This is a genomic window from Variovorax sp. J31P179 (assembly GCF_030316985.1).
Lineage (GTDB): Bacteria > Pseudomonadota > Gammaproteobacteria > Burkholderiales > Burkholderiaceae_C > Variovorax > Variovorax ginsengisoli_B.
Window position 1 is genome coordinate 283,330 of sequence record NZ_JASZYL010000005.1, and the last position, 113,631, is coordinate 396,960.

General features: G+C 65.2%; 101 protein-coding genes and 1 pseudogene (1 of these 102 only partly in view). 54 read left to right on the forward strand and 48 right to left on the reverse strand.

The genetic code is table 11. The features are described from left to right. The 4 genes from QTI17_RS15200 to QTI17_RS15215 form a co-directional block, all read left to right on the forward strand. Positions 1–221, forward strand: partial view of a UxaA family hydrolase gene (locus QTI17_RS15200; RefSeq protein WP_286522177.1) — the final stretch only. It extends 1,306 nt beyond the left edge of the window; the window shows 221 of its 1,527 coding nt (coding positions 1,307–1,527); its start codon lies beyond the left edge, outside the window; it ends in the stop codon at positions 219–221. Between the two features lie 2 nt (positions 222–223). Next, on the forward strand, positions 224–1,165 hold the full coding sequence (locus QTI17_RS15205) for an SMP-30/gluconolactonase/LRE family protein (protein WP_286534104.1): 942 nt from the start codon (positions 224–226) through the stop codon (positions 1,163–1,165). A 5-nt stretch (positions 1,166–1,170) separates the two neighbouring features. Then, positions 1,171–2,241 (forward strand): malate/lactate/ureidoglycolate dehydrogenase, encoded by a 1,071-nt coding sequence (locus QTI17_RS15210; protein ID WP_286534105.1) that lies wholly within the window; start codon positions 1,171–1,173, stop codon positions 2,239–2,241. An 89-nt stretch (positions 2,242–2,330) separates the two neighbouring features. Further along, positions 2,331–2,735 (forward strand): DUF2501 domain-containing protein, encoded by a 405-nt coding sequence (locus QTI17_RS15215; protein WP_286534106.1) that lies wholly within the window; start codon positions 2,331–2,333, stop codon positions 2,733–2,735. A 79-nt stretch (positions 2,736–2,814) separates the two neighbouring features. Here QTI17_RS15215 and katG read toward each other — a convergent pair whose 3' ends face one another. Beyond that, the gene (gene katG / locus QTI17_RS15220; protein ID WP_286534107.1) at positions 2,815–5,058 is read right to left on the reverse strand and encodes a catalase/peroxidase HPI; all 2,244 of its coding nucleotides are present in this window, start codon (positions 5,056–5,058) and stop codon (positions 2,815–2,817) included. 148 nt (positions 5,059–5,206) lie between these two features. Then, the gene (slmA, locus tag QTI17_RS15225) at positions 5,207–5,857 is read right to left on the reverse strand and encodes a nucleoid occlusion factor SlmA (protein ID WP_286534108.1); all 651 of its coding nucleotides are present in this window, start codon (positions 5,855–5,857) and stop codon (positions 5,207–5,209) included. 122 nt (positions 5,858–5,979) lie between these two features. Here slmA and galE point away from each other — a divergent pair, with 122 nt between their 5' ends. After that, positions 5,980–6,999 (forward strand): UDP-glucose 4-epimerase GalE, encoded by a 1,020-nt coding sequence (gene galE, locus QTI17_RS15230; protein WP_286534109.1) that lies wholly within the window; start codon positions 5,980–5,982, stop codon positions 6,997–6,999. A gap of 15 nt (positions 7,000–7,014) precedes the next feature. On the opposite strand, the gene argB is transcribed toward galE, so the two are convergent. Together argB and QTI17_RS15240 are read right to left on the reverse strand one after the other, a co-directional pair. Continuing rightward, positions 7,015–7,908: an acetylglutamate kinase gene (argB, locus tag QTI17_RS15235; RefSeq protein WP_286522163.1), complete on the reverse strand. Its 894-nt coding sequence runs from the start codon at positions 7,906–7,908 to the stop codon at positions 7,015–7,017. 57 nt (positions 7,909–7,965) lie between these two features. After that, the gene (locus tag QTI17_RS15240; RefSeq protein WP_286534110.1) at positions 7,966–9,060 is read right to left on the reverse strand and encodes an MraY family glycosyltransferase; all 1,095 of its coding nucleotides are present in this window, start codon (positions 9,058–9,060) and stop codon (positions 7,966–7,968) included. A gap of 44 nt (positions 9,061–9,104) precedes the next feature. On the opposite strand from QTI17_RS15240, the gene QTI17_RS15245 reads away from it, so the two are divergent. Continuing rightward, positions 9,105–9,884, forward strand: coding sequence for a glycosyltransferase family 2 protein (locus QTI17_RS15245; protein ID WP_286534111.1), 780 nt, complete (start codon positions 9,105–9,107; stop codon positions 9,882–9,884). Here QTI17_RS15245 and QTI17_RS15250 read toward each other — a convergent pair. Beyond that, a complete protein-coding gene (locus QTI17_RS15250) occupies positions 9,830–11,782 on the reverse strand; it encodes a glycosyltransferase family 2 protein (protein WP_503011054.1) in 1,953 nt (650 codons plus the stop codon). The two genes, QTI17_RS15245 and QTI17_RS15250, sit on opposite strands and share 55 nt — an antisense overlap. A 106-nt stretch (positions 11,783–11,888) precedes the next feature. Beyond that, entirely contained in the window at positions 11,889–12,881 is a 993-nt protein-coding gene (locus QTI17_RS15255) for a glycosyltransferase family 2 protein (protein WP_286534113.1), read from the reverse strand. 114 nt (positions 12,882–12,995) lie between these two features. Here QTI17_RS15255 and QTI17_RS15260 point away from each other — a divergent pair, with 114 nt between their 5' ends. The 5 genes from QTI17_RS15260 to QTI17_RS15280 are packed head-to-tail and all read left to right on the forward strand — an operon-like array spanning position 12,996 to position 18,409. Further along, positions 12,996–14,414, forward strand: coding sequence for a mannose-1-phosphate guanylyltransferase/mannose-6-phosphate isomerase (locus QTI17_RS15260; protein WP_286534114.1), 1,419 nt, complete (start codon positions 12,996–12,998; stop codon positions 14,412–14,414). A 17-nt stretch (positions 14,415–14,431) separates the two neighbouring features. After that, a complete protein-coding gene (locus QTI17_RS15265) occupies positions 14,432–15,214 on the forward strand; it encodes an ABC transporter permease (RefSeq protein ID WP_286534115.1) in 783 nt (260 codons plus the stop codon). Positions 15,215–15,216: 2 nt separating this feature from the next. Beyond that, positions 15,217–15,918, forward strand: a complete 702-nt coding sequence (locus QTI17_RS15270) for an ABC transporter ATP-binding protein (protein WP_286534411.1) — start codon at positions 15,217–15,219, stop codon at positions 15,916–15,918. Beyond that, positions 15,915–16,721 carry a glycosyltransferase family A protein gene (locus QTI17_RS15275; RefSeq protein WP_286534116.1) on the forward strand — a complete coding sequence of 269 codons (807 nt, stop codon included), beginning with the start codon at positions 15,915–15,917 and terminating at the stop codon, positions 16,719–16,721. Before QTI17_RS15270 ends, QTI17_RS15275 begins: the two co-directional genes overlap by 4 nt. Then, a complete protein-coding gene (locus QTI17_RS15280; RefSeq protein ID WP_286534117.1) occupies positions 16,718–18,409 on the forward strand; it encodes a glycosyltransferase family 4 protein in 1,692 nt (563 codons plus the stop codon). The genes QTI17_RS15275 and QTI17_RS15280 overlap by 4 nt, the downstream gene beginning before the upstream one ends. Here QTI17_RS15280 and QTI17_RS15285 read toward each other — a convergent pair. Further along, a complete protein-coding gene (locus tag QTI17_RS15285) occupies positions 18,373–20,412 on the reverse strand; it encodes a glycosyltransferase family 4 protein (protein ID WP_286534118.1) in 2,040 nt (679 codons plus the stop codon). The genes QTI17_RS15280 and QTI17_RS15285 overlap by 37 nt on opposite strands. Positions 20,413–20,751: 339 nt before the next feature. On the opposite strand from QTI17_RS15285, the gene QTI17_RS15290 reads away from it, so the two are divergent. The 8 genes from QTI17_RS15290 to QTI17_RS15325 all read left to right on the forward strand — a co-directional run bounded on the left by QTI17_RS15290 (position 20,752) and on the right by QTI17_RS15325 (position 32,785). Next, positions 20,752–22,056: an FkbM family methyltransferase gene (locus tag QTI17_RS15290; protein ID WP_286534119.1), complete on the forward strand. Its 1,305-nt coding sequence runs from the start codon at positions 20,752–20,754 to the stop codon at positions 22,054–22,056. Between the two features lie 64 nt (positions 22,057–22,120). Beyond that, positions 22,121–23,095 carry an ADP-glyceromanno-heptose 6-epimerase gene (rfaD, locus tag QTI17_RS15295; RefSeq protein ID WP_286534120.1) on the forward strand — a complete coding sequence of 325 codons (975 nt, stop codon included), beginning with the start codon at positions 22,121–22,123 and terminating at the stop codon, positions 23,093–23,095. 1 nt (position 23,096) lies between these two features. Beyond that, positions 23,097–24,530 (forward strand): D-glycero-beta-D-manno-heptose 1-phosphate adenylyltransferase, encoded by a 1,434-nt coding sequence (rfaE2, locus tag QTI17_RS15300; protein WP_286534121.1) that lies wholly within the window; start codon positions 23,097–23,099, stop codon positions 24,528–24,530. Continuing rightward, entirely contained in the window at positions 24,527–26,221 is a 1,695-nt protein-coding gene (locus QTI17_RS15305) for an HAD-IIIA family hydrolase (RefSeq protein WP_286534122.1), read from the forward strand. Before rfaE2 ends, QTI17_RS15305 begins: the two co-directional genes overlap by 4 nt. Positions 26,222–26,256: 35 nt before the next feature. Continuing rightward, entirely contained in the window at positions 26,257–29,991 is a 3,735-nt protein-coding gene (locus QTI17_RS15310) for a glycosyltransferase (protein WP_286534124.1), read from the forward strand. A gap of 5 nt (positions 29,992–29,996) precedes the next feature. Continuing rightward, positions 29,997–31,034 (forward strand): GDP-mannose 4,6-dehydratase, encoded by a 1,038-nt coding sequence (gmd, locus tag QTI17_RS15315; RefSeq protein WP_286534125.1) that lies wholly within the window; start codon positions 29,997–29,999, stop codon positions 31,032–31,034. After that, positions 31,031–31,918 carry a GDP-mannose 4,6-dehydratase gene (locus QTI17_RS15320; protein WP_286534126.1) on the forward strand — a complete coding sequence of 296 codons (888 nt, stop codon included), beginning with the start codon at positions 31,031–31,033 and terminating at the stop codon, positions 31,916–31,918. Before gmd ends, QTI17_RS15320 begins: the two co-directional genes overlap by 4 nt. Before the next feature lie 87 nt (positions 31,919–32,005). Further along, on the forward strand, positions 32,006–32,785 hold the full coding sequence (locus QTI17_RS15325) for a class I SAM-dependent methyltransferase (protein WP_286534128.1): 780 nt from the start codon (positions 32,006–32,008) through the stop codon (positions 32,783–32,785). Positions 32,786–32,883: 98 nt separating this feature from the next. Here QTI17_RS15325 and QTI17_RS15330 read toward each other — a convergent pair whose 3' ends face one another. Further along, a complete protein-coding gene (locus QTI17_RS15330; protein WP_286534130.1) occupies positions 32,884–33,183 on the reverse strand; it encodes a hypothetical protein in 300 nt (99 codons plus the stop codon). Between the two features lie 1,161 nt (positions 33,184–34,344). On the opposite strand from QTI17_RS15330, the gene QTI17_RS15335 reads away from it, so the two are divergent. From QTI17_RS15335 to QTI17_RS15360, 6 genes are all read left to right on the forward strand, one after another. Beyond that, a complete protein-coding gene (locus QTI17_RS15335; protein ID WP_286534132.1) occupies positions 34,345–35,298 on the forward strand; it encodes a glycosyltransferase in 954 nt (317 codons plus the stop codon). After that, positions 35,295–35,705, forward strand: a complete 411-nt coding sequence (locus tag QTI17_RS15340; protein WP_286534134.1) for a GtrA family protein — start codon at positions 35,295–35,297, stop codon at positions 35,703–35,705. The genes QTI17_RS15335 and QTI17_RS15340 overlap by 4 nt, the downstream gene beginning before the upstream one ends. Then, the gene (locus QTI17_RS15345; RefSeq protein WP_286534136.1) at positions 35,702–36,298 is read left to right on the forward strand and encodes a hypothetical protein; all 597 of its coding nucleotides are present in this window, start codon (positions 35,702–35,704) and stop codon (positions 36,296–36,298) included. The genes QTI17_RS15340 and QTI17_RS15345 overlap by 4 nt, the downstream gene beginning before the upstream one ends. Beyond that, a complete protein-coding gene (locus QTI17_RS15350; protein WP_286534137.1) occupies positions 36,295–38,367 on the forward strand; it encodes a putative glycosyltransferase family protein in 2,073 nt (690 codons plus the stop codon). The genes QTI17_RS15345 and QTI17_RS15350 overlap by 4 nt, the downstream gene beginning before the upstream one ends. Positions 38,368–38,449: 82 nt before the next feature. After that, positions 38,450–39,406, forward strand: a complete 957-nt coding sequence (locus tag QTI17_RS15355) for a UDP-glucuronic acid decarboxylase family protein (protein WP_286534138.1) — start codon at positions 38,450–38,452, stop codon at positions 39,404–39,406. A 53-nt stretch (positions 39,407–39,459) separates the two neighbouring features. Further along, positions 39,460–40,632, forward strand: a complete 1,173-nt coding sequence (locus QTI17_RS15360; RefSeq protein WP_286534139.1) for a nucleotide sugar dehydrogenase — start codon at positions 39,460–39,462, stop codon at positions 40,630–40,632. Between the two features lie 381 nt (positions 40,633–41,013). On the opposite strand, the gene QTI17_RS15365 is transcribed toward QTI17_RS15360, so the two are convergent. Then, positions 41,014–41,970 carry a GDP-L-fucose synthase family protein gene (locus tag QTI17_RS15365; RefSeq protein ID WP_353506710.1) on the reverse strand — a complete coding sequence of 319 codons (957 nt, stop codon included), beginning with the start codon at positions 41,968–41,970 and terminating at the stop codon, positions 41,014–41,016. Positions 41,971–42,023: 53 nt separating this feature from the next. Then, positions 42,024–43,643, reverse strand: a complete 1,620-nt coding sequence (locus QTI17_RS15370; protein ID WP_286534142.1) for an FkbM family methyltransferase — start codon at positions 43,641–43,643, stop codon at positions 42,024–42,026. A gap of 493 nt (positions 43,644–44,136) precedes the next feature. Between QTI17_RS15370 and QTI17_RS15375 the strand changes: the two genes are divergently transcribed. Both QTI17_RS15375 and QTI17_RS15380 read left to right on the forward strand, forming a co-directional pair. Then, positions 44,137–45,906, forward strand: a complete 1,770-nt coding sequence (locus QTI17_RS15375) for a glycosyltransferase (protein ID WP_286534144.1) — start codon at positions 44,137–44,139, stop codon at positions 45,904–45,906. 2 nt (positions 45,907–45,908) lie between these two features. Further along, entirely contained in the window at positions 45,909–47,060 is a 1,152-nt protein-coding gene (locus tag QTI17_RS15380) for a glycosyltransferase family 4 protein (RefSeq protein WP_286534145.1), read from the forward strand. A 327-nt stretch (positions 47,061–47,387) separates the two neighbouring features. On the opposite strand, the gene QTI17_RS15385 is transcribed toward QTI17_RS15380, so the two are convergent. Beyond that, entirely contained in the window at positions 47,388–48,887 is a 1,500-nt protein-coding gene (locus QTI17_RS15385) for a hypothetical protein (protein WP_286534147.1), read from the reverse strand. 219 nt (positions 48,888–49,106) lie between these two features. On the opposite strand from QTI17_RS15385, the gene QTI17_RS15390 reads away from it, so the two are divergent. Continuing rightward, complete coding sequence (locus QTI17_RS15390) at positions 49,107–49,241, forward strand: hypothetical protein (protein WP_286534149.1); 135 nt, start codon at positions 49,107–49,109, stop codon at positions 49,239–49,241. A gap of 26 nt (positions 49,242–49,267) precedes the next feature. Here QTI17_RS15390 and QTI17_RS15395 read toward each other — a convergent pair whose 3' ends face one another. The 18 genes from QTI17_RS15395 to rfbB form a co-directional block, all read right to left on the reverse strand. Next, positions 49,268–50,005: a cephalosporin hydroxylase family protein gene (locus QTI17_RS15395; protein WP_286534151.1), complete on the reverse strand. Its 738-nt coding sequence runs from the start codon at positions 50,003–50,005 to the stop codon at positions 49,268–49,270. Continuing rightward, positions 49,995–51,065, reverse strand: a complete 1,071-nt coding sequence (locus tag QTI17_RS15400; RefSeq protein ID WP_286534153.1) for a class I SAM-dependent methyltransferase — start codon at positions 51,063–51,065, stop codon at positions 49,995–49,997. Before QTI17_RS15400 ends, QTI17_RS15395 begins: the two co-directional genes overlap by 11 nt. Further along, entirely contained in the window at positions 51,062–51,904 is an 843-nt protein-coding gene (locus tag QTI17_RS15405; protein ID WP_286534155.1) for an NAD-dependent epimerase/dehydratase family protein, read from the reverse strand. Before QTI17_RS15405 ends, QTI17_RS15400 begins: the two co-directional genes overlap by 4 nt. After that, positions 51,901–53,127: a class I SAM-dependent methyltransferase gene (locus tag QTI17_RS15410; protein WP_286534157.1), complete on the reverse strand. Its 1,227-nt coding sequence runs from the start codon at positions 53,125–53,127 to the stop codon at positions 51,901–51,903. Before QTI17_RS15410 ends, QTI17_RS15405 begins: the two co-directional genes overlap by 4 nt. Next, positions 53,128–53,682, reverse strand: coding sequence for a dTDP-4-dehydrorhamnose 3,5-epimerase family protein (locus QTI17_RS15415; RefSeq protein WP_286534412.1), 555 nt, complete (start codon positions 53,680–53,682; stop codon positions 53,128–53,130). A gap of 14 nt (positions 53,683–53,696) precedes the next feature. Further along, positions 53,697–55,001 carry a glycosyltransferase family 2 protein gene (locus tag QTI17_RS15420; RefSeq protein ID WP_286534159.1) on the reverse strand — a complete coding sequence of 435 codons (1,305 nt, stop codon included), beginning with the start codon at positions 54,999–55,001 and terminating at the stop codon, positions 53,697–53,699. Positions 55,002–55,186: 185 nt separating this feature from the next. Further along, the gene (locus QTI17_RS15425; protein WP_286534160.1) at positions 55,187–55,597 is read right to left on the reverse strand and encodes a GtrA family protein; all 411 of its coding nucleotides are present in this window, start codon (positions 55,595–55,597) and stop codon (positions 55,187–55,189) included. After that, positions 55,594–56,319, reverse strand: a complete 726-nt coding sequence (locus QTI17_RS15430) for a class I SAM-dependent methyltransferase (protein ID WP_286534413.1) — start codon at positions 56,317–56,319, stop codon at positions 55,594–55,596. Before QTI17_RS15430 ends, QTI17_RS15425 begins: the two co-directional genes overlap by 4 nt. Positions 56,320–56,332: 13 nt before the next feature. Then, positions 56,333–57,106, reverse strand: a complete 774-nt coding sequence (rfbF, locus tag QTI17_RS15435; RefSeq protein ID WP_286534161.1) for a glucose-1-phosphate cytidylyltransferase — start codon at positions 57,104–57,106, stop codon at positions 56,333–56,335. A 12-nt stretch (positions 57,107–57,118) separates the two neighbouring features. Continuing rightward, the gene (locus tag QTI17_RS15440; RefSeq protein WP_286534162.1) at positions 57,119–58,099 is read right to left on the reverse strand and encodes a glycosyltransferase family 2 protein; all 981 of its coding nucleotides are present in this window, start codon (positions 58,097–58,099) and stop codon (positions 57,119–57,121) included. Continuing rightward, entirely contained in the window at positions 58,096–58,923 is an 828-nt protein-coding gene (locus tag QTI17_RS15445) for an NAD-dependent epimerase/dehydratase family protein (protein WP_286534163.1), read from the reverse strand. Before QTI17_RS15445 ends, QTI17_RS15440 begins: the two co-directional genes overlap by 4 nt. After that, positions 58,920–60,002, reverse strand: a complete 1,083-nt coding sequence (gene rfbG / locus QTI17_RS15450; RefSeq protein ID WP_286534164.1) for a CDP-glucose 4,6-dehydratase — start codon at positions 60,000–60,002, stop codon at positions 58,920–58,922. Before rfbG ends, QTI17_RS15445 begins: the two co-directional genes overlap by 4 nt. A 496-nt stretch (positions 60,003–60,498) precedes the next feature. Next, complete coding sequence (locus QTI17_RS15455) at positions 60,499–61,581, reverse strand: IS630 family transposase (RefSeq protein ID WP_286534166.1); 1,083 nt, start codon at positions 61,579–61,581, stop codon at positions 60,499–60,501. A 184-nt stretch (positions 61,582–61,765) separates the two neighbouring features. After that, entirely contained in the window at positions 61,766–63,670 is a 1,905-nt protein-coding gene (locus QTI17_RS15460) for a glycosyltransferase family 39 protein (protein ID WP_286534167.1), read from the reverse strand. Between the two features lie 69 nt (positions 63,671–63,739). Further along, a complete protein-coding gene (rfbC, locus tag QTI17_RS15465; RefSeq protein WP_286534170.1) occupies positions 63,740–64,285 on the reverse strand; it encodes a dTDP-4-dehydrorhamnose 3,5-epimerase in 546 nt (181 codons plus the stop codon). Then, complete coding sequence (rfbA, locus tag QTI17_RS15470) at positions 64,282–65,169, reverse strand: glucose-1-phosphate thymidylyltransferase RfbA (RefSeq protein WP_286534171.1); 888 nt, start codon at positions 65,167–65,169, stop codon at positions 64,282–64,284. Before rfbA ends, rfbC begins: the two co-directional genes overlap by 4 nt. Before the next feature lie 18 nt (positions 65,170–65,187). Beyond that, positions 65,188–66,078, reverse strand: coding sequence for a dTDP-4-dehydrorhamnose reductase (rfbD, locus tag QTI17_RS15475; protein ID WP_286534173.1), 891 nt, complete (start codon positions 66,076–66,078; stop codon positions 65,188–65,190). After that, positions 66,075–67,154, reverse strand: a complete 1,080-nt coding sequence (gene rfbB / locus QTI17_RS15480; RefSeq protein WP_286534174.1) for a dTDP-glucose 4,6-dehydratase — start codon at positions 67,152–67,154, stop codon at positions 66,075–66,077. The genes rfbD and rfbB overlap by 4 nt, the downstream gene beginning before the upstream one ends. Positions 67,155–67,314: 160 nt before the next feature. On the opposite strand from rfbB, the gene QTI17_RS15485 reads away from it, so the two are divergent. The 4 genes from QTI17_RS15485 (at position 67,315) to QTI17_RS15500 (ending at position 69,738) form a co-directional block, all read left to right on the forward strand. After that, a complete protein-coding gene (locus QTI17_RS15485; RefSeq protein WP_286534177.1) occupies positions 67,315–67,785 on the forward strand; it encodes a phasin family protein in 471 nt (156 codons plus the stop codon). A gap of 115 nt (positions 67,786–67,900) precedes the next feature. Then, a complete protein-coding gene (locus tag QTI17_RS15490; protein ID WP_286534179.1) occupies positions 67,901–68,575 on the forward strand; it encodes a TetR/AcrR family transcriptional regulator in 675 nt (224 codons plus the stop codon). Between the two features lie 15 nt (positions 68,576–68,590). After that, a complete protein-coding gene (locus QTI17_RS15495) occupies positions 68,591–69,421 on the forward strand; it encodes a tetratricopeptide repeat protein (RefSeq protein ID WP_286534180.1) in 831 nt (276 codons plus the stop codon). A gap of 62 nt (positions 69,422–69,483) precedes the next feature. Continuing rightward, complete coding sequence (locus QTI17_RS15500; protein WP_286534182.1) at positions 69,484–69,738, forward strand: acyl-CoA-binding protein; 255 nt, start codon at positions 69,484–69,486, stop codon at positions 69,736–69,738. 12 nt (positions 69,739–69,750) lie between these two features. Here the strand turns inward: QTI17_RS15500 and QTI17_RS15505 are convergent, their stop codons facing one another. From QTI17_RS15505 to QTI17_RS15515, 3 genes are read right to left on the reverse strand one after another with little or no spacing between them, the layout of a single operon-like run. Beyond that, positions 69,751–70,053, reverse strand: coding sequence for a polyhydroxyalkanoic acid system family protein (locus QTI17_RS15505; protein WP_286534183.1), 303 nt, complete (start codon positions 70,051–70,053; stop codon positions 69,751–69,753). Next, positions 70,046–71,188 carry an aminopeptidase gene (locus QTI17_RS15510; RefSeq protein WP_286534185.1) on the reverse strand — a complete coding sequence of 381 codons (1,143 nt, stop codon included), beginning with the start codon at positions 71,186–71,188 and terminating at the stop codon, positions 70,046–70,048. Before QTI17_RS15510 ends, QTI17_RS15505 begins: the two co-directional genes overlap by 8 nt. After that, positions 71,185–73,251 (reverse strand): molybdopterin-containing oxidoreductase family protein, encoded by a 2,067-nt coding sequence (locus QTI17_RS15515; RefSeq protein WP_286534186.1) that lies wholly within the window; start codon positions 73,249–73,251, stop codon positions 71,185–71,187. Before QTI17_RS15515 ends, QTI17_RS15510 begins: the two co-directional genes overlap by 4 nt. Before the next feature lie 73 nt (positions 73,252–73,324). Here QTI17_RS15515 and QTI17_RS15520 point away from each other — a divergent pair, with 73 nt between their 5' ends. Then, positions 73,325–74,449, forward strand: a complete 1,125-nt coding sequence (locus QTI17_RS15520) for an ABC transporter substrate-binding protein (protein WP_286534189.1) — start codon at positions 73,325–73,327, stop codon at positions 74,447–74,449. Here the strand turns inward: QTI17_RS15520 and QTI17_RS15525 are convergent. Together QTI17_RS15525 and QTI17_RS15530 are read right to left on the reverse strand one after the other, a co-directional pair. Then, the gene (locus tag QTI17_RS15525) at positions 74,446–75,540 is read right to left on the reverse strand and encodes a M14 family metallopeptidase (protein ID WP_286534191.1); all 1,095 of its coding nucleotides are present in this window, start codon (positions 75,538–75,540) and stop codon (positions 74,446–74,448) included. The genes QTI17_RS15520 and QTI17_RS15525 overlap by 4 nt on opposite strands. Next, entirely contained in the window at positions 75,537–76,751 is a 1,215-nt protein-coding gene (locus QTI17_RS15530) for a M20 aminoacylase family protein (protein ID WP_286534193.1), read from the reverse strand. The genes QTI17_RS15525 and QTI17_RS15530 overlap by 4 nt, the downstream gene beginning before the upstream one ends. 153 nt (positions 76,752–76,904) lie before the next feature. On the opposite strand from QTI17_RS15530, the pseudogene QTI17_RS35230 reads away from it, so the two are divergent. The 4 genes and pseudogenes from QTI17_RS35230 to QTI17_RS15545 all read left to right on the forward strand — a co-directional run. Next, a pseudogene (locus QTI17_RS35230) lies at positions 76,905–77,015 on the forward strand (IS481 family transposase); the annotation flags it as partial. 662 nt (positions 77,016–77,677) lie between these two features. After that, complete coding sequence (locus QTI17_RS15535; RefSeq protein WP_286534195.1) at positions 77,678–78,931, forward strand: hypothetical protein; 1,254 nt, start codon at positions 77,678–77,680, stop codon at positions 78,929–78,931. 122 nt (positions 78,932–79,053) lie between these two features. Then, positions 79,054–80,262: an acetylornithine deacetylase gene (gene argE / locus QTI17_RS15540; protein WP_286534197.1), complete on the forward strand. Its 1,209-nt coding sequence runs from the start codon at positions 79,054–79,056 to the stop codon at positions 80,260–80,262. A gap of 13 nt (positions 80,263–80,275) precedes the next feature. Beyond that, a complete protein-coding gene (locus QTI17_RS15545; RefSeq protein ID WP_286534198.1) occupies positions 80,276–81,499 on the forward strand; it encodes a DUF445 domain-containing protein in 1,224 nt (407 codons plus the stop codon). 12 nt (positions 81,500–81,511) lie between these two features. Here the strand turns inward: QTI17_RS15545 and QTI17_RS15550 are convergent, their stop codons facing one another. After that, positions 81,512–82,285 carry a type III pantothenate kinase gene (locus tag QTI17_RS15550; RefSeq protein ID WP_286522095.1) on the reverse strand — a complete coding sequence of 258 codons (774 nt, stop codon included), beginning with the start codon at positions 82,283–82,285 and terminating at the stop codon, positions 81,512–81,514. Positions 82,286–82,408: 123 nt separating this feature from the next. On the opposite strand from QTI17_RS15550, the gene lysM reads away from it, so the two are divergent. Further along, complete coding sequence (gene lysM / locus QTI17_RS15555; RefSeq protein WP_286534200.1) at positions 82,409–82,870, forward strand: peptidoglycan-binding protein LysM; 462 nt, start codon at positions 82,409–82,411, stop codon at positions 82,868–82,870. A gap of 36 nt (positions 82,871–82,906) precedes the next feature. Here lysM and QTI17_RS15560 read toward each other — a convergent pair whose 3' ends face one another. Continuing rightward, the gene (locus tag QTI17_RS15560) at positions 82,907–83,359 is read right to left on the reverse strand and encodes a rhodanese-like domain-containing protein (RefSeq protein ID WP_286534201.1); all 453 of its coding nucleotides are present in this window, start codon (positions 83,357–83,359) and stop codon (positions 82,907–82,909) included. 78 nt (positions 83,360–83,437) lie between these two features. On the opposite strand from QTI17_RS15560, the gene QTI17_RS15565 reads away from it, so the two are divergent. From QTI17_RS15565 to QTI17_RS15585, 5 genes are all read left to right on the forward strand, one after another. Next, positions 83,438–83,863 carry a ribbon-helix-helix domain-containing protein gene (locus tag QTI17_RS15565; RefSeq protein ID WP_286534204.1) on the forward strand — a complete coding sequence of 142 codons (426 nt, stop codon included), beginning with the start codon at positions 83,438–83,440 and terminating at the stop codon, positions 83,861–83,863. Between the two features lie 35 nt (positions 83,864–83,898). Continuing rightward, on the forward strand, positions 83,899–85,050 hold the full coding sequence (locus tag QTI17_RS15570) for an extracellular catalytic domain type 1 short-chain-length polyhydroxyalkanoate depolymerase (protein WP_286534205.1): 1,152 nt from the start codon (positions 83,899–83,901) through the stop codon (positions 85,048–85,050). Between the two features lie 147 nt (positions 85,051–85,197). Further along, the gene (locus tag QTI17_RS15575; protein WP_286534208.1) at positions 85,198–87,237 is read left to right on the forward strand and encodes a DUF6600 domain-containing protein; all 2,040 of its coding nucleotides are present in this window, start codon (positions 85,198–85,200) and stop codon (positions 87,235–87,237) included. Between the two features lie 52 nt (positions 87,238–87,289). Beyond that, positions 87,290–88,645 carry a glutathione-disulfide reductase gene (gene gorA / locus QTI17_RS15580; RefSeq protein WP_286534209.1) on the forward strand — a complete coding sequence of 452 codons (1,356 nt, stop codon included), beginning with the start codon at positions 87,290–87,292 and terminating at the stop codon, positions 88,643–88,645. A 14-nt stretch (positions 88,646–88,659) separates the two neighbouring features. After that, positions 88,660–90,177 (forward strand): AMP nucleosidase, encoded by a 1,518-nt coding sequence (locus tag QTI17_RS15585; RefSeq protein ID WP_286534211.1) that lies wholly within the window; start codon positions 88,660–88,662, stop codon positions 90,175–90,177. Positions 90,178–90,195: 18 nt separating this feature from the next. Here QTI17_RS15585 and QTI17_RS15590 read toward each other — a convergent pair whose 3' ends face one another. Then, the gene (locus tag QTI17_RS15590) at positions 90,196–90,891 is read right to left on the reverse strand and encodes an ArsR/SmtB family transcription factor (protein WP_286534213.1); all 696 of its coding nucleotides are present in this window, start codon (positions 90,889–90,891) and stop codon (positions 90,196–90,198) included. Positions 90,892–90,951: 60 nt separating this feature from the next. Between QTI17_RS15590 and QTI17_RS15595 the strand changes: the two genes are divergently transcribed. Next, a complete protein-coding gene (locus QTI17_RS15595) occupies positions 90,952–92,094 on the forward strand; it encodes a cytochrome P450 (protein ID WP_286534215.1) in 1,143 nt (380 codons plus the stop codon). Positions 92,095–92,097: 3 nt separating this feature from the next. Here QTI17_RS15595 and QTI17_RS15600 read toward each other — a convergent pair whose 3' ends face one another. Both QTI17_RS15600 and QTI17_RS15605 read right to left on the reverse strand, forming a co-directional pair. Continuing rightward, the gene (locus tag QTI17_RS15600) at positions 92,098–93,057 is read right to left on the reverse strand and encodes a pyridoxamine 5'-phosphate oxidase family protein (protein ID WP_286534217.1); all 960 of its coding nucleotides are present in this window, start codon (positions 93,055–93,057) and stop codon (positions 92,098–92,100) included. Beyond that, the gene (locus tag QTI17_RS15605) at positions 93,054–93,698 is read right to left on the reverse strand and encodes a glutathione S-transferase family protein (protein WP_286534219.1); all 645 of its coding nucleotides are present in this window, start codon (positions 93,696–93,698) and stop codon (positions 93,054–93,056) included. The genes QTI17_RS15600 and QTI17_RS15605 overlap by 4 nt, the downstream gene beginning before the upstream one ends. Before the next feature lie 108 nt (positions 93,699–93,806). Here QTI17_RS15605 and QTI17_RS15610 point away from each other — a divergent pair, with 108 nt between their 5' ends. The 4 genes from QTI17_RS15610 (at position 93,807) to QTI17_RS15625 (ending at position 98,204) form a co-directional block, all read left to right on the forward strand. Continuing rightward, complete coding sequence (locus tag QTI17_RS15610; RefSeq protein ID WP_286534220.1) at positions 93,807–94,697, forward strand: LysR family transcriptional regulator; 891 nt, start codon at positions 93,807–93,809, stop codon at positions 94,695–94,697. 16 nt (positions 94,698–94,713) lie between these two features. Further along, complete coding sequence (locus QTI17_RS15615) at positions 94,714–95,658, forward strand: ATP-binding cassette domain-containing protein (RefSeq protein WP_286534222.1); 945 nt, start codon at positions 94,714–94,716, stop codon at positions 95,656–95,658. Next, positions 95,659–96,492 (forward strand): ABC transporter permease, encoded by an 834-nt coding sequence (locus QTI17_RS15620; RefSeq protein WP_286534223.1) that lies wholly within the window; start codon positions 95,659–95,661, stop codon positions 96,490–96,492. 71 nt (positions 96,493–96,563) lie between these two features. Then, the gene (locus QTI17_RS15625) at positions 96,564–98,204 is read left to right on the forward strand and encodes an NHL repeat-containing protein (RefSeq protein ID WP_286534225.1); all 1,641 of its coding nucleotides are present in this window, start codon (positions 96,564–96,566) and stop codon (positions 98,202–98,204) included. Between the two features lie 19 nt (positions 98,205–98,223). On the opposite strand, the gene QTI17_RS15630 is transcribed toward QTI17_RS15625, so the two are convergent. Beyond that, complete coding sequence (locus QTI17_RS15630; protein WP_286534226.1) at positions 98,224–99,117, reverse strand: LysR family transcriptional regulator; 894 nt, start codon at positions 99,115–99,117, stop codon at positions 98,224–98,226. A gap of 89 nt (positions 99,118–99,206) precedes the next feature. Here QTI17_RS15630 and QTI17_RS15635 point away from each other — a divergent pair, with 89 nt between their 5' ends. Further along, positions 99,207–100,208 (forward strand): NAD-dependent epimerase/dehydratase family protein, encoded by a 1,002-nt coding sequence (locus tag QTI17_RS15635; RefSeq protein WP_286534228.1) that lies wholly within the window; start codon positions 99,207–99,209, stop codon positions 100,206–100,208. Positions 100,209–100,276: 68 nt separating this feature from the next. Beyond that, positions 100,277–101,437: an acyl-CoA dehydrogenase family protein gene (locus QTI17_RS15640; RefSeq protein WP_286534229.1), complete on the forward strand. Its 1,161-nt coding sequence runs from the start codon at positions 100,277–100,279 to the stop codon at positions 101,435–101,437. Positions 101,438–101,449: 12 nt separating this feature from the next. On the opposite strand, the gene QTI17_RS15645 is transcribed toward QTI17_RS15640, so the two are convergent. Then, complete coding sequence (locus QTI17_RS15645) at positions 101,450–102,715, reverse strand: DEAD/DEAH box helicase (RefSeq protein WP_286534230.1); 1,266 nt, start codon at positions 102,713–102,715, stop codon at positions 101,450–101,452. 74 nt (positions 102,716–102,789) lie between these two features. Here QTI17_RS15645 and QTI17_RS15650 point away from each other — a divergent pair, with 74 nt between their 5' ends. The 4 genes from QTI17_RS15650 (at position 102,790) to QTI17_RS15665 (ending at position 105,816) form a co-directional block, all read left to right on the forward strand. Beyond that, positions 102,790–103,011, forward strand: a complete 222-nt coding sequence (locus tag QTI17_RS15650) for a DUF3820 family protein (protein ID WP_286522075.1) — start codon at positions 102,790–102,792, stop codon at positions 103,009–103,011. 221 nt (positions 103,012–103,232) lie between these two features. Further along, positions 103,233–103,649 carry an RNA-binding regulator gene (gene rbp / locus QTI17_RS15655; protein WP_286534231.1) on the forward strand — a complete coding sequence of 139 codons (417 nt, stop codon included), beginning with the start codon at positions 103,233–103,235 and terminating at the stop codon, positions 103,647–103,649. Positions 103,650–103,802: 153 nt separating this feature from the next. Continuing rightward, positions 103,803–104,291, forward strand: a complete 489-nt coding sequence (locus QTI17_RS15660) for a tripartite tricarboxylate transporter TctB family protein (RefSeq protein ID WP_286534232.1) — start codon at positions 103,803–103,805, stop codon at positions 104,289–104,291. Between the two features lie 13 nt (positions 104,292–104,304). After that, positions 104,305–105,816, forward strand: a complete 1,512-nt coding sequence (locus QTI17_RS15665; protein ID WP_286506628.1) for a tripartite tricarboxylate transporter permease — start codon at positions 104,305–104,307, stop codon at positions 105,814–105,816. 62 nt (positions 105,817–105,878) lie between these two features. Here QTI17_RS15665 and QTI17_RS15670 read toward each other — a convergent pair whose 3' ends face one another. The 7 genes from QTI17_RS15670 to QTI17_RS15700 all read right to left on the reverse strand — a co-directional run bounded on the left by QTI17_RS15670 (position 105,879) and on the right by QTI17_RS15700 (position 113,524). Then, positions 105,879–107,051, reverse strand: a complete 1,173-nt coding sequence (locus tag QTI17_RS15670) for an ABC transporter substrate-binding protein (protein WP_286534234.1) — start codon at positions 107,049–107,051, stop codon at positions 105,879–105,881. 31 nt (positions 107,052–107,082) lie between these two features. Further along, on the reverse strand, positions 107,083–108,969 hold the full coding sequence (locus tag QTI17_RS15675; RefSeq protein ID WP_286534236.1) for an AMP-dependent synthetase/ligase: 1,887 nt from the start codon (positions 108,967–108,969) through the stop codon (positions 107,083–107,085). Beyond that, positions 108,966–109,739: an ABC transporter ATP-binding protein gene (locus QTI17_RS15680; protein ID WP_286534237.1), complete on the reverse strand. Its 774-nt coding sequence runs from the start codon at positions 109,737–109,739 to the stop codon at positions 108,966–108,968. The genes QTI17_RS15675 and QTI17_RS15680 overlap by 4 nt, the downstream gene beginning before the upstream one ends. Before the next feature lie 160 nt (positions 109,740–109,899). After that, entirely contained in the window at positions 109,900–110,715 is an 816-nt protein-coding gene (locus tag QTI17_RS15685; RefSeq protein ID WP_286534238.1) for an ABC transporter ATP-binding protein, read from the reverse strand. After that, on the reverse strand, positions 110,712–111,788 hold the full coding sequence (locus QTI17_RS15690) for a branched-chain amino acid ABC transporter permease (RefSeq protein WP_286534239.1): 1,077 nt from the start codon (positions 111,786–111,788) through the stop codon (positions 110,712–110,714). Before QTI17_RS15690 ends, QTI17_RS15685 begins: the two co-directional genes overlap by 4 nt. 13 nt (positions 111,789–111,801) lie before the next feature. Further along, positions 111,802–112,677: a branched-chain amino acid ABC transporter permease gene (locus QTI17_RS15695; RefSeq protein ID WP_286534241.1), complete on the reverse strand. Its 876-nt coding sequence runs from the start codon at positions 112,675–112,677 to the stop codon at positions 111,802–111,804. Positions 112,678–112,780: 103 nt separating this feature from the next. Then, positions 112,781–113,524, reverse strand: a complete 744-nt coding sequence (locus QTI17_RS15700) for a helix-turn-helix domain-containing protein (RefSeq protein WP_286534414.1) — start codon at positions 113,522–113,524, stop codon at positions 112,781–112,783. Positions 113,525–113,631 lie beyond the last annotated feature (107 nt).

A 113,631-nucleotide genomic window follows, 5' to 3' on the forward strand; every position in this document is an offset into this window, starting at 1 on the left:
CGCTCAAGCTGGCGACCAATTCCGCGCTCTGGCAGCGCCAGGAAGAAGACATGGACATCAACTGCGGCGAGATCGTCGAAGGCACGGTGTCGATCCAGGAGATGGGCCAGCGCATCTTCGAGATGGTGCTGGCGACCGCCTCGGGCGAACCCTCGAAGAGCGAGCGCCATGGCTACGGGCAGAACGAGTTCGTGCCCTGGCAGGTCGGCGCGGTGATGTAGCCATGTCGCATTTCACTCAACCACCCTTCGGCACGCTGGACGGCTGCGGCATCGAGAAATTCGACGCCCGTTTCAACCGCCTCGTGCCCGGTCCCGAGAAGGTCGAGCGGCTCTGGACCGGCGCCCGCTGGTGCGAGGGGCCGGCCTGGTTCGGCGCCCACCGCACACTGGTGTGGTCCGACATCCCGAACAACCGCATGATGCGCTTCGACGAGCGCAACGGCGGCGTGGCCGTGTTCCGCGAACCGTCCAACAATTCGAACGGCAACACGGTCGACCGCCAGGGCCGGCTGGTCAGCTGCGAGCACCTGACGCGGCGCGTGACGCGCACCGAGCATGACGGCAGCCTCACGGTGCTGGCCTCGCACTGGCAAGGCAAGCGCCTCAACTCGCCGAACGACGTCGTGGTGCACTCCGATGGCGGCATCTGGTTCACGGACCCGAGCTACGGCATCCTGAGCGACTACGAAGGACTGCGCGCCGACAGCGAGATCGGCGCCTGCAACGTGTACCGCATCGACCCGGACAGCGGCGCGGTCGACCTCGTCGCCGACGACTTCGTCAAGCCCAACGGGCTGGCTTTCTCGCCCGACGAATCGATGCTCTACATCGCCGACACCGGCGCCAGCCATGCGGACGACGGGCCGCGCCACATCCGCCGCTTCGCGGTCGCGAGCGATGGCCGGCGGCTGGGTGCCGGCAGCCTGTTCGCGGAATGCACGCAGGGGCTGTTCGACGGCTTCCGGCTCGACACCGAGGGCCGCATCTGGACCAGCGCCGCCGACGGCGTGCATGCCTTGCACCCCGACGGCAGCCTGATCGGCAAGATCCTGCTGCCCGAGCGCGTGGCCAATGTCTGCTTCGGCGGCCCCAAGCGCAACCGGCTCTTCATCTGCGCCACGAGTTCGCTCTACGCCATCACCCTCAACGCCAAGGGAGTTTGAATCACATGTCCCAAACACTGGAGCCGGGCCGCCTGAGAAATGAGGTCGCCCGCATCCTGGCCGCCGCCGGCAGCACGCCGGCCGAGGCCGAGCAGGTCGCCGCCAACCTGGTGCTGGCCAACCTGAGCGGCCACGATTCGCACGGCGTCGGCATGCTGCCGCGCTATGTCGACGCCATCGCCGAGGGCGGCCTGGTGCCCAATGCCGCGGCCCGAATCATCCTCGACACCGGCGCCCTGCTCTCGCTCGACGGCCAGCACGGCTTCGGCCAGATCGTCGGCGTGCAGGCGATGGAGCTCGGCATTGCGCGGGCCAAGCAGCATGGCAGCTGCATCGTGTCGCTGGCCAGCGCGCACCACCTGGGGCGCATCGGCCATTTCGCCGAGATGGCGGTGGCCCAGGGGCTGGTGGCGATGCATTTCGTCAACGTGCTGTCGCGGCCGGTGGTCGCGCCCTGGGGCGGCGGCGACGGCCGCTTCGGCACCAACCCCTGCTGCATCGGCGTGCCGCTGGCAGGGGCCGAGCCCTTCATCCTCGACTTCGCGACCAGCCGGGTGGCGCAGGGCAAGATGCGCGTGGCCTACAACAAGGGCGAGCGCGTGCCGCCGGGCCACCTGATCGACGAGCATGGCGCACCGACCGACGACCCGGGCGTGGTGGTGGTGCCGCAGAGCAACGGCCTGTTCGGCGCCCTGATGACCTTCGGCGAGCACAAGGGCTATGGCATGGCGGTGGCCTGCGAGCTGCTCGGCGGCGCACTGACCGGCAGCGGCACCTGGCACCGGCCGGCGGACACCGCGCGCACCGTGCTCAACGGCATGCTGGTGGTGCTGATCGACCCGGCCAAACTCGGCACGCAGGCGAGCTTCGAGCAGGAAGCGACGGCCTTCGTCGACTGGCTTCGCCAGAGCCCGCCGGGCGCCGGCTTCGAGGCCGTGCAGATCGCCGGCGAGCCCGAGCGCAAGGCGCGGGCGGCGCGCGAGCGCGAGGGCATCTGGCTCGACGATGCGACCTGGAGCGAGATCGTGGAGGCGGGACGCAAGGTCGGTGTCACGGTCGGTGCCACCGGCGGTTAGGGCCCACCAACTGTTTCAATGTCGTCTTCGCCCGGCCTTGGGCTTGCGCTATGGTTTCCCCAACTGTTCGCAAAGTACAAGGAGCCGACATGAACACCACCAGACAACGCTTCATGCGCGTCAGCGCCATCGCCCTGCTGCTCGGCAGCGCCGGCTTCGTCCAGGCCCAGTCGCTGGACATGCTCAAGGGCCTGGCCGGCGGCGGTGGCGGCATGGCCTCGGGCAGCCTCGGCAACGCCGCCGGCGTGATCGAGTACTGCCTCAAGAACAACTACCTGAGCGCCGACAGCGCCACCACGGCCGTGAAGGACCAGCTGATGGGCAAGATCCCAGGCGGCAAGCCGGCGTCGGACCTCGGCTACGTGGACGGCGCGCAGGGCATCCTGACCGGCACCGACGGCAAGAAGATGGACCTGACCGGCGGCGGCCTGAAGCAGGAAGTCACGCGCAAGGCCTGTGACTTCGTGCTCAAGCAAGCCAAGCAAATGCTATAGGCCCCACGCTCCCCCACTGCGTGTGGGTCGCTGCCCCCCGAGGGGGCCGCAGGCCGCCTTGGGGCGGCCCGGCGCCGGCCTAGATATCGAAGCGATCGAGGTTCATCACCTTGGTCCAGGCCGCCACGAAGTCGTCGACGAACTTCTTCTTCGAGTCCAAACTGGCGTAGATCTCGGCGATGGCGCGCAGCTGCGCGTTCGAGCCGAAGACCAGGTCGACGCGGGACCCGGTCCACTTGAGCTCGCCCGTCTTGCGGTCGCGGCCCTGGAACGCGGCGCCGGCCGAGTCCGCGTTCCACTCCGTGCCCATGTCCAGCAGGTTGACGAAGAAGTCGTTGCTCAAGGTGCCCGGCTTGTCGGTGAAGACACCGTCGCGGGACTGGCCGGCATTGCCGCCCAGCACGCGCAGGCCGCCGACCAGCACCGTCATCTCGGGCGCCGTCAAGGTCAGCAGTTGTGCCTTGTCGACCAGCAGCACCTCGGCCGGCCCGGCCACCCCGGCCTTCACGTAGTTGCGGAAGCCGTCGGCGACTGGCTCCAGCGGCGCGAACGACTCGGCGTCGGTCTGCGCCTGCAGCGCATCCGTGCGCCCCGGCGTGAAGGGAACCCGCACCTCGTGACCGCCGTCGCGCGCCGCCTGCTCCACGGCCGCGCCGCCGGCCAGGACGATCAGGTCGGCCAGCGAGATCTTCTTGCCGTCCGTCTGCGCCCCGTTGAACTCGGTGCGAATCCCCTCCAGCGCCTGCAGGACCTTGGTCAGCTGCTCGGGCTGGTTGACGTCCCAGTCCTTTTGCGGCGCCAGGCGAATCCGGGCGCCATTGGCGCCGCCGCGCTTGTCGGAGCCGCGGAAGGTGGAGGCCGACGCCCAGGCGGTCGAGACCAGCTGCGCCGGGGTGAGCCCCGATGCCAGCACCTTCTTGGCCAGCGCCGCGACGTCCTTCTCGTCGACCAGCGGATGGTTGACCGGAGGAACCGGGTCCTGCCAGATCAGCTCTTCGGCCGGCACCTCCGGCCCCAGGTAGCGGGCGCGCGGCCCCATGTCGCGATGGGTCAGCTTGAACCAGGCGCGGGCGAAGGCATCGGCGAACTGGTCGGGGTGCTCCATGAAGCGGCGCGAGATCTTCTCGTAGGCCGGGTCGAAGCGCAGCGACAGGTCTGTGGTCAGCATGGTGGGGACCAGCTTCTTCGACGGGTCGTGGGCATGCGGAATGGTCGCGCCGGCGCCCTTGGCCACCCACTGCTGCGCGCCCGCCGGGCTCTTGCTCAGCTCATATTCGTAGCCGAACAGGTTCCAGAAGAAGTTGTTGCTCCACTGGATCGGCGTGGTGGTCCAGGTGACCTCCAGGCCGCTGGTGATCGTGTCGCCGCCGCGGCCGGTGCCGAAGCTGTTCGCCCAGCCGAGGCCCTGGGCCTCGAGGCCGGCGGCTTCGGGCTCGGCCCCGACGTTGGACGCAGGGCCGGCGCCATGCGTCTTGCCGAAGGTGTGGCCGCCGGCGATCAGCGCCACGGTTTCCTCGTCGTTCATTGCCATGCGTCCGAAGGTGTCTCGGATGTCGTAGGCGGCCGCGATCGGATCGGGGTTGCCGTCCGGACCTTCGGGATTGACGTAGATCAGGCCCATCTGCACCGCGCCGAGCGGGTTCTCGAGCTTGCGCGAGTGCGGCACCTGGCTGTCGTCGTCCTTCACGAGCACGCCGTGCGGCTCGTCGACGCCCGGCGAACCCTGGGCGTAGCGGATATCGCCGCCGAGCCACTTGGTCTCGCGACCCCAGTACACGTCCTGGTCAGGCTCCCACACGTCGGCGCGGCCGCCGCCGAAGCCGAAGGTCTTGAAACCCATGGTTTCGAGCGCGACGTTGCCGGCGAGGATCATCAGGTCGGCCCAGGAGATCTTCTTGCCGTACTTCTGCTTGACCGGCCAGAGCAGCCGGCGCGCCTTGTCGAGGCTGACGTTGTCCGGCCAGCTGTTCAGGGGCGCGAAGCGCTGCTGGCCGCGGCCGGCGCCGCCCCGTCCGTCGCCGATGCGATAGGTGCCGGCGCTGTGCCAGGCCATGCGGATGAACAGGGGCCCGTAGTGCCCGAAATCCGCCGGCCACCAGTCCTGCGAATCGGTCATCAGGTCGGCGAGGTCCTTCTTCAGCGCCGCCAGGTCAAGGGTCTTGAACTCGGCGGCGTAGTCGAAGCCCTCACCCATCGGGTCGGACTTGGACGAATGCTGGTGGAGCAGGTCGAGCCGCAACTGCTGGGGCCACCAGTCACGGTTCGTCGTGCCGCCCGCGGCCGGGCTGAACGGGCACTTGGCTTCGGTCTTTTCGCTGCTCATGGGGTTCTCCTACGTTCTACGATGAGGATCGGAGGAGCATTCTGTGGCAGAACCGGCCGGCTGCGAATAGGGCCTCTCTATGCCGCGCATAGCCGGATCGGGCATCGCGGCGCGACGCCCGGCGCGAGGCCACCGCCTCGCACGGTGTTCAGCTTGGCAGCATCAACGCCACCGAGGCATCGAGGTGCTCGGACGGCGCCCGGCGAAAGCCCGATCGCGCGAAGCGCTGCAGCCGCCCGACCACGAAGGCGGTCAGCGCCGAGGCGCGCACCTGCGCGTCCAGGGTGGGGGTGGCGGAGCCGTCGACCTGCGCCCCGTCGCGAAAGGACTGGCGCAGCGTGGCTTCGATCTTGTCGAAGAACTGGTTCATCCGGCTCTGCAGCCGCTCGTTCTCGAACACCAGCGCGTCGCCCACCATGACCCGGGTCATGCCGGGGTTCTTCTCGGCGAACTGGACCAGCATCGCGACGATGCGCGCGGCCTGCTCGTGGCCCGGGGCCTCGCGCTCGACGATCTGGTTGATTAGCGTGAACACGCTCTGCTCGATGAAATCGATCAGGCCCTCGAACATCTGCGCCTTGCTGGCGAAATGACGGTACAGCGCGGCCTCGCTGACCTCCAGCCGTGCGGCCAGCGCGGCCGTGGTGACGCGCTCGGCACCGGGCTGCTCGAGCATGGCGGCCAGGGCCTGCAGGATCTGCACGCGCCGCTCGCCCGGCTTGGGGCGCTTGCGCGTCGGTGCGGCCACCGGTTCTGAACTGCTTGTGGCGCCAGAGGCGCTCGGCTCGTCGTTCTGCATGGGCGCGTGCAAAATGTAAAAAAATGATTCTCGCACGGGAACGTTAGCGTGCGCCAACCGGGCAAGCCCTGTCTGTCGCGCAGAATCGACAAATCATTCACGCTTCCGACACAAGAAAGACCATGAGCGAAACGATTCTCGTGACCGGCGGCGCCGGATTCATCGGCAGCCACACCTGCGTCGCGCTGGCCGCTGCCGGCTATGCGCCGCTGGTGCTCGACAACTTCTGCAACAGCGATGCCCGGGTCTTCGAGCGGCTGGCGCGCATCATCGGCAGCCCGCCGCGCTTCGTGGAGGGAGATGTTCGCGACCGGGCCTTGCTGGATCGGCTTTTCGCCGAACAGCCGATCGCCGGCGTGATCCACTTCGCCGGCCTCAAGTCGGTCGGCGATTCGGTGGCCGACCCGCTCGCCTACTACGACAACAACGTGCACGGGAGTTTCGTGCTGGCGGCGGCAATGCAGGCCGCCGGGGTGCGCACGCTGATCTTCTCGTCGTCGGCGACAGTCTACGGCGAGCCGGATCACTCGCCGATCCCGGAAAACGCGCCACGCCGACCGGCCAATCCGTACGGCCGCTCGAAGCTGATGGTCGAAGAGGCGCTGGGCGACCTTCAGCGTTCGGATCCGACATGGCGGATTGCGCTGCTGCGCTATTTCAATCCCGTGGGCGCGCACGAGAGCGGGTTGATCGGGGAGCACCCGCAGGGACGGCCCAACAACCTGATGCCTTTCGTCAGCCAGGTCGCGGTGGGCCTGCGCGACAAGCTCGCGGTGCATGGCGGCGACTACCCGACGCCCGACGGCACCGGCGTGCGCGACTACGTCCACGTGATGGACCTGGCCGAGGGCCACGTGGCGGCACTGAGGCATGCCGAAAGCCAGCCAGGACTCGCCACGCTCAACCTGGGGACCGGCCGGGGAGCATCGGTGCTCGAGGTGGTGAAGGCTTTCGAGCGGGCCTGCGGCCACTCCATCCCCTACGAGATCGGCGGGCGCCGCCCCGGCGACGTCCCGGCCTATTGGGGCGATCCGGCACTGGCGCAAGCCACGCTCGGCTGGACGGCCCGCCGCGGCATCGACCAGATGTGCGCCGACAGCTGGCGCTGGCAGCAAGCCAACCCGCGGGGCTACGAAAGCTAGCCTCGCCCGGCCCCCTCAGCGGGCGCGGATCATCGTCCCGTAGGCTTGGTCGGTGAGGATTTCCAGCAGCATCGCGTGCGGCACGCGGCCGTCGATGATGTGGACCGCGTTGACGCCGCTCTTGGCGGCGTCGAGCGCGCCCTCGATCTTCGGCAGCATGCCGCCGGAGATGGTGCCGTCGGCGAACAGCTCGTCGATCTCGCGGGCGCTCAGGTCGGTCAGCAGCGTGCCGTTCTTGTCGAGCACGCCGGGGGTGTTGGTCAGCATCATGAGCTTTTCGGCCTGCAGCACGGTGGCCAGCTTGCCGGCCACGACATCGGCGTTGATGTTGTAGCTCTCGTTGTTCTCGCCGAAGCCGATCGGGCTCACCACCGGGATGAAGGCGTCGTCCTGCAGCGCCTTGACCACGCTCGGGTCGATCGAGACGATGTCGCCGACCTGGCCGACGTCGTGCTCGAGGTTGGGATCGTTGCGGTCGGCCATCTTGAGCTTCTGGGCCCGGATCAGTCCGCCATCGCGCCCGGTCAGGCCCACCGCCTTGCCGCCGGCCTGGTTGATCAGACCCACGATGTCCTGTTGAACCTCACCGGCGAGCACCCACTCGACCACTTCCATGGTCTCGGAGTCGGTCACGCGCATGCCCTGGATGAAGTGGCCGGTCTTGCCGAGCTTCTTGAGCGCCGCCTCGATCTGCGGGCCGCCGCCATGCACCACCACCGGGTTCATGCCGACCAGCTTGAGCAGCACCACGTCCTCGGCGAAGTCGGCCTGCAGCTCGGGGTCGGTCATGGCATTGCCGCCGTACTTGATGACGATGGTCTTGCCGTGGAACTTGCGGATGTAGGGCAGCGCCTGGGCCAGGATCTCGGCCTTGTCGCGCGGGGGGATGTTGAGGACGGGATCAGTCATGGCGAGCGATGGAAAAGACGAATTTCCGGATTGTGGCGGAACTCGGCGACGCCGAGGTTACGGCCGCAGCCAGCGCGGCACCTTGAACCGGACGATCATCAGGTAGGCGGCGACGTAAGTGGCCACGAACAGGACGCAGAAGGCGATCAGCACCAGCGTGTTGTTCCAGAACAGCACTGCCGGCACCACGGTCAGCGCCGCGAAGATCCACAGGTACGGCGAGGTGCGGTTGTTGCGCGCCAACAGCTGCCGGGCCTCGTCGTCGGCGAAGGCCACGCGCACGATGCGGCGGAAGATCAGCTGGTGGAAGTGCAGCGCGTCCGCCGTGCCCGGCGACTGGCCGCGCGCCATCTTGCGGTAGATCGAGAACAGCGTCTCCCAGACCGGGTAGATCAGCAGCAGCATCGGGAACCAGGGCGAGACCACGCGGTGCCGCTGCACCAGCGTGACGGCGGCGATGGCGATCACCATGCCCCAGACATAGGCGCCGCCGTCGCCGGCGAAGATCTTGCCGCGCGGATAGTTCCAGATGAGGAAGCCGAGCGTGGCGCCGACCAGGCAGATCACCATGGCGGCGAGCTGCCGGTCGCCGACCTGCAGCGCCACGTGCGAAATCGCCAGGCAGACCAGCACCGCCACCGTGCCGGCCAGGCCGTTGTAGCCGTCGATGATGTTGAAGGCGTGCGGCAGGCCGCCGATGGCCAGGGCGGCGAACACGATCGCGGCAAAGGGCATGGCCTGCAGCCAGCCGTCGACGGCCGGGATGCCGACCCGCGCGAGGCCCAGGTTCAGCACCCAGCACAGCAGCAGCGCCGAGCCGATGGTCAGGCTGAGCCGGTAGCGCACCGACACCTGCTGGGTCACGTCCTCGATGATGCCGCCGAGGACAGCCGGCGCGATGCACAGCAGCGTCAGCGTCGAGCTCTTGAGCGGCCACGACACATTGAACGGGTCCGAGCCGATGCCCGCGACCAGCCAGGCGACGCCGGTGCCGATGAAGATGCCGGCCCCGCCCAGCCGCGGCACGTGCCCCTTGTGGAAGCGCTGCGGCATGTCGGCGCCGTAGCGACGTGCATGCCGGCGGGCGCGGCGCATGAACAGCTGCACCGCGAAGGCGGAGAAGAGGAAGCTGATGACGATCAGGGCAATCATGGGGTGGTGTAGGGAACCCTAGAATTCCCGGACGAAATTAGACCATGCCGATGCCCCCCTCTTCCCCAGCCTCCATCACGGTGTCGATCGTGAGCCACGGCCAGCTCGACCTGGTGCGCCCCCTGATGGAGGAACTCGACCGCTTCAGCCGCGGCACGGTCGCCAAGGTGGTGCTGACGATCAACATCCCCGAGACCGACGCGCTGGCGGGCCTGCACTGGGGCTTCGAGGTCGAGCGGATCGAGAATCCGGCCCCGATGGGCTTCGGCGCCAACCACAACCAGGCCTTCGGCCACTGCGCGACGCCCTGGTTCTTGGTGCTGAACCCGGACATCCGCTTCGATCGCGACATCCTGGCGCCGCTGGTCGCCCAGGCGCGGCCGGACAGCGGCCTGCTGACGCCGCGCATCCTCGAGCCCGGCAAGGACGAGCCCGAGCAGCACCGGGCGATCATCACGCCGCACGAGATCCTGGTGCGCCGGCGGCCCGGCTACCAGCGCCCCGCGGTGCCGCACTGGATCCCGGGGCTGTTCATGCTGTTCCGCAGCGACGCCTACCGCGAGATCGGCGGCTTCGACGAGCGCTTCTTCATGTACGGGGAAGATTTCGACATCTGCGCCCGCACCCAGCTCGCGGGCTGGAAGCTGCAGGTGGCGGAAGACCTGCTGGCCCGGCACGACGCCCAACGCGCCAGCCGCACCAGCCACCGGCACCTGTACTGGCACGTGACCAGCCTGTTGAAGGTGTGGAGTTCGGCCGCGTTCTGGCGCTACCGGAGGCTGGTGGGTGGCGCCAGCGGCGGCACGCGCGGCGGCCAGGCGTAGCTGAAGTCCTCGAATATCAGTGTGAGGTTCGGGCTGTAGGCAGGATCTGCCGCCAGTGCCTCGCCCCAGCGCCGCTGCATGTACTGGCCTTCGGCGACGAAGCGTGCCTGCTTGTCCGCCGCGGCGTCATCGCCGCGCGTCGCCGACTCGTGGTGAATCAGCTCCGCATGCGGCGTCCAGACGTTCCGATAGCCCGCCTCACGCACACGCAGGCAGAAATCGACGTCGTTGTACGCGACCTGCAGGTGCTCTTCGTCGAGCCCTCCCACCGACCGATAGATGTCCTTGCGCACCACCATGCAGGCGGCAGTGACGGCGGCCAGCGACTGGACCACGACGGCGCGCTGGAAATGACCCGCATCACCCGACTGAAGGCGCTTGTGGGAATGCCCCGCGATGCCGCCGATCCCGAGGATGATCCCCCCGTGCTGGAGCCGCATGTCCGGGTACCAGAGCCGCGCGCCCACGGCGCCCACGCCGGGTTGCAGCGCGATGGAGACCATCTCCGAGAGCCAATCCGGCGAGATCACCTCGATGTCGTTGTTGACCAGGCCCACCAGTTCGCCACTGGCCGATTCGACGGCCGCGTTGTTGAGCGCCGAGTAGTTGAACGGCCGGTCGTCCCGGATGACGCGAACGCCCGGCTGCTGCCCGAGCTGGCGGAAATAGTCGAGCGCGGCCGGATCGTCCGATCCGTTGTCGACCAGGATGATCTCGTAGCGCGGATAGGTCGTCTTGCGCTGGATGCTCTCGATGCACTGCCTCACCAGTTCGACTGCATTCCGGGTCGGAATGATGAGTGACACCAGCGGCGGCGGATCAGGCAGCTCGTAGTGCACCCGGTAGCCATCGCGGGTGCATTCGGCCTTGGCGCGCACGCCGGTACGGGCGAAGTGCTCGTTCAGCGCCCGCGCGCCCGCCTCTTGGGCATAGGGCTTGGCCTCGATGGATGTGGCGGTGCTCGCGGCATGGACACGCCAGTGATAGAGCACCCTCGGAATGTGATGCACCTGTGCTGGGGCGACATGCTCGATGCAGCGCAGCACGAGGTCGTAGTCCTGCGCGCCTTCCAGCCCGACCCGGAAGCCGCCCACCTCCCGGACCAGATCGGTGCGCAAGGCCCCGAGGTGCGAGAAGATGTTCTGCGACCGGAACAGATCGAGGTTCCAGTCCGGCTTGAAGTTCGGCGCCGAGCGCACGCCCCGCCCGTCGATCTTGTCTTCGTCGGAGTAGATCAGGCGCGCGTTCGGGTGGCGGTCGATGGCGTCCGCCAGCCAGAACAGGGCGTGCTCGGCAAGCAGGTCGTCGTGATCCATGAGGGCGATCCAGGGTCCGGCGGCCAGTTCGAGCGCACTATTCGACGCAGCGGAAATATGCCCGTTGCGCGGCCTGAAGACAACCTTGATGCGAGCGTCGAGCGCGGCGTACTCCTTCAGCAAGGCGCGCGTCGCCTCGCTCGGCGATGCGTCATCGGCGATGCACAGCTCCCAATGCGGATAGATCTGCCGGCGCACGGATTCGATCGCTTCGCGCAGCCAGCTCGGGTCGACGTCGTAGACGGGCATGACGACCGAGATCAAAGGCGTGTTGCCCATGGACGCGATGCGCTCCCGCATCGCGGCACGCAGGCTGTCGGTCGGCGTGTCGTAGCGCTTGACCCATTCGCTGTAGTGCTTGCGATCCAGGGTATCGGCATCCGCCATGCGCGGCGGGCCCTCGCCGCGCACGAGGATGCCCACCGAGGTCTTCAGCCCTCGCCAACCGGACCGCCTGAAGATCAGCCAGCTCCGCCCCAGCATGCCGCTCACGCCGCCACCCTTGTAGATCGCCGCGGGCAGAACCTGGGCCATCCGCCAGGCACGACGGGCCTGCGCGGCCAAGGCGGAGGTGATGGACATCCGTTCAGGCCTTCCAGAGGTGGCGGATCACAACCGTCGAGGGTCTGGACGCGGGAATGGGGTCGTCTTTCTTGTTGTCGTGCATCGGGCGCGGCCAGGTGGTTTTTCAAACGGATTCGAACAGATCGCGGACAACGCCGCGCACGCCGCGGCCGAACTTTTCGTAGCGACCGGTCATGGCCTCGCGCAGCACGGGCAGGCAGCGTGCCACCCGCGACGCCGGCAACGCGGCCCGGAAATGCTGGTGCTCGATCTTGTCACGCAGCTTCTGGATGGTAGCCGGAGCGACCTGGTCGCCCAGCGACAGGAGCCGTTCGAGCAGCAGTTCGGCCTTCCGGGCCCGCTCGTGGTGGGTGGTGCCACGCGACGCCAGGGCCTTGCGGACCTTGCCCATGAAACTGTCGCGGCGGGCGCCGATCTGGTTGCTCTCGTGCTGCCGGTAGTCGATCAGCGATTCTTCGAGCATGTCGACCTGGCCGATCGCGGCGGCGACGATGCCCAGCCACTCGTCGTGCAGCCACTCCCTGGGGAAAGGCGCGGCCCGCACGAGCAAGGAACGCCGGAACAAGGTGGTCGCGCCAGTCACCAGGTTGCGCCGCAGGAAGACGTCGAAAGCGCGACCACCATGGATCCAGGCGCGCTCGAAAGGCTTGGCCTCCAGCGCATGGAACAGCGATTGGCCGAGATCCTGGAGGGCACCGTCAACCAAGCGGGCGTCGGTGTGAAGCAGCAGCAGGTCCGGGCGCCGGCCGAACTCGGCCACCATCCGTGCCAGGCGCTCCGGATGCCAGACGTCGTCCTGGTCGCTCAGGGCGATCAGGTCGCCGGTGCAAGCGCTGGCGGCCTGTTCGAAATTCTTGGTGACGCGCAGGGCCTTGACGTTGCGGATCGGCCGCAAGCGGATCGACAGGCCGGGACGCTCGGAATGGCAGGCATTGAGAGCGGCCTGCGCCAACTCGACGCAGCCGTCGGTGGAGGCGTCGTCGGACAGGACGATTTCCGAGGGCGGCTGGGTCTGGAGGCAGATGCTGCGGATCTGCTCGCCGATGTAGCGGGCGCCGTTGTGTGTGCAGAGGGCGACGGAGACGGAGAGGGTCATGGGGCTGCGGAATCGGGGGGGGGCGGTCGCGGGACAATCCCGAAGATCGCTGCGTTCTCAGGCTGACCGGGTCGGCCCGCTAAAATTATCGCCCGTCCAGATACCAGGAAAAAAATGCGCTTGCTTTCAGTTGTGCTCTCGGGAGGCGCAGGCTCCCGCCTGTGGCCCGCCTCGCGCCAGGCTTTTCCGAAGCCCTTCATGAAGTTGGGGGGCTCGACCCTGCTCCAGCAAGCCGTGGAGAGGGGTCAGGCGTGCGGCACCGGCGATCTGATGATCGTCACCAACAAGGACCACTTGTTCCTCACCAAGGACGTGCTGCGGCAGATGGCCGACCCGCCCGAAGCGACGCTGCTGCTCGAACCCAAGGGTCGCAACACCGCACCCGCCATCGCGCTGGCGGCGCTCCAATGCATCAAGCAGTTCGGTGGCGACACCGTGATGCTCGTGCTGTCGGCCGACCATCTGGTGCCGGACGTCGAGGCCTTCGTCGCCAGTGCCAGTCAGGCCTTCCGGCTCGCCACGCAAGGCAACCTGGTCGTCTTCGGCATCAGCCCGACCAGCCCCGACACCGGTTTTGGCTACGTGGAGGTGGAGCATGTGTCGCGTGAAAGCCAGCGGGCCAAACGCTTCGTGGAAAAGCCCGACCTGCAAACTGCACAGGAGTACCTCGCGACCGGGCGCTACTATTGGAACAGCGGCATGTTCTGCTTCACCGCGGACGCGATCGTCTCGGCCTTCGAGCGGCACGCACCCGAAGTGCTTGCCGGCGCCCGCCACGCGCTCGATTCGTCGACGACGACCGAAGATTCGATCCAGTTCGATCTGCATGCCTTCGGCCTGCAGCCGGACATCAGCATCGACTACGCCGTCATGGAGAACGCCGACAACGTCCACGTCGTGCCGGCCAAATTCAGCTGGAGCGACGTGGGGTCCTGGCCCTCGGTGGCAAGGGCGCACAACCCCGACGCGAGCGGCAACACCATGCCGCCGAACGTGGTGGCCATCGATACGACCGGCACACATGTCCAGGTGGACAGCCACAGCCCGAAGGTGGTAGCCACACTCGGCGTGCACGACCTCGTGATTGTGGATACACCGGACGCCTTGCTGGTCGCCCACAAGAGCAGCGCCCAGGACGTCAAGCGGATCGTCGATACGCTGAAGGCTCGTGAGAGCGAGACCGTCAATCTGCCCGCGGTGGTCCATCGGCCGTGGGGAACCTACGCGTCCCTCAAGGAGGAAGAAGGCTACAAGGTCAAGCGCATCACGGTCAAGCCGGGCCAGGCGCTTTCCCTGCAGTACCACCATCAGCGTGCCGAGCATTGGGTCGTCGTGCAGGGCACGGCCATCGTGCAGGTCGGCGAAGTGGAGCACAGGACCCTGCCCGGCGAGTATCGCTACATCCCGCTCAAGGAGAAGCATCGATTGACCAATGTCGGCAAGGACGAACTGGTGCTCGTCGAAGTGCAATGCGGCGAATACCTGGGCGAAGACGACATCGTGCGGCTCGCCGACACGTACGGGCGGGTATGAGCCAGGCACATTCCAATTTGCATCGCAGTGCATGGGGCGACTGGTGGGAAGGCACCCGTCGCACCGACATCTGGTGGACGCTCGCCTGGTTCGACATCGTTCTTCGCTATCGCCGTTCCATGCTGGGCCCGCTGTGGCTCACGCTGAGCATGGGCGCGATGATCGGCGGCATGGGGCCGCTCTACAGTTCGCTGTTCGGCACCGAGCTGTCGAAATTCTTCCCCCACCTGGCGCTCGGCATCATCTTCTGGGGCTTCTTCTCCAGCATGGTGACCGACTCGTGCAATGCCTTCATCGGCTCGGGCAACTATCTCAAGCAGGGCTACTTTCCGATCAGCCTCTTCGTCTGGCGAAGCATGGCGCGCAACCTGATCCAGTTCGGCCATCAGGTCGTGCTGTACATCCCGGTCGCACTGTGGGCCGGCATCACGCTGTCGTGGAGTTCGCTCCTGTTCATACCGGCCTTCCTGCTCGTGCTCGTCAACGCGCAGGCGGTTGGCATCGCGCTCGGCCTGGTTTGCACCCGATTCCGGGACGTGACGCAGATCGTGACCAGCGTGATGCAGATGCTGATGTTTCTGACGCCCGTGTTCTGGCTGCCGTCGAGCTTGCCCGGCCGCGCCAAGTACATCCTCTGGAATCCTTTCGCGCAAATGCTCGAACTCCTTCGCACGCCGCTCATGGGCGGCGTCGCGGAGAGCCACAACTGGTGGGGGATTCTCGCCTGGACTGCGGCGACTCTGATCGTGTCGAGCCTGCTCTTTGCGAAGTACCGCCGTCGCGTCGTCTACTGGCTCTGAATATGGCTTCGATTTCCCTCAAGAACGTCTCCGTCAACTTTCCTATCTACGGTGCGGGAGCGGCATCCTTCAAGAAGACGCTGGCCGCCTCTGTCACCGGCGGTCGATTCGGCAAGGAAACCGGCGTCAACGTGGTCCAGGCGCTCAGCGGCATCAACATCGAACTCAGGAGCGGCGACCGGCTGGGCCTGGTCGGCCACAACGGTGCGGGCAAGTCCACCTTGCTGCGAACGCTCGCGGGCGTCTACGAGCCTTCCGCGGGAGAATTCGTGCGCCAAGGCACGGTGTCGAGCCTGATCGACCCATCTCTGGGCATCGAACCCGACGCCACCGGCATCGAGAACATCATGCTGCGCGGGCTTGTCATGGGCATGAGCAAGAAACAGATCGATGCGCTCACTCCAGAGATCTGCGAGTTCAGCGGTCTTGGCGAGTACGTCAACATGCCGGTGCGGACCTATTCCACCGGCATGCTCATGCGCCTGGCGTTCTCGATCTCCACCAGCGTCGAAGCCGACATTCTCCTGATGGACGAATGGTTGTCCGTCGGTGACGCGGAATTCACCGAAAAGGCTGAAAAGCGCATGAAGGACGTAGTCGCGAAGTCCGGCATCCTGGTGCTGGCCTCGCATTCGCCTGACCTGATCGCCAAGGAGTGCAACCGAGTGATTCACATGGAGCACGGACGCATCGTCGAAAAATGAGCCTGCTTACGCTCCGAAAGCAGGCCCGCGCGGCGCTGCTGGCGCGCTTCCCTCGATTGCATGCTCGATTGAGGGACTGGGTGCGATCGGGGCGCCGAACCGGCTCGCGGCTCGATTCGCGACGGGTGAAATTCACCGGCCATGTCCATGCGCCGTCGGACCTGCATCCCGTGCTGTCGGATCCCGACCTCCTCGTGCTGGCGCGCCCGAAGGCCGTTTTCCTCGAGCCCCAGACTCTGCTGGGCGCTCATTCAAGCGAAAATCTCGATCCGGTCGTCGAGATGAACCAGATCCGCCAGAGTCCGGCTTCGGTCTGCTTCGTGGTGCCGGTTCGCGGATCCAGCCGCACCTCGCTGGAACAGGTGTTGCAGTCCGCGTTGCGCCAGACGGATGCCAGTTGGGAGCTTCTCCTGTGCTGCACGTCCGAGAACGCGGAAGCGGTCGCCGAATGGCTGGATATCGACTGGCGGGTGAGACGGGTCGAGATGGCAGCCCTGGACACCGAGTCACAGCTCCTGAAGGCTGCTGCAATGTACGCGACCACAGAATTCATCATCCTGCTGCCCGACGGCGAAGTCGATGACGATTTCGTGCGCGCACTGGGCGAGATGCTCGCGCAGTCGCCCGAGCTGGACGTGGTTCATGCGGAGGCAGCGCACTCCGCCCGGCACTTCGCTGCCGTGCGCAAGCGCTTGCTGCTCGCCGTTCAAGCATCCATGGGGCCGGAAGCGGCGACGGCGGAAGACCAGTTGCTGCGGGCCGCCATCGCAAAGGCCCGGTCGGTCGGGCACATCCATCCATGACCGAGGTCGCCAAGCTTTCCGAGCAGGGCTATCTCGAAACGACGCGGCGTCTCGAAGCCGAGGCTCGTCACTTCGCGACGGAAACCGGACTCGACTGGGACGCCGTGATGCGACCAGGTCAGGACCGGCACACGCCGGCCCGACAAGCGCTGACGGTGCTCGCCGCGGGATTGTTCGACGAGGCTTTCTACGTCTCTACGTATCCCGACATCCTGTCCTCCGGCATTCGGCCGCTGACCCACTACATCCGTTCGGGCGACGCCGAAGGTCGGCGCCCCAATGCCGTCTTCGACCCCAATTTCTATCGATCGCAGTTCGACGCGGGTGAACCGCGCGCGGTCTCGGCGCTCTATCACTATGCGGTGTTCGGCGAAGCGCTCGGGCTGAAGGCTTCGGGCGCTTTCTCTCCGCGGCGATACCTTCGATCCAACCCCGATCTGCAAGCCTGGCTCGACAAGCCGCTGACGCACTATCTTCAGCTGGGTCGGCAGGCGGGGCTCATGATCGACCGGCGAGAGCGGCTGACCGACGGGCAGAAAGTCAATTTTCGACGCGATTCGCTCTCGCCCGTTCGGGAGCGCATCGCCTTGACCGAGGGCGTGAACGTCATCGGTCCGCTGGACAGGGTATCGGGTCTGGGCGTCAGTGCGCGCGGCTATCTCGACGGACTGCGCCTGGCCGGGGTGGGGCCGATCGGCTGCCGCGTCCAGCAGAGGGAGTTCACGATCCAGTCGAGCGATGAGGCCGCCCCCGCCTTTCCCCCGTTTCTCCCGCATGCGCCGGTGAACATCGTGCACATGAATGGAGACACATTGCAGGCGATGATCGCCCACGGAGGGGACGAACTCTTTCGCGAGCGATACAACATTGCCGTGTGGTACTGGGAGTTGCCGACATTGAGGCCCGAATGGCAGGCATCGATGAAGTACTTTCAGGAATTCTGGGCGCCGACGCCATTCATCTTCCGAATGCTCCGGCAATCGACCGCCAAGCCGGTACGTCTGCTCCCCCCGTATCTCGCCTACCTGCGCGGGTTGCAGCGCCAGCAGGCAAACCCCGAACAGACTCGTTTCGTCTATTGCTTCGACGCCAATAGCGTTCTGGAAAGAAAGAACCCAGCTGCGCTGGTCGACGCCTTCCAGCTCGCCTTTCCGAAGCGATCGACAACCCCGGCGACGCTGACCCTCAAGATCACATATCCGAATCGAAGCATCGCCGAGGTCGACTATTTGTATCGAATGGCTGCGGACGACCCGCGCATCACGATCATCGACCATCTGCTCTCGGACGCCGATCTGCACCAACTGATTCGCTCCGCCTCCGCGTACGTCTCGCCCCATCGATCGGAAGGGCTGGGCCTGACCGTGATCGAAGCCATGGGTGCCGGCGTCCCTGTCGTTTCGACTGCCTTCGGCGGCGTCGATGCGTTCGTCGACCCGGCCACGGCCTATTCGCCGGCATACCGGTTGGCCGAGTTGGAGGATGACTACCCCCCCTATCCGCGTGGCTTCGTGTGGGCCGACCCGGAGGTGAGTTCCCTCGCCGAACAATTGGCCGCTGTCTGTCGCAATCCCCGCGAAGCGCAGCGAAGGGCCGGCATCGCGCAAGATAGAGTGCTCAGGTATTTTTGCTCGCCCGAGTTGGTCGAACGCTACGAGGGCGAATTGCGACGCATCGCACGGCCCTGACTGCGCAGCCCCTCGATCTCCTCGAGGCGCGCCTTCATCCTCAGCCCCGCCGCGTCCAGGGACAATTGAGACTGCGCACTCGCCCTCGCGCGAGCGCCGATCTCGCGTGACCATTCCCGGTCATCGAACACCCGACGCATGTATGTCGCCGCATCGTCCAGGGACGGCTCGGCCCATTCGAGGTCGGCGGTGTAGGGAGGGATGGATTTGCCCACCTTCACGAGCTCGAATGGCACGAGCAGGCTGTTGCCGTCGTCCATGAAATCCACATTGCCCGAGAAACCGGTGGCGATCACGGGCTTGCCGAGCAGCATCGCCTCTGCCATCGTCAGCCCCAGACCCTCGCTGCGATGGAGCGACACGTAAGCGTCGCAGGCATTCATCAACGAAAGAACCTCATCGGGGCTGAACACCTGATCGATGACCGTGATGTTCGCGCCCGCAGCGGCTTCGCGCAGCCTCTTGAGTTCCGCGGGCTGCCTGTCGCCGAACACCGTCTTCAACACCAGTGAAACCCTCTCCTCCTTGCGAAAGGCCATCTTGAAGGCACGAATCAACCCCAGTGGGTTCTTGCGCTCCATGACGCTCATCATGTGAAAAGTGAAGAGAAACGTGTAGTGGTCGTCCTTCAACCCGAAGTCCGAGAGCTTGCGCACCTCGAACGGATTCAGCCTCACACCCGGGAACAACCTGTGCACCGGCACGGACAAGCGCTCTCGCAAACCGCGCGCGATGAAATCCGTGGCGGTCCAGACTTCGTCGACCTGCTTCCCGACCTCGATCCAGCTGTCGGGAATCGAGTCGAATTCCCAGTACCAGTAGCCGATCCTGTAGGTTCTTGGCGAGCGCTCGGCCAGATCCGCCCTGATGTAAGCCTCGGGAAAGTAGGGCTCGGGCTGCGTGTGGATGAGGGTGATGCCGTGCCATTCGGGGCCATCGAAGCGCGCGTGGAAGGGGTCGTCCTTGACATCCGTTCTGATGTCGCGCAGCGAGCTTTCCACTCCGACGCGCGCCAACGCCGCCGTGATCGATTCGACCGAGACACGGACGCCGGACGGATGACAAAAATGGCCGATGATGTTCACCCCCGGCTTGACCAATGCCGCCGCCACGGCCCCGACGTCCAGAGCGCAGCACCATTCCCTCGCCGTGGCGGGCAAATCGGCCTCCGGATCGGCAGCCAGCCATTCGAGCAATGCCTCGGCTTTCGACCCATCGGAGGTCGCGCCGGGATGTCGCGCCTGCCACGCGGTGTTGGCAACGTAGCCGATGTGGACCTGTTGCGCGGGCGCATAGAAGTCGGGCGGTCGCCCTGCATCGACCCATTGCGAGCTGGCGCCGAAATGCCTGACAAACCACCGAGCAAAATCGGCCCATCCGAAAACGGTGAGCGCAGCCGGAAACTGTCGTTGCCAATCCGGGGTGAACAGGTAGGCGCGGATCAATTCCAGCCGGGGATTCTCGGCCGCCTGCAGGAACAGCCAGACGATCTCCTCCCGCCGCAACTGGGCGTCGACCTCCGTCAACGCATGTCGCATGAACCACCGGAAAAGACCGTACTGGCCTGCTGGCGTCAGCCCGTGGGGCAACACTTGTCTGACGACTTGGTTGGCCAGGAAGGCCTGCCGCGCCCGCGCGGCGAAGTCGTCGGAAAAGAGCCCAAGGACATGAGGAAGCGATTGGGCATCCAGGCCCGACGCCCGCAATCCTTCATCGCTTTGCAGCCAGGCCGGAAAGGGGCTTTCCCCGCCCGACTCGGAGAACGCAGCTGGAAACCTCAGGTACAGGTCCGGACGGCTGCGCAGCAAGGCGATGCAAAAGCGTGCGGCCGTCCACTTGTCGGTCACCTCCGCGGCGCCGACGGGGTCTCCGAGGACCTCCTGGAGCGGCGCAGCTGCCGACTCGGCGAAGATGGCGTCGCTGCCCAGTTCCAAGCGTGGCATCGGCGCCACAGTCACGCCCGATCGCAATGCTTCCAGGCGCAAACGCTCTGTTTCGATCAAGGAGGCCAGTTCCTGTTCCCTCGTCTCCCTGGCGGCCCGTTCCCTGAGGAAACGCAGCCGGTCAGGCATGCGCCATGGCGTCAGCAGCCAAAAGGCGGCTTTGGGGACCCTTCGGACCGATCGGCGCAGAGAATCAAGCCCTGTCATCTTGTTGCACTTTCACCAGCAAACGTAACTTCATCGGATCGTGGGGATTCCGTGGGGGGCAATCATGCCCAAGAACAAGGCACGCCCAGCTCGTAAAATGCGAAATACCCGCCAAACGAGTGCATATTTTCCGGAACAGCCGCGGCTGAGCCCGCCCCCGATCAAGCCGCCCTTGCACTTCCATGAGAGCCCATGACGTTCATTTCCTACGCGCAAAACTTTGAAGACGTCATGCTATGGCGAGCGCTCAAGCATGTACCGGGTGGAACTTATATCGACGTCGGAGCCCAGGATCCCATCGTCGATTCGGTCAGCAAGGCGTTTCACCAGAATGGCTGGCGCGGCATCCATGTCGAACCGGTTCCGCGCTACGCAGAGATGCTGCGGCAAGATCGCCCGGATGAAACGGTGCTGCAGCTGGCGCTGTCGGACAAGGCGGGCACCCTCGACCTCCATGTGTTCGAGGACACCGGCCTGAGCACGGGGGTCCAGGAAATCGCGGACAGTCACCGCACCTTGCAGCACCGCGCGCACAGCATCGTCCCCACGCCGATGCTGCCCATGAGGACAGCCTTCGAGTCGCTTGCGGGACAGCCCGTGCACTGGCTCAAGATCGACGTCGAGGGGCTGGAGGAAGCGGTACTGCGCGGCTGGGACAGCCGGGCGCTGCGGCCTTGGATCATCGTCATCGAGGCGACCGTTCCGATGTCGGCGGAAGTCCGCTTCCAAGGGGCCGAGGACATCCTGCTGGCCGCCGACTACGAATTCGTCTATTTCGACGGACTCAATCGCTTCTACGTCGCCAAAGAGCATCCCGAACTGAAGGCTGCCTTCGCGACGCCGCCCAACGTGTTCGACGAGGTGCGCCTCAGCGGGTTGGCCAGTTCCGAACTGTGCAGGGGTTTGCTGGAGACGCATCGCGCCGAGACGGACAGGCTCGAGGAGGCGCATCGCGTCGCGATGAGAGCGCTGGAGCAACGCATCAAGGCACTGCGGAATCGAGTCCTCGAAGTGGAAGCCGCTACGCAGCGCGAAAGGCGGGCACTCGAAGAGCAGGCCCGGCGCGACGGGCAGACCACGGCGGCTGCGCTGCAGTCGAGCGAACAGCAGCGCAGCGCGGTTCAGCATCGACTCGATGCGATGCTGAACAGCACGTCCTGGCGCATCACGGCGCCCATTCGAAAGATCGGCTCGACGCGCCGGCGATTGCTGTCCGCGGTCCGGGAGGGGCGCTTGACGAGCGGCATCAAGCGCCGAATCAAGGCCGTCCTGCGCTCGTGCGCCCTCGCGGTGGTGCGGCACCCGACGCTCAAGCGCGGCGTCCTGGCGTGCCTGCGCGCGGTTCCGCCCTTGCACCTGCGCGTGTGCCAGCTGCTCGTTCCGCCGCCCGCCGCAGCGCACGTTGGCAGTCCACCGCTGAACGAGACCTTGCCGACGATGTCCCCCGCAGCGCATGCGATCTACCTCGCCCTCAAGGCGGCCACCGGACGCGAATGACCGCGCGCCGAGTTCGCGCCGCGGCCAAGCCCTATCCCACAGCACATCGCTCGGAGTACAGCAAATGATCATCGTCACTGGAGCGACAGGCTTCATCGGATCGAATCTCGTCGCCAGCCTGAATCAGTCAGGACATACCGACATCGTCATCGTCGACTGGCTGGGAACGGGCGAGAAGTGGAAGAACATCGCCAAGCATCGCTTTGTCGAGTTCGTATTTCCCGAGGACTTTGCCGAATTTCTCGCGAAGACCACCGCCGGGGTGGAGGCCGTTTTCCACCTTGGGGCGATTTCTGCCACGACGGCCACCGACGGCGACGAGATCGTCAGAAGCAATATCCAGTTCTCGATGAATCTCTGGAAATGGTGCGCGGCGAAACAAGTCCCCTTCTTCTACGCATCGTCGGCCGCGACCTATGGCGATGGCAAACAAGGCTTCGACGATACCGGCGACATCGCGCTGCTGCAGCCACTCAACCTCTATGGCTGGTCCAAGCAGGCCTTCGATCGTTGGGCGCTCGGCCAGGCGGACAAAGGTTCTGCTCCGCCCCGATGGGCCGGCTTCAAGTTCTTCAACGTCTACGGTCCCAACGAGTACCACAAGGCCGACATGATGAGCATCGTGGCGAAGAACCACGCGCGCGTGGTGGCAGGACAGTCGATCCAACTGTTCAAGTCGCATCGCCCCGATTTCAAGGACGGCGAACAGCTGCGGGATTTCGTCTACGTCAAGGACTGCTGCAAGGTGATGTCCTGGTTCATGGAGAGCCCGCGGCAGAACGGCATCTACAACCTCGGGACCGGGTCGGCGCGTTCCTTTCGCGACCTCATCGAGGCCGTCGGAACCGCATGCAGCGTCAAGCCCGACATCCAGTACGTTCCCATGCCCGAGAACCTCCGCGGCAAGTACCAGTACTTCACGCAGGCAGCCATGCTGAAGCTGCGCGCCGCGGGCTACGACGCGGCCTTCCATTCACTGGAGGAAGGCGTGACCGAATATGTCCAGGGCTACCTCAACAATGCCGACCAGTTCGCCTGAGATGCAGCAACCCTCTTCCTCTCCTGCAAAGCCGCGCATCCTCGTCGTCGGCGACATGATGCTGGACCGCTATGTCATCGGGGAGGTGTCGCGGATCTCGCCCGAGGCGCCGGTCCCCGTGCTGGCGGCCCGTCACGACGAAAACCGCCCAGGCGGCGCAGCGAACGTGGCCGCCAATATCGCATCCATGGGCGGGCAGGCGACGCTACTTGCGGTCGTCGGGCCGGATGCCGCCTCGATCGAACTCGAAAAATGCCTCCATGACTACGGGGTCCAGACTCTCTTCCTCAAGCATCCCCTCGCCGGCACGACCCAGAAAACGCGCCTTGTGGTGGGCTCGCAGCAGATCGCCCGCGTCGACCGCGATGTCCGTCCGACGCCCGAGATGCAAGCCAAGCTGCTGAGCGAATTCCTGCGGATCGCCCCGACCTACGATCTGATCGTCTTTTCGGACTACGCCAAGGGCTCCCTGGACCGCCTGCCGGAGTTTCTCGCCGCCGCGGCCGAACGAAAGATTCCGACCCTGGTCGATCCCAAGCGCACGGACAGTTCGTTCTATCGGGGTGCCTACCTCCTGAAACCCAACCACAACGAGTTCGTCGGCCTGTTCGGCGCCTACACCTCGGACGACGAACTCGTCGCGCAAGCGCGCGCTGCGCTTGCAGCATTGCAATTGCGGCATTTGGTGGTCACACGTGGCGCCAAAGGCATGGCCGTCGTCAGTGCCGACGGGCGCGCCCACTTCGTTGCGACGAAGGCGCGCGATGTTTTCGATGTGTCGGGCGCGGGAGACACCGTCCTGGCCGCGCTGGCCGTGGACCTGGCCGACGGGCGGTCGATTTCGGACGCCGTCCACGCTGCCAACGTCGCTGCCGGCGTGGCGGTGTCGCACGCCGGCACTTACGTGGTCAGCAAGCGGGAAATCGATGCCGAGCATTTGAAAGCCTGGGGCAGCGACTCGAAGGTCCTGACGCCACAGCAGTTGCACTCGGTGCTCGTCGACCTTCGCCTCAAGGGCCAAAGGATCGTATTCACCAACGGCTGTTTCGATCTGCTCCATCCGGGGCACGTACGATTGCTGAAAGCCGCGAGAGCCCTGGGGGACACGCTCATCCTCGGGCTCAACTCCGACGCTTCGATACGTGCGCTCAAGGGCCCGGAGCGTCCGGTGAACCCTTTCCTTCATCGGGCAGAGGTGCTCGCGGGGCTGGCGGCCGTCGACTATGTCGTCGAATTCGACGCGCCCACACCCCTGGAACTCATCAAGGCGATCCTGCCCGACACACTGGTCAAGGGCGGGGACTACCCTGTCGCGGAGATCGTCGGCTATGAAGTGGTGACCGAGCGCGGCGGCAGCGTGGTCGCCCTCGATTTCCACGATGGGTATTCGACAACCAAGATGATCGAGAAGATCGGCCGGCCGGGACTTACTTGAATTCAGATAACAGCTTCGAGCGATTGCGGGCCCTGACTTCGAATTGGCTCAGCCGCGACGCCCTGCCCCTGTGGATCGGCGACGGCTTCGACCGGGAATTGGGTCTCTTCCACGAAAGACTCGATTTCTCGGGGCGACCGATTCCCTCGCTGCCTCGCCGCCTCATGGTGCAGTGCCGTCAATTGTATGTACTCACTCACGCAACGTTGCGCGGCATCCGCGACGAACGCGCCCTGATCGACCGGACCTGGAAGCAGATCGTCCGGCACTACTATCGGCCAGACCTGGCGCATCGCTGGGTGTTCTCGATCGATACCGATGGTGGTGTTCACGACCCGAAATGCGATGCCTATACGCTCGCGTTTCTGCTTTTTCTGCTGGCCTGGCTTCACCGCCTTGAGCCCAGGCCGACGTACCTGGCCCTAGCCGACGAGATCTTCGACGTGCTGGATGGATCGCTCTCTGCGCCGGCTGGCGGCGTGGTGGACGCCTGGCCGAGGCCGGACGCATTCGTTCGCCAGAACCCGAACATGCATTTGCTGGAGGCCTGCCTGGCCCTCTACGAATCGGCCGGGAGGCCCCAGGATCTGTCGCGGGCCGAGGCCATCCAACGGGTCTTTTCCACCCGGATGATCTGGCGACGCCAGCGCGCGCTGCCCGAACAGCACGACGATGAATGGAATGCCGAAGGCATCGAAGCCGGGTGGTACGAACCGGGCCACCATTTCGAGTGGGTATGGCTTCTGAGGCGCCTCGCCAGGTTCACCGGCAAGACCGTGGATCAGGACGTCGAGTTGCTGCTGTCGCGCGCGCTGAGCGAAGGCATCGACGCGGCGAGCATGGCCGTGGAGCGCGTACAGATCCTGAGCGGCGAGTCGGTCCCGACGCGACGCCTATGGGGGACCTGCGAATACCTCAAGGCATGTGCCGCCGAGGCAGAAGCCGATCCGGTGGCCGCGCCCGCCTGGCGGGACCGGGCCGCCTCGGCGTTGCGATCGTTGCACCGCACATTCCTGGCCGCGCCCAGGCATGGGCTTTGGGTCGATCGCGTCGATGCTTCCGACCGCCCCCTGTCGAAAGACGTCCCGGCCAGCAGCCTCTATCACCTGATGCTCGCCATCGCGGAATGCGAGCGTGTGTTTGGACGCGTTGCACCGGACATCGAATCGCCCGCCAACGGAGGCGCACTGTTCCTGGACCGCGATGGCGTCATCAATGTAGACACCGGCTACCCAAGCAGACCGGAACAGATCACCTTCATCGAAGGTGCGGCGCAAGCCATTTCCGAAGCCAAGGCCGCCGGCTACCGCGTGGTCGTGGTGACCAATCAATCAGGTGTGGCGCGCGGCTATGCGAGCGAAGCAGATGTGATGAATTTGCATCGGTGGATGTCTGCTAGACTCAAGGAGCAAGGTGCAACAGTCGATGCCTGGTATCACTGTCCTTTTCACGAACGTGGAAGTGATGAAGCCTACGCATACACCGACCATTTCGATCGCAAGCCGAATCCTGGCATGCTGAAGCGGGCAGCATGCGAAATGGATATCGATCTGGCGCTGTCATTGATGATTGGCGACAAGAACTCGGATCTTTTCGCCGCCCAGCGCGCGGGCGTAGCGGGGCACCTCTTCAAGGGGGGCAATCTCGCCGCCTTCGTCAAGCAGGTCTTGCGCACTGCCAAGCCCCTCTGATATTCAATGCACGAGCTATTTCCTTAAGAAAACCCATGCGAATTATCATCGACTTGCAGGGTGCGCAGACTGAAAGCAGATTCCGGGGAATAGGTCGGTACAGTCTGTCGCTGGCACAGGCCATCATTCGCAATGCCGGAAAGCATGAAATCCTGCTCGCAGTGAGCGGCTTTTTTCCGGAAACCATCGACTCCATTAGAGTTGCATTTCATGGCCTGCTGCCACGCGAGAACATCCGCGTCTGGCACGCCCCCGGCCCGACGCGTGAACTCGATGACAACAATGCGTCGCGGCGCCAGATTGCAGAGCGAGTTCGGGAAGCGTTCCTGCTCTCTCTCGAACCCGACGTCGTTCTGGTCACCAGTCTATTCGAGGGTCTGGGTGACGACGCCGTCGTGAGCATTGGCGAATTCGATTCACGCACGCCCACTGCGGTGATCCTCTACGACTTGATTCCACTCATCAGTCCCGATATTCACTTCCAATCCAGCCGTATCCACCGAGAGCAGTACGCCCGGAAAATCGCGTCACTCAAGCGAGCCGCGCATCTTCTGGCCATCTCGGAAAGCGCACGGCAGGAAGGCCTGTCTGCGCTCGACTTTCAAGCGGGCGACATCACCAATGTTTCAGGGGCGTGCGATGTGGCTTTCAGAAAGATCGACATGTCGACGGAGGAACGGCAAGCACTCAATGCCAGACTGGGCATCGCGCGGCCCTTCGTCATGTACACCGGCGGTGCCGACGAGCGAAAGAATCTTCGCGGCTTGATCTCGGCGTATTCGGAACTTCCTTCGCCGGTGCGGCGTGCGCACCAGCTCGTTCTTGCCGGCCGCATGCCCGAGGGTGAAGTGAAGGCCCTGCTGGCGCACGCTGACGAATGCGGCCTGGGTGCCGATGAGACGCTGTTCACAGGGTACATCACAGACGATGACCTGCTGAAGCTCTACAACACCTGCAGGCTGTTTATCTTCCCGTCCCTGCACGAGGGTTTCGGCCTGCCTCCCCTGGAAGCGATGGCATCTGGCGCGGCAGTCATTGCCGCCAATCGCACGAGCCTGCCTGAAGTTATCGGCGACGCCGAGGCCATGTTCGATCCTGAGTCGTTGCTGTCGATTCGCGACAAGCTGCTCCAGGCCTTGACCGACGAGGCATTTCGGGAACGATTGCTGAACAACGCCACCCGGCAAGCGCAGGCCTTTTCGTGGGATCGCAGCGCCAGAATCGCCCTCGCGGCCCTGGAGCGATTCGACCCGAAGCGAAGCCAGTCTCCTCATGGGCTCCCGTATGTCGAGAGGACGACGCTTTTCGAGCCGGTGAGAAAGAAGATTCTCCTGCTCAAGCTCGACCACCTCGGCGACCTGCTCTTGGCGATTCCCGCCATCGCGAAGCTGAAGGCGCGTTATCCCGCATCGTCACTCGACATCGCGGTAGGCAGTTGGAACGCGGAACTCGCCAAGGCGTTTCCGTTCTTCGAGAAGATCCACGTGCTGGACTATTTCAAGCAGAAGTCCGCAGGCAAGGCGGATCTCGCCCTTGCCGAACTTCAATCGTTCTCTAAGGGCGTGGGCCACTACGACGTCGCGATCGACCTGCGCCGGCAAGCCGACACGCGGTTCGTGCTCGCGAGCGTGCAGGCGGCATTGAAGGTCGGCTACCAGACCTTCGACGCCGCCATCGACGAAAAGCTCGATATCGCCCTCCAGGCTGAACAGGACGTGCCATTCGTCGAGACGTCGCTGAACCGCACGGCGATCAGCGATCAGATGCTGGCATTGATCGATGCGCTGCCCAAGAACCCGAACGACTTCGTCTCGTTGCCGGCCCTTGTCGACCCCGCGAAGCGAACCTCCGCGAAGGCGGTCGCCCTGTTCCCCTATGCCGGCAACGACGTGAAGGAATGGGACATCCGCAGGTATGAGGAATTGGCGACGAATCTGGCGGGGAGCGTCGCCGTCGACGAAGTCAACGTCTATTTCTCCAGCGCCATCGAGGCTGCAAGACATCCGTTTCCGACTCACCCCAAGGTATTTCTACACGCGGGCTTGAAGATCTCGGAGTTGATCGATTCGCTCGCGAGAAACTCCGTGTGCGTGGCCAACAATTCCGGGGGCGCGCATCTCGCAGCCTACCTGGGGTTGATCGTCATCGGCGTCTATGGCGGCCACGAGACCGCCAAGGAATGGGGCCCGGTTTTCGGAGAGAGCTACGTCATCCACCGCGACGCCCACTGCTCCCCCTGTCATATCGCTTCCCGCGGCGATTGCCAGAACGGCCTCTATTGCCTGGAAGATATACCGGTCGATTCCGTGTTGGATCGGGTCCGGGAAGCCCTGGGCGCAGCGGGCCGTGACACGACGACATCTCCGGGACCGCTGATCTCGCTTTCGATCCCTCCCGCAAGCGCCAAATCGATTGTTGCAGATCTGCTGAGATCGGTTTCTCCGCTTTTGAAAGCCAGCAACGACCAGGAGCTCGCTCGACTGGCCCGGGATATTTCGGCGAGCATACCGCGTGCACGGGCAAAGTCCTTGTTCGTTGACATATCGGAATTGGTGCACCACGACTCCAAGACAGGCATCCAGCGAGTGACGCGAAGCGTGCTTCGAGAGCTGCTTGAAATCCCGCTTCCCGACTACGAAATCGTTCCGGTCTACGCCTTGTTCGGCGTGCCGGGCTATCTCCAAGCAAACGAATTCATCCGGAATTTCGGTGGCACGAAGACAGTCACCGCGGCGAGCGACGAGCCCATCGATTTTCGCGCCGGCGACATTTTCCTCGGCCTTGACCTGCAACCCGATGTGATCCCCAATCAACGGGAGTCCCTGGCACGCATGCACCGAGACGGCGTTCTCATGCTGTTCGTCCTGCACGACCTTCTCTGCATTCGCATGCAACAACACTTCCCCCGCGAAACCAGCGATGGATTTTCGCGCTGGCTCCATGCGATCACCGACTACGACGGCGCGCTGTGCGTGTCTCGTGCCGTCGCCGATGACTTGCAGGAGTGGGTGGCGGAAAATCGTCCGGAAAGAGCCAGGTACTTCGAGATCGACTGGTTTCACAACGGCGCCGATATCGAGAACTCGAGCCCCTCCCGGGGCATGCCTGCAGATGCGGAAAAAGTACTCGCGCGCCTGGCAGCACGACCGAGTTTTCTGGTTGTGGGCACGATCGAGCCACGCAAAGGTCACGCGCAAACCCTCGATGCGTTCGAGCGCCTGTGGGCCGAGGGCGTCGATGTCAATCTCGTGATCGTCGGGAAGAAGGGATGGATGGTCGACCAGTTGGCGGCCCGTCTCGACAAGCATGCCGAGTCGGGAAAGAGAGTCTTCTGGCTCAAGGGCGCCAGCGACGAATACCTCGAACGCGTCTATTCGGCGGCCACATGTCTGGTGGCGCCATCAGAAGGCGAGGGCTTCGGCTTGCCACTGATCGAGGCGGCCCGCCAGAAACTGCCGGTGATCGCACGCGACCTGCCGGTCTTCAAGGAGGTCGCAGGCTCGCATGCATACTACTTCCACGGTCTGGATCCCCAGGCCCTAGCGGAAGCGGTCAAGGAGTGGCTCGCCTTGTTCGAGACGAAATCTCATCCGAAGTCGGACGACATGCCGTGGCTCACCTGGCACCAGACGACCGCCATGATCTTGGCCCACGTCCTGCGGTCGGCGCGAGCGGCGCCCAAGGCTTCGAACGGCTTAGTGATCGACATTGCTACACAGGCTCGAGAGCAACCAATCATCGTCAGAAAACATCAATCGGAGTCGATTTAAATCCTATGAACAAACGAGCTGTTGTCACCGGCATCACGGGCCAAGACGGGGCGTATCTCGCGGCGCTTCTGCTCAGCAAGGGCTACACGGTCTTCGGGACCTTTCGCCGGACGAGTTCGGTGAATTTCTGGCGTATCGAGGAACTCGGCATCCAGAACCATCCCGATCTCAAGCTGGTGGAATACGACCTCACCGATCTCGGCAGCTCGCTGTCCCTGATACGAGACACCGCCCCCGACGAGGTGTACAACCTTGCGGCTCAGAGCTTCGTCGGCGTCAGTTTCAACCAGCCGGCGGCGACGGCGCAGATCACCGCCATCGGCGCGCTGCATCTGCTGGAAGCCATTCGGTTGACAAATCCGAAGATCCGCTTCTACCAGGCGTCAACCTCCGAAATGTTTGGCAAGGTTCAGGCCGTGCCGCAGGTGGAGGACACACCGTTCTACCCGCGCAGCCCCTACGGCGTGGCAAAGCTCTATGCGCATTGGATCACCGTGAATTACCGCGAGAGCTATGGCATCTTCGGCAGCAGCGGCATCTTGTTCAATCATGAAAGCCCCCTGCGCGGAAGAGAGTTCGTCACGCGCAAAATCACGGACTCGGTGGCGAAGATCAAGCTTCAGCAACTCGACGTGCTCGAGCTCGGCAACCTGGACGCGAAGCGCGACTGGGGCTTCGCGAAGGAGTACGTCGAAGGCATGTGGCTCATGCTGCAGGCCGCCGAGCCCGATACCTTCGTGCTCGCCACCAACCGGACCGAGACGGTGCGCGATTTCGTTCGCATGGCGTTCAAGGGCGCCGGTATCGCCATTGAATTCAAGGGTTCCGGCGAGCAGGAATCGGCGGTTGACATGGCCAGCGGCAAGACCGTCATGCGCATCAATCCGAAGTTCTATCGGCCAGCCGAGGTGGAACTGCTGATCGGCGATCCGGCGCGCGCCAAGGCCAAGCTGGGCTGGGAGCCCAAGACTTCGCTCGAGGAGTTGTGCCAGATGATGGTGGAGGCCGACTTGAGACGCAACACGCAGGGCTTTTCATTTTGAAGATCCTCCTAACCGGCGCCGACGGCTTCACCGGTCGGCCATTCGCAGAGCAGGCTGTCGCCAAGGGGCATGAGGTTGTCGCGCTCCGCTGCGACCTCTCCGACCGCGCAGGGTTGCGCGAGGAAGTGCTCGAAGTTGCGCCGCGCGCGGTCGTTCACCTGGCTGCGATCAGCTTCGTCGGCCACGCGCACGAGGACGCCTTCTATGCCGTCAACGTCGTCGGCACCACCAACCTGCTCGATGCACTGCTGCAATTGCCGCTTCAGCCTGAACGCGTACTGCTGGCCAGCAGTGCCAACATCTATGGCAACAGCGATCAGTCGCCACTGCGCGAAACGCACCAGCCGGCGCCCGTCAATCACTACGCCATGAGCAAGGTCGCCATGGAGTACATGGCGCGTACCTACGCGGATCGCCTGGACCTGATCATCACCCGGCCATTCAACTACACCGGCCCGGGTCAGGACATCAATTTCCTGATCCCCAAATTGGCGATGCACTTCGCGGCACGCGCACCGGTCGTCGCGTTGGGGAACCTGGAAGTGGAGCGCGAGTTCAACGATATCCGCATGGTCTGCGACGCCTACATGCAGCTGCTCACCTATGGAGAGTCGGGCGAGACATACAACGTATGCTCCGGCCTGCCCTACACGCTCAATCACATCATCGAGACATTCGTCGAGTTGACTGGCCACCAGATCAAGGTCGAAGTCGATCAGACGTTCGTTCGGCCCAATGAGGTGCATCGGCTCAGCGGCAGCCCCGACAAGCTGCGGGCGACGCTCGAGAAGCACGGCGTGACGCTGGTTAATCCCCCGCTTCGGGACACGCTGGAACGAATGCTTCGGGCCGCGGAGACAGAGCTTCGGCATCGGGCGACTTGATCTCGACAGCGACTCTCTAGTCCACTGGCATCGTCCAGTCGGCCAGAAGGATTCCGAACGAATGTCGACTCGGAATGGAAATCGGAAATGCACCGATATGCCGCGCCCGACCTGAAGCCGATGGCAGGGCATCTGACGAACTTCCTGGGTGTTCGCATCAACCCGGAGTTTTTCCCAGGCCTGCTCAATGGTCGTGCCGGCGAGGTCGAGGGGGCACCGCTTCCTGCAAACTGGCATGCAGACATTGCGGAATGGGGCGCGGCCTTTCGGGCCGTCGATCTATCCCGCGAGACCTTCACGATGATCGAACTCGGATGCGGCTGGGGATGCTGGATGAACAACACCGGTGTTGCTGCCAGACGAGTGAGCCGCAAGGTGCACCTCATCGGCGTGGAGGGCGACGAAGGGCATATCGAATTTGCCAAGGAGTCCCTTGCTACCAACGGGTTCGGCCCGGACGAGTTCGACCTCCATCACGGGATTGCCGCCGCCAACGCAGGCATCGCCCTTTTCCCGAAACAGGAGCAGGCAGGGATGAAGTGGGGACTTGAACCTGTCTTCGGCGCCACGGAAGAGCAACAACGGCAACAACGCGAGGCTGTCAAGGCGGGCAGTCATGATGCCTTGCCGATGGTGCCGATGTCGCAATTGGTTGCCGACCACGCGCGCGTCGATCTGCTCCACATCGACATTCAGGGCGGCGAGGCCGACCTCGTCGAAGGCTGCTTGCCACTTCTGAATGAGAAGATCGCCTACATGTTGATCGGCACACACTCGAAGCAGATCGAAGGACGACTCTACGACAGGTTGCTCGGAGTCGGCTGGCGCCTGGAATTGGAGCGCGCCGCCCATACTGGGACTCATTGATGGCAGGCCCCTGATCAGCGTCGACGGCGTTCAAGGCTGGCGAAATCCTCGGCTTTCGCCGGATTGAGTGCAAGACCCTCGATCGGATGCGTTCCTGATCAGGTCGTGATCGTCCCCGAAACCGGCACCAAGCCAACAGGCGCCTGGCTTCGACCGGCACTGATCAGGACGCCGAGAAGATACCAACAGACGACCACCTGCCAGGCAGCGAACGGGAAGCGCGGACTGTGGATCACGGCCATCACCAGATCGCCGAATTCCATCGTCACGAAGGGGCGCCACAACGCACTGAACTCGGGCACGTAAGTGGCCTTGCAGCCGAAGAGAAGCAGGCCCGGGATGAAAAACACCAGCCCTTTTCCGAACGAAAAGAGGACCGACAGCACGCCGAAGAACATCGGGTAGGCGAAGCCTGGCTTGTTCGAATACGGCAGCACAGTTTTGAAGCCAGCATCGGCGGCAGTACCCAGAGCCGGTCAGCGATCCGAATTTGAGGAGGTTCTCGGCGGCATAGATCGCGGCAGCCACCCCGACCCCGGCGGCCAAGGCGGGCAACTGGCGCACGAGCAACGCGGCACCAACGAACGCCGGCACCAGGAGCACCGGCGTATTGGCGACGCCGAGCCCCACCAGCAGTGCAGCGAGGACAGGTCGACGGGAAGAAAGCAGGACGCACGCCATGATCATGAGCGCGCTCGATGCCTCCCCGTAGTACAGCTGCAGGTTGTGCGGCAGCATGGACATGGCCAGCAGCACCAGCAGCGAGCGGCATGCCACGGTGGCGCCGTACACGCGCACGAGTTCCGCGAGGACGATCGATCCGAAGATCGCGAACACCATCAGGTTGAAGTAGGCGACGCCCTCCTTCGCGCTGAGGCCCAGTGCCTCCGCGGCAACAGCCAACGGCAGCGAAAGTACTGGCTGCACGAGCGAAAACCTGCAGGGTCCCGCCCTCAATTTCCATCTTGGGGTTGATCATCAAATTTCGTTGGTGGGCAATTCGAATTAGGTATCGAATTCCCAGCCTCCTGCCATATTTCAATTCCATCAGGTTCGAAGTTTCCACATCGGAAGATCGCTGAAATTCAAAAATCCCCCTGCCTCCGAAATATGCATCGAGCCGATCATTGAGTTCTTGATCTTGCACATCGCCAAGGAGTCGCCCACAAAGCATTGAGTCCAGCCAAGCTAAGCCAGCCTCTTCACCAATTCGATTTGCAACACGGGATCAAGAAAATCAGAGCGCCGAGCGTTATTGGGCCGCAGTCTACGGTTCTCACCCCCGCTGCGGCGGCGAGAGCGCGGAAACGGAGCTCGTCGGCGTAGCCAGCGGTTGGAGCGCGCATGATCCCATCGGCGAAGTGATGGGCGCACGTCGTGACGACCCTCACAGATTCTGCGGCACAATATGCGCCTTCCGTGCTGCCTGTTGCGCTTCAACGGCCCGACAAGGCCAGCGCAACACCTGGCATCCGCCTGCCGCTTTGGGATCACGGACTCGCCAGCGAGCGGGATCGCCGGGACGTTGGTCCTCCAATCTGCTTCTTGAAATCCACAACATGCGTGTTGCCTCATCCACCTTCGTCGTGGTCACACCTGTCTTCGAGGACGCCGAGGCGTCCACGCGGCTGTTCCAGGAACTGTCATCGAGCTTTGGCAAGCAGGTGCACGTCGTTGCGGTCGACGACGGGTCGGTGCGCCAGCCAGTCGACCTCGAGAAGATGAACGAATTCGGCATCGACGGCACCGTGATCCGCCTGCGGCGCAATGTCGGTCATCAACGCGCCATCGCGATCGGGTTGAGCTACGTTGCCGACCACATGGACAGCGCCTACGTGGTCGTGATGGACTCGGACGGGGAAGACCTCCCGGCCTCCATCCCCGAACTGCTCACGGCCCTGGATGATCCTGAAGTCGATCTGGTCGTGGCAGAGCGCAAGGCGCGCGTAGAGACCCTGCGTTTCAAGGCGTTCTACGCGGTCTACAAGCGGTTGTTCACGCTGCTGACGGGGCGGCGGATCAGTTTCGGCAATTTCATGGCGCTCAAGCCCGCCGCGACGAGGCGCCTTGCCGCCATGCAAGAACTCTGGACGCACGTGGCGAGTTGCGTTCTCGCCTCCCGGCTTCGCGTCGTCACATGCGCGTTGGACCGTGGGCCGAGGTATGCCGGCAAGAGCAAGATGAATTTTGTTGGCCTCGCGCTGCACGGCTTTCGCGGGGTGATGGTGTTCGCCGAGGATGTGCTCGTCCGCGTTGGAATCGCATCAGCACTGATGGGTGTCCTGACCATCGTGGGAGGCATCGCCTCCATCGTTCTCAAGGTATCTGGCTACGCCACGCCCGGGTGGTTTTCCGTCGCCCTGGGCATTCTCCTGCTGGTCTTCCTGCAGACCGGGTCATTGGCGCTCACGAGCTTGATGCTGACCGGCGTGAGCAAGTCCGGCGCACCGATCGGCAACGCCTACGACCAATTCATCGATCGCATCGATTCCACTGGAACACCCACCGCATGATCCTGCGACTCGATCCCAAGAATCCGCGCCTCGCGGAACTCGGGCGCTTCGTCATCAATGGCCTCGTCGCCACGGCGATTCACTACGCCGTGCTCACCTTCAACCTCAAGGTGATCGGCATTCCCTCGGCGGGCGTGGCGAATTTCATCGCTGCCTGGTTCGGCATCGCCGCGTCCTTCATCGGCAGCCGGTTCTTCGTCTTCCGTCGGTCGGAAGCACCCTGGCTGAAGCAGGCATTGCGCTTCCTGGCGCTCTACGCGTCCATTGCCTGTCTGCATGGTCTCCTGCTTTTCGCCTGGACCGACACTTTTCAACTGAACTACACCACCGGCTTCGCGCTCGCAACCGTACTCCAGACCGTGCTCAGTTACCTGGGCAACAAACTGATGGTTTTCTCCGCTCCATGAAGACAACGAGATTTGTCGCGGCATCGGCGTTCTTCGTCGTGCTCACCTGCTTGATCTACTGGGTGCACATCACCTTCTTTCGCGTCAACGTGGTGTTCTACAGTGCCATCCTGGATGGCGCGCTGGCAGCGCTGATTTCGAGCGCGATCGTCCTGCGCTTGCGCTGGTTCGCGATCTTCGGCAGTTTCGAGAAGTCCCAGATGTTCCTCATTTGGCTGCTTACGGCCTATGCCCTCGCGATTTCAGCTCCGACGGTTCTGGATCGATCGCTGTCTTTCTACATCCTGGAAAAGTTGCAGCAGCGCGGCGGCGGAATCCAACAAGGTCGATTCTCCGAAGTCTTCACGCAAGAGTATGTGAAGGAGCATCGGTTGGTCGATGTGCGACTGACCGAACAACTCGAATCGGGCACGATCCGAATCGAGAGCGGCTGCGTGCACCTGACACCCAAAGGCGATCGGCTCGCAACCTTCAGCCGTTTCTTCCGGGCGCATCTTCTGCCCAAGCAGCGACTGTTGATGGGCAGCTACACCGACGACCTGACTGATCCGTTCCGTCACAGCGCCAGTCAGGTCGACTACCTGTGCAAATGAGCCTCGTCGCCCACGCTTCCCTGCCGCGAACCGGGTCCTGGGGACGCGTTGCGCCGTTGCTGCTGCTGGCAGTGGGGATGTGCTTGTTCGTCCTGCGCGCGACAGACTGGTTCAGGGCCGTGCCCGGAGACCTGGGTGACGCACGCTTCAACAGCGTGATCCTCGAGCATCTCCATCAGTGGGTACGCGGTGAGGCGCCGTCGCTCTGGTCGCCTGCCTTCTTCTATCCGGCGCACGGCACCCTCGCGTTCAGCGACAACCACTTCGGCTCCGGTCCGGTCTATATTCTTTTTCGCTTTCTGGGCCTGAGTCGGGAGATTGCCTTCGACGCCTGGTTCGCATTCGGATGTGCCCTCAACTTCATCGCGATGTATTTCGTCATGCGACGATTGCACTTCGCCCCATTCGCCGCGTCCGTCGCGGCCTTCATCTTCGCGTTCAACCTGCCGGCTTTCCTGCAGGCCAGCCACGCGCAGCTGACCTATCGCTTCGCCATTCCGATGGCCTACCTGGCGTTTCTGCGGTTCGTTGAGGCGCCGCGGGTCGAGCGCCTGGTCCCGTTGGCCGCCTGGGGTGCCCTGCAGTTCTTCTGTTCGATCTATCTGGGCGTGTTCCTGGTCTATCTGCTGGCGGCGACGGCGTTGGCGATGCTGCTCCCGTCGCTGAGGCCCGAGGCGTTTCGCTCGCCTCGAGCAGCGACAGGCCCAGCCGTCTCTGCAAAAAGCAGGACGAGCGCCATCCTGATCATCATCGCGTGCGCCGCGGCGACCGGCTATCTGCTTTTTCAGTATCAATCAGTCAGCCGCTCCTACGGGTTCGCCCGCAGCCCTGCGGAGGTCATCACCATGCTGCCGCGACCGATGAGCTACCTCGTGGCAGACCGGGTCGATGCCTACCAATGGTTCGGGCGCCTAGCCCAGGGCATTCCTGCGCGGCAAGAGCACCAGATGTTCCTGGGCTTCGTCCCCCTCCTGCTGGCCCTGAGTGCCTTGCTGACGATTCGCAACGGGGGGGCTGCGCCACGACGTCGCCTGCTCGGCATCAGCCTGGTTGCCCTCGCCATCCTGGCCGCAGTGACCCTGATCGTCGGCGACAAGTCCATCTACCAGCTGCTGATGCGCCTGCCCGGCGTTTCGTCGGTCAGGGCCGTCAGCCGCGTGATACTGGTCATGGCGCTCCCCGTCGGCATCATGGCTGCGATCGGGGTCGAAGCCTTGCAGAAGATGGCGCCGAGCTGGCTCGTCGCAGCGCTGGTGGTCGTCGCGGCATCGCTGGAAACGCTCGCCTTCAGCCCCATCGCCACGCCGATCGACGAATGGCGAAGCCGCACCGAACCGCTCGCTGCGGCAGCGGCGACTTCGCCGCTGGGGAAAGATGCGGTGGTCTACGTGACGGGGCGCGCGCGAGAACCGGATTTCCAGACTGAACTGGATGGGATGGTCTTCGCTCAAGACCAAAAGCTCCCCACGCTCAACGGCTATTCGGGCAATGCACCGTCGGGCTACAGACCGCCTGAGCCGTGTACCGCTCCCGCGTCGCGCATCCAGAGCATGGCCGGCTCGATCTTCGGCCGCAGCACGCTGACGCCAGCAGCGCTGTTGTCCCGCACCCGATGGTTCGCGCTGGGATCGTGTCCGCAGCAACACCCGGCGGTCGAATTTGCGGCTTCGCCGCCCGACGAAGAGCAAGCCAGACACATTCAGCTCGATGCCCGGGTGACCAAGGTGAATCGGGACGTGCTGGAAGTCGTCGTCGGCATCCGGAACAGCGGTGCGTCGGCCCTGCATACGCTTTCGCAAGTCGACCATCCACTGCGGCTTTCGTGGCGCTTCGTCCCGAAGGGAACGGCGGACGGTTCCGCGGCACCCAGCTGGGAAGCGCGGCAAGACCTGTCGATCTCGCTGCCTGCGGGCGAAGCGGAGGCGGTTCATGTCGCCGTGCGCCCGCCCCGCGGGCCCGGAGTGTACGACCTCCAATTCTCGATGGTCGCCGAAGGCCATGCCTGGCTGCACGACCTGGGAATGCCGATTGCCCACTTGACCTTTGACAGTGAGGCCGCGCATCCATGACCCTGGCTCGCTTCAACGCTGCACCGACCTTGCCGACCTGACCGTCCACGCATATTCAATCGAAATCGAACAGGAACTATCAATGAAAAAAATTCTCGTAACGGGCGGCGCAGGATTTCTCGGATCCCATCTATGCGAACGGCTGGTCGAAGCCGGACACGATGTCCTTTGTGTCGACAACTACTTCACCGGCAGCAAACTGAATATCGAACATCTTCTGAATCGCCCGAATTTCGAGGCGATGCGGCACGACGTCACTTTCCCCCTTTACGTTGAAGTCGATCAAATATACAACCTGGCATGCCCCGCTTCGCCAATCCACTACCAGTGGGATCCAGTCCAAACAACCAAGACGAGCGTGCAGGGCGCAATCAACATGCTCGGCTTGGCCAAACGAGTCAAGGCGCGGGTTCTTCAGGCATCGACTTCAGAAGTCTACGGAGATCCCGAAGTACATCCGCAGCCCGAAAGCTATTGGGGAAGAGTAAATCCAATCGGATTCCGAAGCTGCTACGACGAGGGGAAGCGTTGCGCCGAAACATTGTTTTTTGACTATTGGCGCCAGCATCAAATAGAAATCAAAGTGATGCGAATTTTCAATACCTATGGCCCCAAGATGCACCCGAACGACGGGAGGGTGGTCAGCAATTTCATTGTGCAAGCCATAAAGAACGAGCCAATCACAATATATGGAAACGGATCTCAAACACGAAGCTTTTGCTACGTTGACGATCTCATCGAAGGAATGATTCGGCTCATGGAAAGTCCGGCCGAAATCACGGGGCCAATCAATATTGGGAATCCGACCGAATTCACAATGCTCGAGCTGGCCAGCACAGTTTTGAAACTGTCGGGAAGCAAATCAGAATTGATATTCAAACCGCTCCCTGAAGACGACCCCAAACAACGCAAGCCGGACATTGATCTGGCAAAAAGCACACTCAACTGGGCACCAAACATTCAGCTGGAAGAAGGTCTGTCAAAGACCATCGCGCACTTTCGAAAAGTTCTGGCTGCCAGCAATCACCCTGCGCAATAACGATTCATAGCCTGGCCCGCAGCGATCCCGCCCAATAAGTCAAGGGGAACAGTTTGGCAAAAAAAATTGCAATTTCCGGCACCGGATATGTCGGACTTTCGAATGGCATATTGCTGTCACAGAAGAATCAGGTCGTCGCACTCGACATTCTTCCAGAAAAAGTGGCCATGCTCAATCGCAGAGAGTCACCGATTATCGACGTCGAGCTCGAAGACTATCTGAAAAATCGACCCATCAACTTCCGTGCGACGCTGGACAAGCAAGAAGCCTATGAAGATGCTGACTTCGTCGTCATCGCCACGCCTACCGACTACGATCCGGAAACGAACTATTTCAACACCACATCCATCGAAAGCGTAATTCGGGATGTGATGGCAATCAACCCGAACGCGGTGATGGTCATCAAATCCACCGTTCCTGTCGGCTACACCAGCAAGACTCGCGAGGCATTTGGCTGCGACAATCTCATCTTTTCCCCTGAGTTCCTGCGCGAAGGTCGCGCTCTCCATGACAACCTGCACCCTTCCCGGATAGTCATTGGCGAGCGTTCTCAACGTGCAAGAGAATTTGCCAATCTTCTCCAGGAAGGTGCGCTCAAGAAGGATATTCCAGTCCTTTTTACCGATTCAACCGAAGCCGAGGCGATCAAGCTTTTTGCGAACACCTACCTTGCCATGCGGGTCTCGTACTTCAACGAACTAGACACATATGCCGCCACCCATGGTCTCGATAGCAGACAGATCATCGATGGAGTAGGTCTCGATCCACGGATCGGCAGTCATTACAACAATCCGTCCTTCGGCTACGGCGGTTACTGCCTTCCCAAAGACACGAAGCAACTGCTTGCCAACTATCGCGACGTTCCGCAAAACCTCATTCACGCGATTGTTGAATCAAACACAACCCGGAAAGATTTCATTGCAGAAGATATTCTGCGACGCAAGCCAAAGACAGTCGGCATCTTTCGCCTCATCATGAAGAGTGGCTCGGACAACTTCCGGGCATCAAGCATTCAAGGCATCATGAAACGCCTGAAGGCCAAAGGCGTCGAAGTGATCGTCTACGAGCCTGCGTTGAACGAGGTCGATTTTTTTCACTCTCGCGTTGTCACTGACTTGAATGCGTTCAAGGAGGAGGCCGATGTCATCATCAGCAACCGAATGGTTGATGCGCTTGATGATGTGAAGGGCAAGGTTTACACGCGAGACCTCTTTGGGGACAACTAGTCCATGAGTCGTCCAGCGATCCCGCGGCCCGCAAGATGGTTGGGTGCTGGCATCGTATCGTTCGACCGAGCAGTTCACCGATCTGGCTTCGGACAGGTGGGCCGTGAGCGGCATTCGAGCGCTCAGTGTGCGCGGATGTTTTCGGTCGCCCCTCCTTGATCTCATCGGCGGCCGCATATACGGCCGCAACGCGGCATGTGCGACGAGGCGCGTTCCGCTGCACATTGCTCACCGGCTTCGTGCACGACGCCGCTGGAGCATCCACGCGAACGCCCGTCCTGCCTGGAGCAGGTTGGGCGTGTAATCACGCAGGCAAATGGCATCGGCCGCCGGACTCCTTCGCCCCACCCGCATTGCAGGTCCTCCAGCATGCGCTCGAGATCAGTCATGGTGCTGCAGAAAATCCTGATAGGCATTCGCCAGCCCGACGTCAAGCGGCGTGCTCGCCCTCCAACCTAGCGAACCGAGACGGCCAACATCCAATAGCTTGCGCGGCGTGCCGTCCGGCTTGCTCGGATCCAGCTTGAGCTCACCCGTGTAGCCGACGGTCTTTTTCACAAGCTCCGCGACCTCGCCGATGGTCGTGTCCTGGCCCACGCCGATGTTGATCAAAGGACTGACATCAGGGTGCGTCAGCGCAGCGAAGCGTTCTTCGGGAAGGCTCAAGAGAAACGAGATGGCATCGCCCAGATCCGATGAATACATGAACTCCCGCCTTGGCTTGCCGGATCCCCACACCACCACTTCGGGCGCGCCCTTCATCTTGGCCTCGTGGAAACGTCGGATCAGCGCTGGCAATACGTGCGAGTGCTCAGGGTGGTAGGTGTCTCCAGGCCCGTACATATTGGTCGGCATCGCGGCGAGGTAACGGGTGCCATGCTGGCGATTGAAAGCCCAACACGATTCAACGCCTGAAATCTTGGCCAGAGCATAGGGGCGATTGCTGGCCTCCAGCGGTCCGGTCAACAGATAGTCTTCGTTGATCGGCTGCGGACAGTCGCGCGGATAGATGCACGAGGAGCCGAGAAATATCATTCGATCAATGCCAACTTCGTGCGCCGCGTCGAACACGTTGAGTTGGATGCGCAGATTGTTGTGCAGAAAGTCGACAGGAAAATTGGAGTTCGCAAGAATGCCGCCAACCTTCGCGGCGCTCATGACCACGTAGTCCGGTCGCTGCTGCTGGAAGAACTCGCGCGTGGCCTGGCGATCCTCGAGATCGAGTTCGGCATGGGTGCGAGTGAGCACCTCGTACTCTGGCCGTCTGCTTAGGGCCTGCAAGGTGGCCGTGCCGACCAAACCCCGGTGGCCGGCCACATATACCCTCTTCTTTTCCATCATCTACCTCGTCAAATTGGCTGCAACTACGAGAGTGGAGCGTAACGCATCGATCAGCCTCTTTCAGGGTCCGGAGTCTCCGACGCCTGCATGAAGAGCCAGAGCACCTCTTCCGCCGACAATGTTCCTTCGGAACATCCAAACTGCGAGAACCAACGATACAGCCCGCCCTGTCCAGCGGGGTTGAGTCCGTTCGGATGAAGTGCGCGCACGTCCGTACGAGCGAGATAGTACTGACGCGCGCGTCTGCCGAAGTCATCCTCCAGCACGCCCACGACCAGCGAACGCGCAGACACCGAAAGACCGAAGCGATCACCTCCTTCTCCCCGCACCCATGCGACGAATCCATCCGCCTGCGGCTGTGACAGCGCGCGCGGGAACCTTGCGCGGACTTCAGGTTGTGAACGCAAGAGGCACATGCACCAGCGCGCGGCAAGTGGTCGATCCGTGAGGTCGCGCTCCAGCGCCTCTATCGGCGGCACGGCGGGCCGACCGGGCGTTCGGTCCGGGTACAAATTCAACTCGGGCGCCTCGACCGCGCCCCCCTCGACCTGGGCCGCCGTCCCCTCGCGCTCGCGAACGAGGCGCAGCCGACTCGGAATGCGCCAAGGCGTTACGGCCCACCAGACCCCCTTGGCACATCGGCGAATCTGGCGGCGCAGAGACTTCGGCGCAGCGCCCACCAATGCTCTGCCAGGCCCCGTCATTCGCCACCAGGGGGACTGGAGAACAGCGTCGCGCTGCTGCTCGACAAGATGGGCGCGCTGCTCGACCCTGGCGATCTCGCGCTGCAGCGCGCTCCGCTCGGCATCCGATCGATCCTGAAGCAATCGGATGGCGGCGTCGCGCTGGGCGATTTCGTGTTGGAGCGCCATTTCCCTTCCGCGGACCAGCGCCAAGTGCGATTCGGACTCTTGCAGGCTCCCGTTGAGCGCGCGAACCTGCTGCAGCAGTTTGGAAGCGTGCTCGTGGACGGCGTTCAATTCCAGCCCAAGTCGGGAGCAGTCCTGTTGCAAGCGCTCGAAGGATCCCATGATGAACCCATCGAATACGTTCGGCGGGTATTTGAAAGCCGAGGCGAGTTCGGCGCGCTCCTCGGCGACGTAGAAGCGATTGAGGCCATCGGCATAGACGTACCGATAGCCGGCGCCCGTCAGGACGGGCTCCCATTCTTCATGGTTTTCTACTTGCGAGTTCGGCAGCGTGGCCTCCACCAGAACGATCCAGGGACGATGGCGCTGCCATTCGTTGCCAGCGAGGACGAACTGCTCGAAACCTTCGACATCGACCTTGAGGAAGTGCACCGCCTGCCCCTCCGGCACATGCTGCTGCCACACCTGCTCCAAGGTCAGCATGGGTACCTCGTGCGTCTTGAGGGCATAGCCGGCAGCGGCGTGTCGGGCGGCGATCTCGTCGTCCGCCGTCGACAACCCCGTGTCCTCGATGAGGTTCATCGTCAGGCAGCCTGGGTGCTCCCCGAGTGCGACATTCAGATTGATGTCGTCGGGCCGCAACCGGACGAGTTGCTCGAAGTAGAAGGGATGTGGTTCGATGTTGATCCCTCGCCAACCATCCAGGCTGAAGGCCTTCGTGACCGAATCGGACTCGGGTGACTGCGCGCCCACATCGATGTAGAAGCCCCGCTCCACATGCCGAAGGGCGCGCCGCAGCATGACGTCCTCGTAATTCTGGGCATATGAAACGAATTGTTGGGTCGGGAGAGATGTAGACACTTGAGCGGGCATACTGATTGGGATCGATTTTCGGGCCCTAGGCTGGAAACTCTAACTCTGCGAACAGGATCTCGCACAACGAGCTCAGCGCAGCAACGGCTGCGGCAATGGGAGCGGCCGCCTGACGCTATAGGTCTGCAGCCCCAGCGAGGGCTTGCCGGATGCCATTAGAACGTCGATTCTGGGCGCATTGGCGGCGCCAACCTGTCACGACGGCACCATGACCACACATTCGATCATAAGCTGGCACATCGAGCGACCACGCCGGACGCGCTCCGGCGTCTGCTAAGCTCCCCGGTCGCCTGTTCGCGGGCGTCGCGGAAAGGCTGCCGTCCCGCGCCGCGGCCGCACCGCGGTATCCGGAGTGGTCATTTCGTGTGTTCAAGGCCGGGCCTGCGACCGTGCGTTCCGAAGTTTTTGATAGGGTGTCAAGTTGATCGAACGATTTCACAGGTCGACGCTGGTCCAGCGCTTACCTGGACGGCTGCGGCGGCTGCTGGGCCGCGTCTACCGCGCCGCCTTCCTGCCGCCGAATGAGCGCGCCAAGTCCGCGCTCGAAGATGGCGAGGTCGAAGCCCTGGTGACGCGCATCTACCAACTGGCGATTGGACGCACGCCCAACGACGAAGAACGCCAGCTGTGGACCAACGAAGTGCTCAGCAATCGGATCAGCGTCGCCAGAATGGTCAACAGCATCACGGGCTCACCGGAGGCTGAGCGTATTCGGGTCGAGCGAGTGCGCGAAACCGAGGCAGGCGCCGGGACCCACGATGAGCGTGAGATGAACGCCGTGGTGGCGCTCCTCTACCAATTGGCCTTGGAACGCACGCCCAGCGCCGAGGAATGCCAGCTGTGGGCCAATGAGGTGCTCAACCAGCGGTTGAGCGTCGCCGGATTGATCAATACCCTCATGACCTCGACGGAGGCCGACCTCGTGCGCCAGCGGGCGACGATCGTGCCGGAGTTGGCCAACGGCCGCTTCATTCAGTTCGCCTACGAGTACCTGGCGGAGCGTAGCCCGATGGTGTCCGAGGTGATCCATTGGGACCAAGCGTTCAAGCGTCACAAATCCGCGCGCGGCCAGATGGTACTGCACCTGTTCGCCCATCACGCCAACGAAGCGCTGGCGGAAACGGTGCAGGCGCCCGTACACGATCCAAGTGTCACCTTCTTGATGGGCACAGACCAGTTGCTCAACGTCAGGGGTTGGCAAGCAAAGATCGACGAGATCGGTGGCGGCTACCGGCCCCTCGAGACCAAACACTATGCAAGCCTGAGCATTCCGCGCGAGCCCGAAGTCCTCGTCTCCGCCATCGCCAGCCTCTATCGGGGCGGTGACTATATCGAGCAATTTCTGGAGAACATCACATCGCAGACGATCTTCTCCACGCATTGCGAACTCATCATCATCGATGCGGACTCGCCAGAGGGCGAGGCTGCCGCGATCGCGCGCTACATGGAACGATTTCCCAACATCGTCTACCACCGTGCCGCCACGCGAATCGGGATCTACGAGGCCTGGAATCTAGGCGTCCAGATGTCGAAGGGCAGATACATCACCAATACCAATCTGGACGATCTGAGAAGATCGGATTCCTTTGAGCGGCAGTTGGAGATCCTCGAGAAGTTTCCGTTTGTGGACGTCGTGTACCAGGACTTCTACTACTCGTTCGACGGCAAGGCGCCTTTCGCGAAGAGCGCTGCCGCAGGATTCAAGAGCCAGGTACCGGTCATCACGCCCTACAACCTCATGCAGTCGAACTCACCGCACAACGCACCGATGTGGCGAAGAACACTGCACGACGAGCTTGGCCTGTTCGATGCAAGTTTCCGGTCTGCGGGCGACTACGAATTCTGGCTCCGATGCGCACGGGCCGGGAAAACTTTCTTCAAGGTCAACGACCCACACGTCATCTATTTCGTCAACCCTGATGGCCTGTCCACGCAGCCCAACACGCGCGGTATCGTCGAGGCTCAGCGGATCACGAAGATGCACGGCCGCAACCTCCTTTCGCCTTGGCTGCTGTCCTCGGACGAGGAGTTCATGCACGAACTGTCGCGCCTGGCAGGCGTGCCAGTGGCAATGGGCGAGACCGAGCAGGCTGCGCCGGAGTGGCGCTACAGCGCGGCACAGCGGGCGCTGCGAGCACTGCGAATCCATTCCGGCGCATCGCGTGACACATATTGCGTTCGAGGAGGTTGACGATGGCTTTGGTAATTGACGGCGTTTTCTTCCAGCTCGCGCAGTCGGGGATCGCAAGGGTGTGGCGAGCGACGCTCCCGCGCCTCGCAAAGAGACTCGAAATGCCGATCGTTTTCCTCGACAGGGGCGGGGTCAATGAAGAATTCGATGGCGTCGAAGTCGTTCCGTTTCCGACCTATAAATCCAAGTACAACGCCGGCGACTCGCAACTGTTGGAGCAGATCTGCCGCCACTACGGCGCCAAGGTCTTCACGTCCACCTACTACACCACTCCGATGGAGACCCCTTCGCTGCTGCTCGTCTACGACATGATTCCGGAGCGACTTGGGTTCGACCTATCGGCTCGGGACTGGCGCGAAAAGGAACTTGCCATCATCCACGCGCGCCGCCATATCTGCATCTCGAACAATACGCGCAGGGATCTGCTGGAGTTCTACCCCGAGATCGACCCAGACACCACATCTGTAGCGCACTGCGGCATCGACTCTACGATCTTCAAGCCGCGCGATGAAAGTGCCATCGCCGAGTTTCGGCATCGATTGGGATTGCATCGCCCCTACTACATGTTTGTGGGATCTCGCGTGCAGGCCAACAACTACAAGAATGCAAGCCTCTTCTTCGACGCCGTGAACACGATGGGCGAGGTTGACTTCGACGTGCTCTGCGTAGGTGGCGAGAAGGCTATCCCCACTTCGGCGGTCGACAGCGCGGGGCACAAGATCATTCAGATCGACCTCGACGACGAAGGGCTTGCCTTGGCCTACGGAGGAGCGGCGGCGCTGGTCTACCCGTCCCTGTACGAAGGATTCGGCCTGCCTGTCGTCGAGGCGATGAGCTGCGGCTGCCCAGTTATCTGCACTCCTCACGGCTCGCTCGCCGAGGTGACATTGGACGCCTCGTTGAAGATCTCGGGAACCTCGATTCCCGAGATGGTCGAGGCACTTCGCCAGGTGCGCGTTCCGGCAGAGCGCGAGCGCCTGAATCAGCGCGGCGCCCTACAGGCCGCCAGATTCAGGTGGGACGCTTTTGCCGATGAGGTCGCCATGGGAGTGCGAGCCCTCGCCGCTGAAGCCGATGCGGGATCCCATCAAGACTTCTACCGACAATGGGCTCAACTCAGGAAGTTGCAGGGCGAGGTCGACGTGGTGAGCTGAGCTCTGGCCGCGGGACGCCAATGGGCCTGGCGGTCCTTGTCGTCGAACCAGGCCTTCACGCCGAATCGGATATTTTCGCGTGCAGGCATGTTCTTTGGCGGTGCGGGCCGCGCAGGCGCGGCGGGCGGTGCCTTCATCGTGCGAGATGACTCGCACGTCCTTCGTGGCGACGAGCTTGCCTTTGCGCTTCTGGCCGTGGCGCCAGTCGAGACGCCGCGCTTGATGTGTCGCAGGGGGCGCCACAACCTGGACTGATGCGACGAACCTGGGATTTCTAGGCGCGCCATGCGCCTCCATCACGCCGCCGTTTATGCCGAATGCCGGCCATCAACGCGCATTGCGCACAAACAACCAGACTGAGCGTTTCTCTTCGTCCGTGTAGACCGGCCGGCCAATGAAATCAGGGCTGGCGCGCAAGGAAGTCAAGAGCTCAGCCTGGAATCGAACACTTGGGTCATACCCCTGACCTCTCATGCCCGCTTCACTGAGGACGATCACGTCGGCGGCCGACACGCCGTGCGTAAACTGCGTCCATGTCCCCCAAGTGTAGGCCGCCATGAAGTTCCGGACGACGCCCTGCTGCCTTGTCAGGAAATCGAGGGTTCCGGCGAATACGGGGCCCGGAACAGTGATCAACACATTCTTCGCGGAAGGGCGGGCGCGCAGAGTTTCCAACAGAGGCTGTAACACGGCACGATTCGCTTCATCGGTCGCCATCATCGCCGGATCCTCGCGATGGATCGTGCCGGCACGGGGCACCCACTGCGTGGCAAAGACCAAGAATCCAATAAGTATCGCGGCACGCCCACGCAGGGAAGTTCGCGTCGCGAGCTGGCCCAGACACCATACAACCGCGGCAATGATCGTGCCGTACAAGATGCTGCCGATCATGAGCGACTTGACCGCACTCACGGTCACGATCAAGTACGCGGTGAGGACCGCAGCCATGATTCCGGCGAACGAGGATAGCGCCCGCCTGTCCCTCGCTCGAACCAGCAAAGTGGCGCAGGCAATAAACAATGGGACCGCCGCGTACCAGACCCATCCCATGACTATCACGCCGAGGCTCCGATTCAAATAGAAGCTGATGTGCCCCCAAACAGATGCCTGAGTCTTCCAGACGCTTTCGCTTCCCATCACTTCGCGGACGTATGCCAAGATGGCCGCCCCATGCGAGACAAAGTAGGGAACGATCAAGCAGGCCGCACCGAGCGACGGCAACGCTGCACTTCGAATGAAGGCCCTGGTCGACCAGGCCCGTTGGGACACGAGCGACAGGCTGGACTGGGTCGCGAACCCGATGGCAAGCACGAGCGCAGACGCAGGCGCCGCGGTTGGTTTGGCGATGACAGCGGCGCCGAAGAGCAAGCCCAATCCAAAAAGCCTACCGGAACGCATCCCGACGACATCCGTGCTTGCGCAGACGATCATTGCAAAACCGACCAGCAGACCCCAGACCGGGTCTGGACGGAACTCCGCCAGCACGTTGCCAAGCATCGGCACGGCTAGCGTCGCGACCAGGATGCCTACACTGACCCACGGACTCGACCGACGCAATGCGATCAAGCCGAGTCCCAAAATAAACAGCACCCACACCGAGTTGAGCAGATATGGCCCCCACACGGCACCCGCACTCAACAGCAGCCCAAGGACGCTCGTGAGGGCCATGAGTGGTGCATGCGGCGGATGCTGGAAAAAATCAACCAGACAACCCGCAATGCCCGAGCGATCCAGCGTTGTCAGTCGACTTAGACCATCGATCAGATAGCCCACGTCGTCGTAGATCGGCACGATCGACAGGCGCCCGCCGCGCACGACGTAGCTCATGACCCCCACGACATGAAACACCCATACGCTCAAGAGGACGCAGACTGCGGCGGATTTGGATCGAAGCATTTGGCGAATGGAACCGGTTGGAAGGGCGGCCGTAGTGGCCCGAGGTGATCAATCGGCCACCCGACAAGCGCCTTCGCCGGGCGCGCCGGAAAAACGATCGTCGGCGCGCTTGGGTGACTCGAACCCCAACTTTAGTTTAGCTGATGCGCCATGACCGCCGATTCGATCGTGAGTTGGCGGATCGTTGGCCGAAGTGACTTCGGACGCCGCATTGAAAATCTCGGGAGCATCGACCCGACGATGATCGAGGCGCTGCGCCAGGAACGCGACCCGTCAATCATCTGATCTGGCCCCGTCAAATGAAAACCGATCTACCCCGTCCGCTTGAGGTAACCGTTGGGGGCGACGCTAACCAGGAGCTTCTGATCGATGGTATGGTCGATCACGAAGCCGGAATTCGCCGCTAGAAACTCGCGTACGGCAGTCTTCGGATTGTCTCCAGGCGCCCAGGCGCGATCCGGGAAGAGTTCGGCCGGCAGGTCTTCCACGATGGTATCGAAGACTACGCAATAGCTGCCGATCGTCACCAACGGCGCGTATGCCCGAAGCTCTTGCAGTACGTGAGCGTGCGTGTGGTTGCTGTCAAGGCATACCAACACACGGCCCTTGCCAATTGCCTCCTGGCGCACCCTATCGATCACCTCGGGGGCCACGCTGGACCCCTCGATCATCGAGATCCGCCTGAACATCGGATGCGCCTCGATCGCCGCGCGATTGTGCGCACGAATGTCGATGTCGATACCGAGCACTTTCGCATCGGCTGGCCCTCCGCAGGCAGCATTCAGTTCCAGCATCGCAGCCGAGAAAATCAGAGAGCCACCGTGCGCTATGCCTGTTTCGATGATCAGGTCCGGCTGCACGCGCCAGATGATCTCCTGCATCGCGACAATGTCCTGCGGATACTGGATGATCGGCCGCCCCATCCATGAGAAGTTGTATGAATATTGGGCTCGGATCGACGAATCCATCAACGCCTGCGCGTCAGCCTTCAACTTGGAGTTGGTGTCATTGGCGGCGATACGTGCCGCAGTCTCGGCTTCAAAGCTCATTCTGGTCTACCTTCACGAGACGAAACGAGCCGCGGGACTGCGCCACGATTTCGTCGAAATAGTTGGAATTCATGACAAACACGAGCGAGCCGGCGGGCAGCATGCTCAGCGCGTGTTCCGGTGAAACGATTTTCAGCGCAGTGCCGGCCATGTACTTGTCCTGCTTGACGGGATTGATGTCGATGGCGAGATCGAAGTCAATTCCCGAAGTCTGGAGGTGGTGGGAAAAGATCACCCCCTTTGAAGAAGCACCCCAGATCGCCTTTGAACCGGGCGCGCTTCGTGCAAGCAACTTGCATCGATCGATGCCGGACAGAAAGTCCGGAGGAAGTGCGACGCGATCGGTCCCGAAATCAGCCGGATCTCGCAGCGAGGCAAGGTCGGCCACCACGTAGAGGTACTGACCGCCGAAGACGTGACCTTGTTCATGAATCCGCCCGAACATGCGTTGGAAATCGGCTGCGCGGAAGTAATTGACGTGCTCATAGAAGATGTCAAACCAGGCACGTCGCTCGCAGATCCATTCAAAGCACGGGACCTCGATGTAGATGCTTCCCCTCCCTCCATTGGCATGCGCGATGGCATAGAGGAATTCCACCGGATTCTGGATGTGTTCGAGCACGTGCCTGAGCACGAGGGCGTCTGCCGATAGGCCCAATGCGGCTGAAAACGGCGCCTTGATCACATGTGGGCTATCGCCTTCGTAGGCGGGGTCGATGCCGATCGCCTCATAGCCAGCGGTGCGCAGTCGATCGAGGAAGTAGCCTTTGCCGCAACCCACCTCGATCAAGGACGGCGTGAGGAAATGCCGTCGAATGACGCACAGCACCTCATCCAGGTGCCGTCGAAAGACGGAGGAGCAGGCCTGCTCGTTCTGATAGTCGGCGTCGTAGTTAAGCAGGTCGGCGTCGAATGCAGCGTTGAAGACCAGACCGGTGACATCGTCCTGAACCAGGACCATGCCCCCCTTCGGCGAGGTCATTGCCGACGACGCGCTCGAATACACCCTGTTCTGCAAGACCGGCAGGCCGTTGACGCGCAAAAGCTCGTTCTGCATCATGCGCGCTCCAGGAGCCGGTCGAGCTTGGCGCTGGAGCCCCAGAAAGCCATCGGCTCGTAAGCCGGATACGGATAGCATCCCAGCGAGAGCTTCATCGGCCATCGATGTGTTTCGAGCCACCCTTCAACCAGCGTCCGCACGGACGTCGGACGACCCGAGCAGACGTTCACGATTCCTGCACCTGGCGCATCGCAGGCCAAGTCAACGAGACGTTGAGCCACGTCGGCAACATGAAGGAAGTCTCGCAGTTGCTCTCCGCCGGACATCGGGAATTCGACCGCACCGGCGGCGCCTGCCGCCATGAACTGGCTGTACAGCGAGCTAGGAGCCTGACCTTCCCCGTACATGTAGAACAGACGCGCCCAGTTCAACTTGAAGTCGACTTCGGCGGCGAGGAACTCAAGCTCGCGGCGCAGTGCGTCTTTGGCGAAGCCGTAGGGATTGCAGGGATCGGTTGGGAGCGCCTCGTGCAGTTCGCCCGACTGCATGCCATATTCGAAGCAGGTACCAGCGCACAGCAGGGACGGCAGGCCCGAGATCACGAGTTGCCTTAGGAACCTGTACTGCTCTGCGAGTTGCGTCTCGTAGTGATGGCGTAACTGGTAGTTCGGCAATCCGCTCCAGGCCAGATGGATGAGCACATCGGGTCTTCCCATCTTGGAAAAGACGTCTGGCGGCGGCGCAGTCAGATCAAATGCGACATGCTGCATGCCCAATGGCAACCACCCACCCGGGATATGACGAGACACGACAAGCACCTCGACATCCTTGCGCCTTGCGACAGCTTGCAGGACATGGCGGCCCACGAACCCGCTGGCACCGGTGATGGCGATCTTCATCGGATTTCGATCTCCGGCACCGCGCGCACGAACTGCCCACCCCAGCTCCGAATGTAAGCAAGCTGATTGCTCACCTCAGCCTTGAGGTTCCACGGCAGGATCAGGACATAGTCGGGGCGCTCGCGCTTCAGATGCTCTTCATCGACGATCGGGATCCGACTGCCGGGCATGTACTGCCCCTGCTTCGCGGGATTGCGATCGACAACCCACGGCAGCAGGCTTGGCCGCACGCCCGCATAGTTCAGCAACGTGTTGCCCTTGGCTGCTGCACCGTAGGCACCGACGCTCTTGCCGGCACGCCGTGCCTCGATCAGGAAGGCTAGGAGGCCGTCGCGGATGTCGTCCGCTCGCTTCTGAAAGCCCGCATAGTAGGCGGCCGAGTTCACCCCAGCATCCCTTTCAGCCTTCAGCAGACGCGGCACCGAATCGACGACCGGCCGCTCGCCCGATGCACGTCGTTGCGCATAGACTCGCAGACTTCCGCCGTGCGTGTCGAGTTCTTCGACGTCAAAGACGCTAAGGCCGTTGGCCTCGAGAATCCGGACAACCGCGGTCAACGACAGGTACGAGAAATGCTCGTGATAGATGGTGTCGAAGAGGCACTTGGCAACAAGCTGTGTCAAGTGCGGGAACTCGAACGTGGCGACGCCATGCGGCTTGAGCAACTTGGCGAAACCTGCCACGAAATCATTGATCTCCGGAACGTGCGCCAGCACATTATTGGCCACGATCAAGTCCGCCGCCTTTCCCTCCACGACAAGTCGCTCGGCCAAGGCAGCGCCGAAAAAGTCCTCCACAATATCGAGGTCCTTGGCGCGCGCTGCGCTTGCCGTGCTGGACGTTGGCTCGACGCCGGTGCACGGAATCCCCGCCTGCTTCACGTACTGCAGCAAATATCCGTCGTTGGCCGCCACCTCCACGACATGCGATGCCCCCGAAAGGGCAAAACGCTGCGTCGCGGCCTCGACGAATCGCTGACTATGCCGGAGCCAACTCTCCGAGAATGAACTGAAATAAGCGTAGTCGTCAGAGAAGAGTTCGGCGTAGTGCGCGCAGTCCTCGGTCTGCACGAGCCAGCATCGGGTGCAAGTGAGCACGCGCAGGGGGTACCACTTCTCGGGCGCCAGGAGTTGCTCCGCGCTCAGGTAAGCGTTTGAAGGCGGAGATGAGCCCAGATCCATGAACTGCAGGCTCAGCCCTGCATCGCAATGACGACATTTCATCTAGATTCCGCCAAAGTCAGTTGTGAGATACGGATGAGCGGCATCACGGTCGGAGAGGTCGGCGAGCGGGAGAGGCCAAGCGATGGCGAGCATCGGATCGAGAGAATTTAATCCGCCCTCGGCGCCTGGGGCGTAGGGTTCAGAATGCAAGTAGATCAACTCCACATCGTCGCTGAGCGCCTGGAACCCGTGTGCGAATCCCTTGGGAATCAACAGACTACGCATGTTATCGCCACTCAGAACCTCGGCATGCCACTGAAGGAAGGTCCTGGACTCTTTTCGCAGGTCGACCGCCACATCGAACACTTCACCTCGGATGCAACTGACCAGTTTGTCTTCGGCGTGGGGCGGATGCTGGAAATGGAGTCCCCGCACGGAGCCACTCCGGCGTGTCTGCGTGTGGTTGATCTGGGAGACAGGCTGGCGAAACCCTGCAGCGGCAAGCTCGTCGGCACAGAAAAGGCGGCTGAACCAACCGCGCGTGTCCCCACGCCTTTGACGCTGGATGCACACGAGGCCATCCAGCGCAGTTGAAGTCACCGTGAACCTGGACATTGGCGATACCACGCTCACGCCGCTTTCGTCGGTCGGAGAAGTCGAAGCCTCTTCATGGCTCTGAGCAATGGATGACCACGAAGCGCTTCCAGCTCAGCTTCAGCCAATATCCGTTTGCGATCATTCTGCCCTGCGAGGATCCTGGCACGCTCCTCCCGTTCATCGGCAGCGAAGAGTTCCGCCTTCAATACGGCCATCTCGGATTTCAAGCGAACGTTGTCCTGTTCCAGTCGATCAATGGCCTCCGTCGCCTGTTTGATCCAGCCCAGTACCGAAGCAACCAGTTCCGTGGTGCCATCGGAGGAAATCGGGTGGCTGGCCATTGCCTCACTCCCGATCTGCGGCAACCGGAAGACCGCTCGATCGACCGTCTGCGACGCGTTCGCCGCATCCTGCACGCCCTGGATCAACGAGAAAGCCGTTTCCCAGTCGCCCAGCCTGAAACCGGCCAGACATGCAGCGGCAACCCGATCTCTCGCGGTCATGTCTGCCCTAGCCGGAGCAGTCCAGCAGGGCCGGTACCGTTGCCTCATGATTTCCCTAAGTGGGAAATACTCACCGCGAGAGAAGATGCTCTGCCCCTCGATTTCGCGATCAAGACGCTGGAACAACCGCGCCCAGGAGCGAACATGCGACACATCGTAGCCTCCACTCGCCTGAGCGTTGTGGAGGGAGTACACCGCTCCCGGTCGGTTGCACAGGTATGCCGGATAGTGGCAGAAAATCTGTACTTGGAAGTCCACATCGCTCGGAAGGCCGACATGCATATACGGCGCTCCGACACACTCCAGCGTTCGCGTGCGCCAAAGAATGGAACTCCAGGCATAGTGGCCGAAGCGCAACCAATCCTCCAGATGCTCGCGCGGCCTGAGCAATCCGAACCGGATCTCGCTCAGCGCGGCTGGATAGGTGGCAGCTACCACGCCTTGAGGGTCACGTGCCTCGGTCACAAACACCGCTGCGCCGAGTTCGACCTCCTTCTCAAGCACCTGATGGGCGTCGTGCAAGAAATCCGGCAGCAACCAGTCATCGTCGGCCAGTGGTACGAAGTACTCGGTCGAGATGCTCGCAAGCGCCAACGAATAGTTTCCGACGGCACCAACGTTTTCGGGCCTGCGTGTATATGAAACGCGCGGATCTTGCGCGGCGACTGCTCTCGCGTAGCTTTCCGTCTCGTCCGTCGAGGCGTTGTCGAAAATGTGCAGGAAAATCGGAACTCGCCGTTCCTGAAGCACGCTCTCGACAGCATTTTGCAGTTGCGCTCTCCGGTTGAAGGTTGGAATGACAACCGTGATAGTGTGGTCGGTCGGGCGAGTCATGCGAGGTGTTGATTCAGGGTCTGAGGCGGAGCGATCAGACTGATCGGCGAGACCGTCACGCGGAATCCGTGCGGCCACACGAATTCGTCGAACCCGCGCGATCGTCCTACGGGGAATTGTCTCACGCACCGCGCGGTCGATCTCGAGTTCCGCGATCCGCCAGCGACAAATGCGTAGCGCAAGGTCTACGACTCGCGCGGTGCATCCGCCGCCGCGGATTCAACTCTGGCGCCCCTGAACACATAGTATTTGTTCAGAACGAACGATAGCCCGAAATACACGACGCCCGCAATGACTTGCGCCACACCCTCGTGCCAGCCGAAACGGCGGGTCGACAGCACGAGGACGCCGAGATTGGCGAGATAGGCCAGGAGGAAGATCGCCACGAAGCGGACCGCTTCCACGCGACGCGCGCCCGAACTGCGAAACGTGAAACTTCGATTCAGCGAGTAGGAGACCACGAGGCCGACTGCGTAGCCCAGTACGTTGCTGACAACGGCGCCAAGGCCGAACAGGTACATGCAGCCGAAGATCACCGCATAGCCGAGGGCCGTGTTCAGCACCCCGACCATCGCGAACTTCAGCAAGTGCTTCATCGGACCTGGCTCGCGCTGATCCAGTATTGCCCCCCCAGTGGAAGCCACCTCAAGTGCTTTTCGAGCGGCATCAACCATGACAGCTTCGGAGGGACGAACAGGCAATACACCTGCCGCGTCAACTTGAGGCCCGCGCTCTGGAACAAGGCGCGCAGTTCCGCCGGCTTGAGCAGCACCGCGTCTGCATCGAACGGGCACGTGCTGACGATCCGGCGCGTCACGGGGTTGAAGGGGTTGTGCTCGAAGATGTCGATCGAGCCGCCGGGCGCGAGCCTCCCAGCCAGTGTGCGCATGACCGTAGGCCGCTCAAGCGGCGGAATGTGATGGAACACACTCGCGACGAAGATGAGATCGAAGGCGCCCAGCGCCATGCCCTCCCGCTCGATCTCGAACCGTGCCTTCGGATTGGCCGTCGCCGCGACCTCGAGGCTAACGGCCGAAACGTCTGTGCCGACGATCTCGGCGTCTGGAAACGCAGTCTGCAGGTAGGCGATGTTGCGGCCGGTTCCGCAACCGTATTCGAGGACTCGCCTGACCGGATGCCGGGTCGCCTCTTTGATCAGATCCACTTTGTAGCGGGCGAAGTACTCTGAGTCCTCGGCGTAGAGCTTCGTGCTTTCGTGAAGCAAGGTATCGTAGCTCGCCGAGTAGTCGTCGAAGTCGATCTTGCCCGGCGCGGCTTGGGCGTCGACAGGCTGCGACTCGGTCGTCGCGGATGGCACCTTGGTCAATCGATCATTCCCAGACACGCCAGGGCGCCTTTCCACTGTCCCAGAGCGCTTCGAGTTCTCGCTTGTCACGCAGGGTGTCGCACGGCTGCCAGAAGCCCGTGTGCTGGTAGGCGGCAAGCTGCCCGTCGCGCGCGAGATTCATGAGCGGCGCACGCTCCCACGACGTCAAGTCGTCTGCCACATAGTCGATCGCAGCCGGCTCGAGGACGAAGAACCCTCCGTTGATCCAGCCGATCTCGTCGCTCGGCTTCTCCTCGAAGCTGGACACGCAGTGATCCGGATCAAGGTTCAGCACACCGAAGCGGCCGGGCGGCTGCACAGCGAGCACGGTCGCGAGCTTGCCATGCCGACGATGGAATTCCAGTTCCGCGCCGATGTCGACATCCGACAGCCCATCGCCATAGGTCAGGCAGAAAGTCTTGTTGTCAAGATACTGCGCAGCGCGCTTGAGCCGGCCGCCGGTCATGGTCTCCGCCCCCGTGTCCACCAGTGTGATGCGCCAGTCTTCCGCATGGTTGCTCAGGATCTGGTGATCCCCGGTTTTCAGGTCGATGCGCATGTCCGACATATGTCGATAGTAGTTGAAGAAGAATTCCTTGATGACATAGCCCTTGTAGCCTAGGCAGATCACGAAATCGTTGATGCCGTGGCTGGCATAGATCTTCATGATGTGCCAAAGCAACGGCCGTCCGCCGACTTCGACCATCGGTTTTGGCTTGGTGTCGGACTCTTCGGCGATGCGAGTGCCCAACCCACCGGCGAGGATGACTGCTTTCATGTTATCTCTTCGTCAAAGCTTGAGTTCGTCCGGTCGCATATTGAGGCTGCGCTCAACAATGGCGATCGGGTCGGATCGGAGGACGCGATAGATCCTCAGGATGTATTCGCCGATGATTCCCAGCAGAAAGGCATTGAGCCCGATGCCGAACAGGATCATCAGTTGGATGCTCACGAAGCCGGGCGGTAGGTCGGGCCGCACAAGGCGCAACATGACGTAGTACAGAGCGCCGATCAAGCTCACCACCAGGATCACGATGCCCAGGAAGGATGCCATGCGCAACGGCACCGTAGAGTGGTTGAAGACGGCGGTCAGTCCCAGCCGAACCAGTCGCGACACATTGAACTTGCTCTCGCCCGCCATCCGTGCATCACGGTCATAGGCGATTCCGGTCTGGTTGAAGCCAAGGCCGGCAATCATGCCTCGCAGATAGGGATTCGCCGTTCTGAACCTGGCGATGGCAGAGACGACCGCGCGATCGACCAGTCGAAAGTCGCCCACGTCCCGCGGGATGGGGTGTTCGCTGACCTTGTCGATGGCCCAATAGCCGAACTTGCGTGTCTGGTTCAGGAGCCAGTTCTCGGGGCGCTTGCGCCGGATGCCATAGACGACGTGAAAGCCCTGGCGCCACAACTCGAAGAACTGTTCCAGCATCTCTGGCGGATCCTGCAGGTCGGCATCAATCTGCATGACCGCATCGCCGCGTGCATGAAGATAGTTGGCGAGGATCGAACTCTGGAAACCGAAGTTGCGCGAGAAGCGGATGGCGCGCACGCGCGGGTCCTGGGCGGCGAGCGCGGTCAGCATCGACCAGGTGTCGTCCTCCGAATGGTTGTCCGTGAAGACGAATTCGAGATCGCACCGATCGGCCATGCGATCGGCAAGCGCGGTCAGTCGCAGGTAAAGCGCATCGAGGTTACCGGCCTCGTTGAGCACAGGAATGGAGATCGACACCAGCGGCCGACGCTGGGGCGAGAGATTCGATTCGTTCATACTCGCTGCTGCTGTGTCAGAAGCGCCCGCAAATAGGCTGCGACCCCCTCCAGGGTCGGGCGGAAGTCCAGGTGATCGAGCAACTTGGGCCGCGGCACTACCGTACCGTAGTTGTCGTTCCGCGGCTCGGGCAGCGCACCGATGTGAAGCAGTTCCTTCTTGCCGAGTTCGGCGAACACGTGGGAGGCCAGTTCGCGCAGGGTGAACGGAGCGCCATGGCTCAGCGCGACCACGCCGCCGACGCCTGCATCGAGGACCGCAAGCGCCGCCACCGCGTCGTCATCGACATGGTGATATTCGCGAAGCTGGCGCCCGGGAGACATCTCGAATGAACGCTGCTCGCGCAGTGCCCGGACAACTTGCCCGAGAAACATGAACGGCGCCGGCTCGCCTCCACCATAGAGCGTGTGCAGTTGCAGATGTGTGACTGCATCGCCGGCGGCCGCGCGTTCCGCAACGACGCGGCCGAGCGCGGCCTTGGTGGCGATGTACGCATTGGGGGGATCGGGGAGCCGCTCCATCACGGTGCCGAATGTCACCGCCCGAAGTCCTGCCTTGCACGCGCCTTCTACGACGCGGGACGGCAACTCGACGTTGACGCGCTGGTGCTCCGGCCCCGGCAGCGAGGGATCGAGGAGACCCGCCGCGACAAGAACCGCCGAACCCGGCGGAGCGCCATCGAAGAAGCGGGCAACGCGCGAAACCGCATCGCTCTGCCACCAGTTCTCGTACTCGGCGCGCTCCAGCAAGGTGACCTCGCCCGATACACGCGCCGCTTCAATCGCACGGCCCAGCCTGCCGCGCCCACCCAGCACGTAGATCATGTGGCGATGCCCTTGCGCCAGTCATCGAGTTGGGCAAAGGTAGTGGCCTTCACCGCATCCGGTGCCTCGTAGTACTTCCGATACCACGCCGCCGTCTCGCGAATGACGCGCTGCGTGTCCCAGGCTGGCACCCACCCCAGCAGATTCCGGGCGAGCGAACTATCGAGCGCAAGTGCTCCTGCCTCCGGGAGCGGGTTGCTCATAAACTCCAGCGGCGGGCGGCGCCATTCGTTGCTCATGAGTTCGAGGACTTCGCGCACCGAGTATTGCTTCGGGTCCTGGGGACCCAGGTTCCATGCGCGCGCGAAGTCCTGCGGTCGAGGCCCGATCAGCTTCGACATGAGCAGGAGGTAGCCATGGACCAGCGCAAGCACGTGCTGCCAGGGACGGGTCGCCTCCGGATAGCGCAACGTCAGGGGCGAGTCGTCGACTACGCTGCGAACGAAATCGGGAATGAGGCGGTCGGCCGACCAATCGCCGCCTCCGACGATGTTGCCGCCCCGCGCCGTGGCGATCGCGGGGCCCTTGCCTTCCGCACAGGGATAGGAGGCGGCGTAGCTCTGGATGACCATCTCCGCCGCGGCCTTGGAAGCACTGTAGGGATCCTTGCCGCCCAGCGGATCGTTCTCCCGGTAGGGCCAAGGCCATTCGTTATTGCGATAGACCTTGTCGGTGGTGACGCAGACCACGCCGCGCACGCTGGCGACGTTGCGCGCCGCCTCAAGCACGTGCGCCGTGCCCTGCGCATTGACCTGGAAGGTCCAGACGGGCTCACGGTAGGAACGGCGGACCAGCGGCTGTGCGGCGAGATGCAGCACGAGTTCGGGTTCGAAGCGCTGCATCGCACCCAGGACGGCCTCGTAGTCGCAGACATCGTCGAACGTGCTTTCGACGATCTGTCCGATGCCCAAGGCCTCGAAGAGGGAAGGCGTTGTGTCGGGCGCCAGCGAATAGCCCGCCACGGTCGCCCCGATTTCATTCAGCCAGAGGCAGGCCCATCCCCCTGTGAAGCCGGAGTGACCCGTGACGAAAACCCTCCTGCCTCGAAGCACTTCCTCGAAGTTGCTCGATTCATTCATCGATTGGCCCCCGCTCCTCTTTTCCTTGAATTTCAAACACCAATGCGGTCTCCGCGCGGTTTGCTCGAGCGCCCATGTCGCAACGAATCACGCATCAACTCGGCGCTTTCACGGGCCAAGACGGCGAAGTCCTAGGCGGACAACGAAGACTGCCGCGCAAATCGACAGGGCCAAACTCGCGCCAATGAACCCGGCGCCGACAACCAGAATCATGGCCTCCGTCTTTAACGAATCGAAAGTACTCATCCGTTCGGCAACAAAGTATTATCCCATTCTTACAGCCTCGCGCCTGCGCGCGGCAGATCGCCGAAGCTGCTGTGGCAAGCGGGACTCGTTTGACGCCGGCACCTGCGTCAGTCTGTCGATGGAATGACATCGCCTGGCAGCGTCACTTGCGCAGGTGGAGGCCGTCGGCAGGCCACCGCCCTGTTCAAGTCACCGCCAGTTCCCACTCCCGTGAGCGCCCGCTAGTGCAGTGCGCCACCTAAATATGTACTTATCTATTCAGCGCCAGCGCCGCCTTAGCTCGCGTAACCTTGGCGAGGATGTCGGTCGCGCTCTTGGTCCAGATGAACGGTTTGGGGTTGGCGTTGTGGTGGGCCACGTACAGATCGATGGCCAATTCCAGCTCAGGCACGCTGGTGAAGCTGTCTCGTCGGATGCGGTTTTCCCAGATGTCGCGGAAGAAGCGCTCGACCATGTTCAACCACGACGCGCTCGTGGGCGTGAAGTGCATGACGAAGCGCGGGTGCTTGGCGAGCCAGGCCTGCACGTCGGGGTGGGTGTGGGTGCCGTAGTTGTCCACGATCAGGTGCAGCTGCAGGTGCTTGGGCGTCTTGCGCTGGATCAGGCGCAGGAACTGCAACCACTCCGCGTGCCGGTGTTGCTGTTGGCACATCGAGATCACGGTGCCGTCCAGGGTGTTCAAGGCGGCAAACAGTGTGGTCGTGCCGTGGCGCTTGTAGTCATGCGTGACGGTGCCGGCGCGGCCTTTCTTCATCGGCAAGCCCGGCTGGGTGCGGTTGAGCGCCTGGATCTGGCTCTTCTCGTCGCAGCTCAGAACCAGGGCGCGCTCGGGTGGATTCAAGTACAGCCCGACGACGTCCAGCAGCTTGTCCTCGAAGCGCGGATCCCGCGAGAGCTTGAAGCTGCTCTGGCGATGCGGCTTCAGGCCGTTGCGCTTCCACACCCGGCGGATGGTTGTCGCACCTACACCAAGCTGCGCGGCCAGCGTGCGCGTGCTCCAGTGAGTGGCCGCGATGGGCTTTTCGTGAAGCGTCTTGTCCACGATGCTCGACTCAAATTCGGGGGTGGTCACGCTGGGGGTGCGCCCGGGGCGCGGAGCATCGTGCTTCAGGGCCTCCACCCCGCCTTCCAGGAAGCGCTGGCGCCACAAGGCCACCTGGCGCCGATCGAGATCGACCTCCACTGCGATGTCCTTGTTCTGCCTGCCCTCAGCGGCGAGCAACACAATCTTGGCGCGTTGCTGCACACGGGCCTCGACGCGGCCTCGCCGCGCCAATGCCGTCAACTCTCGTTGAACAGCAGCATCCAGTTCGATCCTTGGGGCAATGCGCATGACGACCTCCATCGAGGTCGGAGTGTGCCGTATCGATTAAGTTCCGCTATTTCGAGCGCACTACACTAGCTCGCATTTTTCATCGTCGCTCCTTCGATGGCGCGATTGGTTCGTGCAGACTGCTCCAAAATATCGCGGCGACCTATGGACGGCGAGTGCACGCGATGGCGTTGTCGCGGCTCACTCACTGCGTTGTCCCGTAGACATTGACAGCACCAGAGTTCCATCGGCGAATGAAGCCTCTGCCGCTGACCACGATCGAGTTCTCGGGTGCTGGATTGACCACGAAGATCGCGCAAGGCTCGAAGCCTACGTCGCCTGCTTGATGCGCGAGCTTTTTCCGGGAGACATTGGTGACGTTGACATGCTCCAAGCGGAGGTCGGGGCCAATCTTCTCCTTCAGCATCACCCACAGCGGATATTCCCAATCGTCGCCGCCGATCATCAGCCCGACGTCGCGGCACTGCATCTCAGCGATCGCCTGCGCGGCAGCGCCATAGGGGCTTTCAACGCTGGGGTTTTTGAAGAAATACTGATGCGTTCTGCCAGTATCAAAAATGCCGCTCGCACTCAGGACCGGTTTCGTTGCAGAAAATACGAACGAGGGCAGCGAGGCCAATATCAGCAAAACAAGCAAGATGCTGCCGAGTTCGAAGCGCCTCCATCGTGCAAGCATGAGGCCGACAAAAGGCGCCCACAGGACGAACATCGGAAGCTGCAGACGGCTATGCCATGGCTGCCACTTCAGGTAAGTGCTGAAAAAGAGAAAAGCGAAGACGATCGAACCCGCATAGATGCTGACCCGCCAGTGCTTTCCGGGCTGCGAAAGATAGATCACCAGCGCAATCACGATGAGCAGCAAAGGCGCTGTGTTTCCGGCGTCATCTTCATTGTGCGAATCCCGGACGTGAAATTCCGTACCGGGCCACGTGGTCCGGGGATCCTTCGGTGAGATCCCCAGGCGCTCGTGAACCTTGTAGATGATCTTTTCGGTTGCCCGATCGACCGGTTCGTAGATCGCCAGATTCAAGCCCAAATTTCGAAGCACGTTGGAAGTGATCGCGGCGGGACTCAGCAACTGGTTGGCATAGACAAAATCTCCACCCTCGGACCCCGGCCCCAGCGGGCTGCCATACATCTCGAAATTTCGAGCATAGTGCGGCACATTGACGACCACGGCCACGACAAGCGCCCCGCCGACCAGCACCAACTTTCGTCTGTCGCGTTGACGGAGCGAGGAGAGAACCAGCCAGGCGACAAACGAAAACGCGAAGACATAAGCGGTCCCCTTGGTCAACAGAGCTAGACCCAGTGCCAATCCCACGCCCAGGGCATGCAGTGCGTCGGCTTTCTCTATCAGGCGCAACGAAAAATAGACCAGGCAGACAAGCCAGAACGCAACTGCGTAGTCTGTTTGCGTCGAGGTGCTCTGCAAGATGCCCATCGGGATCGACGCACAAACGGCTGCGGCAAAAACCTGCCCGCGCCGGGCAGCCCCCAACTCCTTGGCGATGAGCGAAACGCCCAGCACCGAGCCAGCCATCGCGAACCACTGGACGAAATTGGCCAACCGATCGCCGCCGGTTGCCAGTTGCAGATTCAGGATCGCATACTCTGCCCAGGGGTTCGAATGCAACTGCCTCAAGATGGCCGTGGGATAGAAGTCGACGCTTCTGTTCTGGACCCAGTGAACCACCCGACTCATGTGGTAGGTCATGGAATCCCAGGTGTTCGGCGGGGCCACCCATGCCAGAACGGCGGTCGTCGCCAGCACTGCAGCCAAGTAGAACAGGATCAGCTTCTCGAAAGGCGAAGCCCGATTCGCAGGTGACGCCGCCTGGCGCCTCATGGGATGGGCCCTGCCGTAAATGAGGACTCCGATCGGCACGGTGCATGCGACCACCCAGGCCGCCAACAGCGGCCCGAACGCCAGAAGCTTCAGGAAGCTCAGAAACTCGGTCACGAGGAGGACCGCCGCACCCCAAAGTAGCGCGGCCAGCAGGAATGACGCACGCCACTCGCTGGCAGTTGTTTTTCGCAGGGCGAAGAAGCAGAGAAGCGGGAATATCAGCAGTATTGAAATCGGCATGTGATTACTGTGTCGGCCAGCTGTGTACTGTCGTCCGTCGCACGAGCAGGCGCAGCTCTCGCGCAACGCCTAGGCGAAAAACTCGGCCTGCGACCAACCGTCACCGGCCCGGTCTTTGGCCGACAACTGAACCTCGCCTACCTCGGGCCATTCGATGCCAATCGTCGGATCATTCCAGACGAGGCAACGCTCATGCGAGGGCGCGTAGTAGTCCGTCGTCTTGTACAAGAACTCTGCCGTTTCACTCATGACCAGAAACCCGTGAGCAAAACCAACGGGAATCCATAACTGTTTCTGGCTCTGAGCATCGAGTTCGACTCCGACCCATTTCCCAAAAGTGGGCGAAGACCTGCGGATATCTATGGCCACGTCGAACACGGCGCCTTGAACCACCCGCACCAACTTCCCTTGCGGCTGCCGAATTTGGTAGTGCAAGCCTCGCAGCACGCCCTTGACGGATCGCGAATGATTGTCCTGCACGAACGTCACGTGTTGCCCTGCGGCCTCATCGAAGGCCTTCTGATTGAAGCTCTCAAAGAAGAACCCGCGGGCATCGCCAAACACCTTCGGTTCGATGATGAGGACTTCAGGAATCGCTGTGGGCGTGACCTTCATGAGCGCACCTCGTCGGTCAGAAGGTGATTCAGGTACTGGCCGTATCCGCTCTTCTCTAGCGGTTTCGCCAACACTGCCAGTTGCTCGCTGGTGATGAACCCATTGCGCCACGCAATCTCTTCCGGACAAGCGATCTTCAACCCCTGCCGATGCTCCAGCGTCGCAATGAACTGCCCCGCTTCCAGCAAGCTCTCATGGGTCCCCGTATCCAGCCACGCGTATCCGCGCTGCATGATCTGCACATTGAGCTTGCCGAGATCCAGGTACGCCTGGTTGACAGCCGTGATCTCCAGTTCCCCACGCGCGCTCGGCCTGACCGCCTTGGCGATGTCGATCACGTGGTTGTCATAGAAATAGAGCCCCGTGACCGCATAGCTGCTCTTGGGCTCGAGCGGCTTCTCCTCGATGCTGCTGGCCTTGCCGTTCGCATCGAAAGCCACCACGCCATACCGCTCCGGATCCTGCACGTGATACGCGAACACCGTCGCACCCGCGTCCTGCTTGTCGGCCTCGGAGAGCAGGTGCACCAGATCGTGCCCGTAGAAGATGTTGTCCCCCAGCACCAGCGCGCTGGGCGAATTCCCTACGAACTTGTCGCCGATGATGAAGGCCTGCGCCAGCCCGTCCGGGCTCGGCTGCACCGCGTACTGCAGGTTGATCCCCCACTGGCTGCCGTCGCCCAGAAGCTGCTGGAAGCGCGGCGTGTCCTGCGGCGTGCTGATGATCAGGATGTCGCGCATGCCGCCCAGCATCAGCGTGCTCAGAGGGTAGTAGATCATCGGCTTGTCGTAGACAGGCAGAAGCTGCTTGCTCACTGCCAGCGTGGCCGGGTGCAGCCGCGTGCCGGAGCCGCCGGCAAGGATGATGCCTTTGCGTTGGGTCATTCTTTGGGGAGTCGTGAGTTAGAGGATTTCGGCCAGCATGCGCGCGACGCCAAGCTGCCAGTGGGGCAGCTTGAGACCGAACGTGGACTGCAGCTTGTCCGTGTTCAGCCGTGAATTGTGGGGGCGTACGGCTGGCGTGGGGAACGCGCTGGTCGGCACCGCATCCACCGCCTCGGGCGAAGCCCTGAGCTCAACCCCTGCCGCCCTTGCCTGCGCCAGCACGAAGCGCGCATAACCGTGCCAGGTGGTCTCGCCGCCCGCCACGAGGTGGTACAGCCCCGCCTTGGCCGGATCGGCCAGGGTCGCGCGGATCGCATGAGCCGTCACGTCGGCCAGCAGCTCCGCCCCGGTCGGTGCGCCGAACTGGTCGTCGATCACGGTCAGACGGTCACGCTCCTTGGCCAGCCGCAGCATCGTCTTGGCGAAGTTGCCGCCGCGCGCCGCATAGACCCAGCTGGTCCGGAAGATCAGGTGCCGCACGCAGTGCAGCGCGACCAAGAGCTCACCTTCGAGCTTCGTGCTGCCGTAGACGCTGAGCGGCGCCGTGAGGTCGTCCTCGAGCCAGGGCTTGTTGCCGCTGCCATCGAATACGTAGTCGGTCGAGTAGTGCACCATCAGGGCGCCGACTTCCTGCGCCGCCTGTGCCACCACGCCCGGTGAGGTCGCATTCAGCTTGCGCGCGAATTCCGGCTCGCTCTCGGCCTTGTCGACCGCGGTGTGCGCCGCCGAATTGACTACCACGTCGGGCCGCACCTTCAGCACCGTTTCGGCCAGCTGTTCCGGGCGGCTGAAATCGGCATGGAAGTCGGTGCTGTCGAAATCGAGCGCCACCACCTCGCCCAGGGGCGCCAGGCTGCGCTGCAGCTCCCAGCCCACCTGCCCGCCCTTGCCGAGCAGCAGCAGCTTCATGCCGCCGCCTTGGCGGGCGCAGCGTCGTACTGCTTCTGCACCCATTCGCGGTAGGCACCGCTCTGCACGTTGGCCACCCATTCGCCGTTGGCGAGATACCACTCGACGGTCTTGCGGATCCCGGTGTCGAAGGTCTCGGCAGGCTTCCAGCCCAGTTCGCGCTCGAGCTTGCGCGCATCGATCGCGTAGCGGCGGTCGTGGCCCGGGCGGTCGGTGACGTAGATGATCTGCTCGCGGTAGCTCTTGCCGTCGGCCCGCGGACGCAGCTCGTCGAGCAGCGCGCACACGGTGTTGACGATCTCGATGTTGGGCTTCTCGTTCCAGCCGCCGACGTTGTAGGTCTCGCCGAGCCGGCCGGCTTCGAGCACGCGGCGGATCGCGCTGCAATGGTCCTTGACGTAGAGCCAGTCGCGCACCTGCATGCCGTCGCCATACACCGGCAGCGGCTTGCCGGCCAGCGCGTTGACGATCATCAGCGGGATCAGCTTCTCGGGGAAGTGGAAGGGGCCGTAGTTGTTCGAGCAGTTGGTCGTCAGCACCGGCAGCCCATAGGTGTGGTGCCAGGCCCGCACCAGATGGTCGCTGGCTGCCTTGCTGGCCGAGTACGGGCTGTTGGGCTCGTACTTGTTCTCTTCGGTAAAAGCCGGGTCGGTCGCCGAGAGCGAGCCGTAGACCTCGTCGGTCGACACGTGCAGGAAGCGGAAGGCGGCCTTCTGGTCGGCCGGCAGCGCGCTCCAATAGCCGCGCACCGACTCCAGCAGCCGGAAGGTGCCGAGCACGTTGGTCTGCACGAAGTCCTCGGGGCCGTGGATCGACCGGTCGACGTGGGACTCGGCCGCGAAGTTGACGATGGCGCGCGGCTTGTACTCGGCCAGCAGCCGGTCGAGCAAGGCGCTGTCGCCGATGTCGCCCTGCACGAAGACGTGCTTCGGATTGCCGTCGAGCGACGCCAGGGTCTCGAGATTGCCCGCGTAGGTCAGCTTGTCCAGGTTAACCACGGCCTCCCCCTGTTGATCAGCCCAGTCGAGAACGAAATTGGCGCCGATGAAGCCGGCGCCCCCGGTTGCCAGGATCATGGGGGTCCCTCTTTATTGTCGAATGTCAAATGTCGCCTGTGGCGGCGCTCGAACCCATGATTATCCCATTCGCGAATGTTTCATTTTGCAGCTAGGACCTTCGCTCTACACCGACCCCCGGCCGCCGCGCTAGAGTGGCTAACCATCCCAAGGAAGACCCATGCCGACCTCCGACGACGACAAACCCTCCGACCGCATCAAGGACTCCGCCCAGCAGATCTGGCTCGCGGGCCTGGGTGCCTTCGCCAAGATGCAGCAGGAAGGCAGCAAGGCCTTCGAAGCCCTGGTCAAGGATGGGGCCGGCGTGCAGAAGAAGACCCAGCAGGCCGCCGAAGAAACCCTGGCCCAGGCGCAGGCCCGGATGGCCGGCTTCGCCAGCGAGTTCGGCACCAAGGCCGCGGGCGGGTGGGGCAAGCTCGAGAACATCTTCGAGGACCGGGTCGCCCGCGCCCTCGAAAAGCTCGGCGTGCCGTCGGCCGACGAAGTCGCGGCCCTGCGGGCCCGGGTCGAGGCGCTCGAGGCGCAGCTCAAGCGCCAGGCCAGCGCCGCCGCGCCCCGCAAGACCGCCGCGCGCAAGACCTCGGAGCCGGCCAAGCCTTCGCAGCGGCACAAGCCGGGCGGCGCCGGCTGAAGCGCCCTGACCGGACCCTGAGCGCCCGCGCGGCGCTCGCCCACCGGCGCGCCGCCTCCCCTGCTTTCGCGGACTTGCGCTAGAGTGCTCCCCACGAGACAAACGGGGCTACGACATGGCCAAAAAAGCGCCACGCCGCACTGCGCAACGCATCCTCGAAGCCGCACTTGACCTGTTCAACCGCTTCGGGGAACCGAACGTCTCCACCACCCTGGTCGCCGGCGAGCTCAACATCAGCCCCGGCAATCTCTACTACCACTACCCCGCCAAGGACGAGCTGATCAACCGGCTCTACGAGGGCTATGAAACCGAACTGCTCGAACTGCTGCATGCCAGCGAGGGCGTGCACGACGTCGAAGACGCCTGGTTCTTCATGCACAGCCTGTTCGAGCTGATCTGGCGCTACCGCTTCCTCTACCGCGACCTGAACGACCTGCTCAGCAAGAACCGCCATCTCGAGACCCAGTTTCAGCTGGTGCTCAAGAACAAGGCCCGTGCCATCCGGGCCCTGATCGCCGGCCTGGGCCGCGCCGGCCACCTCGATATCGATGCGCGAGAGGTCGACACCCTGGCGCAGAGCATGGTGGTGGTGCTGACCTACTGGCTCAGCTACGAATACGTGCGCAACCCGCGCGAGGCCCTGGAGCCGGCGCACGCCCAGGGGGCGCTGATGCGCGGCGCCCACCACACCCTGCACCTGCTGGCGCCCTATCTCGCCACCGAGCAACGCCGCCACCTGCTGGCGCTCAGCAGCGCTTATGCTGGCGAAGATCAATCCGCGACGGCCTGACACCTCATAGAGCGAATGAATCCTCCCCCACCCGACCCGCTTTCGCTGCTTTCGTCCCGGGAACCCGATACGGTGGGGCAATGGACCCGGCTGCCCTACCGCGACGGGCCTCGCTTCAACGCCGCCGACCTGCACCTGCACTGGCCCCGGCTGCATGTCGGTCAGGGCCTGCCGACGCCACCGCAGGGTCCGCTCGCCGAGGGCTGGGCGCTCTATCACAGCGGGGATTTCGAACGCGCCGCCGCGCTCGGGCTGGCGCACGCGCCGGACGGCCTGGCGCTCGCCAACCAGGCGACGGCGATCTACGCCAACTACCTCGAGCCGCGCGAATCCGTGCGGCAGGCGCTGTTCAAGCAGGTGGCCGAGCGCGCCACCGCGCAGCTCGCGTCGGACCCGGACGATTGCCAGGCCCTGTACTGGCAGGCCTACGCGCTGGGGCGCTACAGCCAGGGCATCAGCGTGGCGCGGGCCCTGGCGCAGGGCCTCGGGACCAAGGTCAAGGGCGCGCTCGAGCACCTGATCGCGCTGCGGCCGCAGCACGCCGACGCCCACGTGGCGCTGGCGGCCTTTCACGCCGAGGTGATCGACAAGGTCGGCTCGCTGGTGGGCCGCATGACCTACGGCGTGCGCACCGACGCCGCCGTCTCGTTGTTCGAGCGCGGGCTCCAGCTCAACCCCCACTCGGCCAGCGCGCTGATCGAATACGCCCGCGGCCTGCTGATGCTGCACGGCGATTCGCGCATGCCCGAGGCCACCCGGCTCTACGAGCGCGCGGCCCACCTCGAACCGGCCGACGCGCGAGAGCGGCTCGATGTCGAGCTGGCGCGGGCCGGACTGATCGATTGATTTATCTCAACGGCGCCGTCACTTAAGATCGCGCTTCGTTCCTCATCACGCTCCCATCTTTCATGTCCGACCTGAACGCCCTGTTCGAATCCGCCCAAGCCAACTCCAAGCTGCTCGCCGAGCGCCCGGACAACCCCACCCTGCTGAAGATCTACGGCCTGTTCAAGCAGGCCACGGCCGGCGACAACGCCGAGAAGAAGCCCAGCTTCAGCGACATCGTGGCGCGCGCCAAGTGGGACGCCTGGACCGCACGCAAGGGATTGAGCGCCGACGAGGCGAAGCAGCAGTACATCGACCTGATCGAGTCGCTGCGCTGAACGGCGCCCGGCTCAGGCCGGTGCCGCGCCGGCCAGCAATTCGTCGAGGCTGCTTGCGAGCCGCTGCTCGATCTGCCCGCTGAAAGCCGCGAACAGGAATCCCAGCGTGGCCTCGAGCCGGAGGCGGTCGGCGCCGACCTCGACCCGGCCATCGACCCCGTCGCGAGTGAATGCCGCCTGGTCGCCATCCGCCCCTTCGACATAGCGGCACTCCAGGCCGTACGCCTCCTCGGCCTTGCGCATCCACCGGCGCGCGACCTCCCGGGCACCGGCCAGGCCGAGTTGGTGGGCGCGTTCGATCACGATGTCAGCCACCTCGGCCTCCTTGTTGTTGTTGATCTGTCGGGGCGCCCGCCGTCGCCGGCGCGGCCTCGGTCCGCAGCGCTTGCCGGCGCTCGGCCTTGGGCATTTCGGCCAGCCGCTTGACCGCCGCGTAAAAGCGCGGCCAGTCTTCGCCTTCGCGCTCGAACAGGGCCTCGAAGCCCGGCACCAGCTCGTCGTAGGCGGCCTGGGCGCCGAACATCGCGTTGTTGGCCCGCGCCACCCAGCCGTCGTAGACGCCCTGCCGCGGACCGGTCCAGCCTTCGCGCAGCTTCGCGTAGCGTTGCCGGAAATCGGCCATCGCGTCGGCCTTCATCGCGTCGACCGCCGGCCAGTCCTGCGCCTTGGCCGCGGGCGAACCATAGACCGCCTCCAGCGCCCGCCGCGTCTCGGCCGTGAGCGCGCGGAACTGCTGGCGGCGGCCATCGAACTGCGCGTAGTCGAGCCGCGCCGCCTCGCTCGCACGCGTGCGCAGCCATCGGGCCCCGCCGATGCGTTCCACCGCGGTCGCGAAGGACTCGTTGAACATGGTGTCGTCGGGCACGTACAGCACCTGGTGCGCGAGTTCGTGGAACACCAGCCGGGCCAGCTCGCCTTCCGGATAGCCGATGAAGGTGGACAGCAACGGATCGCCGCCGGCCCAGTTCATCCAGCCCAGTGTCGAGTACGCCGGCACCGGGTAGACGGCGGTCTCCAGGCCCTGCGACTGCTGGGCGGCGGCCTCGGCATTGGCGGCGGCCTCGTCGTAGTAGCCGCGGTAGCCGACGCAGCCCGCCACCGGGAAGCACCAGGTCTTCAGGGTCAATGCGTGCGGCGGTGCGGCGACCACGTTCCACAGCGCTGCGTTGCGGTGCAGGTCGGCATAGGACTTGTAGCTGTCGTTGTCGGGCAGACCGAGTTCGGCCACCGCGAACTGGCGGATGCGCTGCGTCAGCGCCAGCTTGGTCTTGAGCGCCTCCGACGTGGCCGGATCGTCGAGCCACTCGGGCACCGGCCGGGCGGCGCGCATCAGACCCAGGTGCCCGCTGGCCGACTGCCAGTAGTAGCCGAGGTCGGCACAGCCCGCCAGCAGCGCCGACGCGGCGAGCACCGCCAGCGCTGCTGCCGCGCCGCGCCTGCCAAACCTCATGACGCGGCCGGCTCGGGGACCGCGACGGCTTCGACCTCGACCAGGCAGTCGTAGAAGGTCGGCCCGCGCCCGATGTCGGTCAGCCGCTGGCTGGTGAGCTGGTTGACATTGGTGCCGTCGAGCCCGAGCTTGCGCCACCAGATGCCCAGGCCATGCACCACGCCGGGCCGGGCGCGGCGCGAGATCTCGGCGCGGCAGCGGTGCTCGCCGCGCTGGTTGAAGATGCGCACCGTGGCGCCGTCGGCGATGCCGCGCGCGGCCGCGTCGGCGGCGTGGATCTCGAGCAGCGGCTCGCCCTCGATCGCGCGCAGGCTGCGCACGTTGACGAAGCTCGAGTTGAGGAAGTTGCGCGCCGGCGGCGAGATCATCGCCAGCGGGAACTCGGTCGAGCTGCCGAAGGCCTCGTGGTTGGGCAGGTGGTCGGGCAGCCCGTCCTGGCCCATCGCCGCCAGCGCTTCGCTGAAGAACTCGCAACGCCCGGAGGCGGTCGGGAAGTTGCCTTCGGCAAAGGGCGCGTCCGGCAGCTTCAGCGTCGCGAAACCCTGCGCCTGCAATTCCCCGAAGTCGACCACCTCGGGCGCGAAGGCGCTGCGGCAGACGGCCTCGTCGCCGTCGGAGAAACACGGCTCGTCGAAGCCCATCCGGCGCGCCAGTTCGCGGAAGACCCAGGTGTTGCTGCGGGCCTGGCCGCGCGGCGCGACGGCCGGCTGGTTCAGCAGCACGTCGGTGTGGCCGTAGCTGGTGTGGATGTCCCAATGCTCGAGCTGCGTGGTGGCGGGCAGCAGGTAGTCGGCATAGTCGGCGGTGTCGGTCTGGAACTGCTCCAGCACCACCGTGAAGAGATCCTCGCGCGCGAAGCCGGCCACCACCTTGCCCGAGTCGGGCGCGACCGCGACCGGGTTGCTGTTGTAGACGATCAGCGCCTCGACCGGATTCGCCGTGTCGGTCAGCGCGTCGCCGATGGTGCTCATGTTGATGGTCCGCGGCCGGCGCCCCGCCAGCAGGTCGGGCCGCTGCAGGGCCGCCCGATTCACGGGGTACTGGCCGGAGCTGCTCAGCAGCAGCCCGCCGGCCCGCTCGCGCCAGGCGCCGACCAGCGCCGGGAGGCAGGCCACGGCGCGCGCCGCATTGCCGCCGCCGCGCACCCGCTGCATGCCGTAGTTGAGCCGGATCGCGGCCGGCCGGGTGGTGCCGTAGGCGCGCGCCAGCGCCACGATCTGTGCCTCCGGCACGCCGCAGACCGCGGCGGCGCGGGCCGGCGGCCACTGGAGCGCGCGCGCGCGCAGCTTGTCCCAGCCGATGGTGTGGCGCTGGATGTAGTCGTGGTCGAGCCAGTCGTTCACGATCAGCTCGTGCATCAGGGCCAAAGCCAGCGCGGCGTCGGTGCCCGGCAGCAGCGCCACGTGCTCGTCGCACTTGTCGGCGGTCTCGGTCTTGCGTGGATCGATGCACACCAGCCGCGCGCCGGCCCGTTTCGCGGCCTGCGCATGGCGCCAGAAATGCAGGTTGCTGGCGATCGAGTTGCTGCCCCAGATCAGGATCAGGCGGGCTTCGGCAAAGAATTCGACCCGCATGCCCACCTTGCCACCCAAAATAAAACTTAAGGCTTCACCCCCAGCGGTCGAGCAGATCGTGCGGTCCAGCAGCGACGCCCCGAGCTTGTGGAAAAAACGACGATCCATCGACTCTCCCTGCACAAGACCCATCGTTCCGGCGTAACTGTAGGGGAGAATCCCTTGGGGATTGTTACCTTTCAATACATTCAGGCGGGAAGCGATGACGTCGAGCGCCGCGTCCCAGCTCACCGGCTCGAAGCGGCCGCTGCCCTTGGGCCCAGCGCGCTTCATCGGCTGGACCAGGCGCTCGGGGTGGTCGTTGCGCTCGATGTAGCGCGAGACCTTGGTGCAGAGCACGCCGGCGGTGTGCCGGTGGTCGGGATTGCCTTGCAGCTTGACGGCCACGCCGTCCTGCACGGTGGTCACGAGGGCACAGGTATCGGGGCAGTCGTGCGGGCAGGCGCCGAGCACCTGGGTCACTGAATTCGAGGGGGTGGGGGAAGTCATTGTTCGACCGGAGCGAAGACCAACCCGCAAGTCTAGTTTGAACGATGCGAACACGCGCAAAGGGGTATTCACGATGATCAGCCGCAGACAATTTTCAATCGCCACCGGCGCCGCGGCGCTGGCCGGCTTCCAGCCGGCGCGGGCGCAGAGCGAGACGCCGATCATCCTCGGCCAGTCCGCCCCCTTCACCGGGCCGGCCGCGCAGCTGGGCATCCAGTTCTACGAAGGCGCCAAGCTCTACCTCGACCAGTACAACGCCCAGCCGGGCCATCGCGACGTGCAGATCAAGTTCCTGGACGACGGCTACGAGCCCGACCGCTGCGCGGCCAACACCAGGAAGCTGATCGACGAGGAGGCCTTCGCGCTGTTCGGCTACATCGGCACGCCGACCAGCCTGGCGGCGCTGCCGCTGGCGGTCAACGCGAAAGTGCCGTTCATCGCCCCCTTCACCGGCGCGATGGCGTTGCGTGAGCCCTTCCACAGGAACGTCTTCCACCTGCGCGCCTCGTACAACGACGAGACCGCGCTGATCGTCAAGCAGCTCACCCACCTGGGCCTCAAGAAGATCGCGGTCTTCTACCAGAACGACGCCTACGGCAAGGCCGGGCTCGACGGCGTGACCCTGGCGCTGGCGCAGCTCGACCTGAAGCCGACCGCGCTCGCCACGGTCGAGCGCAACTCGGTGGATGTCGCCGCCGCGGTGAGGACCATCGCCGCCGCGAAGCCGGACGCCGTGGTCCAGGTCAGCGCCTACAAGTCATGCGCCGCCTTCATCCGCGAAGCCCGCAAGGCAGGCTACGGCGGCACCTTCTTCAACGTGTCCTTCGTCGGCACGCAGGCGCTGTCGGACGAGCTCGGCAAGGACGGCGCCGGCGTGGTCGTGACGCAGGTCGTGCCTTCGCCCTACAACGCGGCGAACGCCATCACACGCGAATTCAACGAGGCCCAGCGCAAGAGCGGCGGCGCCACCAAGGCCAACTTCTCGAGCCTGGAAGGCTATATCGCTGCCAAGGTGCTGGTCGAGGGGCTGCGCCGGGCGCCCGGCAAGGTGACGCGCGACAGCCTGATCGCCGGTCTGGAGAGCATCGACCGGCAGCAGTTCGGCGGCTTCGAGGTCTCGTTCTCGCCGCGCAACCACGTGGCGTCGAAGTTCGTCGAACTGTCGATGCTCACCGGCGACGGCCGGATCAGGACTTAGCTCGCGAGCCCATCCACCGCCTGGAACATCGCCTGCCTGGCCTGGCTGATGATCTGGCCGCGCCAGCCGTCGGTGTCGGTGTAGAAGGCCTCCAGCATCTGGGCCCGGATCGAAGCGGCCAGTTCGGGCGGCGCTTCGGGGTGCTTGTGCAGCCAGTGGTCGGCCCTGAGCGCGCCCACCACCTGCATCACCGGGACCGTGCCGTATTCGAGCGCGATGCCGGTGTATTCGGCCTCGGGGCATTCCTCGTAGATCGAACTCCACATCAGGCCGGTCAGGAAGGCCGAGGTCGAGGAACCGTCGTAGATCGATGTCACCGGCGCCGCCGGCGTGCCCCACCACGCGTTGGCGCGCGCATAGGCGGCCTTGTCGTCGCGGCAGGAAAAGATCCGCTCGCCGAGGCCGTTCGGGCCCAGCCCCGTGTGGAGGTCGATCCAGGCCAGCCGGCGGGCCGCCTGCACCTGCGTGCGCAGAACCTTGCGCAGCGTGTCGTTGCTCCAGGTCGGCGCCTTGCCACCGAAGAACAGGCCGTCGTCGAACTGGTACTGGCCGCGGGTCACGGCCGCCTGGTAGGCGGTGGGGCCGTTCTTCTCGATCCAGGCGCCGAGGGCGGCCTCGTTGGCCGCGGTCGGCGGCCATTGTTCGGGCAGCAGCAGCGCGTGGATTTCCGCATAGTCCTTGTTGACCGGCAGCGGCTTGGCGAAATCGAAGAAGTTGCGGTTCAGGTCGCAGTTCTCGTGGGTCACGCGGCGGCCGTGCGAGAACCCGTGCGGGTTGAGCGCATGCACGTACAGCACGGCCACGCCCTGCGCCCTGGCCTTCTCGCGCCACTCTGCGTCATGCAGGGCGAACACCTGCACGCCGCTGCCGCAGTGGCCCTCGACGCCATGGCAGGCGCTGGTGACGATCAGCATGCGCTCGGCCTGCGGGTCGCCATCGAGCGCGACGTCCATCGCGAGCTCTTCGCCGTCGCGTCCCTTCAGCGGGTGGACATGCGAGCGCACCGCGAGGCCGGCGCTGTCGCAGCCCTGCAGGAACTTCTGGCGGGCCTGCGCATAGCGCGCGGAGAAGGCTTCTGCGATGCCGATCATGCCGCGCCCCCTTCCGCCAGCTTCGGGCCGTTGAGGAACTGTTCGGCCAGCTGCACCCAGCAGGTGGCGCCGAGCGGGATCAGGTCGTCGTTGAAGTCGTAGCTCGCGTTGTGCAGCAGGCACGGGCCGCCGCCGTGGTGCATGGCGCGATGGCTGCCGTCGCCGTTGCCGATGAAGGCATAGGCGCCCGGCCTGGCCAGCAGCATGAAGGCGAAGTCTTCGGCGGTCATGGCCGGCTCCTGCACCAGCACGTTGTCGGCGCCGACGATGCCGGCCATCACGCGGCGGGCGAAGTTCGCCTCGGCGGCCGAGTTGATGGTCGGCGGGTAGTTGCGGTGGAAGCGGAAGTCGCACTCGGCCTCGTGGGCCGCGCAGACATGTTCGGCCACGGTCTTCATGCGCGACTCGATCAGGTCCAGCACCTCGAGCGAGAAGGTGCGCACCGTGCCCTTGATCTCGCAGCTGTCGGGGATCACGTTGCTGGCCTCGCCGCCGTGGATCATCGTGACCGAGATCACGCCGGGATCGGTCGGCTTCTTGTTGCGCGTGATGATGGTCTGGAAGGCCTGCACCATCTCGCAGGCCACCGGCACCGGGTCGATGCCGGTGTGCGGCAGCGCCGCATGGCCGCCCTTGCCCGTGATCCTGATGGTGAACTCGTTGCTCGAGGCCATGGCCGGCCCGGGGCTGACCGCGAACTGGCCGGCCTTCATGCCGGGCCAGTTGTGCATGCCGAACACCGCCTCCATCGGGAACTGCTCGAACAGGCCCTCCTTGATCATCTCGCGGGCGCCGCCGCCGCCCTCCTCGGCCGGCTGGAAGATCAGGTAGACCGTGCCGTCGAAGTTGCGGTGCTTCGCCAGGTGCTGCGCCGCCGCCAGCAGCATCGCGGTGTGGCCGTCGTGGCCGCAGGCGTGCATCTTGCCGTGGTGCTGGCTGGCGTGCTCGAAGGTGTTGAGTTCGGTCACCGGCAGCGCGTCCATGTCGGCGCGCAGGCCGACGGCGCGCTCGCTGCTGCCGTTCTTGACGATGCCGACCACCCCGGTTGTGCCGAGCCCGCGGTGGATCGGAATCCCCCACTCGGTCAGCTTGGCCGCCACCACGTCGGCGGTGCGCACTTCTTCGAAGCAGAGTTCGGGATGGGCATGCAGGTCGCGTCGGACCGCGGCGATGCCGGCCGCCTGGGTGACGAGGGAATCGATGAGTTTCATGGGCAAGAGTCTAGGCTTTGCGGATAGAGCCCGCAAAGATCGTGCCCTGGACCAGGTGTGAAGCTTCAATGGGTTGTGTCCGGTGTTCATCCGGATTGGGTTTGAGAGACTGGAAGTCGCCAAACACCCAATCCACTCAGGACGCCCAACCGGATGAGCACCCACAAGCATGCCCGAATTACCTTCGCCCGCCGCATCGAAATGGTCAAAAAGATGACTTTGGAAGGCGTGGATGCCATGCGAGCCCCGGCCGCACACGGCGTCCGAATCAGGTCGGGCCCGGGCCGGCCTCGACAAGTTCTTCTCCATGCGCCAGGACCCACCCCGCCTGACCCCGGGAAGTTTGAATGATGAGCAGACGCTGAGGGCAACCGGGATTAAGTGCGCTTATTCACAGTTTTCTGCGAATTTTCTAGGCGATTGTGCGAAGTATGGACAACAAAACTGTCACTGAGCGCGCTTATTCCCAGTAGTCAGTAATATTTCGTCAACTCGGGACATGCGTCAAACTGGGAATAAGCTCACTTATTGTCAGTTACATGAATGGATTCGACGTAGCACCTCAAACGGCCCGGCTTTTCCCGCTCCTTTCCGCGGGCTTTGCGCAGAAGACGTACAAATGAGAATAAGCACACCTACTCCCAGTTGCAAGCACCCTTCATTTCAGAAATTTTGTGCTCCATGAAGTGTCAAAATCGCCAGATAACCGTTCATAAGCGCGCTTATTCCCAGTTGCTCGCATGGCCGTTTTCGCCAGTTTTCAGCCTATTTTTCGAACTTGTTACCAGGAACTCTCACATTTATCAGCCATTTGGACGGAAACCGGGGGGATTGCGCCTCTCGCGGACAATGAGACACGAGCCGCTTTTGAGACATGTGCCGGAGATGGCCCGAGTCCACTACCCAGCCCCCACCGTAGAAACACTATGAGCAGCAATCCAGACTTGAGCCGCGACAAAAACCCGCACGGCGATCGCGGCGAATTCGACTTTCCAGGTGAGCCCGAATCCTCCGCGAGCCGAGGCAAACCCAACAAATCCCGCCGACAGGTCACCGCCAAGACCGCAGTCAAATACCGCCGGAACTTTGGTATGATGATTGAACGCGCCGCGGCCGCCCTTAACTTAGACCCGGACCTCGTCACGGTTTCCGATCTAATCGTGCAATTGCGCAGCGACGAGACGCTCACCACCGCCACCAAAGTTACCTACAAAGCCTCGATCAAATGGGCACTAAAGCAGCCCGACATCGAATTCCCGCACGAGTCCCGCGAGCAGGGTCTCGAACTCATTGGCGCCTTCAACCTACGTGATCAACAGATCGTACGAAACACCCGCGTTTCAGCCCGGGCAATCCCCAAAGAGGATCTGGGGCCAGTTTTAAACGGCCTCCTGAGTGCTCGTTCGTCCCCCCGCAATTGGGCTGCCAAGACCACCGCTTGGCTCGTCGCAGGAATTGCCACTGGCGCGCTCCCAGGCGAATGGCGATCAGCGTACTGGCTCGATCGAGAGCGCGGAATCCTTCGGCTCCCGAATGCAAAACTGAGAAAGCAGGCTCCAATCAGCTGGCAGCACATTCCAGAGCGTCTCCTGAATCTTGCAGATGTCGACCTCGCCGCGGAAATCCCCATCGACCCAAAGAAGGTCTCGGCGGTGATCTCCGCGGCCAAGCGGCACTCAGACATGCTGGCCCGGAACCTGGCCTTCTTCGATCAGGCTGAGGCGGGAACCGATGCGAGCAATGCCATAGCGATTGAAACGCTTCGTCGGCTCCGCAGATGGGAACTCCAAAACGCCGGGCTCGCGTGGCGAGACATTAAAGTGCCATTCCGCTCCCGCGGCGCCATCGATGCCCACCTGACGAATATTCAGCAGTACCTGACCGGCGAAGCCGATGATGACGGCGAACCCACCTTCGACCGCCTCTATAACGGATGCCGACGCGCTCTGCGTGACGCTTGCGTGCGAGCCTTCGATGACGGCCGGCTCTACTCGCTCTTTGACACCCGCTCGACCGCCGCCGCCAACATGCAGGCGATCTTCGGCGCCGAAGCCGCGGCGGTGGTCATGGGCCACTACAAGAAGCGCAAGCGACCGATCAAGGAGAACGACGCCGGCGCGGATCGCCCGTTTCGTCACACGGGGCGATCCCCACCCGGCCCAGACGACACCCAAAACTAGCTCGACCAGCTGCGGACCTGTCTGCAGCTCATCCGGAGCCGGCCAATTGGGCGGGTCAGGCGAAGCGCTCGCCGCTTATCGATGTCCCAAGAAGTTTGGCAACTTCCGGGACAATGGTTCGCATGTCACAAGTGCTCTCCCCCCGCAGCCTCGAACTCGCGCAGACGCTGGTGCGCATGAACACCGTCAGCGCCAACAGCAATCTCGAGCTGATCGATTTCGCGCGCGACCACCTGGCCGGCCTCGGCGTGCGCAGCCGGCTCACCTACAACGCCGACAAGACCAAGGCCAACCTGTTCGCCACGCTGGGCGCCGGCAAGAAGGCCGGCGTGATCGTCTCCGGCCACACCGACACGGTGCCCTGGGACGGCCAGGACTGGAGCGTCGACCCGCTGTCGGCGATCGTGCAGGACTGGCCGGCCGACGACGCTGATGCCGAATCGGCACGGGTCGAGCCGCGCCTCTATGGCCGCGGCGCCGCCGACATGAAGAGCTTCATCGCGATCGCCCTGGCCAATGCCGAGCGCTTCATCGAGAGCGACTCGCCGTTCGCGGTCCACTTCGCCTTCAGCTACGACGAGGAAGTCGGCTGCTTCGGCGTCCGGGAGCTGATCGCCGACATGAAGGACCAGGGCATCAAGCCGCTGGCCTGCATCATCGGCGAGCCCACGCTGATGATCCCGGCGATCGCGCACAAGGGCGTCTACCGCTACAAGTGCTGCGTGCGCGGCAAGGAGGCGCATTCGTCGCTGACGCCGCAGTCGGTCAATGCGATCGAGATGGCGGCGCGGGTGGTCGGCAAGCTGCGCGACATGGCCGAGGGCTTCGAGCGCGACGAGCGGCGCTACGAGGGCTTCGACGTCCCCTTCAGCACCGCCAGCGTGGGCCAGTTCCACGGCGGCATCGCCGACAACGTGGTGCCGCGCGACGCCGAGTTCCGCTACGAGTTCCGCAACCTGCCGACCGCCGACGCGGCGCGGATGCAGAAGGAGGTCGCCGACTACGCCAGCCGCACCGAAGTCGCGATGAAGAAGGTCGCGCCCGATGCCGGCTTCAGCTTCGAGACCATCTGCGAGATCCCGAGCTTCCTGAGCTCCGCCGACGAGCCCGTGACCCGGCTCGCGCAGCGCCTCGCGAAGGAGTCGCGGACCACCCTGGTGGCCTTCGGCACCGAGGCCGGCCTGTTCAAGAACGCCGGCATCCCGACCGTGGTCTGCGGCCCGGGCAGCATCACCCAGGCGCACCAGCCCGACGAGTACGTCACGCTGGAGCAGCTGGCGCGCTGCGAGCAGTTCCTGCAGGGGCTGGCCGCGGCCAAGGAGATCCGCTGACCCGGCCCACGGCATGAAACGCATCGCGCTGGCCCTGCTGGGCGCTGCCGCGCTGCTCTATGCGCTGGCGACGGCGCTGGAGGCCCGCCATCCGGCCTGGGGCTACGTGGCGGCCTTCGCCGAGGCGGCGATGGTCGGCGCCATCGCCGACTGGTTCGCGGTGGTGGCGCTGTTCCGCCATCCGCTCGGCCTGCCGATCCCGCACACCGCGATCATCCCGGCCAACAAGGACCGCATCGGGGCCCGGCTCGCCGGCTTCATCTGCAACAACTTCCTGAGCACGCCGCAGGTGCTGGCCAAGCTGGCGCAGCTCGATCCGGCCGCCCGCCTGGCGGACTGGCTCTCGCGTCCCGAGAGCGCCGACAAGCTCGGCGGCCACCTGGTGGCGGCCGTGCGCTACGGCCTGACGGCCTTCGACGACACGAGGGTGCGCGACTTCCTCGGCCGGATGGCGGCGGCCGGGCTGGCGCAGGTCGACCTGGCCCGGCTGGCTGGCCAGGCGCTCGATGCGCTGACCGCGGGCGGACGCCATCATGCGCTGCTCGACGACGTGCTGCGCCAGGTCACGGCCGTGGTCGAGGGCGAGGAGATGCAGGAGCGCATCACCGAGGCGATCGCGCGCGAGATCAAGACCCTGCGCTATGTCGGCCTGGACCAGATGGCGGCCCGGCTGGCGACGCGCAAGATCGTGGCCGCGGCGGTCCACACCCTGGGCGAGATGGCGGCCGAGCCGGCGCATCCGCTGCGGCTGCGCTTCGACGCCTACATGACCGGCTTCGTCGAACGGCTCAAGACCGACCCCGAGTTCCAGCGCCGCGGCGAGGCGCTCCGGGCCGATCTGCAGGCCCATCCGGCACTCGGCGACTACCTGCACGGGCTGTGGAGCGAACTGCTCGCCTGGCTGCACGACGACCTCGCGAAGAGCGACTCCAGCATCCGGCAGCGGCTGGTCGCGATGGCCGGCACGCTCGGCGCACGGCTCTCGGCTGACGAGGCGATGCGGCGCTGGATCAACGAGCAGATCGTCGACGCCGCGCCGCGGGCGATCGAGCGCTACCGCGAGGACATCCGGCGCTACATCGTGGAGCGCGTGGCCGAGTGGAACGCCGACGAGATGACCGTTGAGCTCGAGCGCAACATCGGCCGGGACCTGCAGTTCATCCGGGTCAATGGCACGCTGGTCGGCGGGCTGGTGGGGCTGTTGATCCACACCGCCACGCAGCTATGGAAGGGCTGAGCGGCGAGCGCGTCAGCCGGCCAGCATCCGCTCCTGCGCGATCACCAGGAGGCCGTCCATGATCAGGCTGTCGACCAGCTCGAAATCGCCGTTCATGCTCGGCGCCATCTTCCAGCCCGCGCCGCCGGTCATGTAGCAGGCCGGCTCGGCACCGCAATGGGCCCGCACGTGCTGCACCATGCGCTCCACCGCGCCCGCGATCGCGTAGGTGCCGCCGCTGGTCAGGGCGTCGCTGGTGTTGGTCGGGAATTCGCGCACCTCGCCGGTCGGCACATGCAGCCCGGCAGTGCCGGACTCGAGCGCGCGCAGCATGATGCCGTGGCCGGGCAGGATCAGGCCGCCCAGAAACTTGCCGTGCACGTCCACCGCCTCGACCGTCACCGCGGTGCCGATCATCACGACCACCATCGGCCGCGGTGCGCCCTGCGTCATCATCCGGTGGCGCGCGCCGATCATGGCGACCCAGCGGTCGGCACCCAGCCGGGTCGGGTGGTCGTAGCCATTGACGATGCCGGCCTCGGCCTGGCTCGACACCACCCAGCGCGGCGAGCACTCGAAACGCTCCACCAGCTGCTCCTCGGCCCGGCGCCGCACCGCGTCGCCGGCGACCACGCAGCCGAGCATCGAATCGGGCGGCGGCAGGTCGGCCCACGGGCCCTCGGCCAGCCGCTCGATGTGGTCGAGGAACTCGGCGCCATGCGCGATCGGCACGGCGCCGGGCCGCGCCGCATCGTAGAGGGACCACTTGAGGCGGGTGTTGCCGATGTCGATCGCGAGGAATGCCATGCGCGGCATTATTGCGAGTTGTGCTTACGGCCGCTTGCACATTGCGACCGCGGCCTACGCGAAAGCGCCATCTTCCGCCGTTAAAGTGGTCCGTCCGATCCACCAAGGCAGAAGGAGAAAATCATGGGTTTGCTGAGTTTCATCAAGGAGGCTGGGGAGAAGCTGTTTGGCGGGTCGTCCGCGCACGCAGCCGAGCCGGACAAGGATGCGGCCGCCGCGGCCGCCATCAAGACCTACATCGAGACCCAGAACCTGGGCCTGACCGATCTCGCGGTCACCTATGTCGCGACCAGCGGGGTCGTGACGCTGTCGGGCAATGCGCCTTCGCAGGAAGCCAGCGAGAAGGCCTCGCTCGCCGCCGGCAACGTGGCCAACGTCACGCAGGTCGACAACAACCTGGTCGCGCCCGCTGCCGACCCGGCGCAGTACCACGACGTGGTTCGCGGTGACACGCTGTCGGCGATTTCCAAGAAGTACTACGGCGATGCCAACAAGTACAACGCGATCTTCGAGGCCAACAAGCCGATGCTGAGCCACCCGGACAAGATCTATCCGGGCCAGAAACTGCGGATCCCGAAGCTCTGAGTCCGCAAGGGCCGCGCCGGCCCGACCGGTGCGGCCTCAGCTTTGTTTCCAGGGCAGGCCGCGAAAGCGCCAGCCGCCCTGGCGGCCGCGGTGGCCCTCCTCGTCGGGATTGCCTTCGAAGCCTTCGAGGATGTTGTAGGCCTCGATGCCGAGTTCGGTGGCGCGCCTGGCGGCCGCCACCGAGCGCACACCGCTGCGGCACAGCATCACCGCCTTGAGGCCCGCCGGCACGGCCGCCCTCAGGCCGTCGTCAAAGCCGGGATTGAGTGCCATGCCCGGCCACTGCTTCCACGCCAGTCCCACCCCGCCCGGCACGTAGCCGACCCATTCGCGTTCGGCGTCGCTCCGCACGTCGACCAGCACGGCGTCGCCGCGGGCGACCCATTGCGCAGCCAGTTCAGGGGTCACGTCGCCCGCGTAGCCGGCGGCCGGGCGGATGTCGTCGCGGCCGGTGGCGACGGTCGGGGAAGAGCGGTCGGAATCAGTCATACCCGGATTCTTCACCAAATCGAGAACATGGATTTACCATCCCAACACCATCCACACGGATGGTGGTAGGATGGCGCCATGCAAATCCAGACCCCTCTTCCGGCCACCCGGCCCAAATTGCCCGAAGCCGAGAAGATCACCATCAACCTCGGCTACGTCGACCTCGGCCAGGTCGACCTGCTGGTGGCCGAGGGCTTCTATTCGAATCGCACCGATTTCATCCGCACCGCGATCCGCAACCAGCTGACCGCCCACGGCGAGGCGCTGAAGCAGGTGGTCGCCCGCAAGATGCTGGTGCTCGGGCTGCAGCAGTTCAGCGCCGCCGACCTCGAGGCCGTGCGCCGCGCCGGCGAGAAGCTCGAGATCCGCGTGCTCGGACTGGCCACGATCTCGGCCGACGTCACGCCCGAGCTCGCGCTCGAGACCATCGGGTCCGTCACGGTGCTCGGCGCCCTGCATGCGAGCGCCGCGGTCAAGGCCGCACTGGCCGATCGTCTGCGTTGATGCCCTCTCCTATTTTTTACTCTCCAAGGCTCCCCATGAATCCCCTGTTCGAACGACTGATGCGCAAGGCCACCCGACTGACCCAGGTCGGCCAGCTGCAGGAGGCGACCCGGGCGATCCAGCGCGCCCTGGGCGGCGCCGCCGATGAAGGCACCCGCGCCACCGACCGGACCACCGCCACCCCGGCGGCGAACGACGACGCCCGGGTCATCGATGTCGAGGCTCGCTTCGTCGAGCCCGCAACCGCGCCGGCAACTGCGCCCACTCCCGAAACACCGCCAGCGCCGCCGCCACCGGCGCGCGAAGCCGGCGTCGAGCAGTGGAGCGACGGCCTGTTCGCCCACCAGCACCGGCCCATCGCCTACAAGCTCTTCGTGCCCGGCACGCAGGCCGTGGGCCCTCGCCCGCTGGTCGTGATGCTGCACGGCTGCACCCAGAACCCCGACGACTTCGCTGCCGGCACCCGGATGAACCAGCTGGCGCGCGAGAACGGATTCCTGGTCCTCTACCCGGCGCAGACGCAGCATGCCAACTCCTCGAAGTGCTGGAACTGGTTCAAGTCGCAGCATCAGCAGCGCGGGCGCGGCGAGCCGGCCCTGCTGGCGGCGCTGACCCAGTCGGTGATCGATGCCCACGACGTGGACCCCGATCGCGTCTATGTCGCCGGCCTGTCGGCCGGCGGTGCGATGGCCGACATCCTGGGGCGCAGCTATCCCGACCTCTTCGCGGCGGTCGGCGTGCACTCGGGGCTGCCCAGCGGTGCGGCCAGCGACCTGATGTCGGCCTTGGCCGCGATGAAGAGCGGCCCATCCGCGGCCGCGTCGAACGCGACGGCCGGTCCGGGCGTGCCCACCATCGTCTTCCACGGCGATGCCGATGGCACCGTCCACGCCCGCAACGGCGAGGCGGTGGTCCAGGCCGCGCTGGCGGCCCAGGACCGCGCCGCCACCCAGGTGCAGGCGTCGGACGGCCGATCGTTGCAGGGCCGCGCCTATACCCGCCGCGTGCATGTGGACGCGCACGGCCTGGCGGCGGTCGAGCAGTGGCTGCTGCACGGCGCCGGCCACGCCTGGTCCGGGGGCAGCGCGCGCGGCTCATACACCGACCCTTCCGGTCCGGATGCAAGCGCGGAAATGCTGCGCTTCTTCCTGAGCCACCGGAAGGTGGCAGTCGCCGCCACGCACTGAGAAGGCGCGGTCGACCTGCAGCCGGCCGCAAGCTCGGCTTACACGCGGTTGCCTTCAGGGGCGAAATATTTCGTTGCTTTGCAAAGCGGATGCCGTCGCGCATCCGCTGTAGTGCGTTGAGTGCAAAGAGACGAAAGAAAGCCCTCGATGATGCACCGTACCCCCCTCCTTTCCGGCCGCGCGGCCAGCTGGCTGCTCGGCCTGGCACTGCTGCTGGCCGGGCTGCCGGCCTTCGCCCAGCCAGACCCGCCCGGGCGGGTCGGCCGCCTCAACGACCAGCAGGGCACCGTGAGCTTCTCGCCGGCCGGCACCGACGACTGGTTCGAGCTGGGCCCGAATCGCCCGATCACCACCGGCGACCGCCTCTGGATCGACCGCAATGCGCGCGCCGAGCTGTCGCTGGGCGCCACGGCGCTGCGCCTCGACGAGCAGACCGCCATCACGCTGTCCGAGCTCGACGACGTTACCGCCCGCATCACCGCCGCCCAGGGCCGGCTGCAGCTGCGGGTGCGCGAGGACCTGGCGGGCCAGCGCATCGAGGTCGACACCGCGAACCTCGCCATGGTGATTGACAGTCCGGGCGACTATCGCATCGAGACCGACCCCGCGGCCGGCACCACCCGGGTCGCCGTGGCCGCCGGCCAGGTGACGCTGTTCGGCGAAGGGGGCGAGTCGGTCGCCCTCGGCGCCCAGCAGCAGCTCACCACCACGGGGCGCAACCTCGAGGCCGTGAGCGGCGCACCGGTGCGCGCCGGCACCGGCTTCGATCGCTGGGTGGCCGAGCGGGACCGCATCGAGGACCAGTCGATCTCGGCGCGCTACGTCTCGCGCGACGTGGTCGGTTACCAGCAGCTCGACGCCTATGGCGACTGGCAGAACGACCCGGGCTACGGCAGCGTCTGGTATCCGCGCAACGTCGATGCCGACTGGGCGCCCTACCGCGACGGCCAATGGGTCGAGGTGGCGCCCTGGGGCTGGACCTGGATCGATGCTGCGCCCTGGGGCTTCGCGCCCGCCCACTACGGACGCTGGGCGCGCATCGGTCCGCGCTGGGGCTGGGTGCCCGGGCCGCGGCAGGCGCGCCCGGTCTACGCGCCGGCGCTGGTCGGCTTTGTCGGCGGCGCCGCCGGCGCCAACCTCGCGATCGGCAACGGCCGCCACGGCGTCGGCTGGTTCCCGCTGGCGCCCGGCGAGCCCTGGCGGCCGGGCTACCGCGCCAGCCAGCGCTATGTGGACGAGGCCAACAGGGCCGCCTTCCAGCGGCAGCTGGCGGCGCGCAATGGCGGCTTCGCCAACCAGCAGCTGCCCGGCGCCGTCACGGTGGTCCCCACAGACGCCTTCGGTCGCGGTCCGATCGGCCGGCGCGACATGGTCCGGCTGCCGCCCGCACAGCTGACGGGGGTGCCGGTCGGCATGGGCGCGCCGGTGCCGACGGGCGACCGGGGCCATGGCGGTTTCGGTCGCCCGGCCACGCCGCCGCCGCCGCAGGCCGCGCTGCAACTGCGGCAGTTCCAGCAATTGCAGCAGGCACAGCAGATGCAGCAGACGCCGCAGTTCCAGCAGGCTCCGCAGCTTCAGCAGCAACAACAGCAGCGCGCGGCGCAGGCACAGGTGCAGGCGCAGCAGATGCAGCAGGCACAGCAGCTGCAACAGCAGCAGGCGCAGCAGGCGCAACGGCAGCAGATCGAAGCCCAGCAGCGTGCCGCCCAGGCGCAGGCGCAGGCCCAGGCCCAACAGCAACAACAACAGCAGGCACAGCGCCTGCAGCAGGCCCAGCAGCTGCAACAGCAGCAGGCCCTGCAGATGCAGCAGGCGCAACAGGCGCAACGGCAACAGATCGAAGCCCAGCAGCGAGCAGTCCAGGCGCAGGCACAGGCGCAGGCACAGGCTCAACAGCAGGCCATGCACCTGCAGCAGGAGGCGCAGCAGCGCGCGGCCCAGGCGCAGGCCCAGCAGCTGCAGGCGATGCAGCAGATACAGGCCCAGCGCGCGCAGCAGCAGATGCAGGCGCAACAGCAGATGTTGCAAGCCCAGCAGGCGCAACAGGCCAACGCGATGCGCCAGGCGCAGGAAGTGCAGCAGCGCGCCCAGCAGATGCAGCAGCAGCCCCGGGCACCAGGCGAGCCGCGCGGCCCGCAGCGCAGCGGCGTGCCGGGCCAGCAACAGCCGCAGCCGGACCGGCCATAGGGGGGCAGCAGGAACGCCCCGCGCCGGCTACAGTCGGCGCGAAGGAGTTCCCATGCGCACATTCGACTTCGACCTGTTCGTCATCGGCGGCGGCAGCGGCGGCGTGCGCGCCGCCCGCATGGCCGCCCAGCGCGGCGCCCGCGTGGCGCTGGCCGAATGCGCGGAACTGGGCGGCACCTGCGTCAACGTCGGCTGCATTCCCAAGAAGCTTTACAGCTACGCCGCCGGCTACGCCGAGGCCTTCGAGGAAGCGGCCGGCTTCGGCTGGGACCTGGGCGAACCGCGCTTCGATTGGAACCGCCTGAAAAGCAACCGGGCGCGCGAGATCCAGCGCCTCAACGAGGTCTACCGCAGCCTGCTCGAAGGCGCCGGGGCGACCCTGGTCCAGGGCTGGGCGCAACTGGCGGATGCCCATACGGTCCAGGTCGGCGAGCGCCGTTTCACGGCCCAGCACGTGCTGATCGCGACCGGCGGCATGCCCTTCGTGCCCGACCTTCCCGGCCGCGAGCACGTGATCGTCTCCGATGCGATGTTCGACCTCGACCCCTTCCCGAAGCGGCTGCTGGTGGTCGGCGGCGGCTACATCGCCTGCGAGTTCGCGTCGATCTTCAACGGCCTCGGCGCCGAGGTGGTCCAGTTGCAGCGCAGTGCGCATCTGCTGAGCGATTTCGACGAGGACATCCGCGAATTCCTGGCCAAGGAAATGCGCCGCGCCGGCGTCGACATCCGCTTCAACGCCGAGATCGCCTCGATCCGCCGCCTCGACAGCGGCCTCTGCGCGATCTTGTCGCGCGGCCAGCGGGTCGAGGCCGACGCCATCCTGTTCGCGACCGGCCGGGTTCCGAATACCCAGGGCATGGGCCTCGAGGCGGCCGGCATCGCGCTCGACGCCCAGGGCCGGGTCGAGGTCGACGCGCGCTACCGCAGCTCGGTGCCGTCGGTCTACGCCGTGGGCGACGTCTCGACCCGGCAGCAGCTCACGCCGGTGGCACTGGCCGAGGCGATGGCCGTGGTCGACACGCTGTTCGGCACCGGCAAGCGCCGGCTCGACTACGACTACACGCCGACCGCCGTCTTCACCCATCCGAACATCGGCACCTGCGGCTACACGGAGGCCGCCGCGCGCGCGAAGTTCGGCGCGGTCACGCTGTATTCGAGCGAATTCCGCGCGCTGCGCCACACGCTCTCCGGCAGCGCCGAGCGCACCTTCATGAAGCTGATCGTCGACAAGGCCAGCGACCGCGTGGTCGGCCTGCACATGGTCGGCCCCGACGCCGGCGAGATCGTGCAGGGCTTCGCGGTCGCCATGCGCGCGGGCGCCACCAAGGCGATGTTCGACAGCACCATCGGCATCCATCCGACGGTGGCCGAGGAGTTCGTGACGATGCGCGAACCGATGCCGGGCTGAGCCACAATGGCTTCATGCCCTACATGCCCGCCTTTATCGCGCCCGCCCGCTTCACCGATCCCGATGCCGCCCTGGCGCAAGTCCGACTGATCTACAACGGCGGCCTGCAGCACCTGCGCGATGCGATGCTGCGCTTCGTGGCCGGCGAGAGCCTGCCGGGCCGGGTGCGGGCCTGCTACCCCTTCGTGCGGGTCCACACCCATACGGTCTCGCGCCGCACGCCGGCCGCCAATGCCGGGCTGAGCTACGGCTTCGTCTCCGGGCCCGGCCGCTTCGAGACCACGCTGACCCGGCCCGACCTGTTCTCGCGCTACTACCGCGACCAGTTCCGCCTGCTGCTCGAGAATCACCAGGTCGAACTCGAGATCGGCACCAGCACGCAGCCGATCCCGATCCATTTCTCCTTCGCCGAGAACGACCACATCGAGGGCACCATGAGCGCCGAGCGGCGGGCGCTGATGCGCGACGTGTTCGACCTCCCCGACCTCGGCGCGATGGACGACGGCATCGCCAACGGCACCTACGAGGCCAAGGCCGGCGAGGCGCAGCCGCTGTCGCTCTTCACGGCGGCGCGGGTCGACTACTCGCTGCACCGGCTGCGCCACTACAGCGGCACGGCGCCCGAGTGGTTCCAGAACTTCGTGCTGTTCACCAACTACCAGTTCTACATCGACGAGTTCGTGCGCCTCGGCCACGAGGCGATGACCGACGAGCACAGCGAATACATCGCCTTCATCGAGCCGGGCAACGTCATCACGCGGCGCCGCGGACTGGCGGCGGGTTCGAGCTCGATGTATGGCGAGCTGCTCGACGGCTCGCAGGGCACGCCGCCGCCGCGCCTGCCGCAGATGCCCGGCTACCACCTGGTGCGCGAGGACTGCACCGGCATCAGCATGGTGAACATCGGCGTCGGCCCGGCCAACGCCAAGACCATCACCGACCACGTGGCGGTGCTGCGGCCGCACGCCTGGGTCATGCTCGGCCACTGCGCCGGGCTGCGCCAGGGGCAGCAGCTCGGCGACTACGTGCTCGCGCATGCCTATGTGCGCGAGGACCACGTGCTCGACGAGGAACTGCCGCTGTGGGTGCCGATCCCGGCGCTGTCCGAGATCCAGCTGGCGCTCGAGAAGGCGGTTGCCGAGGTCACCGGCACCCAGGGCACCGAGCTCAAGAAGATCATGCGCACCGGCACCGTGGCCAGCACCGACAACCGCAACTGGGAGCTGCTGCCGGGCAACCAGCCGCAGCGGCGCTTCAGCCAGAGCCGGGCGGTCGCGCTCGACATGGAAAGCGCCACCATCGCGGCCAACGGCTTCCGCTTCCGGGTGCCCTACGGCACGCTGCTGTGCGTCAGCGACAAGCCGCTGCACGGCGAGATCAAGCTGCCGGGCATGGCGAACCAGTTCTACCGCGAACGGGTCGAGCAGCACCTGCGCATCGGCATGGCGGCGATCGACATCCTGCGCCAGGAAGGCTCGAGCCGGCTGCACAGCCGCAAGCTGCGCAGCTTCGCCGAAGTGGCTTTCCAGTAGGCCGACGGGGCCGGACGCTCAGGCCAGCCCGAACAGTTCCGGCATCTCGCGCGCGGCCTTGGGCGTCAGGGCCAGCGCCCGGCCAACGAGGTCTTGCCGCACCCAGCCGCGGCGCAGCGACAGCTGCAGGCAGGCCGCCCCCAGCGCACCGCCCAGGTGGGGCCGGCGCTCGCTCCAGTCGAGGCAGGCACAGGCGAAGCGGCGTCGGGCGGCGCGGGCCTGCGCCACGTCCAGGCCCAGGCTCTCGAGCGCCATCGCACCCGCCGGCGTGAGCACGTAGTCGCCGCCCTCCGAGGTCGCCCGCAGCCAGTCCTGGGCATGCAGGCTGTCGTGCAGCGCCACCCCTGCGCTGCCGGCCATGTGGTCATAGCAGGTGCGCGCGGCGCGCAGCCGGCTGGGTGTGGTCGGGCGAAACTCGCCGCGCGGCGCGCCGGCGACCACCAGCAGGCCCTCCAGCGCGGCGGCCACCTCGGGACCCGCGAGCCGGAAATAGCGGTGCTTGCCCTGCGCCACCGCATGGACCAGCCGCTGCTCCTTGAGGCGCGCCAGGTGCGCGCTGGCCGTGGACGGCGCGACCTCGGCGACGGTGGCGAGTTCGGTCGCGGTGCGGGCATGGCCGTCCATGAGGCAGCACAGCATGCGCGAGCGCGCGGGCTCGGCGATCGCGCTCGCCAGGCGCGAGAGATGGGAATCGGCGGTGGAGGTGGCATCCATATTTCGATCGTAGACGAAGCGTGTCGGCATGAAAAGTCCAGACTGCGGGGCATGAACTCCATGGCCCCGCCCCCCGACGCGATCGCCGCCGTGACCCACGGCAACCCCTACCCCTGGTACGCCGGCCTGCGCAGCGGGCCGGCGCTGGTCTTCGACCCGAGGCTGAAGCTCTGGATCGCCAGCCGCGCCGAAGTGCTGCATGAGATCGTCGCCAACGATGCGCTGCGCGTGCGGCCGGTGGCCGAGGCGGTGCCACGCGGCATCGCGGGCACGCCGGCCGGCGAGCTGTTCGGCCTGCTGGTCCGCATGAACGACGGCGCGCTGCACGCAGACCACAAGCCGCTGCTGCAGCGCGCGCTCGCGGGCGTCGACCTCGAAGCGGCGCATGCCGCCACGCTGCGCGTCGCCGCAGCGATGCCCGCCATGACGCTGGCCGACCGGGCCTTCGCGCTGCCGGTCAGCGCGGTCGCGCACCTGCTCGGCTTCGCCGACGGCGAACTGCCGCAGGTCGCGCGATGGACCCGCGACTTCGTCGCCTGTCTCTCGCCCCTGTCGACCGACGGCCAGCTGGCGTCGGCGAGCGCCGCCGCGGCCCGGCTCATGGACCGCTTCGAAGGGCTGGTCGCTGCCCGGCCGGCCCGCCACGGCAGCCTGCTCGCCACCGTGCAGGCCGACGCGCCGGCGCCTCTGTCGCGGGCGCTGCGCGCCAACCTGGTGGGCCTGCTGTCGCAGACCTGCGAGGCCACGGCCGGACTGCTGGGCAACGGCCTCGCCGCGCTGGCGCGGGAACCGGGCCTGCGCCGGAAGATCGGCGACCAGCTGACATTGATGCCGCTGTTGGTGGCGGAGGTCGCGCGGCACGACCCCGCGGTCCACAACACGCGGCGCTTCGTCGCCGCGCCGACCACGGTCGCCGGCCAGGCGCTGGCGCCGGGCGACGCGGTGCTGTTGGTGCTGGCGGCCGCCAACCGGGACCCGGCGCTCAACCCCGCCCCCGCGACCTTCGAACTGATGCGGACCGACCGGCGCTGCCTGGGTTTCGGCCACGGCCGCCATGCCTGCCCGGGGCAGGCGTTGGCCGGCACCCTCGCGGCCGCCGGCCTCCAGGCGCTGCTGGCCGAGGGGCTCGACACCGATGCGCTGCTGCGGCGCGGCTGGCACTATCGGCCGTCGGTCAACGCGCGGATCCCGGTGTTCCGCTGAGGCTCAGGCAGCTTCCGGCCACCGCCCGGTGGGGGCGAGAAAGGGCGACGGCGCGGCGCGGCCCCAGCGCAGCGGCAATGCGCCCGGCCGGTGCAGCACCGACACCACCTGCATCCGCAGCAGGCGCTCGGCACCCGCGAAGGCCGCCAGCTCCGGTCCATCCCAGAGCACCTCCGCCCTGATCGCGAGCTGCAGCAGGTCGCCGCGTTCGAAGTCGATGAACAACAGTCCGGCGCGCGGATTCACCGCAATGTTGCCGAGCGTGTTGAAGAACGCGTTGCCGACGAAGTCGGGCGCTGTCAGCGTGCCTTCCCCGCTCACCTGCACGAAGCCCGGCCGGCCGCCCCGGTGCGAGACGTCCACTCCCTGCGCCGCGCCGCCCCGTCCGGCCGACGGATGTGCCGTCGCGATGAAGAAGGTGTCGGCCTGGCCGATCAGCCGCCGCGCCGCGGCATCGAGGCGGTCGGTCCAATGGGGCGCCGCGGCCGCCGGCGCGCCCTCGACGAACACCGGCTCGCGCGCCTGGATGTACTTGGGGCAGTTGCCGAAGCTCTGCTGCACGTCGACCGAGAAGCCGGCGCCATCGACGCTCGCCACCACGCCGTTCATGCGATTGCGCCGGCGCGTGTGCGGCTCGATGCCGAGCAGGCCGATCGGCGCGTCGGGCGCCAGGGCCTGCGCCAGCGGATCGCCTTCCGCGGGCAAGGCGTCGATGCGCAGCAACCGCGGATCGGGTGAATGGGCGAAGCCCGGCGGCGCCGCCAGCACGCTGGCCCACGGCTGCGAAGCGGCATCCAGGCTGCCGACAACCAGGAACGGCAGCTGGGCGAAGAAGTCCCGGTGCTGATCGGGCATGTAGTCGCGTACCACGCGCGCGCCGAAGGCCTCCATCCGCTCGCGCACGCCAGCGAGCGTCTGCATCGCGCGTTCGCCCTCGTGCCAGGGGGTGAGGGTGGCATTCATGCCGCCAGCCCGATGCGCGAGGCCGCCATCGGCACGAAGCCCGGCAGCGCCTCGATCCGCGCGAGCCAGGCGCGTACCTGCGGATAGGCCTCGAGCGAGACATTGCCTTCCGGTGCATGGGCCACGTAGGTGTAGTTGGCGATGTCGGCCAGGGTCGCGGACTCTCCTGCAAGGAACGGACGCCGCGACAGTTCGCGCTCCATCACGCGCAAGAGGTCGTGCGAGCGCGCGATCACCTCGGCCGGGTCCCGCGCCAGGCCGAACAGCACGATCACCCGGGCCACCGCCGGGCCGGCCGCGAGCTGGCCGGCGGCCACCGACAGCCAGCGCTGAACCTGCGCCGCGGCGAGCGGATCGCGCGGATACCAGCGCGCCGGGTCGGCCGCATAGCGCTCGTTGAGGTAGACCATGATCGCGTTCGAGTCGCACACGGTGACCTCGCCGTCCTCGATCACCGGCACCTGGCCGAAGGCGTTGCGTTCCAGGAAGTCGGGGCGCTTGTGCGCGCCCGCCCCCAGATCGACGTCGACGGTCTCGAAAGGCAGGCCGAGCAGCGAGAGGAACAGCCGGACCCGGTGCGAGTGGCCGGAAATCGGCGAACTGTGGACCTTGATGGGTGCGGCGGGACGGGGTGCGGTCATGGGCTTCTCCTGGATCGGTGGGGGATGCCGCCATTCTTGTTTGTTCCCCTGCTCGAAGTAATGGCGTCGCCTGCATTTGACTGCTGCGTTTTCCGGTTTAATCGACCCATGGACCGCCTCAAAGCCATGCAGACCTTCGTGCAGATCGCCGACCAAGGCAGCCTGACCCGGGCCGCGGATGCGCTGGGCAGCTCGCTGCCGGCGGTGGTGCGCGCGCTGGCCGCCCTCGAAACGCACCTGGGCGTGCGCCTGTTCCACCGCACCACGCGCCGCATCTCGCTGACCGAGGAGGGCCGCAGCTACCTGCACAGTGCGCGCGAGGTGCTGGCCGCCGCCGACGCCGCCGACCGCGCGCTCACGCTCGACGCGGCCGAGCCCGCCGGCCATCTCACGGTCACGGCGCCGGTGCTGTTCGGCCACATGTACGTGGCGCCGGCCATCGTGCGCTTCCTGCAGCGCCATGCGCGCATGCGCTGCAGCGTGCTGCTGCACGATCGCCCGGTGAACCTGCTCGAGGAGGGCGTCGATGTCGGCATCCGCATCAGCGCACTGGAAGACTCCTCGCTGGTCGCCCAGCAACTCGGCAGCATCCGCCGCGTGGTGGTCGCGAGCCCGGACTGGCTGCGCGCCAACGGCCGGCCCGCGCATCCGCGCGATCTGGCGCGCGCCAACTGCGTGTGCGTGGTGCCGAACTCGTCCGGGCAATGGATGTTCCGCGAGAACGGCCGGCCGCTGCCGGTGGCGGTCAAGGGCAACATCGAGTTCAACCACATCGCACCGGCGATCGAGACCTGCGCCGCGGGCCTGGGCTGCGGCTTGTTCCTGTCCTACCAGGTGCTGCCCCTGGTGGCCCAGGGCCGGCTCGAGATCCTGCTCGAGGGCTTCGAGGCGCCGCCGCGGCCGGTGAGCGTGATCTACCCGCACGCCCGGCTGCTGCCCGCGCGCACGCGTGCCTTCATCGACTGGATGAAGGCCGAGTTCGACGGCCTCGCGCTCTGACCCGGCCCGGCGGCGCATGCGACACAATGCCGCCGTGCCGCATCCCCTCTTCCAAGCCCGCCACCTTCGCAAGCGCTACGGCACCGCCACCGTGGTGGACGACCTCTCGTTCGAGATCGCACCGGGCGAATGCCTCGGCGTGATCGGGCCCAACGGCGCCGGCAAGACCACCACCATCCGCATGTGCCTCGGCCTGACGGCGCCCGACGAAGGCAGCATCGAGGCGCTCGGCGGCCTGTCGATGCCGCGCGATGCGCGCGCCATCAAGGCGCAGCTGGGCGTGGTGAGCCAGTTCGACACGCTCGACCCCGACTTCAGCTGCGCCGAGAACTTGATGGTCTATGCGCGCTACTTCGGCATGCGCCGGCGCGAGATCGCGCCGCGCATCCCGCAACTGCTCGAGTTCGCCGCGCTCTCGCACAAGGCCGATGCCAAGCCGGGCGAGCTCTCGGGCGGCATGCGCAGGCGGCTGTCGCTGGCGCGCGCGCTGGTCAACGATCCGAAGCTGCTGATGCTCGACGAGCCCACCACCGGGCTCGACCCGCAGGCGCGGCACCTGATGTGGGAGCGGTTGCAGGTGCTGCTGCAGCAGGGCAAGTCGATCCTGCTGACGACCCACTTCATGGACGAGGCCGAGCGCCTGTGCTCGCGGCTGCTGGTGCTCGACCATGGCCGCAAGATCGCCGAAGGGCGCCCGCGCGACCTGATCGCCGAGCACCTCGAACCCGACGTGGTCGAGTTGTACGGCGACGGCGCGCTCGAACTCGCGCAGTCGCCGCTGAAGGACTTCGCGGCCCGGGTCGAGGTAAGCGGCGAGACCGTGTTCTTCTACACCCAGGATGCGCGCGGGCTGATGGCGGCCCTGGGCGACCGCAGCGGCCTGCGCACCTTCCACCGGCCGGCCAATCTTGAGGACCTGTTCCTCAAGCTGACCGGCCGGCAAATTCGCGAGGACGGCTAGATGAGCTCGAACGCAATGTCCACTTCCTCGGTGCCCGCGGCGCCTTCGGTCTGGCGCCCGCCCGAACTCTCGATGCGCTGGTGGCCGGTGTTCCTTCGCAACCTGCTGGTGTGGCGCAAGCTGGCGATCCCGAGCCTGATCGGCAACATCGCCGAGCCGCTGATCTGGCTGGTGGCCTTCGGCTACGGCATGGGCGCGCTGGTCGGCGAGGTGCAGGTCGGCGGCACCGCCGTGCCGTACATCCTGTTCCTGGCCAGCGGCTCGGTCTGCATGAGCGCGATGAACGCGGCCTCGTTCGAGGCGCTCTACTCGGCCTTCTCGCGCATGCACGTGCAAAAGACCTGGGACGGCATCATGAACGCGCCGGTCGGGCTCGACGACGTGGTGCTGGCCGAGATGCTGTGGGCCGGCTTCAAGGCGATCTTCACCACCACCGCGATCATGCTCGTGATGCTGGCGCTGGGCATCAGCCACAGCCCGAAGCTGGTGGTCGCCTGGTTCGTGCTGGTCGGGGTCGGCATCACCTTCTCGTGCATCGCGCTGATCTTCAATGCGCTGGCCAAGGGCTACGACTTCTTCACCTACTACTTCACCTTGTTCATGACGCCGATGATGTTCCTGTCGGGCGTCTTCTTTCCGCTCGAGCAGCTGCCGGGCGTGGTGCGCGCGGTCGCCGCCTGGCTGCCGCTCTCCAATGCGGTGGCGCTGGTGCGGCCGCTCTTCATGGACCAGTGGCCGGCCGACTGGTGGCTGCATGCGCTGGTGCTGGTGGCCTACACGGTGGCGGCCTACTGGGTCGCCCTGGGATTGACCCGAAAGCGCTTCAGGGCCTGACTCGGCTTGTCTCATGCGTGACTGCAAACCGGGCCTGCGCTGTTAGGGTCCGGTCACAACGAGGAGACGACATGAACCGCATCCTGAGCGGCGCCCTGCTGGCGGCCACACTCACATTCGGCGCCTGCACCACCACAGCGCCGCCGCCGACCCGTCCCACCGGCTGGGCGCCGCCCGAGGCGATCGTCGCGCCCTCGTCCTTCGCCGGCGTGCACGGCCTCGCGATCGACGGCAAGGGCCGACTGCTAGCCGGCTCGGTGGTCGGCAACAGCCTGTGGGAGGTCGACCGCCAGACCGGTGCCGCCCGCGTGCTGGTCAAGGGCCCCGAGGGCCAGGCCGACGACATCGCGGTCGGACCCAAGGGCGAGCTGGCCTGGACCAACTACCTCGTGGGCGCGCTGCGCATGCGCGACAGCGACACGGCGCCGATGCGCGTGGTCGCCAAGGACCTGCCGGGCCTCAACTCGCTCGACTTCGACCGCCGCAACGGCAAGCTCTATGCCTCGCAGGTGTTCCTCGGCGACGCCCTCTGGGAGATCGACCCCACCGGCCAGAAGCCGCCGCGCCTGATCAAGAAGGACATGGGCGGCTTCAACGGCTTCGAGGTCGGGCCCGACGGCATGCTCTACGGCCCGCTGTGGTTCAAGGGCCAGGTGGTGAAGATCGATCCGGCCAACGGCGCCATGACCGTGATCGCCGACGGCTTCAAGATCCCGGCGGCCGCCAATCTCGACGGCAAGGGCAACCTGTGGGTGGTCGACGCGCGCAGCGGCGAACTGGTGCGGGTCGATCTCGCGAGCGGCCGCAAGACGGTCGCCAAGCAGCTCAAGCCCTCGCTCGACAACCTGGCGATCGCGCCCGAAGGCACGATCTACGTCTCGAACATGGCCGACAACTCGGTCGAGGCCTTCAACCCCGCGACCGGCGAACTGCGGCTGCTCACCGGCGGCAAGCTGGCGGTTCCGGCGGGCCTCAAGATCGACGGCAACGACCTCTGGGTGGCGGACATCTTCGGCTTCCGCCAGGTCGATGCCACCACCGGGGCGGTGCGCGACATCTTCCGCATGCAGCGCGACCCCGAGCTCGAATACCCGTTCGCGGTCGGCCTGTCGGCCACGCACTTCGCGCTCACCTCCTGGTTCACGGGCACGGTGCAACTGGTCGACCGAAAGACGCTCAAGACCACCGGCATGCTGCACGGGCTGAAGGCACCGGTCGATGCGATCCCGATGGCCGACGGCAGCGTGATCTACGCCGAGATCGCGACCGGCAGCGTGACCCGCGCCAGCGGCCCCAAGTTCGAGGACCGGCAGGTGCTGGCCAGCGGCCTCGGCGGCCCGGTGCAGATGATCCTCGGCCGCGACGGCGCCCTCTACGTGACCGAGGCCGCGGGCAAGCTGACCCGCATCCCGCTCGACGCCAGTGCGCCGCTGCGCGCGGTGGCCGAAGGGCTGGCGATGCCCGAGGGCGTGGCGCAGACGCCGTGGGGCAGCTTCATCGTGGCCGAGACCGCGGCGCGGCGGCTGGTCGAGATCGACCCGGTCGGCGGCAGCCGCCGCACCGTGGCCGACAACCTGCCGATCGGCCTCGAGCCCGGGCCCGGCATGCCGCCGCCCTACGTGCCGACCGGCGTGGCGGTCGGCAGCGACGGCACGATCTACATGACGGCCGACCGCAACAACGCGCTGTACCGGATCCGGCCGCAGCGCTGACGCCCGGGCCGCCCGGAGGTCATTCGCTGCAGTAGGCGGTGAAAGCCGTCACCAGGTGGGCGAAGGTGGCGCGCACGCGCCGGATGCGGCGCAGGTCCTCGTGCATCGTGATCCAGGTCTCGAAGCCGAAGTCGATGGCCTCCGGCAGCACCGCGACCAGCGCCGGGTCGCGCCGCGCGATCGCCTTCTGGCAGAAGCCGATGCCGAGGCCGGCGCGGATCGCGCTCAGCTGGGCCAGGTGGCTGTCGGTGCGGCAGCTGAAGTTCGGCCGCGGCAGCCGCAAGCCCAGTGCGCCCAGGGCACGCAGGTCGGCCACCTCGCGGTCCGGGCCGATCAACGCAAAGCGGCCCAGGTCGTCCAGGTTCGCCGGCGTGCCGTTCTGCCGCAGGTAGTCGGCGCTGGCGAACAGGCCCAGCGCGACGACGCCGGCCCGCGTGGCGACCATCGCGGCCTGCGTGGGGCGCACCATGCGCACCGCGATGTCGGCCTCCTGGCGCAGCAGGTCCTCGTTGCGGTTGGTCAGGCTGAGCTCGAACACCAGCCCCGGCTGGGCCGCCCGCAGCCCGGCCAGCATCGGGGGCAGGACCTCGACACCGACCATCTCGCTGGCGGTGATCCGCACAGTGCCGCGCACGGCATCGGTGTCGGCCGAGGCGGCCCGCGCGAAGGCATCGGCCGCGGCCGCCATCGCCTCGGCGTGGCCCCCGAGTTCGCGCGCGGCGTCGGTCGGCGACAGGCCGCCGGGCGAACGGGTGAAGAGGGTGACGCCGATCGAGCGCTCCAGCGCCTCGAGCCGGCGCCGCACCGTCGGCTGCGCGACTCCCAGCGCGCGCGCCGCCGCCGACAGGCTGCCGCCCCGCAACACGGCGAGAAAGGCGCGCTGGCTTTCCCAGTCCAATGGATTCAGGCTCATACATTTCATACTAGCCGATAGCACCGTTAGGACAATTGTGCTTATCGATGCCGCGGCCAAGAATCGATGCCTCAACACCAGGAATCGACATGGACAAAGCAACGGCATTGGTGCTCGGCGCGACGGGCGGAATCGGCGGCGAAACGGCGGCGGCGCTGCTGCGGCGCGGCTGGCAGGTGCGGGCGCTGGCGCGCGACCCGGCCCGGGCGGCGGCGCAATGGCCCGCCGGCACGGCGAGGCCGCAATGGGTGGCCGGCGACGCGATGGACGCCGACAGCGTCATCGCTGCGGCCCACGGCGCCTCGCTGATCGTCCATGCGGTCAACCCGCCCGGCTACCGCAACTGGGGTTCGCTGGTGCTGCCGATGATCGACAGCACGCTCCGCGCGGCCGAAGCCACGGGTGCGCGCATCGTGCTGCCCGGCACCGTCTACAACTACGGGCCCGACGCCTTTCCCTTCATCGCCGAGGACGCCCCGCAGCATTCGCGCACCCGCAAGGGCGCGATCCGCGTGCAGATGGAACGGCGCCTGCGCGCGGCGGCCGACCGCGGCGTGCGCACGCTGATCGTGCGAGCCGGCGACTTCTTCGGCCCGCGTGCCGGCAACAACTGGTTCTCCCAGGGCCTGGTCAAGCCCGGCCGGCCGCTGGCCGCGATCGGCGATCCGGCGCGGCCCGGCGTCGGCCACCAGTGGGCCTACCTGCCGGATGTCGCCGAGACCATCGCCCAGCTGGTCGAGCACGAAGCTGCGCTGCAGCCCTTCGACACCTTCCACATGGGCGGCCACTGGGACGCCGACGGCACCCGGATGCAGGCCGCGATCCGGCGCGCCAGCGGCCGGCCCGGGCTGCCGCTGCGGCGCTTCCCGTGGGGGCTGATGGCATTGGCGTCGCCCTTCGTGCCGCTGCTGCGCGAGCTGCGCGAAATGCGCTACCTGTGGCAGCAGCCGGTGCGGCTGGACAACGCGCGGCTGCTGGCGCTGCTCGGCAGCGAGCCGCACACCGCGCTCGACGCCGCGGTCGGCGCCACGCTGGAAGGCCTCGGCTGCCTGGCGCCCGGGGCCGGCGCGCTGGCGGCGGGACACCCCTAGCCACTTGCCGCAAGCGCGGCCGGCCGCCTCGCCCTAGAGTGGCCGTCAGCCACGATCGGAGACCGGACTTGAACTACTCGCACGAACACCTCGAGATCCAGAAGACGATGCGCCGCTTCATCGACGAGAGGATCAATCCGCACGTCGATGCCTGGGAGGCCGAAGAGGCCTTCCCGGCGCACGAGGTGTTCGCCGGCCTCGGCGCGCTCGGCCTGCTCGGACTCAACAAGCCCGAGGCCTACGGCGGCGCCGGCCTCGACTATTCCTACGCCATGGCGCTGGCCGAGGCGCTCGGCCACGTGCGCTGCGGCGGCGTGCCGATGGCCATCGGCGTGCAGACCGACATGTGCACCCCGGCTCTGGCGCGCTTCGGCAACGACGAGCTGCGCCGCGAATTCCTGGCGCCGGCCATCGCCGGCCAGACCGTCGGCTGCATCGGCGTCAGCGAGCCGGGCGCCGGCAGCGACGTCGCCGGCCTCAAGAGCCATGCCCGCAAGGACGGCGGCGACTACCTCATCAGCGGCCAGAAGATGTGGATCACCAACAGCCTGCAGGCCGACTGGATGTGCATGCTGGTCAACACCAGCGACGGCCCGGTGCACCGCAACAAGTCGCTCGTGATGGTGCCCATGGACAGCCCCGGCATCGAGAAGGCGCAGAAGATCCGCAAGATCGGCATGCATTCGAGCGACACCGGCCTGATCTACTTCGACGAGGTGCGGGTGCCGCAGCGCTATCGCATCGGCGAGGAAGGCCAGGGCTTCGTCTACCAGATGCAGCAGTTCCAGGAAGAGCGCCTGTGGTGCGCGGCGAGCTCGCTGGTGCCGCTCGACGACTGCATCGCCGAGACCATCGAATGGGCCCAGCAGCGCAAGCTCTTCGGCGGCACGCTGGCAGACCAGCAGTGGGTGCAGTTCAAGCTGGCCGAGCTCAAGACCGAGGTCGAGGCCCTGCGCGCCCTCACCTACCGGGCCTGCGACCTGCATGTGCAGGGCCAGGACGTGACAGAACTGGCCTCGATGGCCAAGCTCAAGACCGGCCGGCTCACGCGCGAGGTGGCCGACACCTGCCTGCAGTTCTGGGGCGGCATGGGCTTCACCTGGGACAACCGGGTCTCGCGCCTGTACCGCGACGGCCGGCTGGCGTCGATCGGCGGCGGTGCCGACGAAGTGATGCTGGGCATCCTCGCGAAGACGATGGGGATCGCGAAGCGGCCGCCGCGCGAGTGAGAGCGGCCTTCGCTAGCGTTCGCGGTTCGGCGTGCCGGCGCCGGCCCGAAGTGCGCGCAGCTTGTCCTTCTTGCTCGGCCGCTTGCCCTTGATGCCGCCGGTGCCCGGCTCGTCCGCCGGCGCGGGCGGCGGCGCCTCGGCCGGCTCGAAGCCGACCACCCGCTCGCGCGGCACGTTGAGGCCCTGGCGCTTCTCGATCAGCCTGAAATGCGCTTCGGTGGCCGCGTTCACGAAGCTCACCGCGACGCCGCTGGCGCCGGCCCGGCCGGTGCGGCCGATGCGGTGCACATAGTCGACCGCCGAGCGCGGCAGGTCGTAGTTGACCACCACCGGCAGCTGCGCGACATCGATGCCGCGGGCCGCCAGGTCGGTGGCGACCACCACCTGCACCCGGGAGGCCTTGAAATCGGCCAGCACCTGCGTGCGCTTGCCCTGGCTCAGCAGGCCATGGAAGGGTTCGGCCTCGACCCCGGCGCGGCGCAGCTTGTCGGCCACCATCTCGGCGCCATGCTTGGTGGCGACGAAGACCAGCACGCGCGTCCAGCCGCTGCCCTTGACCAGCTGGCGCAGCAGCTGGGTGCGGCGTCCGGCATCGACCTCGATCGCCCGCTGCTGGATGGCGGCGGGCTCGCCGACCGGATCGTCCTGCGCCTCGACACGCACCGGGTCGCTCAGCAGGCGCTCGGCCAGCGACTGGATCGCCGGCGGAAAGGTGGCGGAGAACAGCAGGTTCTGGCGCCGCTCGGGCAAGAGCGCCAGGATGCGCCCGAGTTCCTCGGCAAAGCCGAGGTCGAACAACCGGTCGGCCTCGTCGAGCACCAGCATCGACACCGACGACAGCCGCAGCGCGCGATGGTCGAGCAGGTCGAGCAGGCGCCCGGGCGTGGCGATCATGACGTCGGCACCGCCGCGCAGCGCCATCATCTGCGGATTGATCGAGACACCGCCGAAGGCCACCGCGATGCGCATCGGCACCGGCAGCTGCTGCGCCAGGCTGCGCATCGATTCGCCCACCTGCGCCGCCAGCTCGCGGGTCGGCACCAGGACCAGCGCCTGAAGCCTGCGCGGCTGCTGGCGCCCGGCGCCCGCGAGGCGCTGCAGCAGGGGCAGCGAAAATGCGGCCGTCTTGCCGGATCCGGTCCGGGCGGCGCCCAGCAGGTCGCGGCCCTGCAGGATTGCCGGAATGGCCGCCACCTGGATGGCCGTGGGCGCGAGGTAGCCCTTGTCGGTGGCGGCCCGCACCAGGGAAGGATCGAGTCCCAGCGAATGGAATGGCATGAGCGGAGGGCCCCGCGAGGGACCTGTGAACGAACGGGCGGCAACTGCCGCGGAGATCGAGGAGCATAGCCACCATGAACCCGGAAGACCTGGAAAAGCTCGTGAGCCGCGAAATGCCCTTCGGCAAGTACAAGGGCCGCCTGATCGCCGACCTGCCGGGCAACTACCTCACGTGGTTCGCCCGCGAAGGCTTCCCGCCAGGCGAGATCGGCCGCCTCTTGGGCCTGATGCACGAGATCGACCACAACGGCCTGAAAGCGCTGCTGAACCCCCTGCGCCGCCGTCCCCCGGGTTGAATTCGTCTCTTTTTTTGCGTTGCATCATCAAATAGCCTGAAATTTCAAGAAGAAATTTACCCAAAAGTTCCTTTGTGCATGACAATGCCGAAGCGTTTCGGGCAATTCCATGCCGGATTCGTGAACCGGTGATCGGTCAGTTTCGCGCCACAGCGCCATTTGTTTGTTGTGATTCTGGGACTCCATCGCTTTGTTTTTTTGGTTTGATTAGGAGTCCCTCCATGGGCAAGAAACTCTACGTAGGCAACCTCGCCTACTCCATCCGCGACAACGACCTCGAACAGGCTTTCAGCCAGTACGGCTCGGTCGCCAGCGCCAAGGTCATGATGGAACGCGACAGCGGTCGCTCCAAGGGCTTCGGCTTCGTCGAAATGGGCACCGACGCGGAAGCGCTGGCAGCCATCGAAGGCCTGAACGGCCAAGCTCTCGACGGCCGCAGCCTGACCGTCAATGAAGCCCGTCCGATGGAGCCCCGTTCGCCCGGCGGCTTCGGCGGCGGCGGCGGTGGCCGCAGCGGTGGTGGCGGTGGCTACGGCGGCGGCGGTGGCGGTGGCGGCGGCTACGGCGGTGGTGGCGGCGGCAACCGCAGCGGCGGTGGCGGCTACGGCGGCGGCGGCGGTGGCCGCGGCGGCTACTAAGCACCCCTCGGCTTTCAGCTGAAAAAAGGCTCCTTCGGGAGCCTTTTTCGTTGCCGCGCCAGGCGACGCTACGTGGAAGTCCGTAGCGTCAAGTCAGCCAGCCGTCAGGCTCCGACGACGACCCTCGAAGGTACACAAAAGAGGGTCGAGACAATGCGTATCAAGAGTCAGGCGGACTTCTATTCAGGGGTCATGTTCACGGCGATAGGGGCGGCGTTTGCCGTCGGCGCCACCACCTACAACATCGGCGACGGGGCCCGCATGGGGCCCGGCTACTTCCCGCTGATGCTCGGCATCCTGCTGGCGCTGCTGGGCGCCGCCGTGATGTTCCAGTCGCTGGTGGTCGAGACCATCGACGGCGACCCGATCGGCAAATGGGCCTGGAAGCCGCTGTTCTTCGTGATCTTCGCCAACCTCGCCTTCGGCGTCCTGCTGGGCGGCCTGCCGAGCATCGGCGTGCCGGCCATGGGCATGATCATCGCGATCTACGCGCTCACCATCATCTCCAGCCTCGCGGGCGAGCACTTCAAGCTGCGCGACGTGCTGGTTCTCTCGACCATCCTGGCGGCAGGCAGCTACGTGGCGTTCATCTGGGCGCTCAAGTTGCAGATCCAGGTCTGGCCCACTTTCATTTCGGGCTGAGGAGACCATCGCCATGGAACTGTTCCACAACCTCGCGATCGGCTTCGGCGTCGCCTTCACCTTCACCAACCTGCTGTACTGCCTGGTCGGTTGTATTCTCGGCACGCTGATCGGCGTGCTGCCGGGCATCGGCCCGGTCGCCACCATCGCGATGCTGCTGCCGGCGACCTATGCACTGCCGCCGGTGTCGGCCCTGATCATGCTGGCCGGCATCTACTACGGCGCCCAGTACGGCGGCTCCACCACCGCCATCCTGGTCAACCTGCCGGGCGAATCGTCCTCGGTCGTGACCTGCATCGACGGCTACCAGATGGCGCGGCAGGGACGCGCGGGCCCCGCGCTCGCGGCGGCCGGCCTCGGGTCCTTCTTCGCCGGCTGCGTCGGCACGCTGATCCTGGCCGCCTTCGCGCCGCCGCTGACCGAACTGGCCTTCAAGTTCGGTCCCGCCGAGTACTTCTCGCTGATGGTGCTGGGCCTGATCGGGGCCGTGGTGCTGGCCTCGGGCTCGCTGCTCAAGGCGGTCGCGATGATCGTGCTGGGCCTCCTGCTCGGCATCGTCGGCACCGACGTCAACTCGGGCGTCGCGCGCTTCAGCTTCGATGTCCCCGAACTGACCGACGGCATCGGCTTCGTGGTCATCGCCATGGGCGTGTTCGGCTACGGCGAGATCATCGGCAACCTGTCGCAGCCGGACGAGGAGCGCGAGGTGTTCACCTCGGAGGTCAAGGGCCTGTTCCCGACCAAGGATGACTTCAAGCGGATGGCGCCGGCCGTGCTGCGCGGCACGGCCCTGGGCTCCGCGCTGGGCATCCTGCCCGGCGGCGGTGCGCTGCTGGCTTCGTTCGCGGCCTACGCCCTGGAGAAGAAGATCCGCATGCGGCCCGGCGAAGTGCCGTTCGGCAAGGGCAACATCCGGGGCGTGGCGTCGCCCGAGTCGGCCAACAACGCCGGCGCCCAGACCTCCTTCATCCCGCTGCTCACGCTGGGCATTCCGCCCAATGCCGTGATGGCGCTGATGGTCGGCGCGATGACGATCCACAACATCCAGCCGGGCCCGCAGGTCATGACCAGCAACCCCGAGCTGTTCTGGGGTCTGATCGCCTCGATGTGGATCGGCAACGCGATGCTGATCATCCTGAACCTGCCGCTGATCGGCATGTGGATCAAGCTCCTGACGGTGCCCTACAAGTTCCTGTTCCCGGCGATCGTGCTGTTCTGTGCCATCGGCGTCTACTCGACCAACAACAACACCTTCGACATCTGGATGGTGGCGGCCTTCGGCTTCATCGGCTATCTTTTCATCAAGCTGCGGACCGAGCCGGCGCCGCTGCTGCTGGGCTTCATCCTGGGGCCGATGATGGAAGAGAACCTGCGCCGCGCCCTGCTGCTGTCGCGCGGCAGCTGGGCCGTGTTCGTGACCCGGCCGCTGTCGGCCGGCTTGCTGGTCGCGGCCTGCCTGCTGCTCGGCATCGTGCTGCTGCCGTCGATCAAGGCGAAAAGAGAGGAAGCCTTCGTCGAGGAATGAACGGCCCCAAGCCGGAATGAAAAAACCGCCCTCGGGCGGTTTTTTGCTGGAGAAGCAATCGCTCAAGGTGCCAGGTAATCGGACACCACCTTCCACTTGCCGTCGACGATCTGCGACAGCCGCGACTGGTCGTTGCCGAGTCGCTTGGTGGCGCTGAAGGTCATCTTCGGGCTGCCGAACATGTCGGGCTCGAAGGTGCTGCTGTCCATCGCCTTGATGAAGCTGTCGGTCGTCAGGTTCGGCCCGGCCTTGTTGGCCGCCTGGATGAAGTCCTGGATGATCGAATAGCCGTAGACCGAGAACACGGTCGGGTCCTCGTTGAACTTGGTCTTGTACTTGTTGGCCCAGAAGCGCAGCGGCTGCGACTGCTCGTCGGTGTAGGGGTTCTGCACCGTCATGGTGGCGTAGATGCCGTCCATCGGCTTGCCGCCCAGCTTGTGGATCAGGTCGGTGTAGGCCGCGCTGGACCCGAGGAAGGTCGGGTTGAAGCCGGTCTTGCGGGCCTCGCCCACGGTGCCGATGGTCTCGCGGATGATGGTGCCCAGCACCACCAGGTCGCAGTTGGCGGCCTTCATCTTGGCCACCTGTGACGAGAAATCGGTGGCTCCGCGCTTGAATGAAGTCTTCTCGGTGAGCTCCAGGCCGGCCGCCTTGAGGCCGGCCTCGGCGCCGCGCTGGACCTCGAGGCCGAACTCGTCGTCCTGGTAGATCGTGCAGACCTTCTTGGCACCCTTTTCCTTGACCAGCTTGGGAAGGGCGATGCGGATCTGGTCGTAGTAGGTCGCGGCGAACGAATACTTGAGCCGATTGAACGGCTCGTACATCTCTCGGGCCGCGGTGATCGGGAAGAAGTTGACGATGTTCTTCTCGAACTGCACCGGCATCGCCGCCATGTTCTGCGCGGTGCCGATGTGGCCCGCCATGATGAAGATCTTTTCCTGGTTGACCAGCTTCTGCGCCGCCAGCACCGCCTTCTTGGGGTCGTAGCCCGAGTCCTCGACGAAGAGCTTGAGCTTGCGGCCGTGCACGCTGCCCTGCTCGTTGAGTTCGTCCACGGCCAGCTGCATGCCGTTGCGCGACTGCTTGCCGAAGCCGGCCAGCGGCCCCGAGAGATCCTGGATTGTGCCGATGCGGATCTCGTCCTTGCTCACGCCCTGCTGCTGCGCGGCGGCCAGGCCGGAGCCCAGCGCGAGACCGGCCGCGGCGGCCAGGGGGATCAATGTCTGGGTCTTCATACGGAGTCTCCTCTAGGTTGGCGAAAAAAAGCTAGGCGTACATGGCGTCGATGCGCTCGGCGTACTTGGCCTGCACCAGCTTGCGCTTGAGCTTCATGGTGGGCGTCAGTTCCTCGTCCTCGGCGCTCAGCTGGGTCTCGAGCAGGAAGAACTTCTTGATCTGCTCGACCCGGGCGAACTTGGCATTGACGCGGTCGAGCTCGGCCTGGATCAGGTCCTGCACCTGCTGCGTGCGCGTCAGGCTCTGGTAGTTGCTGAAGGGCACGTCGTGGTCCTGGGCGAACTTCTCGACGTTCTCCTGGTCGATCATCACGATCACCGTGAGATAGGGCCTGGCGTCGCCGATCACGACGGCATCCGTGATGTAGGGGCTGAACTTGAGCTCGTTCTCGAGTTCGCTCGGCGTGATGTTCTTGCCGCCCGCCGTGATGATGATGTCCTTCATGCGGTCGGTGATGCGGAAGTAGCCGTCGGCATCGACCGTGCCCACGTCACCCGTGTGCAGCCAGCCGTCGGCGTCGATGGTCTCGGCGGTCTTCTCGGGCAGGTTCAGGTAGCCCATGAAGACGTTGGTGCCGCGCACCAGGATCTCGCCGGTGGCGGGATCGATGCGGACTTCGTTGTAGGCGGCCGCCGGCCCGATCGCGCCGGGCTTGATGCGCGCCGCCGGCACGCCGGTGGCCGCGCCGCAGGACTCGGTCATGCCCCAGACCTCGAGCATCGGCACGCCGAGCGCGAGATACCACTTGACCAATTCGGGCGAGATCGGCGCCGCGCCGGTGACCAGGAAGCGCGCCCGGTGGATGCCGATCAGCTTGCGCACGTTGTCCAGCGCCAGCCAGCGCGCGATCCGGAACTTGAATCGCAGGGCGCCGCCGACCGGCTGGCCGGCCAGCACGCGGTCGGCGATCTCGGTGCCGACGCCGATGCTCCAGGCGTAGGCGGCCTGCTGCACGCGGCTGGCTTCCTTGAGCGCGATCATCACGCCGGAATAGAACTTCTCCCACACCCGCGGCACGGCCGTGAACACGGTCGGCGCGATCTCGCGCACGTTCTCTGGCACGGTCTCGGGGTTCTCGACGAAGTTGAGGATCGAGCCGGTGTACATCGCGAAGTACTCGCCGCCCATGCGCTCGGCAATGTGGCACAGCGGCAGGAAGCACATGCGCTCGTCCTGCTCGTCCTGCGCCACCAGCGTGTTGTAGCCGCGCGTGGTGTAGACCAGGCCGCGGTGGCTGTGCATCGCGCCCTTGGGCTTGCCCGTGGTGCCCGATGTGTAGACCAGGATCGCCAGGTCGTCGGGCCGGCAGGCGGCGACGCGCTGTTCGAGTTCCTGCGGATGTGCCTTGTTGTGGTCGCGGCCGAGCGCGCGCAGCGCATCGAGGCTGATGACGTCGGCGTCGTGCAGGTCGCGCAGGCCTTCCATGTCGAAGACCACGATCTTGCGCAGCAGCGGCAGTGCGGCGCGCACTTCGAGCGCCTTGTCGAGCTGTTCGTCGTCCTCGACGAAGAGCACGGTGGTGCGGGAGTCCTCGCAGAGGTAGTGGACCTGCGAGGCGGCGTCGGTCGGATAGATGCCGTTGGAAACGCCGCCGCAGCTCAGCACCGCGAGGTCGCACAGCACCCATTCGATCACTGTGTTCGAGAGAATCGAGGCGCACTCGTGCGGTGCGAAGCCGATCGCCATCAGGCCGCCGGCGATCTCGGCCACCGCGTCGGCGGTCTGCTTCCAGCTCCAGCTGCGCCAGATGCCCAGCTTCTTCTGCCGCATCCAGACGGTGTCGCCGCGCAGGCGGGCGGCGTTCCAGAACATCGCGGCCATGGTCTCGCCGGGCACCACGATGTCGGTGCGCGACTGGATGCGGCCGAGGTCCCAGAGGCCGGCGGGTGCCTTGGCGTGCGTGGTGTTCTGGGTCATCTCCAGGTCTTCTTTTTCTTCCAGCGCCGCTCGCCGCGCACGCCGTCGTCCTTGAGTCCGAGGTAGAACTCCTTGATGTCTTCCTTCTCGCGCAGGCGCTCGCAGGTGTCTTCCATGACGATGCGGCCGTTCTCGAGCACGTAGCCGTAGTCGGCGGCGTTGAGCGCCATGTTGGCGTTCTGTTCGACCAAGAGGATGGTGGTGCCGCGCTCGCGGTTGATGCGCACCACGATCTCGAAAATCTCCTTGGTGAGCTTGGGCGAGAGGCCGAGACTGGGCTCGTCGAGCAGGATCAGGTGCGGCGCCGCCATGATGGCGCGCGAGATCGCGAGCATCTGCTGCTGGCCGCCCGACAGCAGGCCGGCGTCCTGCATGGCGCGCTCCTTGAGGATCGGGAAGTAGCCGTAGACCGTCTCGATGTCGCGCGCGACGCCGTCGCGGTCCTTGCGGGTGTAGGCGCCCATCAGGAGGTTGTCCCTGACCGACAGCAACGGGAATACCTCGCGGCCCTCGGGCACGTGGCTCAGGCCCTGCTGCACGATGCGGGCCGGGTCCTGCGCCGTGATGTTGCTGCCCTTGAACTCGATGCTGCCCTTGCGCGGGTCGATGATGCCGGAGATGGTCTTGAGGATGGTGGTCTTGCCGGCGCCGTTGGAGCCGAGCACCGTGGCGATCTCGCCGGCGCGCACCTTGAGGCTGACACCGCGGATGGCCTTGATGGGGCCGTAGGCGCTTTCGACGTTGAGGAGTTGGAGGACTGTGTCTGTCATGACGCGGGTCATCCAGGGTGGCGATGGCGGGCGGTATGCCCTGGACCGCTGATACGTCGGGGTTGCATCGGCGTTGGAGACGCCGGGATGGCTCGCACACCTCCGCACCGCTTGCCGGGTGCCCGCCCCAACGACAACGACAACGACAACGAAGAAAACATCAAGCAACCCTCCGCAAGCTGCTCACGTCATCCACGGTCCCCAGATAAGCCTCGATCACCCGAGCATCCGACTGCACTTCTGCAGGCGTCCCCGAGGCCAGCGCCTCGCCCATGTTCATCGCCAGCACCCGGTCCGACACCTTCGACACCAGCGACATGTCATGTTCCACCATCAGCACCGAGATGCCGAGTTCATGCTGGATGTCCTGGATCCAGAACGCCATGTCGGCCGTTTCCTCGACATTGAGGCCCGACGAAGGCTCGTCGAGCAGCAGCAGCTTGGGCTCGGTGCACAGCGCGCGCGCCAGCTCGACCACCTTGCGCACGCCGTAGGGTAGACCCGCCACCATCGAGTCGCGGTGGTGCTGCAGGTCGAGCAGGTCGATCACCTGCTCGGCCTTCTCGCGCGCCGCGATCTCGGCCCGGCGGGTGGCGGGCGTGAAGAACACCTCGCTCCAGAAACCGGTCTGGCGGTGCGTGTGGCGGCCGATCAGCAGGTTGTGCAGCACGGTCGCGTGCTCGAACAACTCGATGTTCTGGAAGGTGCGCGCGATGCCCAGCGCCGCGATCTCGTGCGGCGCCTGCTCGGTCAGCGCCAGCGGCGCGCCGCCGCCATGCCAGACGATCTCGCCGGTGGTCGGCGTGTAGATGCGGCTGATCAGGTTGAAAACCGTGGTCTTGCCCGCGCCGTTCGGCCCGATCAGCGTGAAGACCTCGCCCCGACGGACATCGAAGCTCACCTTGTTGACCGCCAGCACGCCGCCGAAGCGCACGCTCAGGTCCCGGGCGGAAAGCAGGATGTCGGGTGTCGTCATCTGAGCCGGTCCGACTTGGTGAAGGATTTCTGCCGCTTGAACAGGCCGCGCCGGTAGAACGGAAACAACTGCAGCCAGGTGCGCACCTTGACCCAGCGCCCGTAGAGGCCGAGCGGCTCGAACAGCACGAAGGCGATCAGCACCAGGCCGTAGACCAGGCCCTGCAGCCCGGGCGCCTGGCCGATGGCCTCGGGCAGCCAGTCCTTGGCCGACGCGATCAGCTGCGGCATCGCGATCAGGAAGATCGCACCGAGGAAGGCGCCGTGCACCGAGCCCAGGCCGCCGATCACCACCAGCAGCAGCAGGTCGATCGACTGCAGGATGCTGAACTGGTCGGGCGAGATGAAGCTCAGCTTGTGCGCGTACAGCGCGCCGCCCAGGCCCGCCAGCGCGGCCGAGATCGCGAACGACATCGTCTTGTAGCGCGCCAGGTGGATGCCCATGCTCTGCGCCGATATCTCGGAATCGCGGATCGCGACGAAGGCCCGGCCGGTGGGCGAGCGCAGCAGGTTCAGGATGGCCAGCGTGCACAGCACCGCGACGATCAGGCAGACCATGTAGAAGCTCTCGCTCGAGTTGAGCTCCCAGCCGAACAGGCTGGCCGACTTCACGTGCAGGCCCGAGTTGCCGCCGGTGACGCTCTCCCAGCGCGCGAACACCTCCTCGACGATGAAGCCGAAGGCCAGGGTGGCAATGCCGAGGTAGATGCCCTTCACGCGCAGTGCAGGCAGCGCCACCACCACGCCGACCGCAGCCGACAGCGCCGCCGCCGCGACCAGCGCCACCGGGAACGGCACCCCCATGTTGCTGAGCACCGCCTGCGTGTAGGCCCCCGTGCCGAGGAAGGCCGCATGACCGATCGAGAACTGGCCCGTGAAGCCCGCCAGCAGCATCAGGCCGAGGCCGACGATGCCGTAGATCAGCACGAAGGTCAGCTGCGCCAACCAGTATTCAGGCACCACCCAGGGCGCGGCGATCAGCGCGACGCCGAGGAGGCTGTACCAGAAGACATGGCCGCCATGCCTGGCGAGGTCGATGTCCTGCGTGTAGCTGGTCTTGAAGATGTAGCGCATGAAAGGGGCGTCCTCAGACTTTCTTGCGCAGCTTTTCGCCGAACAGGCCGTTGGGCTTCACCATCAGCATCACCAGCACCACGATGTACGGCGCCGTGTCCTTGAAGCCGTCCGGCAGGTAGAAGCCCGCGAAGGACTCGACGATGCCGATCACCAGGCCGCCGACGATCGCGCCCGGCAGGCTGCCGAAGCCGCCCACCACCGCGGCCGGGAAGGCCTTGAGGCCGATGAATCCCATGTTGGCGTGCACGAAGGTGATCGGCGCCAGCAGCATGCCGGCGATCGCCGCCACCGCCGCGGCCAGGCCCCACACCAGGCCGTTGAGCCGCTTCACCGGAATGCCCATGTAGTAGGCCGCCAGCTGGTTCTGCGACGAGGCCTGCATCGCAATGCCGAGCTTGCTGTAGCGGAACATCGCGAACAGCAGCCCGCACAGCACCGCCGTGGCGGCGATGATGGCCAGCTGCTCGAGGTTGACCACCAGCTCGCCGAGCTTCCAGATCTGGTCCTTGTAGGGCACCGGCAGCGTGTGGGTCTCGGTGCCGATGCCCGGGATCATCGTCACCAGGCCGCGCGCCACGTAGCCGATGCCGATGGTCAGCATGACGATCGAGAACTGCGGCTGGCCCAGGATCGGGCGGATCACGACCAGCTCGAGCAGCACGCCGAAGGCCACCATCGCCCCCACCGCCAGCAGCGCGGCGAGCCAGAAGGGCAGCCCGAACAGCGACATGCCGGCGAAGGCGCAGAAGGCGCCGAGCATCATGAGTTCGCCCTGCGCGAAGCTCACGGTCTCGGTGGCCTTGTAGATCAGCACGAAGCCCAGCGCGATCAGACCGTAGATGCAGCCTTGTGCGATGCCTGAGAGCAGGAGCTGAAGGATTTGCAAGAAGAAGTGTCTCGTTCGGGTTTCGCGGTTTATAGCGGCGACTCGTGCACGCCCTGCAGAGGGTTGTCCCGCATCGGGTTCGCGCGGGCGGCCCGCGCGCGCCTCATTGGTGCACGGCGAGCCGCCGCGATCCGGCGAGGATGTCGCTGGGACGCAGGCCGTAGACCTGGCGGATCGAGTGGCTGAAGTGGGTCGAGTCGGGGTAGCCGGTGTCGAGTGCGATATCGGTCAGCGTGGCGCTCTGGCGCACGTGGCGCAAAAGGCTGCGGGCCCGCTTCCAGGCCCTGAAGGCGCGGAAGGTCAGGCCGGTCTCCTGCTTGAACAGATGCAGAAAGCGCGAGAACGACAGCGTCACCGAGGCGGCGCATTGTTCGGCCGAGGCCGGCGCCGCGGGATCGGCGTTGATGCGCTCGATCACGCTGCGGATGCGCGGATCGAGCGGTCGCGGCGCCAGCGGCCCGTCGAACAGCAGCGTGTCGAAGTCGAAGCGCTCGAAGCTCTCTCGTCCCGAAGCGGCGGCGAGCAGCGCATGGACGTCGCGCACCCGCTGGACGAAGGCCGGCGCATCGACTGGCCCGCAGCGCTGCAGGAATTCAGGCATCTGCGCCGGGTCGACGAACTCGGGTTCGATCAGCAGGCTGAGGATGCTGCGGTGATCGGTCGCGATCTGGTGCGGCACCAGGGGCGGCACCACCATCAGCTCGCCGCGCTGCCAGGCACCGCCGCCGATGCGGATGCGCAGCGGCGCGCCGGTGGGCGACAGGTAGATGCCGAGGCCGCCGATGCTGCGCTCCGCCGCCGCGCCCAGGAGCCCGGCGTAGAACACGCGCTGCGAGGTGATCCACATGAGGCGCTCGCCGCGGTCGTTGCCGCGCGGCGCATGCTTCGCTTGCCTGCTGACCAATGCCGTCTCCTCCGCTGGGCGACGGACGGCCCGGTGGCCGGCGACGCCAT

What these genes read in the sequence shown, in the direction of transcription:
- QTI17_RS15205 (WP_286534104.1), top strand. Translation starts at nt 224, where the DNA reads ATGTCGCATTTCACTCAACCACCCTTCGGCACGCTGGACGGCTGCGGC.
- QTI17_RS15210 (WP_286534105.1), top strand. Translation starts at nt 1,171, where the DNA reads ATGTCCCAAACACTGGAGCCGGGCCGCCTGAGAAATGAGGTCGCCCGC.
- QTI17_RS15215 (WP_286534106.1), top strand. Translation starts at nt 2,331, where the DNA reads ATGAACACCACCAGACAACGCTTCATGCGCGTCAGCGCCATCGCCCTG.
- katG (WP_286534107.1), bottom strand. Translation starts at nt 5,058, where the DNA reads ATGAGCAGCGAAAAGACCGAAGCCAAGTGCCCGTTCAGCCCGGCCGCG.
- slmA (WP_286534108.1), bottom strand. Translation starts at nt 5,857, where the DNA reads ATGCAGAACGACGAGCCGAGCGCCTCTGGCGCCACAAGCAGTTCAGAA.
- galE (WP_286534109.1), top strand. Translation starts at nt 5,980, where the DNA reads ATGAGCGAAACGATTCTCGTGACCGGCGGCGCCGGATTCATCGGCAGC.
- argB (WP_286522163.1), bottom strand. Translation starts at nt 7,908, where the DNA reads ATGACTGATCCCGTCCTCAACATCCCCCCGCGCGACAAGGCCGAGATC.
- QTI17_RS15240 (WP_286534110.1), bottom strand. Translation starts at nt 9,060, where the DNA reads ATGATTGCCCTGATCGTCATCAGCTTCCTCTTCTCCGCCTTCGCGGTG.
- QTI17_RS15245 (WP_286534111.1), top strand. Translation starts at nt 9,105, where the DNA reads ATGCCGATGCCCCCCTCTTCCCCAGCCTCCATCACGGTGTCGATCGTG.
- QTI17_RS15250 (WP_503011054.1), bottom strand. Translation starts at nt 11,782, where the DNA reads ATGTCCATCACCTCCGCCTTGGCCGCGCAGGCCCGTCGTGCCTGGCGG.
- QTI17_RS15255 (WP_286534113.1), bottom strand. Translation starts at nt 12,881, where the DNA reads ATGACCCTCTCCGTCTCCGTCGCCCTCTGCACACACAACGGCGCCCGC.
- QTI17_RS15260 (WP_286534114.1), top strand. Translation starts at nt 12,996, where the DNA reads ATGCGCTTGCTTTCAGTTGTGCTCTCGGGAGGCGCAGGCTCCCGCCTG.
- QTI17_RS15270 (WP_286534411.1), top strand. Translation starts at nt 15,217, where the DNA reads ATGGCTTCGATTTCCCTCAAGAACGTCTCCGTCAACTTTCCTATCTAC.
- QTI17_RS15275 (WP_286534116.1), top strand. Translation starts at nt 15,915, where the DNA reads ATGAGCCTGCTTACGCTCCGAAAGCAGGCCCGCGCGGCGCTGCTGGCG.
- QTI17_RS15280 (WP_286534117.1), top strand. Translation starts at nt 16,718, where the DNA reads ATGACCGAGGTCGCCAAGCTTTCCGAGCAGGGCTATCTCGAAACGACG.
- QTI17_RS15290 (WP_286534119.1), top strand. Translation starts at nt 20,752, where the DNA reads ATGACGTTCATTTCCTACGCGCAAAACTTTGAAGACGTCATGCTATGG.
- rfaD (WP_286534120.1), top strand. Translation starts at nt 22,121, where the DNA reads ATGATCATCGTCACTGGAGCGACAGGCTTCATCGGATCGAATCTCGTC.
- rfaE2 (WP_286534121.1), top strand. Translation starts at nt 23,097, where the DNA reads ATGCAGCAACCCTCTTCCTCTCCTGCAAAGCCGCGCATCCTCGTCGTC.
- QTI17_RS15310 (WP_286534124.1), top strand. Translation starts at nt 26,257, where the DNA reads ATGCGAATTATCATCGACTTGCAGGGTGCGCAGACTGAAAGCAGATTC.
- gmd (WP_286534125.1), top strand. Translation starts at nt 29,997, where the DNA reads ATGAACAAACGAGCTGTTGTCACCGGCATCACGGGCCAAGACGGGGCG.
- QTI17_RS15325 (WP_286534128.1), top strand. Translation starts at nt 32,006, where the DNA reads ATGCACCGATATGCCGCGCCCGACCTGAAGCCGATGGCAGGGCATCTG.
- QTI17_RS15330 (WP_286534130.1), bottom strand. Translation starts at nt 33,183, where the DNA reads ATGTTCTTCGGCGTGCTGTCGGTCCTCTTTTCGTTCGGAAAAGGGCTG.
- QTI17_RS15335 (WP_286534132.1), top strand. Translation starts at nt 34,345, where the DNA reads ATGCGTGTTGCCTCATCCACCTTCGTCGTGGTCACACCTGTCTTCGAG.
- QTI17_RS15340 (WP_286534134.1), top strand. Translation starts at nt 35,295, where the DNA reads ATGATCCTGCGACTCGATCCCAAGAATCCGCGCCTCGCGGAACTCGGG.
- QTI17_RS15345 (WP_286534136.1), top strand. Translation starts at nt 35,702, where the DNA reads ATGAAGACAACGAGATTTGTCGCGGCATCGGCGTTCTTCGTCGTGCTC.
- QTI17_RS15350 (WP_286534137.1), top strand. Translation starts at nt 36,295, where the DNA reads ATGAGCCTCGTCGCCCACGCTTCCCTGCCGCGAACCGGGTCCTGGGGA.
- QTI17_RS15355 (WP_286534138.1), top strand. Translation starts at nt 38,450, where the DNA reads ATGAAAAAAATTCTCGTAACGGGCGGCGCAGGATTTCTCGGATCCCAT.
- QTI17_RS15365 (WP_353506710.1), bottom strand. Translation starts at nt 41,970, where the DNA reads ATGGAAAAGAAGAGGGTATATGTGGCCGGCCACCGGGGTTTGGTCGGC.
- QTI17_RS15370 (WP_286534142.1), bottom strand. Translation starts at nt 43,643, where the DNA reads ATGCTGCGGCGCGCCCTTCGGCATGTGGAGCGGGGCTTCTACATCGAT.
- QTI17_RS15380 (WP_286534145.1), top strand. Translation starts at nt 45,909, where the DNA reads ATGGCTTTGGTAATTGACGGCGTTTTCTTCCAGCTCGCGCAGTCGGGG.
- QTI17_RS15385 (WP_286534147.1), bottom strand. Translation starts at nt 48,887, where the DNA reads ATGAGCTACGTCGTGCGCGGCGGGCGCCTGTCGATCGTGCCGATCTAC.
- QTI17_RS15390 (WP_286534149.1), top strand. Translation starts at nt 49,107, where the DNA reads ATGACCGCCGATTCGATCGTGAGTTGGCGGATCGTTGGCCGAAGTGAC.
- QTI17_RS15395 (WP_286534151.1), bottom strand. Translation starts at nt 50,005, where the DNA reads ATGAGCTTTGAAGCCGAGACTGCGGCACGTATCGCCGCCAATGACACC.
- QTI17_RS15400 (WP_286534153.1), bottom strand. Translation starts at nt 51,065, where the DNA reads ATGATGCAGAACGAGCTTTTGCGCGTCAACGGCCTGCCGGTCTTGCAG.
- QTI17_RS15405 (WP_286534155.1), bottom strand. Translation starts at nt 51,904, where the DNA reads ATGAAGATCGCCATCACCGGTGCCAGCGGGTTCGTGGGCCGCCATGTC.
- QTI17_RS15410 (WP_286534157.1), bottom strand. Translation starts at nt 53,127, where the DNA reads ATGAAATGTCGTCATTGCGATGCAGGGCTGAGCCTGCAGTTCATGGAT.
- QTI17_RS15415 (WP_286534412.1), bottom strand. Translation starts at nt 53,682, where the DNA reads ATGTCCAGGTTCACGGTGACTTCAACTGCGCTGGATGGCCTCGTGTGC.
- QTI17_RS15420 (WP_286534159.1), bottom strand. Translation starts at nt 55,001, where the DNA reads ATGACTCGCCCGACCGACCACACTATCACGGTTGTCATTCCAACCTTC.
- QTI17_RS15425 (WP_286534160.1), bottom strand. Translation starts at nt 55,597, where the DNA reads ATGAAGCACTTGCTGAAGTTCGCGATGGTCGGGGTGCTGAACACGGCC.
- rfbF (WP_286534161.1), bottom strand. Translation starts at nt 57,106, where the DNA reads ATGAAAGCAGTCATCCTCGCCGGTGGGTTGGGCACTCGCATCGCCGAA.
- QTI17_RS15440 (WP_286534162.1), bottom strand. Translation starts at nt 58,099, where the DNA reads ATGAACGAATCGAATCTCTCGCCCCAGCGTCGGCCGCTGGTGTCGATC.
- QTI17_RS15445 (WP_286534163.1), bottom strand. Translation starts at nt 58,923, where the DNA reads ATGATCTACGTGCTGGGTGGGCGCGGCAGGCTGGGCCGTGCGATTGAA.
- rfbG (WP_286534164.1), bottom strand. Translation starts at nt 60,002, where the DNA reads ATGAATGAATCGAGCAACTTCGAGGAAGTGCTTCGAGGCAGGAGGGTT.
- QTI17_RS15455 (WP_286534166.1), bottom strand. Translation starts at nt 61,581, where the DNA reads ATGCGCATTGCCCCAAGGATCGAACTGGATGCTGCTGTTCAACGAGAG.
- QTI17_RS15460 (WP_286534167.1), bottom strand. Translation starts at nt 63,670, where the DNA reads ATGCCGATTTCAATACTGCTGATATTCCCGCTTCTCTGCTTCTTCGCC.
- rfbC (WP_286534170.1), bottom strand. Translation starts at nt 64,285, where the DNA reads ATGAAGGTCACGCCCACAGCGATTCCTGAAGTCCTCATCATCGAACCG.
- rfbA (WP_286534171.1), bottom strand. Translation starts at nt 65,169, where the DNA reads ATGACCCAACGCAAAGGCATCATCCTTGCCGGCGGCTCCGGCACGCGG.
- rfbD (WP_286534173.1), bottom strand. Translation starts at nt 66,078, where the DNA reads ATGAAGCTGCTGCTGCTCGGCAAGGGCGGGCAGGTGGGCTGGGAGCTG.
- rfbB (WP_286534174.1), bottom strand. Translation starts at nt 67,154, where the DNA reads ATGATCCTGGCAACCGGGGGCGCCGGCTTCATCGGCGCCAATTTCGTT.
- QTI17_RS15485 (WP_286534177.1), top strand. Translation starts at nt 67,315, where the DNA reads ATGCCGACCTCCGACGACGACAAACCCTCCGACCGCATCAAGGACTCC.
- QTI17_RS15490 (WP_286534179.1), top strand. Translation starts at nt 67,901, where the DNA reads ATGGCCAAAAAAGCGCCACGCCGCACTGCGCAACGCATCCTCGAAGCC.
- QTI17_RS15495 (WP_286534180.1), top strand. Translation starts at nt 68,591, where the DNA reads ATGAATCCTCCCCCACCCGACCCGCTTTCGCTGCTTTCGTCCCGGGAA.
- QTI17_RS15500 (WP_286534182.1), top strand. Translation starts at nt 69,484, where the DNA reads ATGTCCGACCTGAACGCCCTGTTCGAATCCGCCCAAGCCAACTCCAAG.
- QTI17_RS15510 (WP_286534185.1), bottom strand. Translation starts at nt 71,188, where the DNA reads ATGAGGTTTGGCAGGCGCGGCGCGGCAGCAGCGCTGGCGGTGCTCGCC.
- QTI17_RS15515 (WP_286534186.1), bottom strand. Translation starts at nt 73,251, where the DNA reads ATGACTTCCCCCACCCCCTCGAATTCAGTGACCCAGGTGCTCGGCGCC.
- QTI17_RS15520 (WP_286534189.1), top strand. Translation starts at nt 73,325, where the DNA reads ATGATCAGCCGCAGACAATTTTCAATCGCCACCGGCGCCGCGGCGCTG.
- QTI17_RS15525 (WP_286534191.1), bottom strand. Translation starts at nt 75,540, where the DNA reads ATGATCGGCATCGCAGAAGCCTTCTCCGCGCGCTATGCGCAGGCCCGC.
- QTI17_RS15530 (WP_286534193.1), bottom strand. Translation starts at nt 76,751, where the DNA reads ATGAAACTCATCGATTCCCTCGTCACCCAGGCGGCCGGCATCGCCGCG.
- QTI17_RS15535 (WP_286534195.1), top strand. Translation starts at nt 77,678, where the DNA reads ATGAGCAGCAATCCAGACTTGAGCCGCGACAAAAACCCGCACGGCGAT.
- argE (WP_286534197.1), top strand. Translation starts at nt 79,054, where the DNA reads ATGTCACAAGTGCTCTCCCCCCGCAGCCTCGAACTCGCGCAGACGCTG.
- QTI17_RS15545 (WP_286534198.1), top strand. Translation starts at nt 80,276, where the DNA reads ATGAAACGCATCGCGCTGGCCCTGCTGGGCGCTGCCGCGCTGCTCTAT.
- QTI17_RS15550 (WP_286522095.1), bottom strand. Translation starts at nt 82,285, where the DNA reads ATGGCATTCCTCGCGATCGACATCGGCAACACCCGCCTCAAGTGGTCC.
- lysM (WP_286534200.1), top strand. Translation starts at nt 82,409, where the DNA reads ATGGGTTTGCTGAGTTTCATCAAGGAGGCTGGGGAGAAGCTGTTTGGC.
- QTI17_RS15560 (WP_286534201.1), bottom strand. Translation starts at nt 83,359, where the DNA reads ATGACTGATTCCGACCGCTCTTCCCCGACCGTCGCCACCGGCCGCGAC.
- QTI17_RS15565 (WP_286534204.1), top strand. Translation starts at nt 83,438, where the DNA reads ATGCAAATCCAGACCCCTCTTCCGGCCACCCGGCCCAAATTGCCCGAA.
- QTI17_RS15570 (WP_286534205.1), top strand. Translation starts at nt 83,899, where the DNA reads ATGAATCCCCTGTTCGAACGACTGATGCGCAAGGCCACCCGACTGACC.
- QTI17_RS15575 (WP_286534208.1), top strand. Translation starts at nt 85,198, where the DNA reads ATGATGCACCGTACCCCCCTCCTTTCCGGCCGCGCGGCCAGCTGGCTG.
- gorA (WP_286534209.1), top strand. Translation starts at nt 87,290, where the DNA reads ATGCGCACATTCGACTTCGACCTGTTCGTCATCGGCGGCGGCAGCGGC.
- QTI17_RS15585 (WP_286534211.1), top strand. Translation starts at nt 88,660, where the DNA reads ATGCCCTACATGCCCGCCTTTATCGCGCCCGCCCGCTTCACCGATCCC.
- QTI17_RS15590 (WP_286534213.1), bottom strand. Translation starts at nt 90,891, where the DNA reads ATGGATGCCACCTCCACCGCCGATTCCCATCTCTCGCGCCTGGCGAGC.
- QTI17_RS15595 (WP_286534215.1), top strand. Translation starts at nt 90,952, where the DNA reads ATGGCCCCGCCCCCCGACGCGATCGCCGCCGTGACCCACGGCAACCCC.
- QTI17_RS15600 (WP_286534217.1), bottom strand. Translation starts at nt 93,057, where the DNA reads ATGAATGCCACCCTCACCCCCTGGCACGAGGGCGAACGCGCGATGCAG.
- QTI17_RS15605 (WP_286534219.1), bottom strand. Translation starts at nt 93,698, where the DNA reads ATGACCGCACCCCGTCCCGCCGCACCCATCAAGGTCCACAGTTCGCCG.
- QTI17_RS15610 (WP_286534220.1), top strand. Translation starts at nt 93,807, where the DNA reads ATGGACCGCCTCAAAGCCATGCAGACCTTCGTGCAGATCGCCGACCAA.
- QTI17_RS15615 (WP_286534222.1), top strand. Translation starts at nt 94,714, where the DNA reads ATGCGACACAATGCCGCCGTGCCGCATCCCCTCTTCCAAGCCCGCCAC.
- QTI17_RS15620 (WP_286534223.1), top strand. Translation starts at nt 95,659, where the DNA reads ATGAGCTCGAACGCAATGTCCACTTCCTCGGTGCCCGCGGCGCCTTCG.
- QTI17_RS15625 (WP_286534225.1), top strand. Translation starts at nt 96,564, where the DNA reads ATGAACCGCATCCTGAGCGGCGCCCTGCTGGCGGCCACACTCACATTC.
- QTI17_RS15630 (WP_286534226.1), bottom strand. Translation starts at nt 99,117, where the DNA reads ATGAGCCTGAATCCATTGGACTGGGAAAGCCAGCGCGCCTTTCTCGCC.
- QTI17_RS15635 (WP_286534228.1), top strand. Translation starts at nt 99,207, where the DNA reads ATGGACAAAGCAACGGCATTGGTGCTCGGCGCGACGGGCGGAATCGGC.
- QTI17_RS15645 (WP_286534230.1), bottom strand. Translation starts at nt 102,715, where the DNA reads ATGCCATTCCATTCGCTGGGACTCGATCCTTCCCTGGTGCGGGCCGCC.
- QTI17_RS15650 (WP_286522075.1), top strand. Translation starts at nt 102,790, where the DNA reads ATGAACCCGGAAGACCTGGAAAAGCTCGTGAGCCGCGAAATGCCCTTC.
- rbp (WP_286534231.1), top strand. Translation starts at nt 103,233, where the DNA reads ATGGGCAAGAAACTCTACGTAGGCAACCTCGCCTACTCCATCCGCGAC.
- QTI17_RS15660 (WP_286534232.1), top strand. Translation starts at nt 103,803, where the DNA reads ATGCGTATCAAGAGTCAGGCGGACTTCTATTCAGGGGTCATGTTCACG.
- QTI17_RS15665 (WP_286506628.1), top strand. Translation starts at nt 104,305, where the DNA reads ATGGAACTGTTCCACAACCTCGCGATCGGCTTCGGCGTCGCCTTCACC.
- QTI17_RS15670 (WP_286534234.1), bottom strand. Translation starts at nt 107,051, where the DNA reads ATGAAGACCCAGACATTGATCCCCCTGGCCGCCGCGGCCGGTCTCGCG.
- QTI17_RS15675 (WP_286534236.1), bottom strand. Translation starts at nt 108,969, where the DNA reads ATGACCCAGAACACCACGCACGCCAAGGCACCCGCCGGCCTCTGGGAC.
- QTI17_RS15680 (WP_286534237.1), bottom strand. Translation starts at nt 109,739, where the DNA reads ATGACAGACACAGTCCTCCAACTCCTCAACGTCGAAAGCGCCTACGGC.
- QTI17_RS15685 (WP_286534238.1), bottom strand. Translation starts at nt 110,715, where the DNA reads ATGACGACACCCGACATCCTGCTTTCCGCCCGGGACCTGAGCGTGCGC.
- QTI17_RS15690 (WP_286534239.1), bottom strand. Translation starts at nt 111,788, where the DNA reads ATGCGCTACATCTTCAAGACCAGCTACACGCAGGACATCGACCTCGCC.
- QTI17_RS15700 (WP_286534414.1), bottom strand. Translation starts at nt 113,524, where the DNA reads ATGTGGATCACCTCGCAGCGCGTGTTCTACGCCGGGCTCCTGGGCGCG.